Raw genomic sequence first — 110,680 nt, forward strand, 5'->3', positions numbered from 1 at the left:
CTCGAAGGAGATATCGCATGGACCGTGCCAGCCCGCGTGGGCGGTAAAAGCGGCCGAAAACCTGTTATTCCAATATCGAATAGCGGGTTTTGATGTGTTTTGAATAAGGTCTGGCATGCGCTGCTGTCGGTCGCGGGCAGACAGGTTTTCGACAACTGTCTGCGGCGGGGCCGCAAACCTTGTCATGCAGGCAGGGAATGAGCAGGAAAGCGGCGGGCGGGGAGGGCGCGGCCCTGGAAGGTGTCGGGAAATTCCATCAGCCGGGGAAATCGGCCGATGGAAGCGGCGCCGGGCGGCACCTGGTCTGGCAGGGATCCTGCCTTTTGCAGCCGGTCAGGCGAAGGTATCGACCACGCCGTCCCGCGCGATCCGCACGACGCCCTGACGTAGTTGCGGCCCGCCGTCGTCGATGGCCGTGCCGTCGCCGCCTTTCATGCGGCTGCCGCCATTGCCGCCGTTCTGTGCGCCGGAGCCGGCGAACTGCTGCTGGCTGCCGGCGCTGACATTGGCCTGCCCCAGCTGGACGCCGGATTCGCCCATCATTTCGCGCAGCCGCGGCAAGGCGTTCTCGAGCGCCTGCCGTACTTCCGGCTGGGCCGACATGAAATCGACGGTGGCCTGGTTGTTGCTGACGCTGAGCACGACCTGCATCGGGCCGAGGTCCGGCGGGTTCATGGTCAGCGTCGCCGTCTGCTCGCCGCCCTGGGCCATCCAGACGATCTTCTGTCCGAGCGCCTGGTCCCATGCCGGGGTGCCGACCGGCGGCGTGAGCTTCTCGACATGGCCGGCCGGCGCATGCACCGCCTGCACGGCCGCCTGCAGCGCGGCCAGTGCGGCAGGCGCGGTTTCGGCGGCGGGGAGGTCGGCTTGGGCGATGTTGCGAGCCTGCGCCGCCTGCTGCCCGGCTTCGGTCATCGCCTTGCCGAAGGCAGCCTGCAGGTCGGCCGATGCGGGCGCGTCCTGGGCGGCCGCCTGGCCGGCGGCTGCGGCGTCGTTCCTGCCGGCGACGGCGCGCAGGTCGACCGGACCCTGGGCGGCGCCGTCCTTGCCGGCCGACTTCGCGGCCAGCGCGGCGTCGGCCACAGCACTGGCTGCCGTGTCGGCGGCTCGTGCGGCGGACGCGGCTGGCGTCGAATTCATCAGCTGCATCATCAGCGCGGCCTGCGGCGCGCCGGGGATGTCGGCCAGGCTGGCCGCGCTGTCCTCCGCGGCCTTCTCTTCCGGCTTCGCTTCGCCGGCCTGCGCGGCGGGTGTCGCCGTCGCCGATGCTGCTGCGGCGTCCTGCGGCGCGGCCGCATCCTCCGGCGCTTCGGCCTTGTCGGTCTTCTCCGCGGCCTTCGCCTTGTCGCCGGCCTGCGGCTTCGCCGCCTGCTGCGGCGCATGCGGGGCGGCGGCCTGCTGCGGCTTCACGCCCGGCTGCTGCGGTTTCACGCCGGCCTGCGGCTTCGCCGGCGGCTGGAACGCGTTCTGGCGCTGCGCGACTTCCTGCGACAGCGCCTGCTTGAACGACGCCGGCCGTTCGGCCCGCATCGCATTCGGCGACGGCGCCTTGCTGCCGCTGGACGGATTGAGCGCAGCCAGTGCTGCGAGCGCGTTCTGTATGCCTGGTACGTTCATGTCGGCCCTGTCGATATCCTGCGTTGTCTAGCGTTTGTAGAGCAGCTTGCGGGCTGCCTGTTCGTCGGTCTGCTTCTGATCGCGCTTGGCGATCTTCTGGTCGGCGGCGGTCCTGGCGCGGGTCGCCAGCGCATCGTAGGAAATGCGCTTGCGCTCCGACTCGCGCCAGGCGCCGCGCTCCTGCTCGACCCGCCATTCGGCGTCGCGCACCAGCTGCTGCTGGCCGTTGATGGCCTGGTCCAGCTTGTCCATGAAACCCTGGAAATTACGGTAGGCCATCGGCGTGAAGCCGGTCGCCATGGTGTTCTGGAAGCGCTGCGCGTAGTCGTCGCGATAGCCGGAGAGCAGGTCGAGTTTCTGCTTCGCCTCCTCGACCGCGCGCACCGCCCGGCCGAGGCGGACGGCGGCGTCGTCGACTTCGGTCGTCGCCAGTTCGATCAGTGTGTTGAGTGCGGAGATGTCAGCCATGCGTCATTATCGACGGCGCCTGCGCGCGCCTATCCCGGGAACAGCGTGGCAAGTTGGCCGCAACTCTCGGGCATGGTCGAGCGCTCGTGTATGCCCTGCTGCAGGAAGCGCTCGATCTGCGGCTGCAGCGCGATCGCCTCGTCCAGCATCGGGTCACTGCCGGCGCTGTAGGCGCCGACCGCGATCAGGTCGCGGCTGCGCTGGTAGCGCGAGGTCAGTTGCTTCAGGCGTCGCGCCAGCGCCTGCTGGCCGGGCGTGGTGATGCTGTGCATGACGCGCGAGATCGACTGCTCGATGTCGATGGCCGGATAATGGCCGGCTTCGGCCAGCGTGCGGTTGAGCACGATGTGGCCGTCGAGGATCGCGCGCGCCGCGTCGGCGATCGGGTCCTGCTGGTCGTCGCCCTCGGTCAGCACCGTGTAGAACGCGGTGATCGAGCCGCCGCCCTCGCGGCCGTTGCCGGTGCGCTCGACCAGCGCCGGCAGCTTGGCGAACACCGACGGCGGATAGCCCTTGGTCGCCGGCGGCTCACCGATGGCCAGCGCGATCTCGCGCTGCGCCATCGCATAGCGGGTCAGCGAGTCCATGATCAGCAGCACGTTCTGGCCCTGGTCGCGGAAGTGCTCGGCGATCGCCGTGGTGTAGGCGGCGGCCTGCAGCCGCATCAGCGGCGGGTTGTCGGCCGGCGCGGCGACCACCACCGAGCGCTTCAGGCCGTCTTCGCCCAGGATCTGCTCGATGAATTCCTTGACCTCGCGGCCGCGTTCGCCGATCAGGCCGACCACGATCACGTCGGCGCTGGTATAGCGGGCCATCATCCCCAGCAGCATGCTCTTGCCCACGCCGGAACCGGCGAACAGGCCCATGCGCTGGCCGCGGCCGACCGTCAGCAGCGCATTGATCGCGCGCACGCCGGTGTCGAGCACTTCGGAGATCGGCGCGCGGCCGAGCGGGTTGGCGGCCCGCACCGACAGGGGCGCCGCATGGCTGGCATTGAGCGGGCCAAGCGTGTCGAGCGGGCGGCCGGCGCCGTCGACCACGCGGCCCAGCAGCTCGGCGCCCACCGGCAGGTGGCGCGTGCGGTCGCTGGGGCGGCGGCGCGGATGGTTGACCGCGCCGGGGCGGGGCAGGGACTGCACCACTTCCACCGGGAAGACCCGGCTGCCGGGCACCACGCCCTCGACATCGCTTTGCGGCATCAGGAACAGCCGGTCGTTCTCGAAGCCCACCACTTCGGCTTCGATGCGGGTGCCGTTGGGCAGCGGTATCGTGCAGGCGCTGCCGACGGCCAGCTTCAGGCCGACGGCTTCCATCACGAGGCCGGCGACGCGGGTGACGCGGCCCGACACCTGCAGCGGCTCGGCGATGGACAGCAGCTCGCGGCAGTCGCGCAGGTAGGCGCGCCAGCGTTCGCCGGCCGGTCCCAGTTCGGCATTCATGCCCGCGTTAATCGTCATGCCAGCCACTGTCCTTCCTTGCCCAGCGACGCGGCGATGCGCTGCCAGCGGCTGGAGGTGGCCGCGTCGATCTGGTTGGTCGCCGTCTCGACGCGGCAGCCGCCGCGTTCCATCGCGGCCTCGTCGAGCACCCGCCAGCCGGCGCCGGCAAGCTCCGCGCCCATCCGCTCGCGCACCAGCAGCGCATCGTCCGGGTTCAGGAACAGCAGTGCCGGCTGCTGCAGCGTGGGCAGATAGCCGATGGCTTCATTGACGATGGGCAGCACGCGTTCCGGCTGCACCGCCAGCACGGTCTTGAGCATGGCCTTGGCCAGGTCCAGCGCCAGGTCCAGCAGGTCCTGCGCGACCAGTTCCTTCGCATGCGCGATCTCGGCGCCGAAGGCCAGGCTCAGCTGCTGCAGCAAGGTATTTTCTTCCAGCGCCTGGGCGCGGCCCTGTTCCATGCCGGTCTGGTAGCCCTGTGCCAGCCCTTCGGCCAGGCCCTCGCGCCGCGCCTGTTCGCGCGCCGCGGCGATCTGCTCGCGCGCTTCGGCCAGCAGCGCCTCGGTGTCGATCTGCTGTTGCACACTTTCCTGCGGCGGGGTTTCGACCTCGCCGAACGAGGCCATTTCCCAGCGCTGGTAAGCGGTCTGCCGCTCCTTGGGCACGGTATCAGACATATGCATCCTCGCCCTTCGCGCCTAGCTGGATCTGGCCTTCGTCGGCCAGCCGCCGCACCACCTGCAGGATTTCCTTCTGCTGCGCCTCGACCTCGGACAGCCGGACCGGCCCCTTGGACTCGAGGTCCTCGCGCATCATCTCGGCGGCGCGCTGCGACATGTTCTTGAAGATCTTCTCGCGCATCTCCTCGCTGGTGCCCTTGAGCGCGACGATCAGCGACTCGGACTGCACCTCGCGCAGGATGACCTGGATGCCGCGGTCGTCGATCTCGAGGATGTTGTCGAACACGAACATCTCGTCCATGATCTTTTGCGCCATGCCTTCGTCATAGGTGCGCAGGTTGGCCATTACCGAGGTCTCGTTCTCGCCGGACAGGAAGTTGAGGATCTCGGCCGCGGTGCGGATGCCGCCCATCGGCTTCTTCTTCACGCTCTCGTTCCCCGACAGCAGCTTGGTCAGCACTTCGTTGAGTTCGCGCAGCGCCGCCGGCTGCACGCCGTCCAGCGTGGCGATGCGCAGCACCACGTCGTTGCGCAGCCGCTCGGTGAAGCGGTCCAGCACCTCGCAGGCATGGTAGCGCTCCAGGTGGACCAGGATGGTGGCGATGATCTGCGGATGCTCGAAGCGGATCAGGTCGGCCACCGATTCCGAGTCCATCCACTTCAGGCTCTCGATGCCGCTGGCGTCGCGCTGGCCGAGGATGCGGTTCAGCAGCGACGACGCCTTGTCGTCGCCCAGCGCCTTGGTCAGCACGGTGCGGATGTATTCGTCGGAGTCGAGGCCGATCGAGGTGTTTTCCTCGGTCTTCTCGATGAAGTTGCCGAGCACCCGCTCCAGTTCGTCGTTCTGCACCGCCTTCATTGCCGACATCGCCGCGCCCAGCTTCTGCACCTCGCGCGGTCCGAGGTATTTCATCACCTCGGCGGCTTCGTCCTCGCCCAGCGCGAGCATCAGGATCGCGCCTTTCTGTGTGCCTGCGTCACTCATTTCCGTCCACCCAGTTCTTGACTATGTTCGCCACCATGCGCGGGTCCTGCCTTGCCAGCGCCTTCGCCGCTTCCAGGTTTTCCTGGTAGCTGCGCTGCTTGGGCGGCGGCAGCTCGCCGCTGCTCAACTGCACTACCGCGCCGTCCTCGTCGGCCTCGTTGCCCAGCGCCGGCGCATTGCCGCCGGCGCCTTCCAGCGCGGCGACAGGGGCGGGCGGGGGCGGCGCAACCTTCTTCAGCAGCGGCCGCAGCACGCCGAAGAAGAGGTACAGCAGCACCGCCGCCAGCAGCAGGTAACGGCCGCCGTCCTTGGCCATCGCGATGTATTCGGGATTCTTCCACACCGGCGGCTCGACGTAAGGCGTCTTTTCCGGCGTCACGAACGGGCTGTTGAGCACGTTGAGCGAGTCGCCGCGCTCCTTGTTGAAGCCCATCGCCTCCTTGATCAGGTCGGTGATCTGGGTCTTCTCGGCGTCGGTCAGCGCGCGCGTCTCGGGCTTGCCGTTCTTGCCCAGCTCGGTCCGGTAGTTCAGCACCACCGCGACCGACAGCCGGCGCAGGCCGCCCATGGGCTGCTGGGTATAGCGTATGGTCTTGTCGACCTCGTAGTTGACCGTGCTGTCCTTGCGCACGTTCGCCGCGGCGGCCGGCGCCGGCGCTGCGGCCGGGGCTGTGCCAGCGGCGGCCGGCTGGCCATTGATCGGCGCGGTCGCATTGGCCTGCGGCTGGTTGGATACCGCGCCCGGCACGCCGGCCGCGCCGGCGCCGCCCGGGCCGGTGGCCTCGCTGCTCTGCTGGCTGCGGATCGATGCGGCATCCGGCGAGCCGTTCGGCTTGTAGGTCTCGGCTGCCTGCTCGACCCGCGAGAAATCGACGTCGGCGGTGGCTTCGGCGCGCACGTTGTTGGCGCCGACGATGGGCGTGATGATGGACTCGATGCGGCGCGCGATGCCCTGCTGCAGTTCCTGCACATACTTGAGCTGGGTCGCGTCCAGCGTGTTGGCATTGGCCTGCTTGTCATTGTTCGACAGCAGGTTGCCGTCCTGGTCGACCACGGTGACGTTCTTGGCCGGCAGGTCGGGCACGCTGCTGGCGACCAGGTGGACGATGGCGCTGACCTGCTGCTGGTCCAGCGTGCGGCCGGGATGCAGGTTCAGCAGCACCGACGCGGTCGGCTTCTGCTGCTCGCGCACGAACACGGTGTTCTTCGGCATGGCCAGGTGGACGCGCGCGGTCTGCACCGCGGCGATGGACTGGATGGAACGGGCCATCTCGCCCTCCAGCGCGCGCTGGAAGTTCACCTGTTCGAGGAATTGCGAGACGCCCAGCTTCTGGTTCTCCATCAGCTCGAAGCCGACGCCGCCGCCCTTGGGCAGGCCCTGCGCGGCCAGCTTCAGGCGCACGTCGTGGACCTGCTCCGCCGGCACCAGGATGGCGACGCCGCCGTCGGCATACTTGTACGGGATGTTAAGTTGCTGCAGCGAGGCGACGATGGCGCCGCCGTCCTTGTCGGTGAAATTGGAAAACAGCACCTTGTACTCGGGTTTCTGGCTCCACATCCAGACGCCGGCCATGATCGCCATCACCGCCGCCGCGCCGATTGCGGCCAGCAGCTTCCTGCCGGTCGGGCTTTGCACGAAGCCGCCGATGCCGGCGGGCGCTGGAAGAGGGACGGGACTGGCTTCTATTGCTTGCATGTGATGTTCCGCATCGGATGGAATACGTAGGCCTGCTCAACGAATATTGCACTGAATCAATTTTTTGACATGGGTGATTGTCGTTCCCCGCGCGAAAATCAATCGGGGGAAAAGAGCGTGGTTTCCGCCGCTGATCGTCGGGCTTGCCGGCGGCCGCACTGTTAAGGTTGCGTTGTGGAAAAGTCAGCCGGGAGGCCGGAACATGAATGGAATCGGGATAGACAGCAGCAGGATAGACGCGATGGTGGCGCAGCTGCGCAACGCGGCGACCCGCGCCGCCGGTTCGGTGGCGCCGCCGAAAGCGGCCGAGGACGTGGCGCCGTCCAGCAAGGTGGATTTCAGCCAGGCATTGCGCAGCTCGCTGGACCAGGTGAATGGCGCGCAGAAAAAGGCGGAGAGCCTCGGCGAGCGATTTGCGCTGGGGGACGACAGCGTGAACCTGTCGGATGTGATGATCGCGAGCCAGAAAGCCAGCATCGGCTTCCAGGCCACGGTGCAGGTGAGGAACAAGCTGGTGTCGGCGTATCACGACATCATGAACATGCAGGTGTAGCGGGGCGGGTCGTGGCAGTGTCCGACTGCGCGCATGTCCGGGCTAATAAGGTGCGCCAATCGCTTCGCGTGGAGATATGTGGCGTCAACCGGATACTTTTACGTAAGCGTTGTAGTTATCTATCCCTCCCTTGTATCGTTAATTTTTCCTAGCCCCGACAGCTTTTTCATATTTCCCGAAGTAGTCCTAAAAGGACCCGAAAGTATAGGCATCGCCGATCAGACTGATGGGCGCATCGACGAGGTTTGGGGTAATCGTGGATACAGGATCCAGTGGAACGGGACTGGTGTGAAAAATGTGACCAGTCGGTTTGATGCCCGGCACCGCAATGGTAGCGGTAATGGTCGGGGTGGCCCTGACGGGAGTCGACACGAACACTGAGAGATGCGGGTCGAAAGAATTCAAGGCGAGATCGATCTGGGACTCCGGAAAGAGCATGATTACCGAGCTTTCATTGATATCGATCGGTATCGTCTCGTTCGGATTGATTGAAAAAGGCGCTGTTACCAGTAATACCGTATCGATCGTAATGCTGGAAGTGCTGACGCTGTCATCGCTGCCGGGAATCGGTTGATCGACTAGTCCGTCATAGGGGATTAAAACAATCTTGCTCTCAGGCGTGATGGGGGCGACGGGTTTATAGGCATGCGCCCTGATCGCCACACTATTGGAAAGATCCAGTGGCGTCAGGTCAAGGAGACTGTTGTCGGCGTCTTTCGCGATGGTCTGCACGTCAAAGTAGTAGTCCTTGCCGATATCGCTGACATCGGGCGTCCACGAAAACAGTCCGGCGCTGTTGATGGAGGCGCCATGAGGCGGCGCCAGTGTCGGGATCTGGTCATCCAGGAGTTCGCTGATCGACGCCAATCTGTAGTCGGTTACTGCCGGATTGTTGGGCAACACCTGGAAGGTGTACGGCTCTCCGGTGATGGGAATGAAAAGGTCAACCACCCTGTCTGCAGTAAATGCGTAGTTCTCGGAAAAAAAGTTCAGGAACCCAGCCAGACTGTCGGTTTGCTGCGTAACGGTGACAGGCGCTTTCCCGCTCAGGGAGTCGGGGAACTGCAGACCCTGGAAGCTGGTGAAACTTTGAAATGTGTGAACATTAAACACAGCGGGAACGAGGCTGGTGTCCAGACCCCCGTTCGCGGTGCCGCCATCGTCCTGCAGCTGGAATGTGATCTTGTTATCGTTTCCGCTCATCAGCGTCGATGGCGTAAAAACCAGCTTGCCGGCGGCAATATCTGCGGCGCTGATCGAATCGCCGACGGATACCCTCGCGCCATCGTCGGTCAACCTGCCAAACTGCGGCAGGCCGTCTATCTTGACGTTGAGCAGCGCATCATGGTCCGCATCGGAAAAGCCAAAGTCGCCGACGTTAAAGACATGTGCGGTGGTTTTCGCCGAATTGATTGCCTTGTCGGCAGCGACAGGCGCATCGTTGACGCCGTTGACCTCGATCGCCACCGTTGCCAGGTTGCCGTTCACCGTTCCATCGTTCGCTTTATAGCTGAAGCTGTCCGAGCCGAAATAATCCGCATCCGGCGTATATGAGAATGACCCGTCGCTCGCAAGCGCAAGCAGGCCATGTGCCGGCCCGCTTTGCAACAGAGCGCTCAGCGGATCGCCTTCGGGGTCGGTATCGTTTGCCAGCAGCCCCAGGGCCGCGGTCACAGTCAGCGCGCCATCTTCATCGACGCTATAGCCCGAGTCGTTGGACGAAACCGGCCCGTCGTCGATGCCCGTGATCGTGACGGCCACCTGTTGCGTAGCTGATTTGCCGGTACTGTCGACAATCGCGATATTGAAGGTTTCGACCGCGGCCTGGCCCGCTTTCAGGTACTTGACCGCTGCATTGTCGATCTCGTAGTTCCATGCCGCTTTTCCTGCGGTGTCGCCCACGCCCACTGCGTCGTCGATTATCGAAGCCGTCAGCGTGCCGCGATGGCCCGCTGGGAGATCGGATGAAACCAGGGTAACCGGCGTAGCAATGGTGTGCGTATCGTTGTAATCGAGATCCGAAAAGGATATCTCGCCGGTCGCGGCAAGGTTTGTTACTTCAGCCAGGGTCGGGCTTTCGGACAATGCGGCCGTGGCGATGGCGCCGGTAATTCTCGGGGCGTGAAAATCGAAGGTGGCTCCATCGACCTGTACCTCAAGCTTTTCTGTTCCCGACATGAGAAGTTTGCTCGAATGACCGAAATCGAATGTAAACAGCGCGAAATCGCCGATTTCTCCCGTCTTGGTCGCCAGGTATTGGTTGTAGCGGGCAACTTCCGACTGGACCACGGGATCGGCCCATTCGGCTGACGTCAGCATGAGCCGCAGCGTGTCGATCCCTTCACCGCCGCTGTAAGCGTCGAGCGCTGCGCCGTTTTCGTTCAGGCTATATGCCAGGGTATCGTTGCCGCCCCTTCCAAACAGCATATCGCTACCGCCTCGACCATCCAGGATGTTTGCAGCGTTATTGCCAGTAACGAGATTGGCCTGCGTATTGCCGCTGCCGTCGATTGCGCCGGAACCGGTTAAAAGCAGGGTCTCGACATGTGCAGGAGCGGTATAGGAAACCGCGCTTTCGATCGTATCGAAAGCACCTTCGCCGGCGTTCTCAAGCACGACGTCGAGGGCGTTGTCGACAATGTATACGTCGCTGTCCCTGCCGCCCGACAATGTATCAGCGCCGATGCCGCCATTCAGAACATCATTGCCGGCGCCACCGACCAAGGTATCGCTCCCGGCGCCGCCGCCCAGGACGTTATTGCCGCTGTTACCCTTGATGATATTGTCCAGCGCATTACCGGTGCCGCGACTATTGGCCGTTCCGGTCAAGGTCAGGTTCTCTACATTGGCAGTGAGCGTGTAGGAGACAGCGCTTGCAACCTGGTCTAGGCCTTCGCCGGTATTTTCAATGACGACATCGTTGGCGGTGTCGACGATATAGACATCGTTGCCCTTGCCGCCATTCATCGAGTCGGCGCCGGCGCCGCCATCGAGTATGTCGTCGCCTTCGAGTCCGTTTAACGTGTCATCGCCAGTGGTGCCAAGCAATGTGTCGTTCCCGCCCGTGCCTGTTCTGATTGCCATGACGCCTCCGCTCGTAAGGTATGCGATGCAATGGTTAAGCCCATTGGATAGCCCTTAATTTAGTCGGCGGATGCATCGATGCAAGTTAAATATTTTTTAACCAATCTGGAACACAAGTACCATTGGTTACCACTCTCTGGCCATCAAAGCTTAGGCGTTGGCGACCGTCATGCAGCCAACTCATCCTGGCGTCAACAGGCGAGTCCGGCACTGGATCTGCCAGGGGCGGGCACGCCGTACCCGCGTTCTTGCGGGAACGGTCGTTGGACAGACGGCGGCATGGCAGGCCTGCCTACTCCTCCAGTCGGAAGCCGGCCTTCAATGTCACCTGGAAATGGGCAATGTTGCCATCGACAATATGGCCACGCGTTTCGATCACTTCGAACCAGTCCAGGTGCTTGACGGTCTTGGAAGCGCGTGAAATCGCGTTGCGGATGGCAGCGTCGGAGCCATCGGGCGAGGAACCGACCAGTTCGATGATTTTGTAGGTGTTGTCAGACATTGTCAGGCCTTTCTGGTTTTGATAGGGAAGGGAACCACCGGCAGCCCGCAGGCAACCGGCGACTCCATGTCTAGACCCCGGACAGCGCAGGCTGGTTCAAAACCTCACTGCCGGGCTTGCGAATGCGCAACCGTTGCCGGCGGCATCATGAAAAAACCCGCCGTCCATGAAGTGGAGGCGGGCTTTTTTACAGGTCGGCGCTTCCGTGAAAGCCCGACGGTGGTGGCAGTGGTTAAGCGACCAGGCTAGCGGCGGCGCTGCGAGCCCTGCGGCATGGGGCCGCGCTTTTCCAGGTGGCGGAACGTGATCCGGCCCTTGCTCAGGTCGTACGGGGACAGCTCCAGCGTCACCTTGTCGCCGGCCAGTATGCGGATGTGATGCTGGCGCATCTTGCCCGACGTATAGGCGATCAGCCGGTGGCCGTTCTCGAGGTCCACGCGGAAGCGTGAATCCGGGAGCACTTCGGCGACCATGCCATTCATTTCCAGCAGTTCTTCCTTAGCCATTATATTTTCCTTTGTAGTAAAGCCCGCCTGAAGGCGGCTGCCAGCCGCGACGAAGTCATGGCCAGCCAGTGAGCGACATGCCGGCCCGAAGGCAGCCAGCGACGGTTGTTGTGCTATGGGTCGCCCCGCCGGAACCGGCGGCCGGGCGGACGCTTGCACCGGCGCTGCGCTGCAGCTTCGATGCGGTGAGAATGATGATCCGGCGGTGTTGCTCCGGCAGGCTGACGTTGCAGGCTGCCCGGTGCCGGACGTTGAAGATTGGAAGGCGGTACGGGCGATGCCGGTTTCCCGGCAACCCGCGATTATACCGTAATCCCGGTCAAGACCAGAGATGGGGCTGGAACCGCATTTTTAAATGCCTTACTAAGGGGCACGCGGTTCGGCGGCAAGCCGGGCCATAACCATCCATTCTCCAGCGAACAAGGATTAAGATGCATAGCTCATCAGGCACGTCGTCGTCCGCCAAACTGTCGGCGACGCTGAATACGGAACCCGCTCTTTCCAATTCTCCGGCTGGCCATGGCAGAAGCCGGAGCGGCGACACGCCGCCATCTTCGCCCAGGCTGGACGTTCCCGACAGTTACTGGTCGCGAACCGTTGCCCAATCGAATGCGGAACTGTTTTTCGAATCATCCAGGATCAACGACGTGATCGCGCGCTATCAAGTGCAATCCAGCCTGGGACAGGACGTTCTGTTCGAAGCCATTGAACGGGCCCACGAAGACCGGGAAAACGATCCGCGCTCCCGGATGGACGGCGTGGCGGTCCGGATCAACCTCAGGCCCATCATGGTTCCCGACATCACGCTTTCGCCGGAATTGCTGGCTAAACTGCTTGTGCTGAAGGACCCCGAGGGCTTGGAGCCGCAGCCCGGGTCGAGCACCTCGTCGACGTCGAGCGCCGCGGCCGCGGCCACCCGGCAGGCCGCCGCTGCCGGCGGCTGCTGCCTCCCGCCCGGCTGCAGCATCCTTTAGGTCCGGGCGCGGCAGGTTTTCGAAAGCAAGCTGCGTCGCCGCATCACCGCCAGCCGGCATTCACGTATGCTGGCTTCTTTTTTTGCGGGAACCGCACCATGTCATTATTCTCATCCGCCGCGGTCCGGGCATTGGCGCCACACCTGATGGACCTGGTCAAGGGCGTGCTGCCGCTGTTCACGCCGGAGAAGGAAGCCGCCGAAGCGCTGCCCGAAAAGGTCGACGATGTCCAGCAGCGCCAGATCGGCGAGCTGCAGCAGGCGGCGACGATGCAGGCAAAGGCGCTGCAGGAGCTGGCCGAGCGCAGCGAGGCGTCGATGCGTGCGCTGGAGGCGGAACTGGCGGCGCAGAAGCGGATGACGATGGGAGCGCTGGCGCTCGCCGTCGTCGCCGCGCTGCTGGCGCTGTGGGCCGGACTGCACTGACGCCGTCCCTTCCCTCAAGCTGAACCCGCCGCGCCTTGCCGCGCGGTCAGGGACGGACTGGCATCCCGGCTGCGCTACAAGCCGCCGCCATGCAGCCTGGCGTTCTGGTCGCGCTCCAGCTTGCTCACATAGCGCTGCACCAGCGCCAGCATCGCCGCATTCGGGTTGACGAAGGCGCAGCCGATGCGGCGGGCCGTGCGGCCGTTGTACAGCGTGATATCGCAGCAGTTCATCACGCACAGCGTCGCGATGACGGACTGCGCGCCCGGCAGCATCAGTTCGCAGTTGCTGTATTCGGTGCCCTTGGCAGGATTGAGCACCTTTTCATCGTCGATCAGCGCAATGCCGCCGGCGCTGACGTTCTGCACCGCGAACGACACGGGCGGCGGGCCTTCTTCCTTCTCCATCTGTATCGAGCAGCGCGGCGTCAGCACCCGGTAGTATTCGCGGCGCTGCAGGCGGACCATGGTGTCGGGCAGCGGGATGCGCAGCGCCGGCAGGCCGTCATGCATGCAGGGCTCGATCCGGGTGGCGAAGAAGGCGATGCGGATCCGCTCCAGCGCGGTGTCGAAGGAAATGCTGCTGCTCGCCAGCACCCGCTCGAGTTGCTGGGCGCTGGGCGCGGAGTCGATGATGACGCTGTCCTCGCCGACCTCGAGCACCGCGGTCGCAACCGCTTCCTCGCCCTCGCTGAAGATCATGCGGACCAGTTCGCGCTGCCCGGTCAGGCGGCGCAGCAGGGCAATGATCTCGCGGCGCGAATGGATCAGGTAGGGGCCGACATCGTCGACGCCGATATTGATTTGCAGGTTCATTCAGATGTGTTGTTGGTATGTTCAGGAAAGGGCATGGTGGATTTTTCGACCCGGTACAGCCAGGCCAGCAGCTCAGCGACGGCCCGGTACAGCGCGGGCGGAATGTCCCGGTCGAGGTCGACCTGCATCAGCAGCGACACCATTTCTTTGGACTCATGCAGGAAGACGCCATGCTCGCGGGCGCGCGCGATGATCTGGTCCGCAACCAGGCCATAGCCCTTGGCGACGACCCGCGGCGCTTGATCGCCCTGGCCGTAGGAGAGGGCGGCCGCGAAACGGCGCGGGTCAGGCGCGCTCATGCCTGACCGTCATCAGGTCCAGCGGCAGGCCGGCCGCCTGCAGCGCATCGGCCAGCGCGCCGCCCTGCATGCGCAATGCCGCCGCGCTGCTGTCGCTGCCGGCCTGCATCGCCAGTTGCAGGCGGCCGCCATGCAGCTGCAGCGTGGCGGCGACCTTGCCCAGCGCAGGCAATTCGAAGCGCAGCACGCTTTGCCAGCTGCGTTCCGCCGGGGAGCCGGCGGCGGCGCCGTCGCGTTTCGTATCCTCGCGTACTTCCCATTGCATCGGCTGGCCGGGAAACAGTTCGCCCTGCCAGGCCACGCTGCGCTGTTCCAGCGTGTCGAGCTGCTGCGTGATCAGGCGCCCGGCGTCGATATCCATGCCCAACACCGGCCGCGGCGCGCCGTCGGCCGGCGCGGCGGCCTGGTAGCTGCGCAGTTCGGATGCGGCATCGGGCGGCTTGACCTGCGCGGCCTGCATCTGCGGCTCGCGCATCAGCTGCGCCAGCGGCCGCGCGCCATTGGCCCATTCCGCAACGTGGGATTCATAGAACAGTCCGCTGAAGGCCAGGCTGTCCTTCAGCGCGGCTTCCAGCGGCGCCGGCCTGAGCGCGTCGGCCGACGGCGCCAGCGGCGCCAGGCCGGGCAGCGTGGACGGCGCGGACTGCGTGGCCGCGCTGTTCTGCAGCAGCCCGTTGATCAGCCGAGCGGCCGGGCTCAGCACCGCGGCATCCTGCGCCGCCGGCCGTTCCAGCATGAATAGCGGGCGCGGTTCCCGCGCAATCAGCGTCAGCGAGAGCCGGTCGCCGACGCGGGCGCCGTCCGGCAGCGCCATGCGCGCCGCGGTGTCGGCGATGCCGACCACGAATTCGCCATTGCCCAGGCGCGACAGCACTTGCGCCTGGAAGGCCTTGCCGGTCTCGAGCGCAGTCAGCCGGCGCAACCCCTCCTGCGACGGGTCGCCGAGCGCGGCGATCGGCAGCGCCGGCGCGACCGGGGCCGCGGCGGAAATGCCGGCGATGTCGGAGCGCGTCGCCATGGGCGATCAGCCCGAATGCCCGCTGCGGCGGCTCTGCGCGCCGGTGCGCGGCCCCTGCATCAGCAGCGCCAGCTGGTCCATCCAGGGCTCGGTGATCGTGCGTATCTCGCGGTCGTCGGCGAGGATGGACTGCAGCAGCCGCACCTTGCGCGCCCGCAGTTCGCCCGACAGCGACGGCGGCTGGCCGTCGCGCAGCATGCCTACCTGGGCTGCGCAGTCGCGTTCGAGCCGGTGCAGCGTGTCCCAGTCGCGCGAGCGGGCCGCGGCCAGCATCTGGCGCGTCAGCCGGGACACGTTTTCATAAACGCTGATGACTTCCTCGCTGCTTATCGGCATACACCCGCCGGATGCGTGCCATCGACGCCCTGCCGCTGCGGCCGGGCACAGGAAACGCGGCTGCCATGCATACTTCCAAACATACTTCGGTCTCCTGATCCAGATTCTTCGGCACTGCGCGAAACGGGCATGGGCCCTGCGCGAAAATCACACTGTACCGGTATAACGGCAGCTTCGATCCGGACTTTAGAGGGAGAAATCCGGCCTAATTCAAGCCGGAAGAGGCGGGCGCCGCGGGCTGCGCGGCTTGTGGAAGGCTCAGTCGACCAGCTTGTGCTTGATCGCGTAATGGGTGAGCTCGGCATTGTGCCGCAGCTTCATCTTCGCCAGCAGCCGCGAGCGGTACATGCTGACGGTCTTGACCGACAGCGTCAGTTCCTCGGCGATCTGGCTCACCGCCATGCCCGAGGCGATCATCGTCAGGGTCTGGAACTCGCGGTCGGACAGGCAGGCATGCGGCACTTCCTCGTGGTCGTCGCTGACATGGTTGGCCAGTTCCTGCGCCAGTTCCGGGCTGATGTACTTGCGCCCCGACGCCACCTGGCGGATCGCATTGACCAGTTCGGCCGGCGCGCTCTGCTTGTTCAGGTAGCCGGACGCGCCGGCCTTGAGCGAACGCACCGCGTACTGGTCCTCGCGGTGCATCGACAGCATCAGCACCGCCAGCGCCGGCTTCTCCTTGCGGATCTGCTTCAGCACCTCGATGCCGCTGCGGTCCGGCATCGAGATGTCCAGCAGCAGCACGTTGCTGTCGCAGCCGCGCACCAGCTGCACCGCCGACAGCCCGTTTTCCGCCTCGCCCTCGACCACGATATTCGGCGTGTCGGCCAGGATCTGCTTCAGTCCCTCGCGCACGATCGCATGGTCGTCGGCGATCAGCACGCGGATGGTCTTGCCGCCGGCCTTGTCGGCGCTCTTGCTCATGCGGACGCCTGGACGGGCGGGCTGCCGCGGCCGGCCGACGACAGCGGCAGCCGCACCGCCACCTTGCAGCCCTGGCCCGGGTCGCTGACGGTCAGCACGCCGCCCAGCGCATGGGCGCGTTCGATCATGCCGCGGATGCCGAATGACTTCGGCTTCTTGCGGTCGGCCGTCGCCAGTCCGCGGCCGTTGTCGACGACATCCAGCGCGACGCTGTCCTCCTCGATGGCCAGGCGGACGTCGACCCGGCTGGCGCCGGCATGCTTGCTGATGTTGGTCAGCGTTTCCTGGAAGATCCGGAACAGCCCGTTGGCCTGGTCCGGCGACAGGTCGATGTCATCCTCGGGTCCGTCGATCACGCAGGGGATCGCCAGCTGCTTCTCGAACTCCTGCGCCTGCCAGGCGATGGCGGCGACGATGCCCAGGTCCAGCGTGCTGGGCCGCAGGTCGCGCGAGATGCGGTGCGCGGCTTCAATGGTGCGGTCGACCAGCGCGTCGACATAGTCGGCCTTCTCGCGCAGCATGGTTTCGCCCTCGGGCAGGCGGCGGGTCAGCTGCGACAGCGCCATCTTGATGGCGGTCAGGTTGCCGCCGAGGTCGTCATGGATCTCGCGGGCGATGCGGGTGCGTTCCTGTTCCTTGACCCGTTCCACGTGCGCCGACAGTTCCTCGAGCTGGCGCCGCGAGCGCAGGATGTCCTGCTCGGCCTTCTTGCCCTGGGTGATGTTGGTCATCAGGCCTTCCCACTGTACGCCGACGCCGTCGATGCGGCGCGGCGTCGCCCGCAGGTTGATCCACTTGATGTCATGCCAGGTCTCGATCCAGATCCGGCCTTCCCAGTTCCAGCTGGCGAGCCGGCTGGCCGACGCCTGCATGGTGTCGAGGTAGGACTGGCGGTCTTCCGGTTCGATCAGCTGCAGCAGCAGCGAGGGGTCGTTGCGCAGCCTGGCCGCCGAAATGCCGAGCAGGCTGGCGCAGGCGCGGCTGACGTAGGGGAAGGCCTGGCTGCCGTCGTCCCGCAGCAGGAACTGGTAGACCAGGCCGGGCGTGTTGGACGCAATGGCCAGCAGGTTGGACGCGCCTGCCTGGGTCGCCGCTTCCTGCGCATCCTGCTGAGTCGTGCCTGCTGTCAGGGTCATAAGCCGTCCGGTCGCCTGTTGTCAGGCAAGCCACATTGTTATTTACGGTTTCTAAACTGTTTCTTTGCGTTGATCGAACCATGCAACGATTGCCGCACGATACCATTTTTGCCTGGAAACTTGAAGCAACGGGGCGTTACAGGGCGCGGCTTTGTGACCTTATCCGCACACATTGCCGGAGGCCAAATAAGGCGGTGCGCCGGCTGGCGACATTGCCGGTCCGTCCAGCCAGCGCAGTTCGACGCGCCGGATTGCCGCGCCGGATTAAAGAGTGACAGCCGGCTGTCGTTAATGAGGCAGGAACTACCCGCCGGGTATTCCCAAGAGGAAATAGCATGAGCAGGTCCATTTTGCAGTCCAAAGAACGGTTGTCAGCATGAAAGCAAGTCGGGAACAACGTGGGGAGGGGCTCAAGGAGTTCGATTTCACCGTGCGGGATTTCGAGCGGGTGCGCGCGCTGATCTACAAGCGGGCCGGCATCGCGCTGGCGCCCGGCAAGCAGGAAATGGTCTACAGCCGGCTGGCGCGGCGGCTGCGCTCGGTCGGCATACAGTCGTTCGAGCAGTACCTCGACCGGCTGGAGCGCGACCGCGACAGCGCCGAGTGGGAAGCCTTCACGAATGCGCTGACCACCAACCTGACCTCGTTCTTCCGGGAAGAGCACCATTTCCCCATCCTCGCCGACCATGTGCGCGACCGGCGGGACGTCAGCGTCTGGTGCTCGGCGGCGTCGACCGGCGAGGAGCCGTACTCGATCGCCATGACCCTGTGCGAAACCTACGGCACGCTGACGCCGCCGGCGCAGATCCTGGCGACCGACATCGACACCAACGTGCTGGCCACTGCGGCGGCCGGCATCTACCCGGCCGAACGGGTGGAGCGGCTGTCGCCGGAGCGGCTGCGCCGCTTTTTCCTGCGCGGCACCGGCGCCCAGGCCGGGCTGGTCCGCGTGCGTCCCGAACTGCGCAAGCTGGTCACCTTCCAGCAACTCAACCTGCTGGACGAAAGCTATCAACTCCGCTCGGCGTTCGACGTGGTATTTTGCCGCAACGTGATGATTTACTTCGACAAGCCGACGCAGGGCAGGATACTGTCCCGCTTCGCGCCGCTGATCAAGCCCGACGGCCTGCTGTTCGCCGGCCATTCCGAGAATTTCCTGTATGTCAGCGACGCATTCAAGCTGCGCGCCAAGACGGTTTACCAGCTGGCCACGGCCCGCGCCACCTGAGAGTTTGCATGGCTAACGACGCGCGGGAACATTTCGCGAACAACCTGTATTACGACCGCACCTTCGACTGCGACGCGGCGAAGATCCTGCCCGGCGAGTACTACTGCACCTTCAAGGACATGCTGATCGTGACCGTGCTCGGCTCCTGCGTGTCGGCCTGCATCCGCGACCGGGTGTCCGGCATTGGCGGCATGAACCATTTCATGCTGCCGGACGGCGGCGACAGCAGCAATCCGCTGATTTCCGCGTCGGCCCGCTACGGCACCTATGCGATGGAGGTGCTGATCAACGAACTGCTGAAGAGCGGGGCGCGCCGCGAGAACCTGGAAGCGAAGGTGTTCGGCGGCGGCAACGTGCTGCGCGGGCTGACCGCGCTCAATGTCGGCGAACGCAATGCCGCCTTCGTGCGGGCCTACCTGAAGGCCGAGGGCATACGGGTGCTGGCCGAAGACCTCAACGACATTTTCCCGCGCAAGGTCTACTTCTTCCCGCGCACCGGCCGGGTGCTGGTGAAGAAGCTCAGGGAACTCAATAACAACACGCTGGTCAATCGCGAACAGGACTATGCCAGCCGGCTGGCAGGCAAGGACATCGGCGGCGAAGTCGACCTGTTCTAGGTTCGCAAGCGCTCTGGCCGCGTCACTGGCCGGCATTTTTGCGCCGCCGGTCCGGCGGCGCATCGATCGCCGCTGGCCGGCATGCTATGCTCGCGCCATTTGCAACCCAACTCCTTGCTGTCCATGACTACACCGACCCCCGTCCCCAGCCCGGCACAGGCCGCTCGCGCCTTGCTGAAACAGCTCCAGGCCGATTACACGGTGTTCCGCCAGGCCAAGCCGCTGGCCATCGGTATCGACAAGCAGCTCATCGCAAAGCTTCCCGACGTCAACCGCAAGACCCTGCGCATCGCGCTGGGCATCCACACCAATTCGATGCGCTACCTGAAGGTGATGGAGAAGGCCACCGAGCGCTTCAACCTCGAAGACGTGGCCGACGGCGAAGTCAGCGAGACCCATCGCACCCATGCCGCCGAGATGCTGCGCGAGCGGCTCAAGAAGGAAGCCGACCAGCGGCGCGCCGAACGCGCAGCCCAGCAGGCCGAGGAAACGCGCCGGCAGAGCGAGGAAAAGCTCAGCCAGCTCGCCGCCAAGTTTTCACGCAGTCGCTAGGGCCCGTCCCGGCCCGGCACCGGCCCGGCCGCATCGCCCCGACTGGCGCAAGTCCCGTTTTTAAGGCAGCAATAATAAAAAGAGGAGACGTGATGGCAACGATGCGCAAGCTGGCAATACCCCTGTTGTGCCTGTCCGTGCTGGCAGGATGTTCGACCGCTCCCACAATGGCGGGCAAGCGGCAGCTGATGGTCGTCGGCAACGACGAGAAGCAGAGCTGGGACGACGCCGGCAAGGCCGTCATCTCGGCGCCGGGACGGGACACGGTCTCGATCGTCGACATCGGCACCGACCCGCTGGCGCCGAGGATCCTCGCCAGCCTGCCGCTGGCCAACACCATCGTCGGACCGCCGACCAATCTCGCCATCACGCCCAATGCCGGCCTGGCGCTGGTCGCCAACTCGATGAACGTGGCGCAGGAAGCCGGCGCCTGGAAGCAGTCGCCGGACAACCGGCTGTGGGTGATCGACCTCGACGCCAGCCCGCCGGCGCTGATCGACACGGTCACGGTCGGCAAGCAGCCTTCCGGCATGTCGATCAACCGGGCCGGCACGCTGGCGCTGATAGCCAACCGCGCCGACGGCTCGATCAGCGTGCTGCGCATCGCGGGCAAGAAGGTCACGCTGATCGACACCGTGGTCATCGGCGAGCAGGTCGCGCACGTGCAGTTCACGCCGGACGGCAAGCGCGCGCTGGCCGCCAAGTTTCCCGGCCACAAGGTCGCGATGCTGGCGATCGACGGCGAGAAGGTCAGCTACAACAAGCAGGACCTGGCCGCCGGCCTGTGGCCGTACAACCTCGACGTGACGCCGGACGGCAGGCTGGGCCTGACCGCCGACAACGGCAATGCCGGCGCGGCCGACGGCAACGTGGACACGGTCAGCGTGATCGACCTCGAGGCGTCGCCGCCGCGGGTCATCGACAAGGTCGTCGTTGGCGACGGTCCCGAGGGCCTTGCGATCAGCCCGACCGGCAGGATGGCCGTTGCGGTTCTGCTGCGCGGGTCCAATTCGGCCAAGGATGCGTTTTTCTACCACCGCAATGCCACCGTGGTGGCGCTGAAGATCGACGGCAAGAAGGTCACGCGCGGCAATGAAGTCGAAGTGCGCGGGCTGCCGGAAGGCGCGGTGTTCAGCGAGGACGGCCAGTACCTGTATGTCGGCAACTTCATCGACCAGGACGTTTCCATCCTGAAGGTCGAGGGCGACAGGCTGGTCGATACCGGCAAGTCGCTGAAGCTGCCCGGGCACCCGGCGTCGATGCGGGGACGCACGCAGTAGATCGGCACGGTTCCCGGCCCGCCGCGGGCCGGGCCGATGGAAGCGGGCAGCGCCGGCGGGTGATGCGGGCGCCGGCCCCATGCACAGCCAGCAGTGCCGCGGTGATTGCGCACGGCAGGCGAACACCGCGGACGGGACGCCAGTCTTCCCTTATTTCGGCCTGGGCGGCGTCAGGCCCGCGTCCGGCATCGACAGCCGGTTCTCCCGCAATTCGCCGACCGCCTTCGCCACGGCCCGCGCGACATTGCGCACCTCTTCCTGCATTGCCGTGTCGCGGTCCAGCACTTCATGGCTCTCGGCATAGGATTCGTAGTAGCCGATGAACCGGTCCAGCTTGGCCTTGCTGCCGGCGTCGATCAGGCCCATCCAGTCCAGCCAGTCCGACAGCGCGCGGCGCGTGCCCTCGATGCCGGCGACGTCGCCATGCACCACCAGGCCGTAGGCGCGGCCGGCGAGGTGCTTGGGATAGGACCAGCCGGCCAGCTCCAGTTCCTTGGCCGTTTCGGCGCTCTTGCCATGCGTGCTGCTCGGGTCGGGATTGCCGCCGTCGGCGCAGACCAGCCGGTCTATCATCAGCTTCAGCACGCTGGGCGACTGGTACCAGTAGACCGGCGTGATCATGATGACCGCATGCGCCGCGACCCATTTCTCGTAGATCTCGCCCATCCAGTCATTGGTCTGGCGCAGTCCGTGATGCGGATAGCAGCTGCAGGGCCAGTGGCACAGCGGCATTGCGGTCGACACGCAGCCCTTGCACGGATGGATATGCAGGTCGTATTCGTTGGTCAGCCGGCTCAGGTCCAGCACGTCGACCTCGATGCCGCCGGCCTCCAGGACCTCGCGCGCGATCCCGGTCATCCGGTAGCTCTTGGACATCTCGCCCGGGCAGGTGCCGTCGTTGCGGTCGGAGCCGCAGATGAGCAGCACGCGGGAGCGGGTCGCCGGGTTCTTCTGCACCGCTTCCGCCGCCAGCAGCCGGTCCCGCACCTCGCGCCATTCGACCGACAGGTCGTAGTCCGGGTCGGCAAAGCCGGGGCCGGCCTTTTCGGTGCGCGCCGGCTTCTTGCCGTCGACATAGGCCCGCCATGCCACTTCCTCGACCTGCGCCAGCGCATCGCTGACCTTGTCGAAGTCCGGGTGGCCGAACGAGCCGTAAAATCGCAAGTGAAATTCCTGGCGATCGATTTTTTCGTCAGCCTGGCCGGTGCGTGGTTTAGTCATGGGGAGCCATCCATCAAAAGGAGGTTGTATCGGACGCGGGCGCCGTGCCGCGGAATCGTGTGCCGGCATCAGCTTGCATGTGCTTGTCGGCCGTTCATCATAAATAGGGGCGGGAAATGGCATGGCCGCGGCCACAGTCCGGCTTGCGCAAACTCATCAGTGGCAACGAAGCGCAACGCCGCCAGCGCATGCGGCGTCATCGCGGGAGTCGGCAGGCAGTCCAGGCTTCACGGCAATGAGCAGTGGGCAATGAGCAATGGGCAGGATCAGGCCTGTCCACAGCGCCTCCCCGTGCAGCGCGGAAGGCGCCGCGAACTGCGGCAGCCCCGCCGGCACTGTGCCGACCCGTCCGCAGGCTTGCTTCCACGGCAGCGGCGGGCGATAAACGATTCGGATAGCGAAATTCTGAACTACTTCGACTTTCCCTCTACCAATGCTTACATCGAAGCCATGGGCGATTCGTCGAAGGTGATAAGAAGGATGGGGCGCGCCACGCGCGCCAGCGCATCCCGTCCAAGCGCCTGTCCAGCAACAGGAAGCAGTCGGCCCGCCCGCTGCAAGCTTCGAGGATCGTAGCGAAGAATGTCCTGTGCCGATGTGCCTGCTGCCAAGGGCTGTACCGGGATAGCGGGATGGACGCCAGCGACAACGTCCTGGCTGCCGTCCGCGCCTCCGCGGAGACCGTTTCAGTCATGGAGCGCGGCGTCGTTCTGCATCGAATGCCAGACCCGTTCCCGAATGGGGAAAGCCTCGGCACGCTCATTTTTGCGAAAGATTAATCCCGATAACCTTTCTATCAGGTTAATTGTATGCAGCCTCGGAACAGGTATGCAAAAGGCGAGTTCGACGCGACTTGCATCGGCGCCAGGAAATACGGCATGATCAACCATCCGGCGAAGCGGTGATGCCATGGACCTGCGCACCATGTCCAACTGCATCATCTTCGCAATCGTCCTGCTGTTCCGCCGCCGCGCGTCCGACGAGCGGCGCCGGAAAAAAGGCGATCCTTCGATGCGCAGGAATGCCGAATACCTGGTCATGCGGAAGTCGGATTGGGGATCATTTCCGCATGTCATGCACGGGCGCATGGGCAGCGACGGCAGGATTCGTGTGGTCTCGTACAAGCCGGTGTCGCCGCGGAAGCGGGCCTTGCCGCCGCTGCTGTTCGAAGGGAAAGTCGTGTGGGGCGATGTGCGGAAGATCCCGGCCGGCGATTAGCTCCCCATGCATACGCCGGCGCCGGCGCCGGAGCGATGGCAAGCTGCGAAAATGTTTTTTATTGGCCGGAAAGCCGGACCTTTAACGTTTGCAGGAATGTCGAATCCGTCGACAGACAGGCGCTGCACGCGCACGCGCCCGAAGTCGCCTTTCGACCGCCTTCAGGGCGCGGTCCGCTGCCGGAACGGGCACGCATCCGGTCGCGCGGCGCCTGGCTGTAAAGTCCAGGCAGGGTGCCGCGCCTGATCCAGCACGGTCGTCCGACGTTCCTCGCCGTGCCCCTCGCGGCCCGGTGAATGCGGGCCGCGACAGGTTTCCATCGCGGCGGGGCAATCCAGTCAATTCGCCAGCCGTTATAGAATTGAGGCTTCGTCCATCGCGGTAGTTGCCGTCGTCCCTTTCCCGCCCGGTCCTGCGCGCCCATTCACTGGCCGCGCTTTCGTGGGAAATGATTTGCTGACCGACTTGTATCCCCCTGCGCCGGACATCCGAAAACCATGAACTTCCGCGTTTCGTGATCGTGGCCATTGCCGATGCAGTGCGTTGGCAACGCAGCACGAAATGCGGATGGAATCCGGCAGGATCGCAGCAGCGACTTGCCGCCTCAAATCGAAAAATATACCAGTGAAATCAACCAATTACCGTAAGCGCACCCTGTCCGTCGCCCCGATGATGGACTGGACCGACCGCCATTGCCGCATGTTCCACCGCCAGATCACCCGCCACAGCTGGCTCTATACCGAGATGGTGACGACCGGCGCGCTGCTGTACGGCGACGTCGCGCGGCACCTGGACTTCAATGGGGAAGAGCACCCGGTCGCGCTGCAGCTTGGCGGCAGCGAGCCGGACGCGCTCGCGCAAAGCGCGCGTCTCGGCCAGCAATGGGGCTATGACGAGATCAACCTGAACTGCGGCTGCCCGTCGGAGCGGGTGCAGAAGGGCGCTTTCGGCGCCTGCCTGATGGCGGAGCCGCAGCTGGTCGCCGACTGCGTGCGGGCGATGCGGGACGCGGTCGACATCGACGTGACGGTCAAGCACCGCATCGGCATCGACCAGCAGGAGACCTATGGCTTCGTGCGCGACTTTGTCGGCACCGTGGCCGACGCCGGCTGCCGCACGTTCATCGTCCATGCGCGCAATGCCATACTCAAGGGGCTGAGCCCGAAGGAGAACCGGGAGATTCCGCCGCTGCGCTATGAGGTGGTGTACCAGCTCAAGCGCGAATTCCCGGACCTGGAAATCATCCTGAACGGCGGCGTCACCCGCGTCGAGGAAATCGATGCGCACCTGCAACATGTGGACGGCGTGATGCTGGGACGCGAGGCCTACCATAATCCGTGGCTGATGGCGGATTTCGACGCCCGCTATTACGGCGACCAGACCGGAGAACCGCGAACGCGCGAACAGGTGCTGGCCGCGATGCTGCCCTACATACGCGACGAACTCGCCCGCCACGGCGGCAAGGGCCTGAAGCTCAACAGCATCACGAGGCACATGCTGGGACTGACCATGGGCCTGCCTGGCGCACGGCGTTTCCGCCAGATGCTGTCCGATGCGAAGCTGCTGGCCAAGGGCGATCCCGGCCTGCTGATCGACGCGCTGGCGACCTTGCCGGCGGCCGCCTGAGCCGTGCCTGCCGGCCGGCAATGCCCTCAGGAATGAGTGTAAGGCTTGCCCATTCTGCATGTAACTTTTACGCCGTTTCCGCAGGGCTTGATTTCGATTAAGAAAAAAACGGACCTTCTCCGAGTGGAGGCCGGAATTGCCAAGTTGGCACGGAAACTGCGTTGTATCCCGAGTAGAGCAATTCGAAAGCCGGCATTCCAGCCGTACTGTTCGACTGCCCTGGTCACCGAGACCCGGTCCGTCACCCCGCCCAAGCGGGGATGCGCAACAGCCAATCGAAATGAATATTCAAGGAGATACACCATGCATTCAGTTTCCAGGCTTACCAAGGTCATGCTTGCCACCCTGGCGCTGACCGCCGTCGTCGCAGGTTGTGAACGCCGCGCGGCCGACACCACGGCGCCGGGCGCATCCACCACCATCAACAGCACCCCGAGCACGGCGACCGCGCCGGCGACGGGCACGACGGGCAGCGCAACGACCGGCACGGGCTCGGATAGCGCCACTGCGGGCGCGGCCGGCAGCACCACGGGCGCAGCGCCCGGCGCCGGCATGAGCGGCACGACCGGTACGACCGGCACCGCCGACAGCAGCGGCGCGGCGGGTTCGACCGGCGCGGCAGGCACGACCGGCACCGCCGACAGCAGCGGCGCAGCGGGTTCGACTGGCACGACGGGCGCCGGCGGCAGCATGTCCGGCGGCTCCGCTGGCGGCACCACCGACTCCAGCTCCGGCACCGGCGCAGGCATGTCCACCGCGCCGTCCGGCGGCACCTCGGGCAGCACCGGATCGAGCAGCGTCGGACCGTCGGGCACGACCGGCACCGGCGGCACCACCGGCACCACCGGCTCCGGCGCGGCACGCTGACCGGGGGCGGCGGCCCGCAGGGGCCGCCTTCATTTTGACGATTTCTTACCCTTGTTCCACCATGCGGCTTCGGGCCGCATTTCATTAACCCATCGACCACTGATTCCGGGAGGATCACCATGAAAAAGACCACTACCACGTCCGCGCTGATGATGACGATGCTGTTGTCGGCTGCCCTGCTCGGCGCCTGCAAGAAGACTGACACCGCGGACACCAGCGCAACCGGCAGCACCAGCACCACCACCACCACGACCACGACGCCGCCATCGCCTGCAGCGACCGGCACGACCGACAGCGCCACGACCGGCGCCGCCGCCACCGCGACTCCTGCCGCGCCGGCCGCCGATGCCGCCGCAGCCGCCGCCAATAATGCCGCGGCCGCCGCCAACAACGCCGCCACCGCCGCCACTACCGCCGCGGGCAATGCCGCCGACAAGGCAGGCGATGCAGTGAGCGACAGCGCGCTGACCGGCAAGGTCAAGGCGCTGCTGCTGGCCGACAGCGAAGTCAAGGGCACCGATATCAATGTCGAGACCAACAAGGCCGAAGTCATGCTGAGCGGTTTCGTCGAGAGCCAGGCGCAGATCGACAAGGCTGCCAAGCTCGCCGGCGGCGTCGAAGGCGTGAAGTCGGTCAGCAACAAGCTGGAAGTCAAGAAGTGATGTTCGGCGCGGACGGCTTCGAAGCTGTCCGCAGCGAGCCGCTGCACGGGCAACTGCCGTGAGCGGCTTGTTCGATGTCGACTGGGCCGAGGCGTTTGCGCTCGGCCTGTCGCCGCTGGAGCTGTTCGCCCGCGGCACCGCGATGTACTGGTTCCTGTTTTTTATCTTTCGCTTTTTCGTCCGGCGGGCGGTGGGGTCGGTCGGCGTTGCCGACATCCTGATCCTCGTCATCGTGGCCGACGCCGCGCAGAACGCGATGTCCGGCGAATACAATTCCGTGTCCGATGGCTTCGTGCTGGTCGGCACCCTGATCTTCTGGAACGTGCTGCTGGACCGCCTGAGCTTCCGCTATCCGGCCTTCCGGCGCTTCGCCGCCGCGCCGCCGCTGTGCATCGTCCGCGACGGCAAGATGTTGCGCCGAAACATGCGCAAGGAATACATCACCGAGGATGAACTGCTGTCGCAGCTCCGCGAGCAGGGCGTCGATTCGCTCGACAAGGTGAAGGACGTCTACCTCGAGACCGACGGAAACTTCAGCGTCATCAAGCGCGAGGAAAATCCATAGCGGGAATCGGCAGTGCCGGGCGCGGTCGCCGGCAGCCGTTACCGCCGTCACTGCTGTTTTTCTTCTTCTTCTCCTTCGTCAATGGTGGCGGTAATGCGGCCTTCGCGCGACGTGGTAACGGTAGCTGCCGTCCTCCTCGTCATCCAGGCTGGTATCCGGCATGCCGAACTCGCTGCGCAGTTCATGGCGCCGCATCCGTATGTCCTGCGTCAGTGAATCGAACGGCAGGTCCAGTCCGTCCATCAGCGGGAACAGCCGGGTCTGCTCCATCTCGATATGCGCGGTCAGCGTCGCCGCCAGCACCGCGAACGTCGCGTCGTACAGGCGGTCGCCGGCCTGCATCGATTCCATCCCGGCCACCAGACGCCGCACCACGCCGTGCTCCACCTCTGCCTGCTCGAGCAGGAACAGGTCGTCCATCGCGTCGGCCAGGGCGGCATACAGGTGCTCCTCCTCGACCTGCAGGTGAATGACGATCTCGGTGCAGGCAATCTCGGCCAGCGTCTGCCTGGCGTCTTCCGACCCGCCCTGGCGGAGTCGCTCGAACGCGGCGAAGAGGACCAGCAGCCGGTCATGGTCCTCGCTCAGGATGTCGACGATCTCGGACGCTTGACGGCCCATGGCTAACTCCCGGCGAAAGTGGATGGAAAGAAGACCTGTCGATGCAGCAATCTCCATGCCAATCGCCGCCAGGGACAGCCGGCGCCGAATGCCTGTCAGGCGGCGGGTTGAATCGGTTCTTGTGCCGGCCAGCTTGATATATTTGCAATCTTTACTTCGACTGCCTGCAAAATTTACTGATGGTTACCCGCCAATTACCGTACCGCGAATGGCGGGTGCGCTGGACCGCTGGGCATGCTTGTTGCGTCGGCGATGGTCTTATCTGAGCTAGCTGCAATGCAGGGGATCGCCATGGACAGGCTTTTGGAACGACAGGGCAGGATGGCGCGCGGGCTGCTGCGCATGGTGAAAGGCGGCGCTTCGCCGCGACTGCCGCGCAGCCGCGCCCCGCGCCTGTCCAGCCTGTTTGCGCGCGATGCGAGCGCGACGGAAATGCTGCAGGGCTGCCCGGTAGTGACGGCCGCCGGCGACTGGGTGGGCGCGGTGCGATCGATCCTGATCGATGCGCGCAGCCGCCAGCTGCGCTATGTGATGCTGCTGTCACGGCCCGGCAATGCGCTGGTGGCGATACCGTGGCATGCGCTGTACTTCGACTCTTCGCTGTCGCGGCTGGTGTATTTCACCTGCGCCTGACCCCGTCGCCGGCCGTCATGCACGGTGCGGCGGCGTAATCCGAACATCAATGGAGGATGGCCATGGCTTTACTGGAACAGACTGTCGATGTGCATGTCGCCCCTGAAGCGGCCTACGGGATGTGGATGCGGTTCGAGGACTACCCGCATTTCATGGAAGGCGTGGTGCAGGTGCGCCGCGCCGGGGAAAACCGGCTTCACTGGCAGGCCCGCCGCCATGGCCATGATGTCGAATGGGATTCCGAGATCCTGGAGACGGTGCCGCAGCAGCTGATCCGCTGGCGCGACCTCGAAGGCCAGCACCGCGGCAGCGTGGTGTTCGAGCCGCTGGGGCACGATCGGACCCGGATACGCATGCGCATGGAATTCGATGCGCTTCCGGTGGACAAGGAGCAGGCGCTGACCACCCGCGTGGCCGGCGACCTGGAGCGCTTCAAGAAGATGGCGGAGGAGAGCGTGCGCGCCACCCGCGGCGGCGCGGAAGGCGAGGCCGGCGCGGGCGCGGATGACAGGGCTGGCGCCGGCGCGCAGGACAGCGGCCGCGGCCCGCAGGCGTGGCTGCGCAGCCAGTTCGCGAACTGGGATGACCCGATTGCGCTGGTGCGCAAGGTCAGCGACGAGGTCGACCAACTGTTCTCGCGCTTCGTCGGCCGGCCGAGCGCCGCCAAGAGCGGCGAGGGAGGGCAGCCGGGCAAGTGGATGCCGCCGGTCGAGATACTGCAGCGCGGCGAGCAGCTGGTGATCTGCTTCGACCTGCCCGGCATCAGCCGGGAAAGCGTCAACGTGGAGATCCAGCGGGACCGGGTCATCGTCGAGGGCGAGCGCACCGAAACGCCGCAGCCGGCGGGCGCGCCCGGCTTCCGTCGCTCCGAGCGCAGCTATGGCCCGTTCCACCGCACCGTGCCGCTGCCAGACGGGGTGGACCCGGAATCCGCGCAGGCAGCCATGCATGACGGGGTGCTCGAAATCACGCTGCGCATGCCGACCCCGGCCGAGCGCCGCGGCAAGCGGCTGGACATCCAGTGAGGACGATGCCCGGGCCCGTCCGGGCCGCGTGCGCCAGGGAGTGCCTGCATGCTGGCTGACAGCATAGGCTGGGCCAGCGCGCTGGTCCTGATCCTGACGATCTCGCGGCAGGTCTACCGGCAGTGGCGCACGGGCAGCACGGCCGGCGTGTCGAGCTGGCTGTTCATCGGGCAGCTGGCCGCGTCCACCGGCTTCGTGATCTACAGCTACCTGGTGGAAAACTGGGTGTTCGTCGCGACCAATGCCTTCATGCTGCTGACCGCATTGACCGGGCAGCTGATCTACCGCGGCAACAGGCGGCGCGAGGAGCAGCAGCAGAAACAGCGTCCCGGTGCCGCTGTGCGCAATACCGGTACGGCATAATGTTTGCATAATAATCACATTGCCGAGCCGCGTTGCGCGTGCCGGAGATGCAAACTTGGCCCGAACCGATACGAAGGTGGAGTAATGGACGATTCCGAACAAGGCCCGCTGAGCCCGGCCGCGCTGCTCAAGACGATGGCGGTCGCGGCGCTGCTGGCTTCCCTCGTCAGTGCCTGCGGCAAGTCGCTCGACAAGCCGGTGCTGCCCAAAACCCCGAAACCCCAGACTTCCGCGGCCGCACCCTTGCCGGTGGAAGTCAGCCATGCGGTCTTCAAGACACAGGTGGGCTCGCCGGTGTTCTACCTCGATGGCGACAACGGCCGCGGCGGCCGCTTCGTCCTGCGGACCTGAAACGGCCTGCCTTGCGATAGCGGCAAGAGGCCGTACACTACTGCGGTCGTTTCGATAACGGCCCGAGCGTCGAACTAGGAGAGCAAATGTTCAAAGCCATTCCATGCCTGCTGTTGGCGGGCATCGTATTCAGCCCGGCCGCGATGGCCCAGACGCCGGACGCCCCGGTGCAGCCCAGGACTGAAAACGGCCTGCGTTACCTGTGCGGCGGCGTCGGCCTCGACGAATCCGAATACATGAAGTCGCAGGCCAAGACCCATGGCCTGCTGATGACCTTCGCCACGACGGACGGCAGCTACCTGGCCAACGTGCATGTCGATGTCGCCGACAATCGCGGCAAGCCGCTGCTGTCGGTCGACTGCGATGCGCCAATGCTGCTGGTCGACCTGCCGCGCGGCGACCGCTACCGTATCCTCGCGCAGACCGGCGGGGCCAGCCTGTCGCGCACCGCGAGCGTCAAGGCGGGGGGCGGCAGCCGGCTGGTGTTCGTCTGGCCGATGCAGGGCGGCCAGTCCGAAAAGCCGACCCGCGCCGAGAAGCGCGGCCTGCCGGATACCGACAGCCGTTCCACCGGCACGCACGAGGAGCCGCGGCTGCGCACGCAATCGGAGATGGGCAAGTAGGGAAGCGTCGCGGGCAGCAGTGATGCGATGGAGGGATGAGACGGGGAGAGCGCGGCGGCACGATGCCGGCTGCGGTTTGAAGACGATGAAGTTTTAATACCTATGGCCCGCGCGATGCGCCGGCCATGGAACAGCGCGGCATGAAAGCCCCTCGTATCGAGGCCATCATGCCGCGCGGTTGTCCTGCAGTCGATTCAGCCGATGAAGGGCTTACTTGGCCTGCTGGCGGGTCGCGGCGTCCTGCACCTTCTCGCCGCCACGCTCGACGTCCTGGCCCATGCCGCGCATCGTGTTGCAGCCGGTCAGGCCGACAACCATCAGGATACCCATTGCAGCGATCAGTTTTTTCATGATGTTTCCCCTAAAGAGTTTTGATAGGTCAAGCATTCTTCCCTGTATTCGCCTTGATCCGCCGCCAGGGAAGCCGCGCCGGAGACGTTTGCATTAAGCCGGGTTCAGCGGCGGGCGCGGACCATGTTCGCCAGCGTGGCGATGCCGCGCGTGGCAGCCCGCATCTTGACCGGGTCCTGCAGCGTCATCGTCAGCAGGCCGGCGGCGCCGCTTACCAGCGGGCCTACCCGGGCCACGCCGTTGACTGCCCGGCGAGGGCCGATGGCCAGCACGGCGGCGACGCCGCCCGCGATCAGCAGCGGATGGCCGAGCAGCCAGCGCATGGTCTGGCTGCGCGGGAACGGATGGGTCTGCGTGTCATGCATCACTGCATGCGTCGCCGGCGCGTGCGCGCTGGCTTCGACGGCATGCATCTGCTGCCGGTAAGCGTCGCGGCTGGCATGGATACGGGCGAGCAGCGCGTCGCGCTGTTCTTCCAGGGGCGCGTCTTGCGGCGCTTTCACATTCATAGACTTTCCTTGATGAGGTCGACGTCACGCTGGAATTCTTCGCGGACATGGGCAAATGCGGCAGCGGCCGTTGCATGCTTGCGCGCCACGAAAATACCTGCGCCGGCACCGGCTCCGAAGGCAAGGAACACCAGCCATGCGGCCAGGATGCGGTAATCCGTTTCCCAGAAACTCACGATGACGGCGATGCCGAGGAACACCACGGCAAGCAGGCCGAACAGGGCTGCAATCGCATAGCCAACCGCCTGCTTGGCCAGGATGGCTCCCTGCATCTTGGCTTCGATGGTGACCAGGTTCAGGTAGTCGCCAGCCCGCTCTCCCATCATCTTGGCGAGCTGCTTGGATTTTTTTATCTTTTCAAACACATGTAACCCCAGGTCCGGTTAGTCAAACAGGGCAAACGACGCGCTGCCGCGGATGCGGGCAGCGCAGCCTGTCAGCGGCGGGTCAGCGCGCCGAGCAGCAGCCCGACGCCGGCGGCGATGGCGACGGCCTGCATCGGCTTCTCTTTTGCATAGTCGCTTGCGATGCCGACGCCTTGCTGGAACTGCTCCTGCGCCGCTTCCTTGACGCTGCCGAACTTGGCGAACAGGCGGTCGCGCGCATCGCGCAGTTCACGGTCGGTCAGGGTCGACGCCTTGCCGAGCAGCGCATCGAGGTCCTTCTTGAGGTCTGCGAGGTCGCTGCGCAGGTCGCCCGTGCCAGCGTTCTTCATATCTTCGGCTTCCATTTCGATGGCGGATGACAGATCGCCCGGATAGCTTGTACTCATGGAATTCTCCTGTTGCTGTTATTGAAGGGGACAGTCTGGCGTTGCTGCCAGTTGCTGTGCAAGGGTTGTGCCAAGCACCGCGTACGGCCATAACAAGTTGATAACACAGTCTTTACCGGCGTGAGCGTACCGGATGGGACTAGCCGCGTCATGGATTTTGCACAACTTACCTGTATATTTTTCCAACTTCCCGGAAGCAAATTCGCCTTGACGCAATCGGCGACGCGGCTGACCGCCGTGCGATATCGCGCAATCTTCGGTACCGGCGATGGCCCGGGAAGCACTTGCGCCCGGCTATCATGGCGCATGAAACGATCACTCGCCGCCGCTGCCCTTAGCCTGTTTTCCCTCGTGCCCGCCGCGCAGGCCGCGCAGGCCGAAGCGGTCCCCGACACCATGGCCCGGCGCACCATGGCCTGCACCGGCTGCCACGGCGAACAGGGCAGGGCGACCAGCGACGGCTATTACCCGCGCATCGCCGGCAAGCCTGCCGGCTACCTGTACAACCAGCTGGTGAATTTCCGCGAAGGCCGTCGCACCTATCCGATGATGGTCTACATGGTCAACAACCTGTCCGACGACTACCTGCGCGAGATGGCCGAGTACTTTTCCGGCCTGCATCCGCCGTACCCGTCGCCGCAGCCGCTGCAGGCGCCGGCGGCCGTGCTGGCGCGCGGCAAGCAGCTTGCGCTGGAAGGCGACAAGCGCCTCAACTTGCCGGCCTGCATTGCCTGCCACGGCGATGCGCTGACCGGCGTCGCGCCGGCGGTGCCGGGCCTGATCGGCCTGCCGCGCGACTACCTGAGCGGCCAGTTCGGCGCATGGAAGAACGGCACCCGCCACGCCGCCAAGCCCGACTGCATGGCCGAACTGGCCGGCCGGCTGTCGGTGGACGACATCAGCGCGGTGTCGGCATGGCTGTCGCTGCAGCCGGCGCCGGCCAACCCGCAGCCGATGGCGGCGGCCGCGAAGGCGCTGCCGCTGGAATGCGGCAGCACGCTGCAGGCGCAGGGAGTGCAGCGATGAAGCGCGCCCTGCTGGCCCTGCTGGCCGTGATCGTCATCGTGCCGCTCGCGGTGTTCGCCTACCAGACCATGCAGCACCCGGACCGGGCCTACCCGGCGCAGCCGGTCGCCGACAAGGCCGCGCAGCTGCAGCGGGGCGCCTACCTGGCACGCGCCGGCGACTGCATGGCCTGCCACACCGCCCGCGGCGGCGAACCCTATGCGGGCGGACGCGGCATCGCTACGCCATTCGGCGACGTGGTCGCGCCGAACATCACGCCGGATGCGAAGACCGGCATCGGCGACTGGAGCGCCGACGACTTCTGGCGCGCGCTGCACAATGGCCGCGGCCGGGACGGGCGTTTCCTCTACCCGGTGTTCCCCTACACCAGCTATACCAAGGTCAGCCGCGAGGACAGCGACGCGATGTATGCGTGGCTGCGCACGGTGGCGCCGGTGCAGCAGCAGAACCGCGAGCATGCGCTGCGCTTCCCGTACAACCAGCGCTGGCTGCTGGCGGGCTGGCGGGCGCTGTATTTCAAGCCGGGGGTCTACGAGCCGGTCGCCGCCAAGCCGGCAGACTGGAACCGCGGCGCCTACCTGGTGCAGGGGCTGGGGCATTGCGCCGCCTGCCACAGCAGCCGCAATGCGCTGGGCGCGACGTCGGCGCGCGGCGACCTGGCCGGCGGGCTGATACCGATCTCCAACTGGTATGCGCCGGCGCTGACGCCCGATGCGGCCACCGGCCTCGGCGACTGGCAGGTCGCCGATCTCGCGGCGCTGCTCAAGACCGGCGTGTCGGGCCGCAGCGCCGTCTACGGCCCGATGGCCGAGGTGGTGCGGCAGAGCCTGCAATACCTGCATGACGACGACGTGCAGGCGATGGCCGTCTACCTGAAGTCGCTGCCGCAGCACGCGCCGCCGCCGGCGGCCGAAGCCGTGACCAGGGACACCGAACGGCTGCTGGCGCAGGGCGGCAAGCTGTACGACAAGCATTGCGTCGAATGCCATGGCGCCGAGGGCGCCGGCAAGCCGCCGGCCTATCCGCGGCTGGCGGGCAATAACGGCATCGTCGCCTCGTCGGTCAACCCGATACGCATGGTCCTCAATGGCGGCTATCCGCCGAGCACGGCCGGCAATCCGCGCCCGTACGGCATGCCGCCCTACGGTCCCGAAATGAACAATGACGAGGTGGCGGCGGTGGTTACCTATATCCGCATGTCCTGGGGCAACCGGGGCGCGCCGGTCGGGCCAGGGGAAGTCAGCCGCTACCGGACCGTGCCGCTGGAATGATCGGTTGCGCTAAACTGTGTGCGATTGTAAAAAACGATCGCTGACTGCGGGCAACGGTATATCGTTACCCAGCAGTAACAATTTCGATTGCTTCCGATCTGCCTTCCAAGGAACGAACATGATTACCAGAACCGCTTGCGCGCTGCTCTTCGCCGGCGCCGCCACCGCAATGCTGAGCTTGCCCGCATCGGCCCAGGACCCGCGCTACGATTCCCGTTATAACCAGGATTATCGCAACCCGCCGCCGCCACCGGGCTACGGCCAGCCGCCGATGCCGATGGCGTCGCCGGCATCGGTGTTCCAGGACAACGCGCGCGTGCTGCGCGTGTCGCCGCGCATCGAGCAGGTCAGCAGCCCGCAGGAAGAATGCCACATGGAGATCGAGCGCGTCGCGCCGGCGCAGAACGCCGGCCAGGGCCGCAGCCTCGGCGGCGCGATCGTCGGCGGGCTGGCCGGCGGCATCCTGGGCAACCAGGTCGGCGGCGGCAACGGCCGCACCGCAGCCACCGCGATCGGCGCTGTCGGCGGCGCGCTGGTCGGCGACAGCGTGGGCAGCAGCATGAACAACCAGGCGCAGTACGGCCCGGTCGACCGCCAGGTCCGCCGCTGCAACGTCGTCAACCGCACAGTGGAACGTAATGCCGGTTATGACGTCAGTTACAGCTATAACGGCCGCACCTACAACACGGTGATGCCGAACGACCCGGGCGCCAGCCTGCGGGTCAACGTCGCGATCACGCCGGTTTCCGGTTATTGAAGTCTGCATTACGCCAACGCCGGCGAAGATCATAGGAAGTCATGCTTAAAAGTCTCACCCGGCTCTGGCTCAGCGGTATGCAGCAGGCGGCAAAGGCGCAGCGCAGCCAGCAGAAGAAGCTGCTGAAAAGCCTGCTGCCGAAGCCGCCCAGGAAAACCCGCAGCACGGTCAAGGCGGCGCCGAAGCGCGCGGCGCAGCCCTCGCCTTCATCGTCCGCATCCTCGTCGTCCTCCCCATCCGCGCCGGCGGCAGCGACACGGCTGCCCGGCAAGTGGATGGCCTTCTATTACTCGTCGCTGTCCGACAGCGGCACGCTGCCCGCGCGGCGCATGCAGTACTGGCTGTACATCCCGGCCAGCGCACCGGCCGGTCCGCTTCCCATGGTGGTGATGCTGCACGGCTGCGAGCAGACCGCGGCGCAGTTTGCGCAGGGCACGCGGATGAATGCGCTGGCTGAAGAGAAGGGCTTCGCGGTGGTCTACCCGCAGCAGTCGCTGCGCGGGCACGCGAACCGCTGTTGGCACTGGTACGAGCGCAGCACGCAGGAAGGCGGCGACGACGTGCGCCTGATCGCCGGCATCATCGACAAGGTCTGCAAGGGCTATCCGGTCGACCGTGGCCGCGTCTATGCGGCCGGCATTTCGGCCGGCGCCGGCATGGCCAACATCCTCGCGCTATGCCATCCCGAAAAGATCGCCGCGGTCGGCCTGCATTCGGGGCCGGTGTACGGCGGCGGCCACAGCAAGACCGGCGCCTACGGCGTGATGCAGCTGGGCGCGGCCCATCTGGCCAACCAGGCGATCCGCGCGGTGATGCTGAAGGCGGCCGCGTTTCCGGCCATGCCCGCGATCCTGATCCACGGCCACGAGGACCGCGTGGTCCGGCGCATCAACCAGGACCAGCTCGCGCTGCAGTTCCGCGTGCTCAACGGCCTCGGCCCGGACAGCGCCGCGCCCGCGGTCGACAAGCCGGCCCGCACCGGCGCCCAGGCGTCGCATGCATACCGGCTCCACGATTTCCGCCAGGGCCGTAAGCTGCTGCTGAGGGTCTGCGAAGTGCAGCAGCTCGAACATGCGTGGAGCGGCGGCGACTGCAGCCTCAAGTACAACGCCTGCCAGGGACCGGATGCGAGCCGGATGATGTGGGACTTCTTCGAGCGTCACCGGCGGTAGCAGGGCAGGCGGCGGGCGGCGCGGCCTGCGCGGAAGGCGCCGTGCGGCGCGGCTCCGTACGGCATGCATCGCGCAGATAATCCTGCCTCCCGTGCGGGCCGCCAGCCCCGCGCCTGGCCGGTTTCCGGCCCTTGCGAAACCGCCGCTTCGCCCGCATACTGTTTTTTCATACAGTCTCGCCGCTATCCATCTTGTCCAAGACTTCCTTCCCGCGCCTGGCCTTTGTCGACCTTGAAACCACCGGCGGCACCGCCACCACCGACCGCGTCACCGAAGTCGGCATCATCGAGGTCGATGAAGACGGCGTGCGCCAGTGGAGCAGCCTGGTCAATCCGGAGATGCCGATACCGCCGTTCATCCAGGGCCTGACCGGCATCACCAACGACATGGTCGCGAACGCGCCGACCTTCGCCGAGCTGGCCGACGACATCCATGCGCGCCTGGCCGACCGGGTCTTCATCGCCCACAACGCCCGCTTCGACCATGGCTTCCTGAAGAACGAATTCCGCCGGACCGGCCACGAGTTCCGGCCGCCGGTGCTGTGCACGGTGCGGCTGTCGCGCAAGCTCTTCCCGGGCTTTGCCCGGCACAATCTCGATTCCATCGTCGAGCGGCACCGGCTCGAAGTGACCCAGCGCCACCGCGCGCTGGGCGACGCGCAGCTGATCTGGCAGTTCTGGCAGAAGCTGCCCGAGAGCCATGCGCCGGCCGTGATCGAGGAAGCGGTGTCGCGCCTGCTGACGCGGCCGACCATGCCGTCGCGGCTCGATGCGCTGCAGATGGACAGCGTGCCTTCCACCCACGGCGTCTACCTGTTCTATGGCGAGAACGACCTGCCGCTCTACATCGGCAAGGCCAACAACCTGCGCCGCCGCATCCTCTCGCATTTCAGCACCGACCATGCGCTGCCCAAGGAGCTGGCGATCAGCCAGCAGGTCGAGCGCATCGACTGGCTGCATGCGTCAGGCGAACTCGGCGCGCTGCTCAAGGAAGCGGAGCTGATCAAAAAGCTCAAGCCCGCGCATAACGTCAAGCTGCGGGCCAACGAGGAAATCTGTTCGTGGCGGCTGCTGGAGCGCAACGGCAGCCTGCGCCTTGGCCTGGCCGTCACCGACGACCTGTTCTTCGGCCATGACACGGCGCTCTACGGGCTCTACACCAGCAAGCGGCGCGCCACCGATGCGATGAAGTCGGTCGCCGACGCGCACGCGCTGTGCCACGTCACGCTGGGACTGGAGAAGCCGCGCGGCGGCAAGGCCTGCTTCGCCAGCCAGGTGAAGAAATGCCTGGGCGTATGCGCCGGCAGGGAGCCGGTCGCCGAGCACAACGCCAGGGTGCTGGAGGCGCTTGCCGGGCTGCGCCTGCGCGCATGGCCGTATCCCGGGCCGATCGGCATCGTCGAAGGCGACAGCCTGCATGTGATCGACGGCTGGGCCTACCTCGGCACCATCCATGCGAAGGACGACCCGCGCATCCTGCTGCGGCGCGGCCAGCAGCGCTTCGACCGCGATGTCTACCAGATACTGCAGAAGAAGCTGGCTGCCCTGGGCGACCGCGTGATTGCGCTGAACGGGTAGGGCGCGCTCCGGCGACCGGCAGCCAGCGCGCTGCGGCTCTGCCCGTGGCGCCCGCCTTGGCGAAGCAGGCGCAGCAATCACGCCATTCTGTGTTTGCGAATGTAGATTTTTGGCAACAGTTCTAATATTTATAATTATTTCTTCCCGTTCATCCGCAGGCAGCCCGGGAATACTGCATTTATGTCATGGCGGAATGTCTATTTTTCAGGCTTAATTGCCCAATTGAAATTAACCTGAGCGCTGCCTGGATCGGGCAGGCAGGATTTACCCGGGGAAGATCACTAATGAACATCGCAGGCATGAGGGTGGCATACAGGCGGATGCGGCTCTGGACCGAGACCGGGCAGGCCTGGTTCCGGTTCTGCCTGGCGCTGATGGTGCTGGCCGGGCTGGGGCTGGCGCGGACAGCGCCGGCAATCCCCGGGCTCGACGCCGCCACGCTCGTGCTCGCCGGCTACGTCTGCTACGCCGGCTTGTGGATCCAGGTCGTGCGGCGCTCGCTGCTGCCCGGCCGCGTCCGCCGCATGGCCGCGATCGTCACCGACCAGTTCCTGTTCGGCGTCGGCCTGTACCTGGGCAATGCGCATGCCGCGCCGTTCATCTGCCTGCCGGTCGCGATTGCCCTCGGCAACGGCTTGCGCTACGGCCGGCGCTATACGCAGTTCGCGGTCGCCATGGGCGCGCTGTCGTGCCTGGCGGCAGTGACGGCGTCGCCTTTCTGGCGCAGCGTGCCGGGCTTTGCCGCCGGGGTCGTGCTGTCGGTGGTGCTGGTGCCGCTCTACGCGTCGGCGCTGAACGCGCGGATGGCGCAGGCCAAGCGCCGGCTCGCCCGGCGCGCCGCCCGGTTCGAACTCGCGTCGATGACCGACTCGGTGACCGGGGTGTTGAACCGTTACGGATTCATGAGCGCGCTCGGCGAGCGCGGCGCCCGCGCCGGCCGTCATTCGGGCGCGCTGATGCTGCTCGACCTGGACGGCTTCAAGGCGGTCAACGACGCCTGCGGCCATGCCGCCGGCGACATGGTGCTGGTGGACACGGCCAACCGGCTGTCGCGTTGCTTCCGGTCTTCCGACCGGGTCGCGCGCATCGGCGGCGACGAGTTCGCCGTGCTGCTGGCCGATATCAGCGACCGCTCGCAGGTCGAGGAACTCGCGGCGCTGGCCCTGGCGTCGATTGCCGATATCCGCATCGAGCAGCAGCCTCAGCTTGCGCTCAGCGCCAGCATCGGGGTCTGCATGCTGCCGCATCCCGACGCCGCAGGCGTCGACGCCATCCTGCATATCGCCGACAGCCTGATGTATGAAGCCAAGAAAAGCGGCAAGAACCGCTACCGGATCTCCGCGGTGACGGTCCCGCCGGCATCGGCCTGCGCGTCCGAAACCGTGGCCCTGGCCGCCTGAGGACGCATGCTTGCCTGGCCCTGACGAATTGCGCAAGGGCGCCCGCAGTCGCGCATGCTAGCATCCGGGCTTTATTAAAAACCGGGGAGGACAGGCATGGCAACAGTGCGTTTGACGCCGACTGAAGTACAGGTGGACCAGATGGTCTATGTCTATGAGAGCGCCAGCCAGGCGGATGCTTTCGAGGCATGCGTGGCGGCGCTGGATGTCGCACATTGCGCGGTGGATCATCCCCCGCAAAGCACGCGCGAGGCGCCAGCCGGCAGCTAGGCCGCCTTCGCCGTTTGCACGGCGCCAGGCCGGGCGCGCCCGATGCGCCCGACCGTCAGCAGGCCGGCGAAGCCCAGGGCCATCAGCATCCCGGTGGCAGGCTCGGGCACGGCGCTCGCCGTCCCGGCAATGCCGCCGTTCGCCGCGCCAGCGCCATCCGCATCGGCAGGGATGGGACCGACGGCTTGCAGCGGCAATTGGCCGATGTCGCGGGTGAAGAGACCGGGATCGTCGAGGTCGATAACCGATACGTTTTCCACGGCCGGGCCGACGCTCAAACCGGATGCAGGATCGCCCAGCGCGGTAACCATGTTGCCGCTGCGGGAAAGCTGGGCGCCGCGGCCCGGCGCGGCGGCATTGCCGATTGCGCTGACTGCGCCTGCCGCGCCGCCGCCGGGCATCGCGCCATCGTCCGGGCGCGCAGCATGAAAGGCCGGATTGCCTGCGGCCAGCGCAAGTTTAGGCAAGGGCGCGCCAACGAAATCGACCGGCAGCAGTGCCGCCTCCGGCATCCATCCCTCCGCCAGGGCCGTGGGCAGCATGTCCCGGGCGAAGTGAGCCGCCTCCGTGTGGAACAGCGCCTGCAAGTCCTCCAGCGTCGTTGCGGCCGCCATTGCATCGACTCTTGCACTCCCGCCAGCCATCTCCGGCATCGGCCTGAAAAACACACCCGGCCCCAATGCCGCCGTCGACACGGCGGCAATCACAATAGCGAGGGCAGATTGGCGGAGGGTGCGCATAATTTCCTTTGGTCAATGTTTGTAAAATTTACAAAGCAGTAATCATGCCAGAATAAAATATTCTTTAAAAACAATATATTGCTTTAAAGCACATTTTCAGGCTGCGGTAGTTGTAAATTTGCTCGACAGATAGACTATTCGAAGGTAAAAGCGGAGGCTTTGGCTCTGCCCATATTTCTCTGTTGCAAAAGCCCGTATACTTAATTCCATTTCCGTCAAGAAATTAGGCTTCCTGGCAGGCTTTTACGGGCGGACCGACGCGGTGCTGGGAGACATGTGCATATAAGAAACGACACCGACGAACTGAAAAGCGCACTGGCGCGGCTGCATTTTCTGAAGGGGAACATGTATCAGGTGGCAGCCTGGCCGCTACTGTGCCTGGCGATCGTCGCCGTGATCTGGATCGCGGCCTTTGCGCACGTCGCTTCGGAAAAGTCGCGCATACATGATGTCGCCTCCGGCAATGCCAGCCTGCTGGCGGCCGCATTTGCCGGGCAACTCGCCCGCACCGTGCAGCAGCTCGACCAGACCACGCTGGCGCTCGCCCATTACTGGAAGCTGAGCAAGGGCAGCCTGCGGCTGCAGGACCAGGCGGGCGAGGGCATTTATCCGGAAGTGGACGGATTTTCGGCGGCCATCTTCAATAAGGACGGAAAACTCTTAACCAGCCTGCGCGGAAAGACCGCGAGCGCCGACATTTCGGCACGGGCCTATTTTCAGGCGCATCGCGACCGCCGCGTGCGCGGCCTTCATGTCACCCGGCTCGAGCAGGGGCAGGGCGGCCCGGTCGTCGTGTTTACCCGTGCGCTGACGGACAGGAACGGGAAGTTCGACGGGCTGGTCTGCCTGATCGTGCCGCCAACTTACCTGACGGCGCTCGACGAGCAGACTGCGGAAGGGGAAAACAATGCGCTGGCCGTGCTGACGACCGACGGCCAGATGATCGTCTCCAGGCCGGGCAGGAACATGGGTTCGCACGTGGCCCAGGTCAACGGCGCGGTGCAGTTCCCGAGCCGCCGCGCGAGGACCGTGGTTCCAGCCGAACGGTTCAGCGATGGCCGCTCCCGCATCGTCGCCTGGGAAACGCTGGAAAAATATCCGCTGGTGTCGGTCGTTGCGCTGGCCGAGCAGGACATTTACCTGCCCTACGACTCCATGCGCCGCAACACCATGAGCATGGCAAGCGTCGCGACGCTGCTGCTGATGGTGGCCGGCCTCCTGGGCAGTGTGCTCTGCGCCCGGCTGGTCTGGCGCAAGCACCAGGCGGCGGTGATCGCGGACACCTACCGGCTGGCGATCGAAGGCGCGCACGAGGGTTTTTTCATGGCCCGCGCGCTATATGGGCAGGGCAAGGCGGCGACCGACTTCGTCGTGGAGAACTGCAATGAGCAGGGCGCCCGGATGATCGGTTTCTCCAGGGATGCGCTGATCGAGGTGCGCTTCTCTCAGATGTACACGGGGCGGATCTTCGAGCATGTGAAGGCGACCTTCCAGAAGGCCATGGAGAACGGCTTCCACGAGGATGAATTCATCCAGCCGGGCGAGAACGGCGAGCGTATCTGGATACACCGCCGCCTCGTCCGCTCGGGCGATGGCATCGCCATCACGCTGCGCGACATCAGCGAGGCCAAGGCGCATGAAAGCGCGCTGGAGTCGCTGGGCAATACCGACGCGCTGACCGGGCTGCGCAACCGCTACTGGCTGGGCCAGTACCTGCCGCGGGCGCTGGACAAGGCGCGCGAGGCGGGAGCCGCGGTCGCCGTGCTCTATCTCGACCTCGATGATTTCAAGGACGTCAACAACACCATGGGCCACGACGCGGGCGACCATGTGCTGCGCCAGGCCGGGCAGCGGATCGCCTCCGTGCTGCGGCCGGGCGACCATGTCGTGCGGCTGGGCGGCGATGAATTCACCGTGCTGCTGGCGCATCCCGACCGGCGCGGCGAGGTGGTCGAGGTCGCCGAGCGGCTGCTGGAAGCGCTGTCGGCGCCGTTCCAGGTCCGGGGCGGCCAGCAGCCGCGGATCTGCGCCTCGGTCGGCATCAGCCTGTACCCGGACGACGGCCAGACGACCGAAGCGCTGCTGCAGCATGCCGACACCGCGATGTACGCGGCCAAGAACAACGGCAAGGGACGCTACGCGTTCTACACCCCGGCGCTGACGGAGCAGATCGTCCACCGCATCCGCAATGAATATGCATTGCGCAGGGCGATCGAGGTCAACGAGTTCGTGCTGCATTTCCAGCCGCGCGTCAACGCCGTGTCCGGCGAGCTGCTGAGCATGGAGGCGCTGGTGCGCTGGAATCACCCGGAGCGCGGCATGGTGCCGCCGCTGGAGTTCATCGGCCTGGCCGAGGACACCGGCCTGATCGTCGAACTCGGCAAGCTGGTCATCGACCAGGCATGCATGCAGCTCGCGGCATGGCAGGCGCAGGGACTGCCGGTGGTGCCCTTGTCCGTGAACGTGTCGCCGGTCCAGTTCGCCCGATGCGACCTGAAGGCCGTCATCGCCGAAAGCCTGGCGCGCCACCGGATCGACCCGCTGCTGCTGGAAGTGGAGGTGACGGAGTCATGCATGATGCAGGACAGTGAAAAGGTGGCGCAGGAAATCGCGTCGCTCAAGTCGCTGGGCGTACGCATCTCGGTGGACGACTTCGGCACCGGTTATTCGTCGCTCTCGCAGCTGCAGCGGCTGGACCTGGATGTGCTGAAGGTCGATCGCGCCTTCACCCAGGCGCTGAACACCGGCAGGCAGGGCGAGGCCTTCTTCATGACCATCGTCTCGATGGCGCATATCCTCGACATGCAGGTGGTGGCCGAAGGCGTCGAGACCCGGGAGCAGCTGGCCATCCTGCAAAGCCTGGGCTGCAACGAGGCGCAGGGCTATTACATTTCCAAACCGGTCCCGGCCTCGCTGGCGGCCACGTTCATGCTCAAGCGCAGCCTGTTCCCGGAACTGCAGCCGGGACTGCAGATCGCCTAGCCAAAGGCGGCGCGACCGGACCTAGCGGGGCAACTGCTCGGACAGCTTGTCGAGCACGCGGGTCTCCCATTTCTTGCTGAGCGGATTGAGCGGCACGCTGCTTCGCGCGACCACCTCCACGCGGGTCTGGCCGGCGCTGTCGGCCTTGTCGACGAACACCGCCAGGTTGTCCGCAAGCCCGGCCACAGGCATCGTTTCGCCGAGCTTCATTTCGCTGCGCGCCACCACGTAACCCGAACCCTTGTTGAAGCCTTCTTCCTTCAGGCCCAGGTCCTTCAGCACCACCGGCACCGCATTCCATACCTGGTCGTACGACGCGTTGTAGACCCTTGCCTGGCCCGATCCCTTGGCGGCCCGCGTATCGGCGAGCGTGGAGCAGCCCGTGCTGGACAGCAGGGCAACAGCGGCAAACAGGGCGGCGATATGTCTGGACATGGAAACTTTCAAAAAAATCGGTAACAGTTTAATAATACCGGAACGATAGCAGAACACTCACTGGATTAATTGCTTAGGGTCAAGAAATCAGGAAGTTTAAGCGTGTCGCAGCCGGAGCGGGTCCAGATCGTTCGGACAGATTTCAGCGTATTTTCGGCATGAATTCGCCGGTATTCGGATTGATATAACCGCCAGGGACGCCGAGGTAACGCTCGCCGGTCGCCGGGTTGATGACATCGCCGGTGGAAGTGGGCGGATAGTACTGGCCATTCGCCGGATTGACCGCGCCAGCCTGCGGCACGGACTGCGGCCGCCTGCCGGCGTCCTTACTCCCGACTGTCGGATCTTCCGCTTCGGTCGCCGGCGCGGCCTTTTCACGCTCCGCGCGATCCTGCGTGCTTGCCGCGTGGGACTGACTGAACGCGGCGGCCAGGAGGAAGGTGGCAAGGTAGTGTTTTCGCATGTTGCGGGTTCCTGGGTGTCGGGTTCGGCGGCGCATGCCGCCGACTGGAATCACCGCTTTATAACACTGCTGACCGGGAATGCAGAAATGCGAATGACTACGGGGAATTGCGCTAGCGAGACTGGATCCCTCCTGCAGTTGGGTCGACAGGTGGGCGTCTCCAGCCGCCGTCCGGCGGGGACGGCGGCTAGTAAGCAGGCCAGTGGCGTCAGCCTGCAGCAGCACAAAGCTGTAGCGCCCTTTTAGCGCCACTGCATTCGTCTGCCGGCTTTTCCTGGGGAAGTTCCAGAGGAGCTTGTGTCGCCGGTTCAGCTATTGCAGGGGGCTCGGTTGCCGGCGGCTGTGCATCCATTGCCTTCACCTCGGGTTCTGCGACTGGCATAGGCGCAGGTGCAGGCATCGGCGCAGGCGTGTCCTTGATAAAGGCATTGTCATAGGGCTTTACGGCATCTACTTGCACCGTCCGCGGAGGCGCCAGGCGGCCTGCACTGAAATAACCTGCCAGTCCCAGCAAAAAACTCGCGAGCAGCAACAAGCACGGCCCAAGCAGGCCAGTGACTGCCGGCTTGTCATGCCGGTGCCCGCTGCTGTCCTGGGCGGTCAGGACGTTTGGGCGAACTTGGGATGCCGGCGCCAGGCCATTACGTTGTCCTGGCGACAGGTCGGCATGCGACTCCTCGATGCGCTTGCGAGCCGTGGCAAGTGTGCCAGGTACCGTGCCTGCCGTCTGGTTCAGCGTCGTGCTCGCCTGGCGCCGCGTCAGACTGTCGAACGAATAACTGGTCAGTCGTTCGCTGTTGGCGATGATAAGTTCCTTCTCTGGAATATCTTGGGCTTGCATGATCACTATCCATACAATGAAGTGGTTTCACCCGGTCCAGCCATCCCCATTTTTGCCGGACAGCCAGAGAGGACGTATCGCAGACGCCCTTTGAATGCGCGTCACGAGAATCGCCCAAGTACCTTGGCAATTCGCTCACCGGCTTTTCCGTCGCCGAAGGGGCTTTGGCTGACTTGCATGCTGCGGTAATAAGCCTCCGAGGAGAGCAACTTTCCTGCTTCGGCCAAGGTCAGTTCGACGTCGGTTCCCACCAGTTTCGCGCCGCCGCCGTTGATCAATTCCTGGCGCTCGGTACTTTCCCGGGCTACCAGCACCGGCTTGGCAAAGGCCGAGGCCTCCTCCTGAATGCCTCCCGAGTCAGTGAGCGTAAAGGCGCAAAGATCCAGAAGATAGATCAGGGCCGGATAGGGCAGCGGTTCGGCAAGAAAAATACGCCCTCTTAACGATGGACTTAGCTCCGAAAGTCCTCGCTCGACGTCGTCCCGCACGCTCGGATTCGGATGCACCGGCCAGATTGCGACCACATCCGGAAATTCCTCGACAATGCGGGCCACTGCCAGCGCAATGTTCCGGATGGGCTGTCCCCAATTTTCCCGCCTGTGGGCGGTAATGAGAATTTTCCTGGAGTGCTTCATCTTTTCCAGAAACGCGGCAAGACCTGCGGGCAATTCCCTGATCAGCTCGGCACTATCTGCCTTGATCTTGTCCAGCGTCCACTGAGCAGCATCAATCACCGTATTTCCCACTTCAAAAATCGAATCGTCCGCAATGCCTTCCTGCCGCAGATTCTTACTGGCGCGAGGCGTGGGGGGGAAATGCCATTGTGCAAGCCGGCCGATCATTTCACGGTTCTTTTCCTCAGGAAAAGGGTCATGTTCATGGGTGCGCAGCCCTGCTTCCACGTGGGCCACGGGCTTTCGGTGGTAATAGCCGAGGGTTGCGCCGACAAAAGCAGAGGTCGTATCGCCCTGCACCAGTACGACGTCCGGTTTCAATTGGAGAAGGGCATTCTCGACCTTTTCAAATAGCGCAGACGTGAGGCTTCCTAGCGAATTGGATGAGCGCCTCAAGTCAAGTGATACGTTGGGCAGCATTCCGAAAAATCGATAGAGATCGTTTGCTACGGAACCATGTTGGCCGGTATGCAAAATGCTGATTTCTTTCTCCGCTCTTTTCAGCGATTGAAAGACAGGCGCCATTTTAATTATTTCCGGCCGCGTGCCTATGCAAAACAAATACCTTTTATCGTTCATTTTTTCCTCGGAAGAAAGCATGGCAAATTGCAAGGAAAGCATCGATTCCCATTTGTTAAATTAATCCAAGCAGGAATGAGTTTTACTGGCGCCAAGTTGGCTATCTTGATAAAAGTCAAAGATGAGCAGCGGGTTCGGAATAATGAATAACGTTAAATTGGTAGTAGAAGGGAAATGGAAAATTAATAAAAAAAAATCTATATATAATAGAATTTTCAGACATACTAATTAAAAAAATAAATTGTTTAGACAACTGTGGGTGATTTGTTTAACTGGGAAACAACGGACCGGACTGCTTTTGATCCATCAGTCTACAGCCTTGATGTTGGTCAAAATCGTAACAAAGGGGAACGGAGAATATAAAAAAAATGCACGGTTTTTACACAAATCACTTCAAAATGTGACAAAGGGTCAGTATTAATAATTTGAATATTTTTTGGTTTTGTCGAGCAACATCAGTTAAGAAAGCCTATAGGCAAAGGGGGAATAATTTGCAAGTACTTTCGAGTGGGAATAAAGAATTTCCCTCAGCAACGGTATCTTCCTGACCGGTCGTTTCGCTCGCCATTTGAGATGGTTCGAGCGGCAATCCACCTGTCAATTCAATTCCCGTAGCAATGAGGACTTAAATGATTGCCGGCTTTGAAAAGCCGAATGGATTCGTATTGCGGTCGTAGTTGTGCGGACGTTGTTATTTATCGGGAGTTTGTAATGCCAAGCGTCGATGCTTTTGCATATTTTTTATTGTTTGCAAAAATCACCATGCTGCTTGTCGGCCTCTGTTTTCTGATAAGCGGACTTGATGATCTTTTCATAGACATCTGCTATGCCTGCCGTAATTTATATCGTCGCCTCGTAATTTTGCCAAAATGCAATGCTCTTAGCGAACAGCGCCTAAGGGAAAAAGAGGAGCAGTGGATTGCAATCATGGTTCCCGCCTGGGACGAGTCTGCGGTAATAAGGCCGATGCTGGAAAACACTTTGCGGGTTCTTGACTATACGAATTACCGGATATTCATAGGCACCTATCCAAATGATCTGGAAACACAGCGGGAAGTGGACCTGGTCAGGGAAGGCAATATCCAGGTACATCGCATCACCACGCCGCATGATGGCCCTACGAACAAGGCAGATTGCCTGAACTGGATTTATCAGGGTATCCACCTGTATGAAAAATCCCATGGGATGAAGTTCGAGATATTTGTCATGCAGGATTGCGAAGACGTGATCCATCCGCTGTGCTATCGCCTCTTCAACTACCTGATTCCACGCAAAGACATGGTCCAGCTTCCAGTGCAGTCGCTGGAAACCAAGTGGTACCAGCTTACTGGTGGGCATTACATGGATGAATTTGCCCAAAGCCATTACAAGGATATGGTTGTGCGCGAAGCAATCAGTGGCTGCATCCCGGCAGCTGGCGTTGGCTGCGGGTTCAGCCGTAAAGCATTCGAAACAATCGCAGGCAAGAACAACAATCAGCTTTTCAGCATCGATTCACTGACAGAAGACTACGACTTTGGCTTTCGGCTGCATCGGAATGGATTAAAGCAGGTATTCGTCCGCTACGAAGTCGTTCGCAGCGTCCAGAAAAAACAATTTTTGACTGGAAAAATTACTAATGTAACGAAGAGGGAAACCGTCTGCATCAGGGAATATTTTCCTGCGAAATTCATGTATGCAGTAAGACAGAAGTCACGATGGGTCGTGGGAATCACAATGCAGGGGTGGGAAAACCTGGGATGGCAAGGATCCTTGGCAACGCGTTATATGCTTTTTCGCGATCGCAAATCGATACTGACCAATCTGCTCAATCTTGTCGGTTATTTACTGGTCGGCTTGGTGCTGACGGTCTGGTTTATTCAATGGCTACACCCGGATACTTACAAGTATCCCCCTTTGCTCGAGAAAAATTCGCTTCTGTGGTATGTACTTTATGTAAATGCATTCCTCCTCCTGCTCCGGATCCTGTTGCGAGCCTATTGCGTCTACCGACTCCATGGAACGATGCACGCGTTTTTATCGTTCCCTCGAATGATATGGGGAAATCTCATCAACTTTCTTGCAACGATGAGGGCTATTAAACAATACGTGCGATATCTCAGGACAGGGAAATTGATCAAATGGGATAAAACTACGCATCAGTATCCGTCAGAGGAACAATTGCTCTCCTTCCGACGTAAATTGGGAGATATTTTGCTGGATAGTCGCCGTATTACAGTTGATCAATTAAACCATGCTCTTAAGATACAGTGCGAAAAACCTGCATTATTAGGGGAGATTTTAAAAAGCCTAGGCTGGCTGCAGCAGCATGAACTGGACGAATTTCTGCTGCGTCAATAAATTTTATTTACCAAGGAGTAAGCATGAATTATTTATTAAAAATCCGTCATTTCGGCGTCTTTGCGGCAATCGTTGGAAATGGTATTGCCGCTCAGGCCGCTGACGTTGCGCCGCCGCCAAGGCCGCCAGGGTTTCAGCTTACAGAAATTGTCCCAGGCGATTCTCCGGTAGAAAAAAATAGAAAAATCCGGGCACATCACAACAAGACGCACTTCAAAAAGGATGTGACAAGAGATGATACGTTGGACGAGGCCAATGACGATAAAGGCAAGGGTAAAGGCGACGACAACGGCAAAGGCAAAGGCAACGACGATAACCCGAAGAAGTGACCGGGACGTACCGACAGTCAGAAAATCAGGAGAAATATTGTGAAACTACGTTCTATCCTACTTGCATTGTTCGCGGCCATTTTTATCTGGCAGCCTGCGGCCTGGTCCCAAACTGTTCCGGTCAAGACCCTCGTTCTCTACGATGAACCGGCGCAAGATAATTCGTTCAAGAAATTGGGCCTGAGTTATGCAATCATGCTGCGCAACCTGATTGGCCATTTCAACAGTACGGTAGATCTCGTCCCGGTCCAGAATTACACGCCTGGCAAGCTGAACAATTATTCGGCCACGTTCTATATGGGGTCGTATTACGACAACCCGGTACCTGCCAGTTTTCTCGCGGATGTCAACACCAACTACAAGTCGACGTCACCAAAAACAGTTGTCTGGTTTAAATACAATCTCTGGCAGCTTGCTTGGAATGGCGCATACCAATTTACCCCAACGACTGGCATTACTTTTTTAGACATAAAGGGACTCAATGCAGTGCCGTCTAGCGCCAATCCTGCACCAGGCTTCTATGACACCGTGACCTACAAGGGCAATCCGATGGTCAAGTACTATCAATACAACGGCAGCACCGTGCAGGCAGACCCGGAAATGGGCGCGACGACCGTGGCAGCACCGGCGCAGGCCTTGGTCTCCATCACCAATTCGAAAAGCAATACCACGCTGCCTTACGTGGTGAAATCGGGCGCATTCTGGTATTTCGCGGACTTGCCGTTTTCCTATATCGGACCGAGGGATCGCTACCTGGTCCTGGCCGACATGCTGCACGATATCCTCGGTGTCAATCATGCCGAGGACCACAGGGGTCTGGTCCGGTTTGAAGATGTCGGCGCATTGGTAACAGTCGCATCGATGCGCACGCTGACCGACTACATGTTCAGCAAGAGGATCCCGTTTGCCATTGCGGCAATACCGCATTACATGGATCCGCTAGGCGCCTATAACGGCGGCGTCGCGCAATCCGTACCGATGTCCCAGGCATCGAACCTCAACCGGGCGCTGACCTATGCAATCCCGCGCGGCGGACAGATCGTCATGCATGGCTACACGCACCAATACGGCAACAGAAAGAATCCGCACACCGGCGTCAGCGGCGACGATTTCGAGTTCTGGAACATCGTGCAGAATACACCGGTGGCAGAGGAGGGATCCAGCACAGCCTGGGCCGTTGCCCGGTTACGCGCCGGAAAACAGCAAATGGCGGCGCAAGGCTACGCGCCATTCGCATGGGAAGCGCCACATTATCAGTCTTCGCCAATGAGCATACGAGCCGCGAAACAAGAGTTCGCCAAGACCTACCAGCGCGTTGTCTACTACACCTCGGATCTCCCTGACCTCGTTGGCAGTGCGTCCAAGCCACGTGATTTCGCTGTGGGGCAGTTTTTCCCGTATTTCATCAAGCAGGATTATTACGGGCAGCAGATCGTGCCGGAAAATCTGGGCAATATCGAATACAACATCTGCAGCGTCGATCCTTCTTCCTGCTTCGATTACACCTGGCAGGACCTGGAACTGAATGCGAAGTACGCGCTGGTGGTGCGAGATGGCTTTGGCTCGTTCTTCTTCCATCCTTTCTGGCTTGAACCGACTCTGGGCACGCCTGGATACGCCGATTTCCAGAAACTGATGAATAGCATGACCACGATGGGCTATCGGTGGGTTTCTCCCAAGGATGTAACCCAGTGATTGCTGGTGCGCCTATCTGACGAGAGGGCGCTGCGGCGCCGGTTTGCTGGAGAAAAAAATGAATGGAATAAATGGTGTTGGGGGAAGGGCTTGTCCGGCGAACGGCAAGTCCGAGAGCACGATTGGCGCCACGCAAAAAAACTACGTCCTCTCCGGCCTTCTCGTTGCATCTCTCCTGCCGGCAGCGGCAGGAGATGTATGGGCGGTAGACGCTTCCAATTCGCTGACCGTGCCCAAGTACGAGCGTGCCGGAACAGAAAACTGGCTGGCGTCGCAAATAAGGCTCTTCCGCTCGTATCCCCATCTCGACCGCGCTTATCGGCTGATTGCCGCGGGCAAGCAATCGGAAGCGGCCAAAGAACTCAAGCTTTATCTGGAACTTGAACCCAGGGACAGGCAAAGCCGCGTTATTTACTTGAATGTGCTGTACCGGCTCAAGCGATACGACTCGGTATTGCAAGAGGCAAAATCATTACTGGCTGACGACCCAAAAAGTTCGAACGCGTATCTCTATCTCGGTCTCGCCTATGAAGCCCAAGGCATAAAGGAACGCGCCCTCGCTGCATACCTGCAGGTATTGAATCTCCCCGGGCTGGATGCACCGACAAAAAAATACGTGGGGAACATGGCGGCCGACCTTGCTTTGCAGGGCTCGCGTTATGCCGATGCGTTAAATGCGCTGGATCAGGTCAGAGAGCCGCAGGCCGACATGTATTACCTGTTCCGGCGGGGAGCGGCGCTGGCTGGCCTGCAGCGGCATGACGAAGCCGTGCGCACCTACTCCGAGGCGCTAGGCCTTGCCGGGACGCCGCAGGAAAAGCGCAAGCTTCACGAGACGATCTTCTACATCGAGCGGCAGCTGGGGCGCACGGGCGCAGCGATGAAGCACGTCGACGCGATTTTGGCGCTTTATCCTTCGGATCTCGCATGGTTGCGCACGAAAGCGACAATGCATTACCTGAATAAGGAAAATGCCAGCGCGGTCGCGGTATTGTCGGCCATGATGGGTCTCAATGCGATTGTCGAGGACCATTTCTTCTTCGCCAACATCCTGCTTGAAGAGCAGCGGTATCAGGATGCGATCGCGCAATATTCCGAAGTAGTTGCCGCAACCGCAGCAGCCAATACAGAAATGCGATTTCGCGCGCATATGGGTCTGGGCTACGCATATGCCAGCGTCGGACAAGTCGGGCGGGCGCAAGCGGCATTTGAAACGGCGGCGCAGATTCAGCCGGCGCCAGAGGCCAAGCAAGCGCTGAGCAATGTCGGAAAGATGCTCAAGCTCACAAAGTTTCATGTCGGTGCCGGCGGAGCGCAGCCGGAGCGAGATAATGCGGCTGGCGCGCAAACTGCCCGGTCGATGACAGAGAGGGAGTTGGCGGCCGAGTCAAGCGGTCCTGTCCGTAAAAAGGGAGCGCGCTCCAGTGTCCGGGCCACGCCCGCTCCTCGCCTGGCAGAGCCTGCGCCTGATCCTGCTGCGCAGGCGATGCAAAAAGCCTACGATGACATAGCAAACAGCAAGGACGAAAGCGCGGTTGCTTCCTTTCAGCAGGCGCTCGCGAATGGTGGGGAAACGGAGCAATTGTTTCTCGACATGGGATTCTCCTATTCGCGCTTGAAGGACACGGCGAAAGCCCGCGATGCCTTCCTCGCTGCGTTGCGTTTCAACCCTTCGGCAAAAAACATCGTGCACGTCGCGCGCAGTTATGTCGCAAGCGGTCAGCCTGAGCTCGCTATTCAGTATTTTAAAAAGGCCAGGCAAGCGCTCGTCGAATTTCTTCCTGAGGAACAGAAATCAATACTGGTAGAACTCGGCAACGTCTACTTCAGCAAGGAAAACTTCACGGCAGCAATAGAGGCTTGGCGGCAGGCGCTTTCGTATGGCGACGATACTTCGCTGCTCATGCAAGTCGCGTTCGCACAGCAGACGGCAAAGCAGGACCTGGCTGCGCTGCGTACCCTCGCGCAGGTCGATCCGACAGTGCTTGCGCCGGATCTGAAGAAGCGCTTGTACACGCAACTGGTGCATATCCATGACCGCCTGAACGATCCAAAATTGGCCCGGGAATACATGTTAATCCTGGCGGAAACCGAACGGTCCGCCACCCGATACTACGACGTCGGTTTGTATGAACTGCGTCACCAGGACGAGTTGTCCGGCATCGCGCATATAAAGACGGCGATGGAAATCGATCCCCAGAATCCAGTGTATTCCGAACAGCTCGCCTACTTGTACAAGAATCGTGGCAATTATGCCGAAGCAGCCCGGCTCTTCGAACAGGCGATCAGCAAGGATCCTGCGCGCACCGGGCTGTACCAGGATCTCGCCTATTCGTATAAGCAGAATGGCGACAACGATCGTGCTGTTGCATGGTTCAAAAAGTCCATCGATCTTAAACTAGAGGAACTTAAAAACACCCAACAGGCGCAAAAAGCGAAGGCCGGCTCAAGCCTCGGCAAGACATCGCGCGCTGGGGACGCAAGCTCACCTGGAAGTGCGCAGGATCGTGGCGCCGCCAGCGCGAAGCCGGGAACAGGCGCTGATGAAATCAGCCTGGATGCAATTACCGATCTTGGATCGCCAACTGTATCCGACGCAAACGACGCCACGAACGCACCGGCAGGCACAGGCGCCAGTTTCCAAACGGTTAGTTTCAACAGCACAGAGTCTCTTCGGGAATATTCCAGCCCGGCGATGATTTCAGCTGACGCCGAGATGCAGCTTGCGCAGGCGGCGGAAGTCAATCCGGCTGGCACCAGCTCGCAAGCCGGGGCGGAAAGCCTGGCCCGTTCCCAGGAAGAGGAGCTGTACAGGATGCGGCAAGAAGTACGGGAACTGACACGCCGCTTCCAGTTCAACTTCTACCAGTCCTATCGTTCGAAATCGGAGGCGCAAACCCAGGCCGCCGCTGCATCCTCGCCAGCTTTTTTCAACAGCGGCGTCATTCCCTCGCAAGGCGGAATCGAGTTTATCTTTCAGCCCCCGGTCATTGGCTATCGCGACGGCGAGATCTTCCAGCTTTACTCCCGGATGTTCTGGTCGAACCAGCCAAATTCTCTCAGCATCGCGCATGACACGCTGCAAGCAGGTGTAGGGGCGCGCTACAAGCCATTCAAGACCCAGGACATGTTTTTCAGCCTGGAGCGTCTCGTCAAGATCGGTGACCAGTCGCAGAATGACTGGCTTGCGCGAATAAGCTACGCCCTGACCGACGGCTACGATTTGAAGCTGGACCAGCCGTCATGGAATCAGACGATTTTTTACGGGGACCTTGGACGCTTTTTCCCGAATGCGGGCATTACCGCGCTTTATTCGGAACTTAGGCAGGGACGTACGTTCAATTACCGTAACCGGGCATTGATTACGCCCCATGTACTCATTGCCGGTCGAAAGCAACGTCCTGATCCCGACAAGGCCAGTTACATTGAAGCGGGCGCCGGGATCGCGTTCAAAGTCCGGTTCAATGAAAATCGCTACGAAGCCGAGCGTTCCAGCATGGAATTTCTAATGCAGTATCGCCGCGGTCTTAATAACCAGCACACCGGTAGCTGGGTCTTTACTGCAGCGCTTCAGTTTTAGGGAGATCACTCAATGCAGTTTCGACCGAGACAATATCTGCTGCAATGGCTGGGACTGATTCTCATGCTTGTGACCAGTCAGCATGGTCTTGCAGCAGGCGGCTCCCAGACCGAGGCGGTCAGCCGCCCGCCGGCTTGTTTGCAGGGAACGTTCATACAATTGGTCGACGAGAACAGGACATGGCCAAGGACACAATGGGAATCGCTTTTTAAGCAGTTCCAGGAACTGAAAATAAATCGTATCGTCTTGCAGTGGACCGTGATCGACGGCCAGGCTTTCTATCCATCGCACAATTTCAAATCCGCGACCGAGCCGGTTGTCGAATGGATCATGTCGCTTGCAGACACTCACGGCATGGAAGTTATGGTTGGCTTGACGCATCAGTCAAACCATTGGGATATCGTGGGAAAAGCAGAGCAGCGTCCAAAATACCTGGCAGAGGAACTGGCTCGGATCGCACAGGCAGTTGATGAATTGGGCCCGTTGGTTACGACGCATAAATCTTTCCGTGGATGGTATATCAGCCAGGAAGTGGATGACTTGAACTGGATGGATGATGTATCCAATGAAAGTCTCCGGTCTTTTCTCGTTCAGGCGAGCACGCTGTTGAAAACCCTGACCCCACGGGCAACGATCGGCGTTTCCGCATTTGCCAACAAGGCGACAGCGCCACAAGAGCTCGAATTGTTCTGGAGCCGTATGCTGGCGCGTGTCCAGAATCTGGACACGATCTATTTTCAGGATGGCATCGGTGTTTATAAACTTGATTTGGCTGTCTTGTCGGCTTATTACAATGCAATGCACACCGCTGCAAAAACGAACAAAAGAGAAATGATGCCTGTCATAGAAATCTTCGAGCAGACTTCGGGCATGCCGCTAAATAACAATGCGTTCTCGGCAAAGTCTGCGCCACTGGAGCGTATTTTGCGCCAAGTATCGGAGGCGGAAAATTACTCTGCAAAGCATATTGCTTTCAGTGTGCCCGAGTATCTGTCTTCCATGAAGGATGGTTCAACGCGACAAGCCTACGACGATTACATCAGCTACATGCGCGAAAAGAAAATCGTCTGCTCCGACAATTAAACCTGCTGCCTGGCTCTTCCCCAATCGTTTCAGGTCATTCGGATTCAGTGATCGGATTCGTTTGGGCGGCGGGGCCTAACGGTTACCCCGGCGCGACCAGCGCAAAGAATGGCGATGCCAAACGCGGCCGTGTAACCCAGCCGTTTAGCATCGCATGGGATGTCCTTGCTGTAGGGTGTTGCGATACGTTTATATTTTTTCCCCGCCTGCTGATTCCGCAGCTTCGTGCAAAAGCTTGGTCAACTCATCCGTGTCGTTACTCTGGCCCGAATGATTCGCGCGTATCAGGAAAAATTTTTGTATATACGTCGAATTCGGTTGCAGCGGAAGAATTTTCAGTTTGCCGTTTTTCAGGGAATCGCTGATGCGGTTTATCGCAACCCAGCCATAACCTATCCCTTCGCAGATTGCCGAGATTGCCGTTTCGAAATTGCTGACGTACCAGTGTTTTTGCGCAGTCGGAAGCGATCCAGCCAGGTCGACGTTATGCACCATATGCTCGGCAGGGGAGATGATCTGGATCTCGCCATTCAAGTCATCCGCACCCAGTTCCCTGTCCAGTCTAAATAGCGGATGGGCCGGATGCGCAACGGGCACATATTCAATTTGCGTAAGCACATTGCCAAGAAAGCCTTGCGGCACCACGTTGCTGATCGTGATGTCGGCCTCGTCGTTATGCAGCATTCTCCGGATTTCCGCCGCAGATGCTTCGGTCAACCGCACTTGCGCATTGCCGTGCTGCGAACTGAAACGGCGCAGCGCGGGAATCAGGAGCCGTGTCGGGAAACCGTGCACAACTGCCAGCCTGATTTCCGGCTTGACGCCGTCGCGCACGACGCGCGCGAGTTTCTCCAGTGCCGCCGCTTCGGACAGAAGGAAACGGGAACGCTTGAGCAGTTCGCGCCCAGCGTCAGTCAGCTGCGATTTGCGGCCATCCAGCCTCAACAGAGCGACATCCAGTATTTCTTCCAGGCGGGCAATCGTGTAGCTGATCGTCGGCTGACTCACTTCCAGCGACTCGGCCGCCGCCGCAAAACTGCCGCATTCGACCACTGCATGAAAAAATACCCATTGCTTTAAGGTGGTTACCGGCGCCTGCAGATAGGCTTTCGGGCTGCTGCTGTCTCCACGGTTCGACGTGTCATCTATGTCGTTACCATCCACTCCCTTTGGTGCCATTTCCATTTTCTAATTCCTGGTTAGTGTCGGTTACAGTAGCGCTTCAAAGGAATTCGATCTATCTGATCTGGATGTAAGATCAGTCTTTCGGAAATTCAAAATGCCAATTTTAATAAAGATTAAAGAATTAAACGAAAAAGCGTGAATTTTATTCCTGCCAGATAGCGCTCAGCTGCGGTGCCTTGGTGACTGCCGATTTTTAACTGCGAACATCGCATTTGGTAGTTAAGTTCAACGTGAGAATGAAAAAAGGCTTGATCGTGTGCCAACAGTAGATTCCCGACGTTATCATGCAGAGTGGAAATTGCTCTCGTCATGCTTGAAACCGACAATCAACTTCAGCATCTGGCATCTTGGGTCGCTGCTAAATCCTGCAAGCATTCCTTGATCATCAGTAGGTTAAATTGCTGCCCTCATTAAATTACCGAATGCTGTGGCTTAAGCACGATTACGAAATTTTAGCCCAGTCTATTAACTTCATGACAAAAAAACAATGAAGGCTATTGACTGAATCGGTGTCTGTGTCGTTTAGGTCACAATTCGGTAATTTTGCTCTTGCGTCTTTGCTGACAGATGAATATTGCCTCTAGTTATATTTAATTTATCTATTAATCGTCCAAGTTTCTAGGGAAAAGTTTGATTGAATAGATACTTTAGGTTGTTCAGAAAATATTGACAACGACAGGATATGTGAGTGTGGATCATGGTTGTGGCGGTAAATTCCATTTGCCGGATTTAATAACTAATTTGGTCCATGGAAAAGATTGTGATCATGATTTGTTATTTAAAATATCAAGAATTTTTTCGAATCGAATAATATATTTACGCTCGAGCGAGAATTTCTTTTATGGTCGAGTTAAAAAGATTGCACAAGTAATTGATCGCCCTGGATTTCAGAAAATTGGGTAAATAGATGCAGTTCAATAACTATTTATTGGCTGCAAGAACTGCGACAGCGGGTTCAATACGATTACAGGTGGAAGATCGGTAATCGGAGGAAGGAGACGCCGTAGGGCGACGTTGCCCGAGATCGGAGTTCGCGGAGCGTGGGATGGCGTAAGCGGGAAAGGCGGCGTCGATGCAAGTGCCTTGGCGCAGGCAGCCGCACAAAACAAAAAGCCCAGTCTTTTGAACTAGGCTTTTTGTTTCAATCTTTTGGGGTGGCCGATGGGGCTCGAACCCACGACAACAGGAATCACAATCCTGTCCATACTGCAATATAAATCAAAGGGTTAGGCCGATTCTTTGGAACATGGAATTTACGACAAGCCCGGAGAAACCGGACTAATTCTCGCTATCTTCCAAAAATATCGAGCCTATTTTGTGGCCTTTGCGGTCTTCGTTTTGCGCCGATCGTAGACCTTCGCGACCATCCGACCGTCACTGTGACCGGTGGCGTCGATGATGTTTGCGTCGCCGCCTTCCATCCGGTCGGTCACCGCGCTGGGTCGCATATCCGCCAACGTGAAGCGGGTGAAGTCGAGCCCATTTTCCTCGGCGTGCTTCTCGCAATACTTCATGAGCCGGGTCCAGATCGTATTCCAGCCGCTTCGGGTGTACACCTGGCCATGGACGTTGCCGAAAATATAGACGCTGCTCGTCCGGTGCAGCTGAATGGCCTCGTCGATCGATGCCCGCAGCGCCGGCGACCACTCGATCAGTTTGTTCCGCTGCGCCTGGCCCTTCTTGCGTTTACCGACGGCGACCTCGATTCCTTCCGGCTTGATGTTCTGCCGGGTCAGGGCGCGCATCTCGGTAGGCCGGCTCACAGTCAGGTACGCTGTATACAAACAGAGCGCCATCACCAAATAGCTGCCGCCGCGCTCGCGGGCAATCTTCAGCGCCAGCTCGAGGTCCGCGGCCTCCACGTATTTCTGGCGTGGCCGGGTCTTGTTGTATTTGATGCCGCGGCAAGGATTGGTCTCCAGCTCGCCCATGCGGCGCCCGTATTCCAGTACCGCAGACAGGAGCGCGATTTCCTTGTTCGCCTTCGCCGGCGCGCCCTTGGCGGCCCGGTTGGTCAGGTAGGCATAGATGTGCCGTGGCTTGATCGCTTCCGGCGGCATGGCGCCGAACACCCGGGTCAGCCAGGCCGACTCCACCTTGTTCTCCTTCAGCGTGATCGTCGCCTTGCGCATCTCGCTATCCGCCGGCATGGATTCCTGCCAGACAAAGTAACGCTCGATCAGATCCGCCGTGGTGCCGGCCTGGACTGCATTTCCGTTGAGGACCTCGGCGCGGAGGATGGCGTCCCGCCGGATCTCGGCGACGGCCGCCGCATTGTTCGCCGCCGCGCTCAGGCGGAAGGCCCATTTTCCGCTGGGCAGCTTATAGCCGTAGCTGACCTTGAATTTGCCCTTGCGCTCGTACAGTCGAAAAGGGAGGCCGTCCGGGGACTCACGACGGCCGATCACGAGAATGCCGCCATGTTCGGCTCATACTCAGCCTGGCCGGCCGGCACCAGTTGGCCCTGCATGCGCGAGTCGTGATAGGCCCGGCTCACACTGGGAAAGCCGGTGATGGTCACGGAAAACGGCCATTCGTTCTTCGTCAGCCAACGCCGCATGCATGAAAAGCTGTTCGGGCGGCAGCCGATGAGCCCGGCCAATTCGCCGGCGGTCAGGTATGGATTCACTTCGTTATTCCTTTGCTTCCTGTATAGGCTCACCAGTCGGCACCAACTTCCAGCCGCCGCTGACAGGGCGCAGCCTGGAGATAGACACCTTCGTTTTCCCGCCTGTATCCCGGTCAACGCGGCCCATGACGACCTTCTCGCCCTCAATGGCATAGATGCGGCGCTGGCGTCCGTCCATACGGGGGTCCATGTCCTGCCATACCTGCCCGACTTTAACTTCCGTGCCGTCTTTCGTGACCGGATGAATCCCACCAGTCGGCGCCGCCAGCCGCGCATTAACTCGCTCCGCAAACCGCTCCCATACCACCTTGCGGACGCCTGTCAGCGGCCATGGCTCGCCCGGGATTTCTGGGAAAGCCTGATGCAGCATTTCACCAGTGACGCGGACCGGGGAGGGGAGAACCTTCCACGTTTCTGGCTGGGCGGGTGCGGCGGCAAGCATGGCCTTGTAAGCTGGCACGACACGGAAGGGAAACTTCGGCCATTCCCGCAGCTTCCACTGTGCAGCCTGACACATGGCTTGGTCGGGGTCTTCCGGCACCAGCTTCCAGCCCTTCGGTATTTCGCTCATCCCTGTTCTCCTGACATTTCCTGATGGTTGCTGACTTTTGACTGGTCCTGACCAGTGCTGACAAATTCCGACGTGCTGCAGGTGAGGCAGGGCAGCTTGCTGAGGGCGGTGGTGATGTAGCCGGTGCCGTGGCAGTGCTCGCAGGTTAAGCGGCTGTCTTGGGCGTTCATGCTACGATTCCTCCAAACAACATTGGAGACGAGAAATGGCAGCGGAAGTAGTTGAGCAAGGCATTAGGACCGGGGAGTGGCTTACCATTTTCGCTACACTTGTTGGCCCGATTCTGGCTGTACAAGTTCAGAAATTGGTTGAGGCCGGCCGCTCTAAGCGCGACATGAAAGAAAGTGTTTTTCGCCGTCTGATGGCGACAAGAGGGGCGCGACTTTCTGCGGAGCACGTCCAAGCCTTGAACATGATTGATATTGCCTTCTATGGTGTTCGTGTCTTTAGCTTCCATTGGCAATCTGCTGCTGAGAAAGAAGTGCGGCGGCGATGGCGCGATTATTTCGATTCGCTTGAAATCGATAACACCGGCTGGACTGAATCCCAGTCGGAAAGACTTATTGAATCGAGATATGAAAAATTCAATGCTTTGCTTTCCAGCATCGCAATCGCGCAGAACTACGACTTCGACCCGGTTGAGTTGCGCAGAAATATTTATAGCCCAAACGCTCACGGCACAATCGATGCGGAAAATAACGCCATTCGTTCTGGTCTTTCGAAGGTGCTCAATGGCGCCTCCACTATAAAAATGGATGTTGTCAGTTTCCCTGGCGGCGCCAGCGCAAACGGAGACCAAGGGCAAAGTGTGGGGTAGAAATCCAAAGGGCTTAGCCTTGGTGAGCAAATCTGTGATCATGCGAACATCCTTTGCTGTGAGCGCTGCAGCGCGAGCCGATCGGCGCAGGCCTTGTTGAGCCAAACTACTTCGGTGCGGATCCGGGCGCCGTCAGCTACTGCGCGACGCTCATGCCGTTCCCAATCGGCGAACAGATCGTTGTCGTAAAGCTCGGTTGGGTAGCCGGAAAGCACGACCATTCCTTGCAAGCCGTGGAGTACTCCGGCCAGTCGCCGGTGGTCGTCGTCGCTCAGCTCATGCCGGTACCCGTGCGTTTTGCTTGACCGCCCCTGCAGCGAAGACCTCGAGCTGTGGCAATAAGGCGGATCCGCATAGAAAAGCGTGTTCGGCGAATCCATCCGCTGCATGACTTCGATCGCGTCACGGTTTTCGACTACGACGCTGCGCAGCCGTCGCGTGAAAGTCGGGATTGCATCCGGCCAGGTGGAGTACTCCATGGATGGAAGCACGCGGCCGTCGGTCAACTTTGATCGAAAGCCGGTACGGCACGACCTGGTCGCGGAGTCGCTGCCATGGCCCATGAACGACTTGACGATGATCTTGTGGGCCGCATCCATGTCGTCGACCGCTGGTTCATAGGCCCAGTCAAACTCCTCCCGGGCGAAAGGCGTCAGTTCGACGCGGCGCTTTAGCTCGATCGCGCGTTCTGGGTCTCGAAGAATTCGAAACAGGTTCACGATCGAGCCGTCCAGGTCGTTGTAGCACTCTGCTCCACACGGCTTTTTCTGGAGCAGTACCGAGGCGGCGCCGCCGAACGGTTCGACGTACACGGCATGCTCCGGAAAGAAAGACAGGATCCAGGGCGCCAGGCGAAACTTACCGCCGTGGTAGCGCAGAACTGGACGGGTGATTTCGGTCATGCATTGCTCCATTCAGAATTAGTCCGGCCTCTCATCCGGCGACGCCTTGGCCGCTGCGCTCGCGAATATGCAGGGACTGCCTGTACCCTGTGCCATTAGCCCTTGGTAGGGATTCGGTGCTACTTGATGACCAGCCGTTTGCCGCGCACTTGCATGGCGCCAGGAACTTCCCGGCCCGCTTTGATTGCCTCGGCGATGGCTTTCTTGTCTGGCGCCGGCGGCGGGGCAACTGGCACCGTCATGAATTCCGCTGGCACCAGGCCGGGCTCGAACACGTCGACGCCGGGCGGATTGTTCTGGATCGAGATCGCGAAATGCGGGCATTCAATTTTCGTGATGCCGGCGATTTCCATGCAGGTCTTCAGGTACTCACGGATGTGCGTTGCGCGGTTCTCGATCGCCTTGCGCCGGGCTGCCATCTGCGCCTCGGCATCCTTGATAGCGGCCGCGCTGGCCTCCAGGTTGCGGATCGCATAGGCGACGTTCTGCGCTTTTACCTCCAGCGGATAGCTCTCGGCTTCGATCGTGTCAGCGATGGCCTGGGCGTCGTCCTGGGTGGACATCAGCGCCTCGACCATGCGTTTGTAGTCGTGGGCGATTTCGTAGAGTGCGATGCTCATGCTTGTTCCGCGTAGGCTGGTTGTGCAGCAGCTTCGAGCGCAGCCTTGCGTGCGTTCGTGGCGGTGGTCAGCGTCTTGTAAGCGTCGCGGTCATTCAGCGCTTCGGCGGCTGTCTTCGCTTTCGTGTACGCCGTCTTCAGCGTTGCCAGCGTGCTGGCGCTGTCGATCGATGCCAGGAAGTCGGCAAGGGTGCTTTCCGACATGCCGGCCGGCGCGGGCGGCGCTTCAGGGGGCTCCTCGTCCACGTGCAGATCGCCCTTGTGCCACAGGTCGAGTGCGGCGCCGAAGCGCATCGCGGCATTGCGCAACGCGTCGCCGATGCGTTCCTTCATGGCGTCGCCGCCGGTCTTGCCCTGGGCGTCGCCGTAGCCCCAGCGAGTCACGCCGCACACGGTCAGCTTGATCCACATGCCGCCGTCCTTGTCGATGATCGGCAGGCCGTTGGCGTCGATGCCAGCAGGCTCCCACGTCCAGTTCGGGTCGGATGCCAGCAGACGATCGGTCAGGGCGGCGTGACCGACGTAATCAAGCTGGATAGCCGGCAGACCGTGCCAGCCGCCGCACTTCGGGCATTTTCCCTTTTGGTTGTCCTTCTTCGTGCTGCGGCACATGGTGCTGACCTGGTTGGCGGGGAAGGGGCTCCGCATTAGTTCCAGTCCCGTCTTTTTCACTTCTGACATGCTGCTTCTCCTTGCTGCGTTGTTCTTCGTGCCATTCCAGGCATTCGGCCATGTCCTGCTGTTCCTGCTGCCAGTCTGCGCTGCGGCCCATGGCTTACTTCTGACTCGCGACCTGCGCCGGCGCCGCGCAGCTGGTCGGCGCCGGGTCCGGAAACATATTCAGCAGAAATACCAGCGCTATCACGAGCGCGAGGGAGCCCCACGCTAAGCGGCTGGAGACTTCGGTGGCGCGCGGCGCCCGGTATCCAACTTGGTGTTCTGATTGCTGGTGTGGCTTCATATCGCCTCCTGAATTAATCGCCGCTCTTTCCCGGCTGCCATCCGTTATCAGGTGTCTCGGAATCACCCCGGTACTAAGCCCCGGACGCTCGCCTGCGTTTTCTATGTAAAAACGCGCGAATAAATCGTTAAGCTGGCTCCGAGATCGAGCACAAGTTGTAGGCCCAGGCGTACAGCAGAACTCGCGCTTCGCCGTCGATGCATGTCTTTGGGTCGACTAGCATTTCACGGGCGATGCTTTTGGCCTTCTCGGAATCGGCCACTTGAACGGGGGTGTAGACGAGGGCGCTCACTTGTCGCCCTCCGCAATCATTGCGTCGGCTTGGGCATAGGCCCACTTGGCCCGCTCTTCGAAAGTGAAGCCGTCTGCGCCCGTCGGGTTCGTGGCGGCGGCCTGCATTGCCTTCGCTGCAAAGTAATCGCGTCTGGTGATTCCGACGAAAAGCGAATTGCCGAAAACCACCGGAAAAGCTTGACCTCCGGCCGCTTGCGCTACAGATTCTTTCTGCAGCCGCACCCGTTCTTTATCGTTTTTTATTTCTTCGAGACTTGGCATCCCATCCTCCATTAATCGCCTGCCGCGGGGCAGTGCATGAAGAACATTAAACCATGAGTTGAATTACTTAGTCAACCTTAGGTTGAATATTAATTCAACTAGGTAGTTAATACTGAGCATATATACAGTACTTATTTTCAGGTACTATCAGGAAAGTGATGCGCGGATGCTTCAAAAGTCTTTCAATCGGGCGTTACCAAACAGAAATGTAAAATAAAATGCGTTCCGCAGACTCGCATTTGGGCGATGGACAGAAAGGATGAGATGGCTTACAGCAAGGAACCGGCGAGACCAGAAGTGAGGCAAGCCCAGGTGGTACTGGATGCCTTTGAGGCAAACTTGCTTAAGAATTATCGAAGCATGACGCCTCAGGCCCAGGAGATGCTGGGGTCACTGGCGAAAGAATACGGGGAGATGTTCCCTCGGGCGCATGCTCCAGCGCTACGACTTGTCTCCAATACGGAGCGGCGTAAATAGCGCCTGCCTTGGCGCCACCCTGGCTGCGGCCAGAATCATGTTTTGCCCATCCACGCTGCAGCGGCGGAACAGCTGCAACAGTTCCGCCTCTTTCTCATTGACGCGCTCAAGCGCGGTATCCATCGCTTCCTCAGCAGCCGGCACCATATCGCGGCCGAATAGCTGATCCATTGTTAAACCGAGTGCTTCCGCAACGATCACCGCTTTCTCGCGAGAAATCTTCCCGCTGATCGTCCACTTCGACACAGCGTTGACGGATACGCCCGCCTTTTCGGCGAGCCAGCTCTGACCTTTTTGCAACGCTTTTAGACGCATTGCTATCGTTTTGCCAACATGTGAACTCATGCCGGCATAGTCGGTTGAATTATCGAAAGATTCAACCAAGCTCCAGTTGAATCGAGATTCAACCTGTGGTTTAATAGACGACATGGACACCAAAACTCTCTCCCCGATCGAAAAGGCAGTGGGCCTCGCCGGAGGCACTGCCAACCTCGCCAAGTCGTGCGGCGTGACCCAACAAGCCGTCTACAAGTGGCTTAAATCCGGGCACCCCCCGGTCGAGCGTTGCGTTGCGATTGAGCAGGCAGTGCGCGGCCGGGTGTCTCGCTTCGACCTCCTACCAGCGGATTTTTGCTCTGCTCCGCTGACAAAAGCTCGCAAGTAACCGTTGAAAAAATAATAGTTCAAAAGAGACAACAAAGCATGCAAATCGATTTACAAAAATCCCCGATTGGTCTCCTCCGCGACTACCTGGAAGTGTGGAGCAAGCGCACCGATGCGTCGAATCAGACGATTGCGGCAAATATCGTCGCGGCGCACGAAGAAATGGGCGGCCCAGCGCGCACCCGCATTACCTTCTCTCACTCTGGCGACATCTTCAAGCAGCTGGCGACGAACTGCACCAAGGTGTTCCGCTGGTTCGATGACCGCGAGAAGGACACCAACCTGCTCAGCGTGAATTTCCTGCCGGCGGTGCTGCGCGCCATGCCGCGCGACCTAGCGATGTCCTGGCTTAACGAGCTGCTGCGCCCGATTGGCTTCTGCGTTCGCGGCCTGGAAAAAGTGGAAAACGACTCACTGGATGTGACCACGCTGCTTTGCCAGAACATGAAGGAAACGGCCGAAGCAAATCAGGCCATGGCTGAGTATGCCGCCAACCCGACTGAAGCTGGCCTGCATCGCGTGGAACGCGAACTGGCGGAAGAAGTAGAGATCGGGCAGAAGGCGCTTGCCGAGGTGCGCGCCAAGCGCGGCCATGCTGCTGCCCTGAGAACCGTGAGGTCCGCATGAACCGTCCCGCCATGGCCGCCATCTTCATTGCCAGCGCCATTGTCAGCGCAGCCTGTGCTGCCGCTTCATCGCTTCTTTACTGGTGGGGAGTCCTGTGATGACCGAGCCCTTTGCATCGATCGCCGACATCAAGGCGCGTGTCGCCCAGGCGTTTGCCGAAGATCAGGCGATTTGCGCCTGCCCGTATCCGGCTGAGTCCGAAGCAGCTGCACTCTGGCGCGCTGAGTATGTGGCGCTGTCGAATCAGGCATGGGGCAGGGTGGCGGCGTGAACTCCCTCTATCGCGAGTTCACCCTGCGCAGCCCGGCCGACGCCGGCGCCATGGTCAACTTCATCAAGTCTAACGCCGCGGCCTTCGTCGACAAGGGCACGCCCCTCCGCGTGATCGTGACCGAAGAAGAAATGGACCGCCTGGACGAGCAAATCAAGTATTACTTTGGCGTGGTGGTCAAGGCGATCGCCGAACAGGTCTGGGTCGCTGGCCGCCAGTTCGACAAGGACGTGTGGCACGAGCAGCTGGCCAAGCAGTTCCTGCCGACGAAAGAGCTGGTCATGCCGGACGGCGAAATCGTGCTCAAGCGCAGTTCCATCGCGCGCGGCCAGATCAGCCTGAAGCGCATGGGCAAGTATCTGCAGGAAGTGGAGGCTTACGCGGCCACCGAGCATGGCGTGAGGTTCGAATGATCCGCTCCGCTCAATCCATCAAACCAAAATTCCGCCGCTGCAAGGAATGTGGCCAGCAGTATGAGAAGCGCACGATGGCGCATATCTACTGCAGCCCGCCTTGCCTGTTCGAAGCCAAGGCGAAGGCGGATGAGAAAAAGGCCAAGGCCGACTACCAGCGCCGCAAGGAAGCGATCAAAACCCGCTCCGACCACATGAAAGCCGCCCAGGTCGAGTTCAACAAATTCGTCCGCACCAGGGACGCCGGCAAGTCCTGCATCTGCTGCCCGGCGCCGTTGCAATCTGCTGCTGTCGGCGGAGGTTTTGACTGCGGGCATTACCGCTCTGTCGGGTCCGCACCGCACCTGCGCTTCGACGAACGCAATGCCCACGGCCAGACGAAGCAGTGCAACCGCTACGGCGCCGGCCGGGCCGTGGATTACCGGCTGGGCCTCATCGCCCGCATCGGACTGGCAGAAGTGGAAGCGCTGGAGGCCGAGCAGGGCGGCGGCAAGTGGACCGTCGACGAGCTCGTCGCCATCAAATTGAAATACCGGGCGAAGACCAAGGCGCTGCTGGCGCAACAGAAGGAATCGCAATGCTGACCCATACCGTCATCCCGCGCGGCGGCCGCTACCTGGTCGTCTACCCGACGCCCGGCTGTGATGTGCCGACGCCAGTGTGCAGCTGCGCCACTGAAGCGCAGGCCCTGGCCGAGTCCGAGCGCCTGAACCAGCAGCAGGTCGACCGCGCAGCCGCGATCGCCGAAGAGCAGCGCCTATGCGGCTTGTTCCGCATTCACTCGCAAACACTCTGTGCGGAGCACCAGCAATGAGCGCAAACGTCCATCGCATTGCCGACCACCAACCGAGGAGTCCCCAGGTGGAAAACGGATACATTCGGGTCGCCAACGAGCTGAACCAGGCCATCTGCCGGGCGCACCTCTCCGGCAACGAGATGGCTGTCGCCTTCGCCATCGTGGCCAAGACCTATGGCTACAACAAGAAGACGGACGACATGAGCGCCTCGCAGATCGGCGAATACTGCGACATCGCCCGCAACCATGTCACCGAGGTCCTGAAGTCGCTGGAGGCCCGGAACATCATCACCAAGCGACCAGGGAGGTACGGCAGCATCATCGGCATTCAGAAAGACTATTCCCTGTGGCTGCCGAAGGAAAAGCGCAAGGAAAAGCAAGTTGAACAGGCCGCTAGTCCGAGTTACGGACTAGGTGAGGAAGTAGTCCGTAACTCGGATTCAGATAGTCCGAAACTCGGACAGGTCGATAGTCCGAAAGATGGACACACAAAAGACAACCTTCCAAAAGACAACCAACAAAAGACAAAGCGCGCTTCGCGCCGGGGCAAAGAAAATTGCTTCGATTCCTGGATTGCAGAAACGAAAGAGCAGGGCATCAAGCCAATTCCTGAAGACCACTCCGTCTTCACCTATGCCGAGAAGATCGCCCTGCCGATCGACTACGTCCGGCTCTGCTGGCTGGAATTCAAAACCGAGCACGCCGGCAACACCGAGAAAACGCAGCGGGACTGGCCGAAGGCCTTTTCCAACTACGTCCGAAAAAATTACTACCGCCTGTGGTTCGGCAAGGATGGTGGCTGGTCCTTGACGACGCGCGGCATTCAACTCGAAAAAGAAATGAGGGGACAATAATGAAATTGAACGATATGCCAAGGGCTGCGGACTCGATCCACGCCGAGCAAAGCGTCCTTGGCGCACTGCTGCTCGACAATGACGCACTGGACCGCATTCCCGACCTAGAAGCCGCGCATTTCTACCGCCAGGACCACCAGCTGATCTTCGCCGAGATCTGCCGCCAGGTCTCCCGCGGCACCCGGGCCGACGTCATCACGATCTACGAGGCGCTGCACCAGCAGATCCCCGACTGCATGCCGTACCTGAACGCTATCGCCCAGAACACGCCCAGCGCCGCAACTATCGGGCGCTACGCCGAGACCGTGCTGGACCGCGCGCTGAAACGCGCCATGGGTGCTCTGGCAAGCGAGATGGCCGAGCAGCAGCATTCCGCGGCGCCGGCCGAGGAAGTGATCGACCGAATGGCGGCCCGCATCGAAGCGCTGGCGCAAAAGCGGACCAAGCAGGAGCCGCAGCGCATGGTCGACATGCTTGGTTCCTACGTCGACGTGATCAACCAGCGCATGGACGGCACAATCCGGCCGATCGAGACCGGCTTCGCGGATCTGGACCGGCGCCTCGACGGTGGCTTAGAGCGCGGCACGCTGACGATCGTCGCCGGCCGGCCAGGAACCGGAAAAACGGCTTTCGGCCTGTGCGTCGGCCGCAACGTCGCCGAATGGGGCTCCAGCCTGTTCCTGTCCATGGAAATGAGCCGCGACCAGGTCAACGACCGGAACATCGCCGCACTTGGCAAGCTGCCGCTGGCCTGGCTGCGCCGGCCGTCCGACAAGACCGCCGAGGGCAAGGAAAACTTCACCCGCATGTCGCATGCCTTTCAGCGCGCGGGCGAGCTCAACCTGTTCATCGATGACCAGACCAGCCTGAACATGATGGAGATCCGCGCCAAGGCGCGCGCGGTCAAGCGCAAGTCCGGCCTGGACATGCTGGTGATCGACCAACTGAGCTTCATCACCGGCGGCGACGGCGACAAATCTTGGGAGGTGATCGGGCAATACACCCGCGCGCTGCTGGCGCTGGCCAAGGAACTGAACCTCGCCATCGTCCTGCTGTGTCAGCTGAGCCGCAAGGTCGAGGAGCGCAACAACAAGCGGCCGATCATGTCCGACCTGGCCCTGTCCGGATCGATCGAGCAGGACGCGGCCAACATCATCTTCCTGTACCGGGACGAGCTCTACAACCCGGACAGCCGGGACAAGGGTATCTGCGAGGTCATCACCGCCAAGCAGCGCCAGGGCGAGCCGGGCGTCGTCGGGCTGGCGTACATCGGCGCGCAGACCAGGTTCGAGAGCTTGGCGGCGCCATGGAGTCCGGCAGCCATTGCTGCACCAACCCGCTCGAAAGGATTTGACTGATGCCAGCAAAAGGACAATTCAGCCCGCCAGTCCTGCCTCTCGGCCAGGCGCTGGAGCGTGCTATGGAGATGATCGACAGCGCCGACTGCGACGTGGCCATCTTTATGGTCGGCGGCGCCCTCACCAGCACGAAGAAGCGGTCTCAGGCCTACGAGAACAATCTGGCGCGCCTGGGCAACAACCTGGTCGGCGTCTACAACGCAGCCTCGGATGCGCGCCGGGTGCGGGCGGATCTAAGCGAGTTTTACCAAGGAGCGACAGTTTGAACGATCAAGAATTGCACGCCTACTGCGAGCAATGGCGCCAATGGTGCCTGACCCGGAAGTATTTCCTTGAGCCTGGTGCTCAGAACCTCCTCGCCCGTATGCAGCCGAGTAAGAGCGGCCCCAACATCGACAACGCCATGTCTGCCAGCCTGAGCTTTTTCAATATGGCGATTCATGCATTGGCTGAGATGAACTATGCCGATGCCGAATGCTTCATCGTGTTCTACTGCCGCCGCGCGAAGAACATCAAGGTCGAAGCCGCCCGACTGGGTATTCACCGCGATACGTTCTACGACAGGAAAAAGCGTTTCGCTCGGAAGGCTTACAGCATGTCCCTAAATTTTAGTTATATGCACAAGAAAGACTCAGCACCTGAACCGGACACAGTGGACTAAGAACGCCTAAAAAAGTTTTTCGCCAATTGAGGAATGGGCAAGTCGACACAGAATGATCAGTTTCTTTGCAGCTGGAACGGAGGAAAATTGACCCGAGCCGGTCATCAACATTGGAAGCTCTAAAAGCTGGAACGCAGCAGAAGCGGACGGATGACTGCGATGGAAACATGTGCGCCGATAGGCACGCACTTCACGACATAAGGACGTGGCGGTGATGATTACTTCGGCTTTTACGAAGCAACTCTCATTCCAACATCGGTTTTCGATGACAGAATATTTTGATATGGTGGGACGTCTGCTCAAGTATAGGAACGACTGACTGCCGCATTTCTAAGTTTGAACTACGCCAATTTAAATGACCTTAAGGAACAAATGAATATTCTCATCGCTGCAGATGGATCAACGTATACGATCAAGGCGGCAGAATATGTTGCTTCAAAGCCTGAATTTCTTCAGGCAGGGTCTCAGCTTCATGTTTTCCATGCCGAGCCACCAATCACATCTAATCGTGCGAAAGCGGTACTTGGTGCAGCAACTGTTGACAACTATTACAAGACCGAGTGCGAAGCTGCATTAGCTCCAGCGGAAAACGTTCTGCGCGAAAAAAATATTGCTTTTCATTCGGCATATGCGATCGGTGCGATCCCTGAGGAAATTCAAAAGTATGCAGAAAAACACTCGGTCGATTTGATTGTCATGGGTTCTCACGGCCACACTGCGCTGCGCAACCTTGTCCTTGGGTCGAATGCGACAAAAGTTCTTGCGCTCACAACTTTGCCAGTTCTGATCGTACGCTAGGAAGGTCAAGTTATCTGTTTTAAGAGTGTCGGGAAAAATCCCGACAAAATAGTTCTGGAGCAACCCCGACACTTTGGCCTAAAATCAGCCTCAATTCGATAGTCTGAATAACTGTCACTGGAGCCCGCACCTTGAAAGAGCAGCGGGCTTTTCTGCATCTGAAGATCGGGCTTAGCGCGGATGAGGCCATTGGGCAGTGCGTAGCTTGGGACTGGCGAACCCTTAGTCGAGTCAATCAGCCTTACACAGAGGAAGACGGAAGCCATCCGAGTGCCGCCACAAGCCGCACGCTACAGACGCCGGACGCTGTAACCGGCACGAATTGATAAAATGGCTCCCGCGGCGCGCTAGCTCGGGCGCTGAAAGAGTCGGGATTACGGCATGCTCTCTTAAGAGGGGATATCCGCAAGGATGGACGCAACATGCCGCCGAAAGAATAAGACCGGGTTTAGCTCCGGTCGCCGCAACACAGAACACGAAGCCCGCACCTCACCAGGTCGCGGGCTTTTTCATTCCGGAATCATCAATCGTGTATCGTTCTGCCTCCCACAATCAGGAGGCACGATGGACGGTAATCGGATGCAAGCGGTCCGGCAGGTATTAAACGGGACCGACGATATTGACCGTCAGGCGCACTTTTTCTGCGATCTTATGGTTGGCGATGGCGATTATAAGGGCGGGCCGGACGAAGGAATGAGTTTCGCCAGGGTGTTCAATAAGGGCTTGGACATGCATGTGACCGCCCATCACAGGAAAATTTTCGCCAAGTATTCGCAGGTGATTCGTCGAGAGGGCAGGGAAAGCTTTGTCTTCGGCAGATATAAATTTTTCCTGTTCGAAGAGGACCGAGTCGACCCATACCTTTTAGAGAAGCAGCCGTTTTATTCATTTGAGTTTGACGCGGGCGGACGAGTTCTTTCCGAAGAAGGATTGTTCACATCTCCTGCTCCGCATTTTGCATCGCAAATTACGGCTAACTTCAAAAGGACGATCCTCGCTGCCTTGCACGATCGCATGACAGACTAATTTGTGCTTGGAACCCATATGCATCTATCGACCATGATGGTCATCTGGTGGGCTATGTGGCTCCAGCAGTTCAAGACAGAGTCTCCTCCACCACGTCAGTGATGGATTCGCCCGCCCTCGAAAGAGTCAGCGGGCTTTTTTTATTCTGAGGTCACATGCTCGACATACTGACCGACACCAAGGCCCGGCTCGACAAGCTGGATCTGGAGGAAGGCGACACCCTAGTCGTCACCGTACCGGAGAAGCTGAGCGCAGAGAAGCGCATGCAGTACGTCCAGCTCATGCGCCGCAGCCTGCCGGCCGGCGTCAAGTGCCTGATCATCGATGGGGGCACGACGCTGGAGCGGTTGAAGCGTGAGCACGAGGCTAAGGTGGATAGCGCAGCGTACCGCGATGCGTTCGGGCCGAAGGTAGAGAGGCCGGGCAAGGTGGCATGGTGGCAGCGGTGGATGAGGAAGGATGCCTAAGCTCCAGACGCACAAGCCCAGGCTGGCCACGGTAGGCAGCAGGCTCGCAGTCATGCAGCCCGGCTCATGGAGGACGGACAAGCAGAGCAGCACCCAGCGCGGCTACACCTACAAGTGGCAGCAGGCCCGGGCCGGCTACCTTGTCTCGCACCCGTTCTGCGTGTACTGCCTGAGGGAGCACGGCATCACCACGCAGGACACGGACGAGCAACTTGCCCAGCTTGCAGCCAAGGGCGTAGGCAGGCTGCCATTCGCGAGCGTGGTCGACCACATCGAGCCGCATCGGGGCAACATGACGCTATTCTGGGACAAGACGAATTGGCAGAGTTTGTATGCCACCCACCACAGTGCGGACAAGCAGCGCGAGGAAGCGCAGCAGGGGTAGGGTGGGTAAAAAGTATGGGAGGCAACCCGCTCTAGACCGCATGTGATCCCACGCGCGGAAAATAACTCCCTTTTCAAAGGAATTCAGCAAATGGCAGGCGTAGCAGGTAAGAGCGGAGGCCCGCGAAAAAACGCTGGTGGCGCTCGACCAGGCGCCGGCAGAAAGCCGAAACCGAAGCAGGAAGCAGCGGTAACCGGGTATTCGGACCCGCTGGATTTCTTGCGCGCTGTCTGGAAAGGCGAAGTCGAGGCGACCGCGGCGCAAGTGCGGGCGGCGCAAGCAGCCCTGCCATTCATCCACCAGAAGCTGGGCGAGGGCGGCAAGAAAGAGCAGCGCGAGGACGCGGCGAAGAAGGTGGCCAGCCGGTTCGCGCCAGCCGCGCCGCCAAAGCTGGTTGCCGCCGGCGGTAAAAAGGTGTGATGAAGAAGTGGACGACGGCCTGCAAGGACTGGGAGCGCAGGCTGGTCGCGGGAAAGTCGATCATCCCGCCGCCGATCTTCGCGGACCAGGCGGAGCAGGCGCTGGCGATCTTCAAGGAACTGCGCGTGGTCGACCTGCCCGGCAAGCCGACGTTCGGCGAGTGCAGCGAGCAGTGGGTGTTCGACTTCGTGGCTGCCATCTTCGGCGCCTATGACGCGGAGGAAGGCAAGCAACTGATCCGGGAGTTCTTCCTGCTCATCAGCAAGAAGAACACGAAGTCCACGATCGCGGCCGGCATCATGCTGACGGCGGTCATCCTGTGCTGGCGCGAGGAAGAGGAGCACCTGATCCTGGCGCCGACCAAGGAGGTGGCGGACAACTCGTTCAAGCCGGCCGCGGGGATGATCCGGGCCGACGAAGAGCTGTCAGCGCTGTTCCACATCCAGGACCACATCCGGACAATTACGCACCGCGTCACGCGCGCATCGCTGAAGGTGGTCGCGGCTGACACGGACACGGTCTCGGGCAAGAAGTCGGGCCGCATCCTGGTGGACGAGCACTGGCTTTTCGGCGCTCGCGCCAACGCCAATGCCATGTTCATGGAGGCGACCGGCGGCCAGGTGTCGCGCGACGAGGGATGGGTCATTTTCCTGACGACGCAGAGCGATCAGCCGCCGGCGGGCGTGTTCAAGGAGAAGCTGCAGTACTACCGGGACGTGCGGGACGGGAAGATCGAGGACCGCAAGTCACTGGGCGTGATTTATGAGTTCCCCGACGCCATGATCAAGTCGAAAGCGTACCTGGATCCGGCGAATTTCTACATCACGAACCCGAATATCGGGCGCTCGGTCAGCGCTGAATGGCTGGAAGACCAGCTCAAAAAGAATCAGGCCAAGAAGGATGGCTCCTTCAACCAGTTCCTGGCAAAGCATCTGAACGTCGAGATCGGCATGAATCTCCGGTCCGATCGCTGGACCGGCGCCGATTTCTGGCAGCAGCAGGCTCGGCCGGCGTTCACGCTGCAGGAATTGATCGAGCGTTCGGAGGTGATCACGGTCGGCATCGACGGCGGCGGCCTGGATGACCTGCTTGGACTGGCTGCCGTCGGCCGGGAGGCGGGGACCGGGCGCTGGATTCTGTGGGTGCATGCTTGGGCTCACCCGATTGCGCTGGAGCGCCGGAAAAGCGAGGAAAGCAAGTATCTGGATTTCCAGAACGATGGCGACCTGACGATCATCGACACCTTGCCCGGCGACGTGGCACAGGTGGCGGAAGTCGTCGCTGAGATCTACGCCTCTGGCAAGCTCGCTTCGGTCGGGCTGGATCCGGAGAAGACGCACAAGATCATGTTCCAAGCGCTGATCGACGCTGGCATTCCGGAGGAAATCTGCTTCGCGATCACGCAGGGCTGGAAGCTGGTGGGTCCGATCACAGTGGCAGAGCGGAAGCTGGCGGAGGGTGTGCTCATCCACGCCGGCCAAGCAATGATGACCTGGTGCGTGGGTAACGCCAGGACGGTCCCGCATGGAAATGCGGTTTCTATCGATAAGCAGGCATCAGGGACGGCCAAGATTGACCCCCTGATGGCGATGTTCAACGCAGTTTCGCTCATGAGCCTCAACCCGGAAGCGGTCGGAAGCTACGGGGAGGCCCTGGCGAACCCGATCAAAATATTAAGGCGATCATGAAATCACTCCCGCCATACGCATTTGGCTTGCTGGCGCTCGTGCTCGGCTGGCTGCTGCTCGGCGCCGGCGTGTTCCTGCTCGCCGGCCTGGGCTGGGCGCTGCTGTGCGCGTCGGTCCCGTTCATCGGCTTCGCGCTGGTCATTTTTCGGGGGCTGACGCGTGCAGAATAAAACCCTGGCAAGCATTCTGGGCCTCGGCCTGGCAAACATCGGCCGAAAGTCCATCGGCAGCAAGGAAAGCGGCTTTTTTTCGCAATGGGGTTGGAATACCGGCGGAACCTGGTCCGGAAAGTCCATTACCGCCGACTCCGCGCTTCAAAATGACACCGTTTGGGCCTGCGTGAAGCTCATTTCGGAGGCGGTTTCGACGCTTCCGCTGGGCTTTTACAAGCGCACGGCGAAGGGTGGACGGGAGTCCGCTGGCGAACATCCGCTGTACGAGCTGCTGCACAGCCAGCCAAACGCCCGCATGTCGGCCGTGAATTACTGGCAGGCGGTGTCTGCATCGCTGCTTTTGTGGGGCAATGCCTATACGGAGATCATCCGCGCGCGCAACGGCCGCATCAGTTCGCTGGAATTCATCAATCCGGCGCAGGTGCGGCTCTCACGCGACGGCAATGGCCTGCTGCAGTACGCCTACGTGAGCGGCACGGTCACCCGCGACATCCCGCGTGACGCCATGATGCACATGAAGTCGTTCACTCTGGACGGCGAGGTCGGCCTGTCGGCCATCCAGTACGGCCGCAATGCGATCGGCAGCGCACTGGCGGCGGACCAGGCCAGCGACGAGACATTCCGCGGCGCCTCCCGGGCGAATGCCCTGGTGCAGGTCGACGCGATCCTGAATAAGGAGCAGCGCGCCCAGATTGGCGGCCACATCGAGGACGTGTCGCAGAACGGCGGCGTCTATGTGCTTGAAAAAGGCATGGGCTACCAGAGTCTGAAGTTCAATCCGGTCGACGCCGAGCTGCTGGCCAGCCGGGCGTTCTCGGTGGAGACCATCTGCCGCTGGTTCCGGGTCCCGCCGGTCATGATCGGGCACGGCGACAAGCAATCGAGCTGGCCGACCAGCACCGACGCCCAAGGAGCTCTGTTCGTGCGCTATGTGCTGCGCGCCTGCATCCTCGGCATCGAACAGGAGATCCGCCGCGCGCTGCTGACGCCGACCGAGCGCCTGACCTACTTCGCCGAGTTCTCGGTCGAAGGCCTGCTGCGCGGCGACACCGCGGCGCGCTCGGCCTTCTACGCGACCGCGCTGCAAAACGGCTACATGACATCGAACGAGGTGCGCGCGCTGGAAAACCTGCCGCCAGTGACGGGCGGCGACGAGCTGCGCGTGCAATCGAACCTGGTTCCCCTGGCGAAGCTGGGCGAGGTGACCGGCGCCAGTGCGGCGCGCTCCGCGCTGCTCGGCTGGCTAAACGAGAAGGATGAAACATGAAACGCAAATCCGCATCCGGGCTGCAAACCCGGGACTTCAACTTTGACATCAAGGCCGTCGAAAAAGACGGCTTTTTTTCGGGCTACGGTTCCGTGTTCGGCGTCAAGGACAGCTACGGCGAGATCGTGGCGCCCGGCGCGTTCAAGGCGAGCATCAACGCGCGCGCCGAGCGTGGCCGCAAGCTCCCGATTCTGTGGCAGCACCGCAGCGGCGAGCCGCTGGGCGTCTACGAGGTCGTGAAAGAAGACAGCACCGGCCTGTACATGGAGGGCCGCCTGCTGGTCAACGACGTCGCCCAGGCAAAGGAGGCCCAGGCGCTGATGAAGGCTGGCGCCGTGACAGGCCTGTCGATCGGCTACTACGTGAAGGCCGACAGCTGGAACGAGAAAGACAAGGTCCGCACGCTCACCGAGGTCGACCTGCAAGAAACCAGCATCGTGACCTTCCCGGCCAACGACGAGGCCCGGGTCGAGGTCGTCAAGTCCATGGAACACATCATCAAGGCCGGCCGTATGCCGACCCTTGCCGAATTTGAAGACTTCCTGAGGGATTCAGGCGGGTTTTCGAAATCTCAAGCCACTGTCATCGCTGGCCGTGGCCTGAGGGAATTGCTCAGTCGGAGTGAGTCCGGCAGCGACCCCAGCGATGCATTGCAGCTGCTGAAATCCTTCAGCCTGAAATAAACCACCCCCCATTTCCAATCCCGAAAGGCACCAAATGAAATTCCAAGCAAAACATTTCTCCTGGGTCATGGTCGGCCTGGCCCTCGTCTCGTTCGGCGCGCAGGCGGCCGGCTTCGACGTCTCCGGCTTCATGACGCAGCACGCGGACATCATCGGCGGTCTCGCGCTGGTCGGCTTTGCCGGCGAAGTCGCGGTGAACGACCCGGCTGCCATCAAGGCAGCACTCGACAAGATCAGCGACCAGGTAAAAGAGAAGGGCGAGGAAGCTCTTGCCGAAGCCAAGAAGGGTCACGACCTGTCCCAGAAGGCCAAGGAAACGGCCGACGAGCTGCTGGTCAAATTCAACGGCCTGCAAGCCGAGCTGCGCGAAGTCGAGCAGAAGGCAGTTTCCCGCAATGCCGAGCCGCCGCGCGTCAAGTCGTACGGCGAGCAGATCGTCGAGTCCGAGAAGTACAAGAGCATGATGTCCAACGGCGGCCGTGGCTCGTTCAGCCTGGAGCTCAAGCAGGTGACGTCGGCCGCCGCCGGCGCGCTGATCCGCCCTCTCTACGAGACCGAGATCGTCGCGCTGCCGCAGCGCCGCTTCACGGTGCGTGACCTTCTGCCGGTGGTGCCCATCGCCACCAGCTCGGTCGACTATCCGAAGCAGACCACCCGCACCAACAACGCGGCGACGGTCGCTGAATCGGCGGCCAAGCCGTATTCCGACTACGCATGGTCGAACGCGACCGCGCCGGTCCGTACCATCGCCCACCTGGCCAAGCTCACCCGTCAGGCAATGGACGATGCGCCGCGGCTGATCGGCGAAGTCGACGCAGAAATGCGTTATGGCCTGCGCCTGGTCGAGGAAGCGCAACTGCTCAACGGTAATGGCACCGGCCAGAACCTGTCTGGCATCATGACCCAGGCAACCGCCTACGTCGCGCCGATCACCATCGCCGGCGCCACGTCGCTGGACATGCTGCGCCTGGCGATGCTGCAGGCTGCTCTGGCGCTGTACCCGGCCGACGGCATCGTGCTCAGCCAGCAAGACTGGGCCCGCATCCAGCTGCAGAAGACCACCGACGGCGCTTACCTGTTCGCCAACCCGCAAGGCACCGTGGAAGCGCGTCTGTGGGGCCTGCCGGTGGTCGACACCCCAGCAATGCCGGTCGACGCCTTCCTGGTCGGCGCATTCCGCTTCGGCGCGACGCTGTACGACCGCATGGGCATCGAGGTGCTGATCTCCACCGAGAACGCCGACGACTTCGAGAAGAACCTTGCCACTATGAGGGCAGAGGAAAGGATCGCACTCGCCGTCAAACGGCCAGGCAGCTTTATTGCCGGAGATTTTGGCCTCGTAGCATAAAAGCAACAATGTTAAAATAGCAAAGCCGGTTAGGACGGGAATCCTAGCCGGCTTCTACAACTAACGACCGTCGAAGGGTCATCAGATGCTGCCGGATTGTACCAAAACGGAGTTACAGAAACGTGCTGACTACATGCGCGAGTATGGCCGCAGGCGAGGTGCAATCGCGGTCAAGGGAGTGCAAATCACATGCGCCAGATGCGGCAAGCAAACTGAGAAGCAGCACAGGGCGCACGACTGGTGCGCAGATTGTACGAAGCCAGCTCAACTTGAGCGGAGGCGTGCGAGAAATGCGGCAAAAGGCGCTGTGTCGGTCGGAAGCGCACTGGAATGCCTTGAATGCAAGGCTGTATGCGTGAAAATCCATAAGCGCCAGAAATACTGCGTGCCGTGTATGGAATTAGTCAAATCATCGAACCTGCCAGCCTATCGCGCCTGGAATCAGCAGTACCAGAGAGAGCGGACTAAGCGCGTCCGCCGCGAAAATCCAGCTAAAGCCATTTCGGAGCGGATCACCGCTCAAATAGGTCATGCGATCAGAGGTAAAAAGGCCGGCCGCAAATGGGAGTCGATCGTTGGCTACAGCGTCAAAGAATTAATGGATCACCTTGAGCGACAGTTCCTCAAGGGGATGAGTTGGGAAAACAGGTCTTCCTGGCACATAGACCATATCGTGCCCCTGACCAGTTTCACGTTTTCGGGCGTGGATGACCCCGAGCTAAAGCGAGCATGGGCATTAACCAATTTGAGACCACTGTGGGCCGCGGATAACGTCCGAAAGAGCGACCAGCGAACGCACTTGCTGTAACCCCCGAAGCCCGCACCTAGCGGGCTTTTTTCATGGAGAAAGACATGCATATCAAATTGCTGAAACACGTGCTGGTCGGCGACACCGACGTCATGCCAACCGCGCGCGGCACCGTGGTCGAGGTAAGCGACGCCCAGGGCAAGGAATTCGTCGCCGGAGGCCTGGCCGACGAGGTAAAGGCGTCCGAGGCAAAGAAAGCCCCGGCCCCCGAAAACAAGATGGCCGCCGCACCAGCCAACAAGGCAGCGTCCAAAGAAGTGAAGGCCGCCAAATGAAGACCGTCGAACAACTGGAAGCCGAGCTCGACGCGGCGCGCGTGAGGCGCTACGAGCAGGAAGTGGCAACCGAGGCCGCGCAGCGCATCAACATCGCCCTGGCCGGCATCGAAGGCTATCTGATCCACCTGCCTGAAGGCATCGCAGCGGAATTCGCGGCGCTGGTCGCCAAGGCTAAATCGTTGAGCGAGGGTTAATCATGGCAATCGTGCCTGGCATCTGCAACAGCTTCAAACAGGACGTACTCGCCATGACGCCGCATACGGCTGCCGACGTGTACAAAATAGCGCTGTACCCGAGCACGGCAAATCTGAGTAAGGCGACAGCCGCGTACTCCGCAACCGGCGAAGTCACCGGCCAGGGTTATACCGCGGGCGGCGTAGTGCTGACCGGCTTTAGCGTGACGCTGGACGGCGACTCCGGCATTCTCGACTGGTCGACCGACCCGACTATCCCGAACTCGACTATTACTGCCAGGGGCGGGCTGATTTACAACTCCAGCCGATCGAACAAAGCGGTTGCAGTGATCGAGTTCCAGAATGCTGGTGTGCCCACCGACGTGACCAGCACAAACGGCACCTTCACGATCACGCTGCCTGCGCCGACCGCGGCTGCCGGCCTGGTTCGGATCGGCTGATATGGGCCTGCGTGACGAAATCCTTGCGCGCACCGACTGCGCCGATGCGGTTGCCGCACGCGACCTAGACGCGCTGGCCGCGCTGGTGTCTGCTGGACGGACTGCGACTCAGCGCGTACCCATCGAGGACGTGCAGGCGCACCTGCAAAGCTCCGGCCTGTGGTGGCCCATCAAGGCTGTGGCGGCGCAATCACAGCATCCTGCATATCAGGCAGCGGTTGCCATTTTGGACGTGGCAGAGGCCCGCTATCAGCGCCTGGACATGACGCTGCCGATCATCGCGCAGATGCTGGGCGGCCTGGTCGCAACCGGCGTCATGCCGCAGTCCGAAATGGATTCGCTGATCGCCATGAGCGTCATTCCTGATCCTGTCTCGCGCGCCGATGTGGAAGCAGCGCTGTTCAACCCTGATGGGAGCATGAAGTAATGGCGCTCACAAAAACTTCCGTCACGCTGCTGGCGTCGCAATCCGTGGTGGCCGGCCTGAGCAAGGCCACTGCCGTTTTCGGCGCATGGGTTGATACCCGCGCCTATGGCCGGCAAACCGTTCGCTGGAAGCTGACGAATGGTGGGAGTGCGCCCGGCGTCGCGCCAACGCTGATCGTCCAAACCTCGCCGGACAACGGCACGACGGTCTACGACGAATATACAGTCGGCGGCGACACTATTACAAACAGCGTGAACAGTGGTCCGATCGCTACTGATGACACCACCATGTATGTTCGAGTCGGCGTGTACGGCCACACGACCAATACTGTGACCGCAGAAGCAACGCTGCAAACTGAGACGCTGTAATGCCAGCAGCACGCATCCAGCCGCAGGGGCGGGTACGGCTTAATAGCAGCAATCCGCTAACGCGGGGCATCGTTGACGCTTGGCTTCCTGGCGTCAGCACACGCGGTATTGTTACGGGCGTTGATTCTTCCACTGTAGCATCTGGATCAAAAGTTGCTACCGCCGCTGGCATTGGATTCAAGACAACAGCAACGGGGCGGCGCTATTCGACAACGATATTAAACGGGCAGTCAATTGCCTGGTTGGTCCTTGCCACGCGCGATACGACTGCGGGGAGCGGCTATGTCAGCGCCGTGCGTAAAGACGGCACAATTACGCCTCTGCAAGAAGATGGCACGAACGTCAACGCGGTCGGATTCGGCGGCGTTTCATTTGCCGCATACGGCCCGCTTAGCGCGTTTCAAGGCAAAACAAGCACTTTTTGCGGCGTAACAAGCGCAACAGAGCGCGCAGTTTTCGCCAATAGCGGCGCAAATGTCGGGCTTGGTGGCTCATGGCAATCCGGGACTAATCCGTTTTGTATTGGGGCCAACGAAAACGGCGGCGAAGTTGCTACGATGTGGACGGTCCACCTTGTTGTCGCATGGCAGGGCGCTAACGTCCCAACCTCCGCGCAGTTGCGCGCGCTATCCGCGAACCCTTGGCAGCTGTTCGAAGGCCAAGCGCCGATGCTGTACGCAGCAAGCGCGCCGGCTGTCGTCAATGGCAACGCGACGTTATCTGGCGTATCCGCATCCTCGGCAGTGGGCAGCGCAACAGCATCCGGCCAGGGTCGCGCAGCACCTGTCGGCGTATCGGCATCGGCATCTGTCGGAACGGCTACGGCAGCAGGATCAACGGTCGTCAACGCCTCGGCGTCGCCCGCTGGCGTCAGCGCAGCCGCGGCAGTGGGTATCCCGGCAGCATCCGGCGCGGCGAATAGTGCCGCAACTGGCGTCTCTGCGGTCGCTTCGGTCGGCACGGTCAGCGCATCGGGCGCCACGGTCATCAATGGATCGGCTTCCCCTGCCGGCGTATCTGATGCTTCGGCGGTCGGCGCACCGGCAGCCAGCGGCACGGCGTCTGTTGCGCCTGCGGGTGTCTCGGCGTCGGCATTGGTCGGCAGCGTATCCGCATCGGGCGCGACGGTCGTCCACGGCAATGCTGCTGCGGCTGGCGTAGCGGCCTCCAGTGCGGTCGGATCAGCCGCGGCGAACGGAACAGCACGCGCGACGCCGAGCGGCGTCCAGGCGGCTGTAGCAGTCGGCGCGGCATCGGCAAACGGCGGCGTGTCAGTCGCTGGCAATGCGCAGCCGGCTGGTGTCGCGGCCATCGCTTCGGTCGGCACGCCATCGGCCACCGGCGCCACGGTCGTTCACGGCAACGCATCAGCCGCGGGCGTGGCAGCTGCAGCATCGGTTGGGACCGTCACGGTATCGGCCAGCGCGCGGGCAATGCCTGCCGGCGTGTCGGTGCTGGCGACCATCGGGCAGCCGATTGCGTCCGGCCAGATCCAGATGAACGGGACTGCGCTGCCTGCTGGCGTGGTTGCCTATGCCTACGTCGGCCAGGTAACGGCCAGCAGCATGACATTCGCTCGCGCGCCAGCCGGCCCCGGCTATTCCCGCCCATTCACGAACACGACCCGGCCGCACCAGGTCAACACGAGACGCACACGATGACTGAAAAACTGAAGACGCGGTCGACAGAAATGCCGATCACGAAGGAACTCGCGCGCGCCGCGGTCGCAGCCGACGGCGAGGAGCTTGACCCGCTGATCGAGACCTTCGTGCGCGGCATCACGGCCGAGATCGAGCACCGGATCGGCCAGAAGGTCATGGTCCAGACCTGGCTGTGGATCGGCGACCGGTTTCCGACCGATATCGTGCTCCCGCACCCGGTCCGCTCGGTGGTCTCGGTCAAGTTCATCGACGCGGCCGGCATCATGCAGACGCTGGATCCTGCCGATTACAAGCTGGTGGGCGAGCAGTACGAAACGTGGCTGGTGCCTGGCGATGGCCGGGCATGGCCGGAAACGTTCGACACGGTCAGCGCGGTCACGGTGGAAGTGATTGCCGGCATGGCCGAGACGCCGGAAGAGGTCGACCCGGCTATCTCTTCGTTCATCCTTCTGCGACTGCGCGAGGAAATGGACCCGGACCCGCGCAATGCGATCGCGATCGAGTATTGCGCGCGGAAGCTGGACGGCCTGCGGAGCTATCGATGAGCCTCGGGGCGAAGCTGAAACACCGGGTCATGCTGCAGCAACGCGGCCCGGGCCGGGATGAGTACGGACAGGAAGTCGACGCCAATTGGACCGACGTCGTATCGGTGCGCGCTGCCGTGGAGGATATTTCCGGCCGTCAGTACGTCGCAGCTCAGGCCACGCAGAACTCAGTGCAGACCAAGGTGACGATTCGCCAGCGCGACGGCATCGTTCCCACTATGCGCGTTGTCTGGAATGACACGAATTACGACATCGAAGCCGTCCTTGAAACGCAGGAAGGCACGCTGGAACTGATGTGCAAAAAAGGCGTAAGCAATGGCTGACTCCTTCCTGAAGCTCGACGGCTTCAAGGAGCTGGCCGCTGCCATGCGCGAGCTGCCCGAGCGGGTCGCAAAGAATGCGTTGCGCTCTGCCGTCTCATCAGCCGCCGCCGTGGTGCGCGACGAAGCCAAGTTGCGCGCACCTGTCGACACCGGCGAAATGAAGCGAGACATCATGATCAAGCGCGAGCGGGACGCCAAGGGCGGGCCAATGGTGGCCACCTATTCGGTCTATGTGCGCAGCGGCAAAAAGTCCCGGCTGGCCGGTAAGAAGCGGAACGTGCAACGGGACAGTTTTTACTGGCGCTTCGTCGAATATGGTACCGCCAAGATGGCTGCACAGCCTTTTATGCGCCCGGCCTTCCAAGCAAAGAAGGAAGCTGCCATCGATGCGATGCGCGAGAAGCTGGACGCTCGCATTCAAAAAGAAGCAACCGAACTGTCTAAAAAATGAGCATCCAATCCGACTTGCACGCGCTACTGACTGGGATTGTCGCAGCAGATCAGATCTACCCAGTCTCCGCGCGAGCCCCAGTCCAGCCGTACATCGTCTACCAGCGCGTTTCTGCCGTGCCAGAGAACGTTCTCGCCGGCAATGGTGGGAACAATCCGCTGATCAACACCCGGCTGCAGATAGACGTGTATGCAACCCTCTATGGCGAGGCTCAGGCCAAGGCGCAGGCAATCAAAGACGCGCTGCGCGACTGGCCCGTCCAGAACGTAACGAATTCCGAGCAGGACTTTTTTGAGGACGGTGTGAATCTGCATCGCGTGATGATCGATATTTCAACCTGGCACAACTAAAACTATGGCACTCAGCAAAGAACAAATCCTGTCCGCAAAAGACTTCACCAGCGAAATCGTCCCAGTCGAAGCGTGGGGCGGCGAAGTGCATATCCGGGCCATGTCCGGCGCCGAGCGCGACGCATTCCGCGCGGCTATCGAGGGCGGCCAAGCGCCGGTCGGCAAGTTCGAAGCATCACTGCTGGCGCTGACCCTGGCCGACGAGCACGGTGCGCTGCTGTTTACGCTGCAGGAAGTCGAGGCGCTGCGCGGCAAGTCGGCCGCTGTGCTGGACAAGCTGGCGCAGGAAGCCATGCGCATCAACGGCATGACCGCCGCGGCACAGGAAGAAGCCGCAAAAAACTAAAAGCGCGGCCGGAGCGAAAGTTCTGGTTCCGGCTCGCGCTACAGCTGGGCATGTCAGTACGCCAGGCGCAACGGGAAATCGACAGCGCCGAGTTCAACGAATGGATGGCCTATTACTCGCTGGAGCCATTCGGCGAGCAGATCGCCGACATCCGGCACGGCATTGCGGTTTCGACCCTGGCCAACATCAACCGGGACGCGAAGCAGCGCCGGGAGCCATACGAAGTTTCGGACTTCGTGCCCTGGCATGAGGACAACCGGAGGCCGAAGGGCGAAACGGCAATTCTGCTGGAAGACCCGGAGCAGCAGACCGAAGCAATGATCAACGCGATGTTCGGCGGCAGCGTCCTCCGAGCGTGAAAGCACCACATCTCAACCCGCCCGCTGATGCGGGTTTTTCTTTTAAGGACCATCACCATGCCGTCTACCGCATTTTCCTCGCAAGGCACCGTCATCAGCGTCGGCACCACCGCCGGCGCCGCGAACCCGCTCACCAGCATTTCTGCCACCAGCCCGGCCATCGTCACCGATTCGGGCCACGGCTTCGTGAACGGCGACGTCGTCACGCTGTCCGGCATCGTCGGCACCATGTCCGTGCTCAACGGCCAGTCCTTCGTCGTCTCGAACTCGACCCCGAATGCGTACGCGCTGTTCGGCTCGGATGCCACCGGCCTGGCCTACACGTCCGGCGGCACCGCAACGCCATTGAACTGGGCGCCCATCGCCAACGTGAAGTCGTACAGCGGCTTCGACGGGTCCGCATCCGAGATCGACGTGACGAACCTGTCCAGCATCGCCAAGGAAAAGCGCCTCGGCCTGCAGGACTTCGGCTCGTTCAGTTTCGACATCAACCCGGACTTCAGCGATGCTGGCCAGAACGCCCTGCGCGCTGCGAAGGCGGCCGGCTCGATCAAGAACTTCCGGGTTGCTTACCCTAACGGCAAGGCGGCTTCGTTCTCGGGCTTCGTCAAGTCCATGCCAGAGCAGGGCGGCGTGGATGGCGTACACTCGGGCTCGGTTTCCATCACCGTGAGCGGAGCGGTCGTCGTCGCGTAATCCATCGTCGGCCCCGTCGTTTACCTGGCGGGGTTTACCTGTCATTATTTCCTTTCAATAACATTGGAGGGGAAATGTTTCCACGACTGGCACTATCGATTTTTGTAGTTGCGGCCTTTGTCTCCGCTAATGGACAAGCAGAAGTGCAAAAAGTCCAAGGCAAAAGATCGGCGAAAGCGGTTGAAACTGCATCGGAAAAAAAGGCGCCGGCGTACGGTGAGATTTTCGATTTCCGTGGCATTAAGCTCGGCATGACGCAGGCGGAATTCAAAGCCGCTGAAATCCCCAAAGAAGCCGTACCATCTGCGCCAATTCAAATCCCGGGGATGAGACAGCAAGTTGTTTCATCCAAAGCTGAGTGCACAAATGACGAAGGCGCGGCAGATACCGTAAAGCTATTTGTGCGAGATAAAGATATTGGCGTAACGGAGTGCGCCTGGGTGATCCGTGAAGAATCCTATTCCACGTCTGCCAGGAAATCGCCGCTATATGCCGCTGGGGCAGGAGTTAAAGATTATCGATTTAGGTTTATCGCGCTGCCTGGTGAAGAGCCGAAATTATTTTCTATTGAGCTTGAAACGCGCGCCAATAGGCACCAAGAACTCGTTGATGCGCTTACGACAAAATTCGGGCCGCCGGCAGAATCGGAAAATGGCACCGTGCAAAACCGAATGGGAGCCACGTTTGAAAATAACACTGTGGTATGGGAGAACGCTACAGGCCAAATAAAAGTACTACAGAGAGCTCTCGATATAGAGACTGGGCTGACCTTCTTTTACTTAAAAACCCATTTCGTATATTTTGCAAAACTTGCGAAAGATAAAAAAGAAAAGAATGGCCCTGGGGTTTAAATAAAACCAAACCAACTTAGCCCGCTTACGAGCGGGTTTTTTTATGGGAAAAACATGGCATCACTCGGAAAACTGACGGTCGAATTGGAAGCCAATATGGCCAAGTTCCAATCGGAAATGACCAAATCGGCTTACATCACCGAGCAGGCCATGAACAAGATGGCGGCCGGCGCCGACCTGGCAAAGACTGCGATCAAGGGCTTGGCAGCCGGGCTTGTCGCAGGACTGGCTGCCAATGGGTTGAGCGCTGTCACGACCGCAATCAACAGCACCATCGACTCATTCGCAAAGCTGGACGACATGACGCAGAAGACTGGCGCCTCGGTCGAGGGCCTGTCGAAGCTGTCGAAGGTCGCGGTGACGTTCGGGCAAGATTTCGGCGAAGTGGATGCCGCACTGGTGAAGCTGGCTAAGGGCATGAACGGCGTCGACGAGGAAGGCAGCAAGGTCAAGGCCGGGCTGGAAGCGATCGGCATTTCGACCAAAGACCTCAAGTCGCAAGATCCAGGCGAGGTCTTTGTCCAGGTGGCGCGCAAGCTCCAAGAGTACAAAGACGGCGCATCCAAGACAGCCCTCGTCATAGACGTGCTTGGAAAGTCGGCCGCCAATCTGCTGCCATACATGAATGACGTGGCGGATAACATCGACCGATTCAAAGGAATTTCTTCTGAGGCGGCGGCCAGCGCGGCGGCATATCAAGATCAGCTCGGCCTGTTGAGAGGTCGCCACACCGAGCTTGTGCAGTCTATCGTCGGGGCTGCCTTGCCGGCCATGCTTGACTTCACAAAGGCGTTGCTCGACTCGAAAGAGGAGGGGAAAAAGCTTTTCGCAGACGACTCTATTACAAAGTGGGCGGACCTTGGCGCGAAAGCTGCCGCCTACATGGTGGACAGTTTCACTCGCGCCATTTCAATCATCCAGATGACCGGATCCACCATCGCGGGCGTCCTCTCCAGCGTAGCCCTGGCGGTGAAGGGAGATTTCAGCGGCGCCAGCGCGGCATTCGGCGCCACCGGGAAGGAGCTGCAAGCCAACTTCGATTCTTTTATGCAGAAGAAAACGATGATGCAGCGAGTGACGGAAGAAATCGCCGGCCGCCCAGACCGCGCCAGATCCAAGGAAGAGGATTCACGAGATTCCGCCATGATGAACGCGCTTGGCTTTAAAAGCGGGAAAAAGGATTTGCCCTACACAAGCCCGAAAGCCGCCGGCGCGGCTGGCGCTACCGATGACCCGGCCCGCAAGCAGCGCGACCTCGCGGTAAAACAAATCGAAAATGCCCTGGCCGCCGAGCGGGACGCCATCAAGTTCCACGACGATTACATCAGCGAGCTGCGCAGCCAGGATCTGATCGACTACAAGACGTATGACGCCGAAAAGCAGGCATCGCGCGATGCGGACCTGGCCTCTGCCGTTTCCGCGTACGACAAGGAGATTGCGGTCCTGCAGGCATACAAAGCCAAGACCGACAAGCTCAAGGAAAGGGCCGACGCTGACCTGAAGATCGAGGAAGTGCGCGGCAAGAAGGACAAGGCCATCCAGGACGCCAGCCAGAAGACCGTCATGGCGACCCTGGAGCAGACGCGCGCGCAGAGCGAACTGAAGAAGGTCATGGATGACTGGAACCGGCAACAGTCGCAGAGCCTGGACCAGATGCAGGCCGAGGTCGACATGATGGGCATGTCACAGGTGGAAATCGCCAAGCTGATCGCCGCGCGTCGCATCCTGCTGGATGTCGAGGAGCAGATCCGCCGCGCCAAGGAAAAGGGCGATGTCTCGGATGAATCCCTGGACGGCTACCGCAAGCAGGCGGCTGCTGCCATCAAGCGCAGCAACGAGATTTACGACGCCGGCGACAAGAAGGCCAAAGATCCGTACTTCAACCTGACCGAATCCCTGCGCCGGTACGGTGAGGAAGCGCAGAACGTAGGCCAGCAGATCGGCAGCGCGATGACCAATGCGTTCCGCGGCGCAGAGGATGCGCTGGTGACTTTTGCGATGACCGGCAAGTTTGCCTTCGGCGACCTGGCGAAATCGATCCTGGCCGACCTGGTGCGCATCCAGGCGAAGAATCTGGTTGTTGCGCTGGCCGGTTCTGGCGGCACGGCAGGCGGCGGCATCATCGGCTCCCTGTTCGCCAACATTGCCGGGGCGCGGGCGGATGGCGGTCCTGTAAACGGTGGCAGCAGCTACATAGTTGGTGAGCGCGGACCGGAGGTGTTCAAAGCGCCATCGTCCGGCACGATCATCCCTAATGAGGCTCTGCAAGGCGGCAGCAGCTCCATGCCTAGCATCATCATCCACCAGACCAACCACATCGACAGCCGGACCGACCAAGGTGCGATTGCTCAGATCATGCAGCGGACAAAGGCAGAGACCAAGGCTGAAATCACGCGCGAAATGCAGCGCAGCCGCAACGCATATTCGAGGGCTTAATGGCGATTCTCACTTTCCCGTCGATTATCCCGACCCGTGCGACCTGGGGGCTGAAGTCCATCACCGAGGCATTCACGTCGCCGCTCAACGGCACAACCCAGACCAGCGGCCGCCCCGGCAGCCGCTGGAAGGTGACGCTGGAGTTCGAGAGCATGAACCTGTCGCAGGGCGCCACGCTGGACGGCTGGCTGGCCGGCATGGATGGCATGTCGAACCGCACGAACATCTATCCGCATCACCGGCCCGGCACCGGCGCCACCGCCACGGTCAACGGCGCCAGCCAGGTCGGCTCGACGCTCAACATCAACTGCGCCGCCAACCGTGTCTTTGCTGCGGGTGACTTCTTCTCCGTCAATGGCGAACTGAAGATGATCACCGCGTCGACCGTGGCGAACGGCACCGGCCAGGCCACGCTGGCATTTTCGCCCATGCTGCGCGCCTCGCCGACCAGCGGATCGAACGTCGTCTTTACCCAGCCGACCGTGCAGATGATGCTCGCGCAGGATGAATACGGCGTCACGCGCGTGCCCGGCCCGCTCTACGAAAACATCACGATCTCCATGATGGAAGTCTTTCAATGACACACCCGCTTGATGCGAACCAGTCCGCGGCGCTGGCGGCCAGCCACATCGAGGGCATCGCCTTCGTGCAACTGGACTTCACGACCACGCTGCGCCTGTCGACCCTGCCCTACAACTTCAGCTGGAACGGCTTTAACTGGATCGGCACCGGCACGCTCGGCGCCATCTCGTCGATCGGCGAGAACGTGGACCTGCAGGCGCAGGGCGTGTCGCTGTCGCTGTCGGGCATCGCGCCGTCGCTCATTTCCACCGCGCTGGGCGAGCAGTACCAGGGCAAGCCGTGCCAGATATGGTTCTGCCCGCTCAATCCCGACACCGGGCAGCTGATCGGCACGCCGATCCGCATCTTTTCCGGCCGCATCGACACGATGGATATCGAGGTTGGCGAGCGGGCCACCCTCACGCTGACCGCAGAGGGAAAGCTGATCGACTTCTTCCGCCCGCGCGTGTCGCGTTACACCGACGCCGAGCAGCAGCTGCGGTATCCAGGCGACCTGGGGCTGCAGTATGTCAATTCGCTCATCGAAGCACAAGTGATCTGGGGCCGCGCATGAACCGCATCGAAAACTGGCCGTCGCTCTTGGTCGACTTCATCGAAAGCCGCCGCGAAACTCCCTTCTCCTGGGGGCGGTCCGACTGCTGCCTGTTCGCCGCCGACGCGGTGCAGGCCATCACCGGGACCGACTTTGCAGCGCAGTGGCGCGGCACCTATAGCGATGCCCGCGGCGCCCTGGCGCACATCGAGGCGGCTGGCGGCGTGCCGGCACTGGTCCCGTTCGAGGAAGTAGAGCCGGGCTATGCGCAGCGCGGCGACGTGGTGATGCTGGACATGGATGGGCGCGATGTGCTGGCCGTCCACCTAGGCAACGTCATCGCCGGCCAGGGGCCGGATGGTGTGACCTTCGTTCCAAACAATGCCGCCGTCAAGGCGTGGAGAACTGCATGATCCCGAAATTGCCAAAGCGGCAGCGACGCAAATTCAAGAAGCTGCTGGCGACGTGCGTGACCTTCGCTGCGCTGGCGACGGCATCGGGCAACCTGCAGGCCGAGCCGGTCACGGGCAGCATCGCCACGGCGCTGATGTATTTTGTCGGCTATGACACGGCTATTGCCATTGCCGCGGCTGTGGTGTCGTTCGCCGTGTCGTCCGCGCTGTCGTATGCGGTCGGCGCGATCACGCAGCCATCGACGGGCGGCTACAGCAGCAATGCGCTGTCGAACCGCACGCACATGGTCCGCTCGTCCGTCGCGCCGCGCAACATGGTCTACGGACGCTGCATGGTGTCCGGCCCGCTCGCGTTTATTGGCACGTCCAACCGCGGCGACGGAACGAATGGCGTTGGCGGCACCACGATCAAGGGCGGCGAGAATGCTTTCCTGCACCTGGTGGTCATGCTGGCGAACCACGAGATTGACGGCGTTGAGGAAGTGTACCTGGGGGATGACCCCATCGGCTTCTCCACGATGGTCAACAACAAGCCGACCGGCGGCAAGTTCGGCAACCTCATCAATCAGGGAGATGCCATCACGACGACGTTCACGGTGCCGGCAAATTCGACTGGCATCACCTTGGGCGGCCTGGGTGCAACGTCGATTCTCGGACTGGCAGAAGTCGGCGCTACGCCAGCGGCTGCGCCAAGCGGCGGCGAAGGTGGTGTGGACGCCTTTGGCAACCCGATCCTGCCAAACGGCGGCACCGCCAGCATCGACACCGCATTTACATTCGTCAATGCCACCACGGTCACGACGCCGGCCGTCAACAGGTCGCGCAACATGGCGATCACCTTCCTATCAAAGGGGACTCCCGCGTCCTATGTGGATTGCTATGCGCATCTAGGCAGCCCGTCGCAAACTGCCAATACGGCGCTTATCGCATCCTGTCCGGCGCAGTGGACTGCAGCGCACCGCCTACAGGGCGTCGCCTACCTGTACATCCGGCTGCTCTACAACACAAAAGTTTTCCCGAACGGCATACCGAACGTCAAGGCGATGGTGCGCGGCAAAAAAGTGCGAGATCCTCGCAGCGGCAGCTACCCCAACGACGCGCCGACATGGAAGGCGAACTATGCGCTATGCGCGATGGATTACCTGAAATCAGCAGATGGGCTGGGCTGCACAGATGCCGACCTTGACCTGGAGCAGATCAAGGTCGCCGCAAACATTTGCGACGAAGTGGTCAATATTCGAGATCAATATGATGGTCGAGTGATTGCTGAAGGTTTGCCGTACCAGCAGTATCGCTATGAGGCGCACGGCACGCTGCTGCTGGATCACGATGTGGAGGAGAACCTGCGCAGCCTGTCGACGGCGGGCGGCGGCCCGGTGCCCTTGTTGGTGTCCGGCCGCTTCCAGATCCCTGTCGGCTACTACGGCACGCCGGTGGCGCAGGCGCTCACGGAGTCGGACCTTCGCGCGGCAGTCAAGGTGCGCCCACGCACGTCCCGGCGCGATCTGTTCAATGCGGTTGGCGGAACCTACGTCGACGGCCGTATCTCCTGGCAGCCGACAGACTTCCCGGAGGTCGCCAACAGCTTCTATCAATCGCAGGATGCCGGCGAAAAGATCCGGCGCGACGTGACGTTCCCGTTCACGACCGACGAGATCATGGCGCAGCGACTGGCGAAGATCATGCTGGAGCGCAGCCGCCAGGGCATCACGATCGACTGGCCCGGCAAGCCGAGCTGCTTCCGCCTGTCGGTGGGCGATCTGGTGCCGGTCACGCTGGCGAAGTTCGGCTGGAATGCGAAAGTGTTCCGCGTCATCGCCTGGAGCATGGAGAGCAACGGCACCATTGACCTGGTGCTGCAGGAGGATGCAACGGGCGTGTATGACTGGAACTACGGTCAAGCGACGACGACGGACCTGTCAAAGGACACGGATCTGCCCGACCCGTCCTACATCACGCCGGTCGGTGCGCTTACGCTGTACTCCGACAGTTCAGAGCTGGTGCGCACGGGCGACGGCACGATTGTCAGCCGGCTGCATGTGATCTGGCCGGCGTCGACTGATGCAAGCGTGGTCAACGGCGGCGAGTTCCAGGTGCAGTACAAGAAGGCATCCGAGACGTTCTGGACGCCGTGGGACAAGGTAAGCGGCGCCTTTAACGAGACATGGATCAGTCCGGTTGTCGACACGGAAACGTACTACGTGCGCGTGCGCGCGGTGAACAGCCGCGACATTGAAACGGATTGGGTCTACGCCAAGCACAAGATCATCGGCAACACTGGGGCACCACCGAATGTGTCGAACTTCACCGTTACCGTGCGCGCAGATGGAACCCGGTCATTTAGCTGGTCGACAAGCAATCAGCCGGTGAACGTAACGACAGGTGGTGGCTATCGGCTCAAGTATCGTCCGGGCGGCAGCAATGCCGCGTGGGCAGACATGACGCCGCTACACAATGGCCTGCTGTCGCAGTCGCCGTTGCAGATCGCCGACCCGGTTGCTGGTTTTTATGATTTCGGCATCGTTGCGGTCAATGCAAGCCGCGTCGAATCCTCCACGCCTGCGATGATCAACGACGCGACGATCGGCAAGGAGCCAGTCAGTTATGAGGCGTCGGTCAATCTCATCCCAAACAGCGATTGGCAAATGTCCAATGGCACCAGCAGCGGAGAGGCGTGCCTGTACGGATGGACGCTGACGACCAGCGATAACGGGTCGTATGCTGGTGCGGCGCGTCCAGCCGGTATGGGCCGGAATCGCACGCCATGGAATATCGGGCGAGGCGGAGCCTGGCTATGGCATTCCACGACGGTGGCGAATGCCAGTGGCGTTGCGCAACCACGCAGCGATGCGCCGACCGCCTCAATCTATACGAGCGACGGACCCGGCGGGCGCTTTATGGCACCCGTTACCGCCGGCGTTATTTATGAGGCTTCGGTGTTCGTCAATCCGCATCAATGCCAGGTTGAAATGACCATTGAGTGGTTCAAGAGCACGCAAGATGGCAATGGGCAATATCAGCGGTCAACAGTGGCGACAAGCTCCAGAGTTGACGGGGTATTCGCCGCCGGCGCGGGATCAACGGGCGACGCCGGACTCGGCGGCTATACTGCGCCAAATGCCGGCATGTATCAGCTATGGGGCACGATCACAGCGCCGTCCGATGCGGCATTTGCGCGCATCGTCCTTATCAAACATGGCACGTTTCCTGATTCTGGCGGGCTCAATAAGGAGAGTTACGCCTTTTGGAACAAGGCCATGTTGTGTATCGCGCGCCAGGGCGTGACGCGTCAAACAGCGACGCCGTGGATTGAATTTACTTACGATCAACTGCACGGCGGCAGCCTGGCGGGAGGCTCTGTCGACAGCGCCCAAGTTGCCGCAGAGGCGGCAACTACTGTTCGGGTAACTGACACTCTGGACACGGGCAGATGCACGCAGAATCCGGCGAACGGCCAAACGGCAATCAACTCCATTCCCTATACCGCCGCTGTCGATTGCACGGTCACTGTATTTTGGCAGGTGAAGTACCTTATCGAAAATACCGGGAATGGCACAAGTGGCGGCACGGTGATTGTCTATAGCGACCCGTTTATCCAGCTTGGCGGGGAGCCGAACGGCGCAAACGATCCGTACGCCGGGTCAAAATCATACGTCGAGTACGACGCGCCGGCAGGTCAGAGCATTTCCGGGACTCGCTCTGGATCTCGAACCTACACCATGCAAAAAGGCGGGTATGCCGTTTTCTATTTAACGGGCGCAGGCGGAGCAAGCAGCGCGCAGCGCAATATTTACTTGCATCCGCAGTGGTCATCCCTTCGCTTGGAGGTCGTAAAACGATGATGGTCTTTAGCGAATACAATCAATCAACTGGGCTGCTGACGGGGCGGCGATATATTGGGCTGCCGAATGGATTGCTGGACATGGTGAGCCTTAGTCCTGAGTCCACATATCTATTGGGCGAGTACGATCACCTCTCGCAGCGTGTTGATCTGTCGACCGGCAATGTTGTGGATTATCAGCCGCCACAACCTGGGGCATCCTATCAGTGGGACTCAGCGAGTCGGCGGTGGGTATATGTGGCAAATTCCGCCGAAAGGCTGTGGACGGCCAAGGACGACGCATTGCGAGAAGTGTATGCGTACTACTCCGCCAAACTCTCCGACGTGCGGGCCACATATCCGGCAGATGAGGTTGCAAGTTGGGGCAAGCAGGAGTCAGAAGCACGCGCCTGGACAGCCGACCATGCCGCACCGACGCCACTGCTGTCCGCTATCTCTGCCGCGCGTGGTGTGCCGTTCGCGCTGCTGGTTGAAAAGGTCATCGAAAAAGCCGATCTGTTCGCTGCCGCATCCGGTGCGCTGATCGGTGCGCGACAGCATGCAGAAGACCGAATCAATGCCGCGACCACGCCAGAGGAAGTCGCTCAGGTCGTAGCAGATATTTTCCCCGCCGAGTAGTCATCCAGCCATACCACCCAGGCCCGCCGCGTGCGGGCTTTTTCCATTTAAGGACCCCATGAACAGCATCCCTGCAGCACCAGCCTTGCCGGCCAATGCCCCGACCGTCTTCGAGATGTGGGACCACTCGGGCGCGACGCCTGCGATGACCTCCGTTGTCGTCCTGAATCAGCGCGGCCCGGATTTAGTGCCGGACGACGCTGTCTATGCGGCCGAGCGTGGCGCCGCGGCCTGGTATAGGTCCGATGAGGTCCTGAGGTTGGGTGACTTCGTCTTCGGCGCGCACCTGCTGGTCTCTGGTGCGCAGAACACCACCTCCGGCACGCAATCCCTGCTGGAATCGTTTATCAAGATCGACAAGCGCAGCCCGACTTGGCCGACGTACCCGTTCTCGGCCACCTACAACCAGAAAACCGAGTCCGTCTTCCCGGGGCCGCACAAGATCGTCGCCAAGGACTCCGCCGGGAAGGTCGTCCATACCTTCGAGATGCATGACGGCCTGCCGATCAACGACCCGTCGCTGCACCAAGGTTACCCCACCGAGACGAAACCGCTGCGCCCGAAGGTTTCGGTAGGCAGCGTGCTGCCATGGTGGAACGAGCCGCCGCGCCAGTCGGCCAGCCTTGCGCAGATGTTCGCCGGGATCACAGACGACGGGATGCGCCCATCGCAGACGAAAACGCATTTTTCGGTGCTGTCATGCGAGCCGCCGATCACGAGCGGGTACAACCGCTACTCGCTGAATTCTCTCGCCGACATTTGGCGTTCCAGGGAATGGCCAATGCCGAAGGCGTCTTACTGGCCTGACCCGGCCACCGCCGACCCATACGCGAACTATTCAGACCTAGCTTATGACGGCCACAGCGCATTCATGGGCGCGTACATCGAGGGTTACCGCTACGAGCCGGGCTCCTACACCACGCACAACAAATACACCGCGCCTGGCGGCCCGCGCTTTGATCGCGCAACGTTCCCCAGCCAGATCGCGCTCTGGATGACCAAACCGAATGGCAAGCGGCTTGACGGTGGCGTCGCGTTTTCCACGATCGCGTACGAGTTCGCTTTGGCGTACGGCAACCACCCGAACCACTGGTCTCCAAATCCGGCCACAGCCGCGCTCTGGTCGTCGGACGCAGACCTGATCGCCTCGAAAGACTACTTCACCGGCAATTACTACGGCGACGGCGGCCCGGACGGTCCGAACGCGATCCGTGTCAACGCTGCGCAGCGCGACGGAACCGGTCCGCAGCACTACGACAAGAACGGCGACATGCCATATCACGGCTGGGGGCGCGATTCGCTCCATGACTACACCACTGCTGGCGACGCGGCAATTGCCATGCAGAGTCCGATGATGGCGGTTCTGTCGAAATGGGATACTGCAACTGCCTTCATGTGCCATGGCAATGCAAACCGATCCGGGCGCGACGGCTACCTCGTGCGCGACATGGCTTGGGACTGGAAGCACATGGTCTGGTCCTGGAAGCTTGGTGCGGATCACCCGCTGGCGTTTAAGCGCAAGGACATCGAGGACCGGTTCTGCGTGCGTCTGGAAGCCATCCACCGCGACATCGTCGCCCCCATATTGGCTGGAGCGCGGCCGGCCGGCATGTATGAATACCTCGAAGGCCTGGTGCGCTTCGGTCAGCCGCTCGAGCGCGATGGCGACCGGTGGGGGTGCCACGGCGGCGGGCTGGGCTTCTACCTGGGCGGCGTGCTGATCTACATGAAGCAGTCTGGCATGTGGGCGGCCATCCAGGCGCGAGGCGGCAAAGCATTCGAGGCGCTGGTATTCACGGTGCGCTGCGCCTGCCAATACGCGTTCGGCATCTTCGCGCAGACCAAAGCGACGATGTTCTCGAACCCATCCTACCCAGCCGATTACATCTTTGCCGACGGCACCGGCATGCCAGCGGGCTGGGCGGAGTGGTCGAAGGTGGTTGAGGGCGACGTGCCATTCTCGCCGAGTGGCGACGTGTCGATCTACCCGACCATGCAATTCGTCCATGCGATGTGGGATTACTTCCCGGAGATCGACCATCCGCTGAAGAAAGCCGCCTATGACGTCGTGGTCGCGTTCGAGCAGCGCGTAGCGACCAGCGTCGCAGCAGAGCGTGACCTGCAAAGGCAGCGGGACAGGGATTTCACCTACCGCTATCCCGGGGTGGCACCGATCAAGGCCCCGGCTGTACTTGGCCCCGGCGCGGCAGTCGCGCTGCCCGAGCTAAAGTCAGTCGCGGCGTCGATCATCGTGCCAGCCTGGACGCCAGACACCGACACGGATGCCGGCACTTGGGTCTTGATAGGGAAAGAGAACGACAAGCTGACCGTCGACTCGGACACGCGAGTCTGCTATGGCATTAACCGGCAGTGGCTGGTCACGACGCTCTCGGGCGTATTCGACGCCTCCAATGGCTTCTTCGGCACGGACCCGGCACCAGGCGTCAAGAAAGTGGTCATGAAGTTCGTTCCGGCAGCAGTCCAGCCGGCGCCCGAGCCAGTGCCCGAGCCAGTGCCGGAACCTGCGCCGCAGCCGACACCAGGCCCGACGCCGACTCCGCAGCCAGTCCCGGAGCCACAACCGCAGCCAGTTCCAGAGCCACAGCCGGATCCAGTTCCCGTCCCGGCGCCCGAGCCGCAGCCGGACCCGGCGCCAGCGCCCGACCCGGTGCCGCCGGCCAAGACGCCCATGCCGGTGGGGATCGCAATCATCGCTGCGATGACAGCCTTCCTCGAGACCTGCGGCTACACCGTCACGAAAAAGTAAAGCGATCAACCAGGTCAGGTTCCGCTGCGGCGGGCCTGACCCCTGCTTGAAGGAAGTGCAATGGCAACACCATGGATTGAAAACCTGCTCGGCTCGCTCGGGATGGCCGGGGGTGGCGCCCTTGCGATCAAGTGGGTTGTGGAGGCGTGGCGCGAAGAAAGGGCGAAAAGCCGCGGCGCTCATGCCGAATCGCAGGCGATTAAGCACCTTAGCGCAGAGGTCGACCGGATGGCCAAGCGCATGGACGAATTGGAGAAAGATGTTGCCGAGAAAAGCGCCGCGAACGCCGCCCTTCAAAGTGAGATTGATGAGCAACGTCGCCTGCGCCGGTTGGCTGAAGACAAGTTTGACGCAGAGTGCAGGGCGCGTCAGGACCTGGAGAAACGAGTGGCAGAACTGGAGAAAAAATCATGATCAATGAGCGACGGACCAGCCATGGGCGGCGCGTAGTTGATTTCCTGTGCGAAAGCAAGTCACACACATGGAAAGCAATTCTTGGCATCGCAATACTGGTGGTGCTGCTCATCTTCACCGGCATGCAAATTCAGGCCTGGCGAGAAAGCGCCGAGCGGTCTGCACTCATTGCCGCCGGCCAGGAGACGCTGGCGACGTGCGAGCGCCGGATCATCTCGGTGCGCGACTACTTCGGCAATCAGGCGGCCGAGCGTGCCGAGGTGGTGGAAGAGGTCAAACGCTTGGCCGATGAGACGCTGCGCATCCAGAAAGAGACGCTGAGCCTGATCCAGCGCCGTGCACCGGTTACCGATCGCATCGCCCGCAAGGTCGAGCAGATCGATGCCAAGGCGACCACTGCGGCTGTGGCGGCAACCGATGCCAAGGTCGAGGCTGCGCGGGCCGCGACGGCGCTTGAGTCGAGCACGCCAGTGACGCCCAAGGCCGCCGGCGAGATCAACGACGCTGTCCGCGCCATCAACCGGAGCCACAAATGAAGCCGATTGCCATCTTGCTGCTGGCGCTGGCCGGCTGCACCACGCCCGCGCCGCCGGCATCGTCGCCGTGCCCGGACCTGCCGGAACTGGCGCAGGCGGCCACCTTGGCCGATCTGGAAGCACATCACCTGGCAGTCGTCCGGCTGTACGGCGCCTGCCGGGCGGCGAAGAGCCCACCCAAACTGGAGAAGTGAAATGACGTTTGACGAAGCATTCGAGCGGGTCATCGGGCACGAGGGCGGCTACACGCCAGGTAAGGGTGACCCGGGGGGCGAGACCAAATTCGGCATTAGCAAACGGTCCTACCCGGGCGAGAACATCCCCGGCATGACGCTGGCCCGGGCTAAGCAGATCTATTTTCGGGATTATTGGGGCCCGGCCGGCTGCGACAGCGTGCCGGCGGCGATTCGCTTCGACCTGTTCGACATGGCGGTCAACTCCGGCGTGCGCGCCGCGGTCAAGTGCCTCCAGGGCGCGGCTGGCGCCGAGCAGGACAGCATCCTCGGACCACGAACCCTCCAGGCGATCGGCGCGCTGGACGGCGCCCGGCTGGCGGCCCGGTTCAACGGCGCGCGCCTGCAGTTCCTGACCGACCTGAGCACCTGGCCAACCTTTTCCCGCGGCTGGGCCCGCCGCATTGCCTCCAACCTGATGAAAGCCTGATATGGATCCCGTGACGATAGCTCTGGCCCTGGCCACCCAGTTCGCACCGAGCATCTTGAAGTACCTGACCAACAGCGACACCGCCGGCGCCGTGGCTGCGCAGGTGATCGACATCGCTAAAACCGTCACCGGCAAAGGGACGATCGGCGAGGCGCGCGCCGTGCTCGAGCTGGATCCGGCAAAGGCGGTGGAGTTCCAGCTGGCGGTCATGCAGAACGATACCGACTTGGCCAAGGCCTACCTGGCCGACATCCAGAACGCCCGGGCGCGCGACATGGCGCTGGCCGCCGCCGGCGTCAAGAACACCCGAGCGAACGCGCTGGCCATCGGCGCGGCCTCGCTGGTGCTGGTGACCCTGGTCATCGTTGTGTGGGCGACCAATATGGACGACTTCGCCAAGGCGACGATCACCCTGATCTGCGGCCGGGCGCTGGGCTGGGTGGAACAGGTGTTTTCGTTCGAGTTCGGCACTACCCGCACCAGCGCCAAGAAGGACGACACGATCAACAATCTGACGAAGTCGTAGCGATGAGCCTGCGCACGCTGTCGAACTGCATTCTCTTCGCGGTCGTCCTGCTGTTCCGCCGGCGTGCCTCAGATGACCGGCGCCGGAAAAAGGGCGTGCCGTCGATGCGTAAGAATGGCGAGTACCTGGTGCTGCGGAAGAGCGACTGGGGGCCATTTCCGCACGTCATGCACGGTCGGATGGGCAACGATGGCAAGATCCGCGTGGTCTCGTACAAGCCGGTGTCGCCCCGGAAGAGGGCGCTGCCGCCGCCGTTGTTTGCCGGGAAAGTCGTGTGGGGGGATGTGCGGAAGAAGCCGGGTGGGCATGGCTAAGTGCAGAAATGCATACTCTGCCGGCAATCACTTTTCCACCAATTTGATGGAGGTGATTTCATGGATTACGCTCGGCATATTCTTTGCGCCACCAACGTGCAATTTAATGCCCGTGTCAAATTCGTCTTGGTATGTGAAAAACATAAGCCCGGCGGGAAACCGCGCCATGTTATTTCGATAGAATCCGACCCCGCGCTTAACTTCGTCGTAAACCCGCGATTCATTTAGTTTTGCAGGCTGATCTTTTTCGATATTGCCCTTCGCATCAAACTCAAGCACCCCATTGTTGCTCGACTCCGAAATCATTAAAGCCTGCACGTTTGTGCCCAGCTTGCGAGCTTTGGCGATTTCCTTGTGGAGAAGATCGCTAGTAGCGGACATCCGGCATTCGAAAATAGAATCAAGCATTGCCTTATCTGATTCTCGATTTTCTGTGCCCTGCAAGACTGAGCCATCGCGGAAAAAGGATAAGCGCTGTCGCAGTTCTCGCATGTTAGACCCCTTGAAAACGCCACATTTTTCCGGATAGCGCATCGATAGCCAGTCCAAAGTTTTCTCGTGCACGCCGTCCAATAAAATCGTTGACAAATAAAAATCGAATGCAACTACGTCATATCCTTTTGGAATGCCGCCGCCGATAAACATATTTCCGGCGCTGTCATAGGTAGTAAGTCGGCCAGTTTTTATAGCCGCTTTCCAAGAATTCCATTCTTTCTTTTCTGCGGGAGCAAGATTTTTGCCGCCGTTTCTATGGTGATTGTCGATAGTAAAAGCGTAAGCGCCAGCGCTTCTGTCTATTTTTGTGGCGAATTCACGGTTAAACATGCCGCTCGCGAAGATTACGCCTAACTTCGAATTGCTTATCCCATGTGAGGCCAGGAATCGTTTAATTTCTGCGCCGGCCCTTTCCAATTCTTTCTTGCTGATGCCATTTAAGTAAGGCTCATCGACCAGAAAGATTGCTCCGATATTTTCTTCGTGCAACTTCATCGCCGGGATGTAGGGGGCCAGCCTCAGACGAATTTCTTTATTGGCCGGCAATACCCTTATTTTGTTGTCAGCCATAGCTGTCAGCCGCTTTTGGTGTGTCTTCCCATCTGGCGTAACGAAAGTTCGGTTCAGGCGGCTGGCCGGCTTGATGTCGGAGAGAAGTAACTCGAAGTCCAGGTGCACTGCAAAATTATGCCCTTTTGCAGATGAAAGACTTTTGCTCAGCTGCTCGACACTTTGAACGTTGATCATCGCAAAGTCAGTTTTCTTCACCACCTCGGCGGGAACGCCGTAAGGAGAAAAGAACCCGATGATTTCAGCGGAGTTCGCGGCGCCGGCAGAGCAGATAGCGGCTGCGATAAAAAATATGTAGCTGGAAAATTTCATGGCGATCACTTCGGACGATGCAGCGGATGGGTGAGAGACGGCGCAACGGATTGGCATTAGGGCGCCGCATTATACTTTTTCCGTTTAGCAATCGCACTTTGTTTGATCTCCGCTGGCCAGAGAAGCTGCCAAGGAATCTAGACCGGGAGGGCGACGGGTAGGTGATCGTCGAGTTTGCGGAAGGATCGAGGGGGATATCGCTGTCTTAAACGGCGCGTCGGCACACCCGCATCTTCCAAAAATTGGAATTCATCTTCCAAAAAAGCAAAAAGCCCAGTCATAAACTGGGCTAAGTGCTTGAATCTTTTGGGGTGGCCGATGGGGCTCGAACCCACGACAACAGGAATCACAATCCTGGACTCTACCAACTGAGCTACGGCCACCGCTGACTGTTTCGCAGCTGTTGCTTGCGAGACAGGGCGCAATTATACAAACAACTTCGCCCGTATGCAAATCTAATCCCTCGTTCCAGCAAGCGAGGCGATCGCGGCGTCGATCCCCAGCAGCGACTTGAATGCGGTGGCCAGCGAACTGGCGCTTCCGGTGGTCCAGCCCTGTACCGAAGCCGGGCGCGCGTCGTCGGCGCGCAGCATCGCATGTTCGGCCAGCACCCGCCGCAACTGTCTTGCGACAGCCTCTCCGGTATCGACGATCGCCACGTCGCGGCCGGCCGCCCGCGTTGCGCAGTCCGCGATCAACGGCAGCAGAAAAGGGTAGTGGGTGCAGCCCAGCACCAGGGTGTCGGCGCCTTCGCGGACCAGCGGATCGACATAACGCTGCACCAGCGCGGCGGTCGCGGCAGAACGCAGTTCGCCTTTCTCGACCTGGTCCGCAAGTCCGCTGCAGGCCTGTGGGATGAAGCGCACGCCGGTTGCCGCGCTCAGCCTTGCTTCCAGCGCCTGGAAACGCGCGCTTGCCAGCGTGCGCTCGGTCGCCAGCACGCCGACCACGCGGCTGGCCGAATGCAGCGCCGCCGGCTTCAGGCCCGGTTCGACGCCCACCACCGGCAGCAACGGGTAGCGCTCGCGAACGGCCGTCACCGCGGCGGCCGTGGCGGTATTGCATGCGACGACCAGCGCCTTGGCGGACTGCGCGGCAAGGAAACCGGCGATCGCCAGGACCCGCTCAATGACCGCCGATTCCGGCTTCCCACCATAGGGTGCGAACGCCGAGTCGGCAAAGTAGGCCAGGTTTTCCATCGGCAGCTGCATGCGGACATGGCGCAGCACCGACAGCCCGCCGAGCCCGGAATCAAAAATGCCTACCGGGGCGTCAACCGCGGCAGGCATCGGATCGTGCGGCAAGGAAAGGACTCAGCTAGGCAATCGACACCGGGATGCGGCTCACGCTGCTGTCTTTCGCAATGCGTTCCTGCCATTCCTTGGGCCCGGTGTTGTGCACCGACACGCCGTTGGAGTCCACCGCCACCGTCACCGGCATGTCCCGCACGTCGAACTCGTAGATGGCTTCCATGCCAAGGTCGTCGAAGCCGACGACCTTCGCGTCCTTGATGGCCTTGGACACCAGATAGGCTGCGCCGCCGACGGCCATCAGGTAAGCCGACTTGTGCTTGCGGATGGATTCGATGGCGACAGGGCCGCGCTCGGCCTTGCCGATCATCGAGATCAGGCCGGTCTGTTCCAGCATCATGTCGGTGAACTTGTCCATCCGCGTTGCGGTGGTCGGGCCGGCCGGTCCCACCGCTTCGTCCCGGACCGGGTCGACCGGGCCAACGTAATAGATCACGCGGTTGGTGAAGTCGACCGGCAATTTCTCGCCCTTGGCCAGCATGTCCTGGATGCGCTTGTGCGCGGCGTCGCGGCCGGTCAGCATCTTGCCGTTCAGGAGCAGCGTCTGGCCCGGCTTCCACGAAGCCACTTCCTCGCGCGTCAGGCTGTTCAGGTCCACGCTCCGCGACTTCTCGGTGTCGGGCATCCACTGCACGTTGGGCCACTCGGACAGCGCCGGCGGCTCGATGTAGCTCGGGCCGGAGCCGTCGAGCGTGAAGTGCGCATGGCGGGTCGCTGCGCAGTTTGGAATCATCGCCACCGGCTTGGACGCCGCATGGGTTGGATACATATTGATCTTCACGTCGAGCACGGTGGTCAGGCCGCCGAGGCCCTGCGCGCCGATGCCCAGCGCATTGACCTTCTGGAACAGCTCGATGCGCAACTCCTCGGTCTTGTTCTGCGGGCCGCGCTTCAACAGGTCGTACATGTCGATGTCTTCCATCAGCGACTCCTTGGCCATCAGCATCGCCTTCTCGGCGCTGCCGCCGATGCCGATGCCCAGCATGCCCGGCGGGCACCAGCCGGCGCCCATGGTCGGCACCGTCTTGAGCACCCAGTCGACCAGCGAGTCCGACGGGTTGAGCATCACGAACTTGGTCTTGTTTTCCGAGCCGCCGCCCTTGGCCGCAACCTGCACGTCGAGCTTGTCGCCCGGCACCACGTCCATGTGGATCACGGCCGGCGTGTTGTCCTTGGTGTTCTTGCGCTCGAACTGCGGGTCGGCCACGATGGAGGCGCGCAGCATGTTGTCCGGGTTGTTGTAGCCGCGGCGCACGCCTTCGTTGATGGCGTCATGGATCGAGCCCGAGAAGCCTTCGAAGCGCACGTCCATGCCGATTTTCAGGAAGACGTTGACGATGCCGGTGTCCTGGCAAATGGGCCGCTTGCCCTCGGCGCACATGCGCGAATTGGTCAGGATCTGCGCAATCGCATCCTTGGCCGCCGGGCTTTGCTCAAACTCATAGGCGCGTGCCAGGTGCTGGATATAGTCGACCGGGTGGTAGTAGCTGATGTACTGCAACGCGGCGGCAATCGATTCGATCAGGTCGTCCTGCTTGATGACGGTGGTCATGATGGTTTCCTCGGGAGTCAGTGTTGGTTGCGGTCGGCGTTCGCAGTCTGCGACATGATGCGGTCGCTGTAAGCGATCGCCAGCGCGGAAATCAGGAACACGATATGGATGCCGGTCTGCGCCAGCAGGGTTTTTTCATCGTAGGCGCGGGCGTTGATGAAGGTCTTGAGCAGGTGGATCGACGAGATGCCGATGATGGCCGTGCTCAGCTTGACCTTCAGCACGGTCGCATTGACATGCGACAGCCATTCGGGCTGGTCGGGATGGGTTTCGAGGTTCATCCGCGACACGAAGGTCTCGTAGCCGCCGACGATCACCATGATCAGCAGGTTGGAAATCATGACCACGTCGATCAGTCCAAGCACGACCAGCATGATGGTGGTCTCGGTCAGCTTGCTCGGCCGAGGCGCGCCTTCGACCGTGACGGCGTCCAGGATATGGTTGAGCGATCCGACATTGCCCATGACCGCGCCGATCAGGTCGGAAAGCTCGATCCAGAAATGGTAAACATAGACGCATTGGGCCAGGATGAGGCCAAGGTAGAGCGGCAGTTGCAGCCAGCGGCTCATGAAGATAAAGCGGGCCAGCGGCCCGATCGGTTTCGTTACCTGATTCTCTGGGTTGTTAGGTGTTGTCATCTAATTTGTAAGCCGTATCGATCCGGCGCACGCGCGCCGCCGGCATTCTACACCGCCACGGGGCCGGGCAATCGCATCGCCGCGGCGCGGGAAGTCTAATATTATGCAAGTGTCAATGTAAGCAAAGAGTAAGTCCCGCCCACTATCTTGACGGTCAAACTTCCCCATCAAGCAGGAGACAAGCATGGCAGATATTCAAACGCTGAAAGAGGAAAGCCGCGTTTTTCCTCCCCCGGCAGACATGATGAAACACGCGGCCATTTCCGGCATGGAAGCCTACCAGGCGCTATGCGACGAGGCCGAGCGCGACTACGAAGGCTTCTGGGCGCGCCTAGCCCGTGAAAACCTGTCCTGGCAGACCCCGTTCACCAAGACGCTCGACGAGTCCGACGCGCCATTCTATAAATGGTTTTCCGACGGCAAGCTCAACGTCTCCTACAACTGCCTCGACCGGAACCTCGACAACGGCAATGCCGACAAGACAGCCATCATCTTCGAGGCCGACGGCGGCGAGGTCACCAGGCTGACCTACCGCGAGCTTCACGGCCGCGTCTGCCAGTTCGCCAACGGCCTGAAGTCGCTCGGCATCAGGAAGGGCGACCGGGTCGTGATCTACATGCCGATGTCGGTCGAGGGCGTCGTCGCGATGCAGGCCTGCGCCCGGATCGGGGCGACGCATTCGGTCGTCTTCGGCGGCTTTTCCGCGAAGTCGCTGCAGGAACGCATCGTCGATGCCGGCGCAGTGGCCGTCATTACCGCCGACGAGCAGGTGCGCGGCGGCAAGCACCTGCCGCTGAAGGCCATCGTCGACGACGCCTTTGCGCTGGGCGGCTGCGACGCGGTGCGCAACGTGGTGGTCTACCAGCGCACCAGCGGCAAGATCAACTGGCAGCAGGGGCGCGACCTGTGGATGCATGAACTGGCGGCCAGCCAGCCGTCGGCGTGCGAGCCGGAATGGGTGGATGCCGAGCATCCGCTGTTCATTCTTTATACATCCGGCTCCACCGGCACGCCCAAGGGCGTCCAGCATTCGTCGGGCGGCTATCTGCTGTGGGCGATGCTGACGATGAAGTGGACCTTCGACGTCAAGCCGAGCGATGTCTTCTGGTGCACCGCCGACATCGGCTGGGTCACCGGCCACAGCTATATTGCCTACGGCCCGCTGGCCGCCGGCTGCACCGAGGTCGTCTTCGAAGGCGTGCCGACCTACCCCGATGCCGGCCGCTTCTGGGACATGATCGCCCGCCACAAGGTGTCGATCTTCTATACCGCGCCGACCGCGATCCGCTCGCTGATCAAGGCCGCCGATGCGAACCCGGCCGTGCATCCCGACCGATACGACCTGTCCAGCCTGCGCCTGCTGGGTTCGGTCGGCGAGCCGATCAATCCGGAAGCATGGATGTGGTACTACAAGAACATCGGCCACGAGAAGTGCCCGATCGTCGATACCTTCTGGCAGACCGAGACCGGCGGCCACATGATCACGCCGCTGCCGGGCGCCACGCCGATGGTCCCGGGTTCATGCACCTTGCCGCTGCCGGGCATCATGGCCGCGATCGTCGACGAGACAGGCCAGGACCTGCCGAACGGGCAGGGCGGCATCCTGGTCGTGAAACGGCCCTGGCCGTCGATGATCCGGACCATCTGGAACGATCCGGCGCGATTCAGGAAGAGTTATTTTCCCGAGGAGCTGGGCGGCAAGACCTACCTTGCCGGCGACGGCGCGATCCGCAACAAGGACACCGGCTACTTTACCATCACCGGCCGCATCGACGACGTGCTGAACGTCTCTGGCCACCGGATGGGCACGATGGAAATCGAGTCGGCGCTGGTTGCGCATCCGATGGTGGCCGAAGCGGCGGTGGTCGGCAAGCCGGACGAAACCACGGGCGAGTCGATCTGCGCCTTCGTGGTGCTCAAGCGTCCGCGGCCGGAAGGCGACGAGGCCAGGCAGATCGCCAAGGAACTGCGGGACTGGGTCGGCAAGGAAATCGGCCCGATCGCCAAGCCCAAGGAACTGCGCTTCGGCGACAACCTGCCCAAGACCCGCTCCGGCAAGATCATGCGCCGGCTGCTGCGGGTGCTGGCCAAGGGCGAGGAAATCACCCAGGACATCTCGACGCTGGAGAACCCGGCCATCCTTGAGCAACTGAAGCACGCGATCTAGGTCCATGCCCCACAAACCGCCGCGTTTCCTGCGCGGCGGTTTATTTATCGTCTGTTGAACGGGGCAGGGGCGACGCGATCCGGTTTTCAGCCGGTTCAAAAACGACGTGTGTTTTAAAGAAATTTTGCTATAATCTGCGCCTTCGTCGGGCAGCGCCGGTCATGCCGCGCTGCCGTCAGATGCAGGAGAGATGGATGAGTGGTTTAAGTCGCACGCCTGGAAAGCGTGTATAGGTTCATAGCCTATCCGGGGTTCGAATCCCCGTCTCTCCGCCAGAATACAACAAGCCCCGTCAGGGGCTTTTTGCATTGTGGGGAGAGAAGAGCGCGCATCGGATAGATAAGAAAAGCAAAAGCCCCTGACGGGGCTTTTGCTTTTTGCGCATCAGGCAAGGGCCGTGACAGCCCCGGCAATCAGCGTCCCGCGCCCAGATTTGCCTGAACGTTGATGTGCTGCTGTACCAGGCTCGACACGGTGCTGTTCTGGCTGGCCAGCACGATGCCGGCGGCTGACTGGCCGGTGGTCGCCATCGCATTCGACATGTCGAAAAGGCCGCCGTTGACTGAGCTGGCGCCGCCCGCGCTGCCGACGCCGCCGGTGCCGACGCCGCCGGCGCCGCCCTGCGCAGTCCGGGTGCCGCCGTCACCGCCCGCGCCGCCCGTGGTGCCATTGCCGCCGGCGCCGCCCGCGCCGCCCGCACCGGCCGTGGCGCCGCCATTGGTCGCGCTGCCGTTGCTTGCCTGCGCGCCGGTTCCGCCGTTGCCGGCTGTGTTGAGCGCCGCGCCGCTGCCGCCGCCATTGCCCCCGGCGCCGCCCGCTGCGCCGGTGCCGCCCGTGCTGGCGACACTGCCGCTGGCTGCGCCATTGCCGCCGTTGCCGGAGGTTGCCGTCCCGCCGCTGCCGCCGGCGCCGCTCGATGCCGCGCTGGCTACGCCGCCGGCGCTGCTGCTGGCCGCGCCGCCTGCGCCGCCCGAACCGCCATTGCCGCCGCCGCCCGCCGTGGTTGCGCCGCCGGCGCCGGTATTGCTGGTGGAGGTCCCGCTGCCGCCCGTGCCGGAAGTGCCGCCATTGCCGCCGTCCGGAACATTGTTTGCGACGGTCACGCCACCGGTACCTGCGCCGCCCGCGCCGCCGGTGCCGCCTGCGCCGCCGCCGCCGGCCGCGGCCACGCCGCTGTTGCCGCCGGTCTGGCCGCCGGTGTTGCCCGACGATCCGCCGCCAGCGCCAACGGTCGCGCCGCTCGTGCCGCCGCTGCCGCCCGCGCCGCTGGCGACCGTGCCGCCTGCGCCGCCCGCACCGCCGATGCCGCCCGCACCGCCTGCGCCACCCACGCCGCTGCTGGCATTCGTGGCTGCGCCGCCTGCGCCACCCGCGCCAGCCGCGGTGCTGCCATTGGTCGCGCGTCCATTGGTCGCCGTGCCGCCGGTCGAGCCGATTGCGCCGGTGCCGGCAGTCGCCGTCGCGCCGTTGCCGCCCCTGCCCGAAGCGTTGCCGCCGGTCGCGCTTCCGCCTACGCCCGTTCCGCCGGTGCCGCCGTTTGCCGAACCATTATTGGTGGCCGTGTTGCCGATCTGGCTGGCGGGACTGCGGGTCACGGTGCCGGCCAGCGCGCTGGTAGCGGTTGCAGTCGCAACATTGAATGCGTTGTTGAAGTTGGACGTCGCGCCGTTGCTGGTCGCTGCGCTGAGTTCCCCGCTGGCCGTGGCCGCGCCCGATGCCTGGTTCGTGCGGGTGTCCAGCGTTGCGGTGGAGCTCTCGTTCGCCAGCGCGCCCGCCGTGCCGCTGCCACCTTGCGTCGACGTTGCCGTCGCTGCCTGGTTGCCAGTGGTGGTGCTGGCGCCGGCCGTGGTGCCGGTGCCGGTGCCGCCGGTGTTGACGGGATTGGCATAAGCCTGCCCGGCCAGGCCAAAGGCGAGCGAAATCGCGGTCGCCATCAGTGTTTTTTTCATATGGTCTCCAGTGTTTTTGATTCGGGGCCAGTCGCGATTGCTTGGGCAAGCAATCAACCGGGGATGCCATGCAAAAAAGATGCCATATTGATACGGAATCGCTTTGCTACGCGTGCGCCATGGGGAAAAGCGGCCTTTTCCACCGCGTTGCGCTCGACTGCCGTAATCTCCAGGCGTCGCCGGTGCGGCTAAAGCGGGAAAAGCTGTAACACCAGGCTGACATATTGAATGCCGATTTCAAGCGCACACGGGTAGCTGCAGGGCAGGGCGTCCTTGGATCTCGCTGGAATTCCCGGGGACCGCTGTCACAACCATGTGACACATCCAGCCTGGTTTTTCGATGCGGAGGCCCCCGTAGCGGGCCGGGCTAGCATGCTGCCGCTATAAAGCCCGTCCAAATGGCGCATTCAGCGTCACAAGGAGGCGGTATCACATGGGTGTGACAGTCGTTCCCGGCGAGCAAATCAAGCTCGCTTTACACCCCGGTCATGGTCCTGCTTTCATGCGGCTTGATGTTCCGGAACGCCATACTTCATGGCCTCGCCCAAGCCACTCCACTTAACCCCAGCGCCCGTCAATGCCGGTGGCGTCCCTGCACATCGCGATCGATATCGATCACGTTCCAGCCCAGCTGACGCCGGATTTCCTCCTGCGTCGGCGGCGGCTTGTGCTCGGCCTGCCGGCGGCCCATGTACTCCCGGACCTGCTCCTTGGTTGGTTTTATCGTCTTGAACATTTGCCACTTCCTTCGTGGATAACGTGACAGGCACGTTGCGTCCTCAACCCGGCGCCGCCATCGCAGGCGGAACACCGTCGGGGGCCGACTATCAGATGGCAGCAGGCGGCGGTAAGAAAAGAAGCAAACTGTTACCGCGTATTACGCGATGCGCGCCGGCTGGCATGAGTGTCGGCCCGGACCATGCAAACGGTTGCGGACGCGGCCAAGCCGGGGCGCCAGCGCCTGTGCGGCCGGATGCATGAAGCGGCGCATCCGCAGCGCGCCAGCCGCTGCGCCAGGCTATATCTGCCGCAACTGCCTGAGCTGGTACTCGCGCTCGCTCAGATACCAGTCCAGCCGGCGGCGGGCCTCGGCCGGATCGGGAGGCGGGTGGCCTGGCGGAGCCTCGTCTTTCAACCATTTGCGCTCTTGCTTGTCAGATGGCTTGCTCAACCCGTCCATGGCAGTCCTCCTGCTTCAAAACGTACGTCGATGCGTCAAATATGTGCCCGGGCCTGTGCCGGCGTTTGACGGAGATCAGAAATGCGCGGGCGTTAATCCGCAGCTGATTTAAATACAACATTGCCGGCGCTGCCGTTATCGGGGGATATGCCGAATAAGGCGGCCATGGGACGTTTGTGTGCTTTGCGCGCCGGTCGGCACGAGCAGCGCCGGCCTGGATGCACTCTTTGCGCCTTTACCATCCGCCGCCGTTGCCGCCGCTCGGAATCGCCATGCCCGTGCTACCATTTTTTTTTCATTCTGCGAAAGCATAACCATGCCAAATATCCGCATTTCCCCGACCGAAGTGCAAGTCGACGACACCATCTACACCTTTGAAAGCGCCGGCGTGGCCGATGA

126 protein-coding genes and 2 tRNA genes (1 of these 128 cut by a window edge) are annotated in these 110,680 nt (G+C 61.7%); 83 read left to right on the forward strand and 45 right to left on the reverse strand.

Translation table 11 applies throughout. The features are described from left to right. Positions 1-333: 333 nt before the first annotated feature. From QOL82_RS19140 to fliF, 6 genes are read right to left on the reverse strand one after another with little or no spacing between them, the layout of a single operon-like run. Positions 334-1,617: a flagellar hook-length control protein FliK gene (locus QOL82_RS19140; RefSeq protein WP_283443905.1), complete on the reverse strand. Its 1,284-nt coding sequence runs from the start codon at positions 1,615-1,617 to the stop codon at positions 334-336. A 27-nt stretch (positions 1,618-1,644) separates the two neighbouring features. Next, entirely contained in the window at positions 1,645-2,085 is a 441-nt protein-coding gene (fliJ, locus tag QOL82_RS19145; RefSeq protein WP_283443906.1) for a flagellar export protein FliJ, read from the reverse strand. Between the two features lie 29 nt (positions 2,086-2,114). Further along, positions 2,115-3,542: a flagellar protein export ATPase FliI gene (fliI, locus tag QOL82_RS19150; protein ID WP_283443907.1), complete on the reverse strand. Its 1,428-nt coding sequence runs from the start codon at positions 3,540-3,542 to the stop codon at positions 2,115-2,117. Next, entirely contained in the window at positions 3,539-4,201 is a 663-nt protein-coding gene (locus QOL82_RS19155; RefSeq protein WP_283443908.1) for a FliH/SctL family protein, read from the reverse strand. Before QOL82_RS19155 ends, fliI begins: the two co-directional genes overlap by 4 nt. Then, positions 4,194-5,189 carry a flagellar motor switch protein FliG gene (gene fliG / locus QOL82_RS19160; RefSeq protein WP_283443909.1) on the reverse strand — a complete coding sequence of 332 codons (996 nt, stop codon included), beginning with the start codon at positions 5,187-5,189 and terminating at the stop codon, positions 4,194-4,196. The genes QOL82_RS19155 and fliG overlap by 8 nt, the downstream gene beginning before the upstream one ends. Next, positions 5,182-6,885, reverse strand: coding sequence for a flagellar basal-body MS-ring/collar protein FliF (gene fliF, locus QOL82_RS19165; RefSeq protein WP_283443910.1), 1,704 nt, complete (start codon positions 6,883-6,885; stop codon positions 5,182-5,184). The genes fliG and fliF overlap by 8 nt, the downstream gene beginning before the upstream one ends. 202 nt (positions 6,886-7,087) lie before the next feature. On the opposite strand from fliF, the gene fliE reads away from it, so the two are divergent. After that, the gene (fliE, locus tag QOL82_RS19170) at positions 7,088-7,438 is read left to right on the forward strand and encodes a flagellar hook-basal body complex protein FliE (protein ID WP_283443911.1); all 351 of its coding nucleotides are present in this window, start codon (positions 7,088-7,090) and stop codon (positions 7,436-7,438) included. Positions 7,439-7,624: 186 nt separating this feature from the next. Here the strand turns inward: fliE and QOL82_RS19175 are convergent, their stop codons facing one another. The 3 genes from QOL82_RS19175 to infA form a co-directional block, all read right to left on the reverse strand. After that, entirely contained in the window at positions 7,625-10,522 is a 2,898-nt protein-coding gene (locus tag QOL82_RS19175; protein WP_283443912.1) for a tandem-95 repeat protein, read from the reverse strand. 292 nt (positions 10,523-10,814) lie between these two features. Beyond that, a complete protein-coding gene (locus QOL82_RS19180) occupies positions 10,815-11,024 on the reverse strand; it encodes a dodecin (protein WP_283443913.1) in 210 nt (69 codons plus the stop codon). A 245-nt stretch (positions 11,025-11,269) separates the two neighbouring features. Then, complete coding sequence (gene infA / locus QOL82_RS19185; RefSeq protein WP_283443914.1) at positions 11,270-11,530, reverse strand: translation initiation factor IF-1; 261 nt, start codon at positions 11,528-11,530, stop codon at positions 11,270-11,272. A gap of 647 nt (positions 11,531-12,177) precedes the next feature. Here infA and QOL82_RS19190 point away from each other — a divergent pair. Together QOL82_RS19190 and QOL82_RS19195 are read left to right on the forward strand one after the other, a co-directional pair. After that, on the forward strand, positions 12,178-12,504 hold the full coding sequence (locus tag QOL82_RS19190) for a hypothetical protein (protein WP_283443915.1): 327 nt from the start codon (positions 12,178-12,180) through the stop codon (positions 12,502-12,504). Positions 12,505-12,602: 98 nt separating this feature from the next. Next, positions 12,603-12,929: a hypothetical protein gene (locus tag QOL82_RS19195; RefSeq protein ID WP_283443916.1), complete on the forward strand. Its 327-nt coding sequence runs from the start codon at positions 12,603-12,605 to the stop codon at positions 12,927-12,929. Between the two features lie 74 nt (positions 12,930-13,003). On the opposite strand, the gene QOL82_RS19200 is transcribed toward QOL82_RS19195, so the two are convergent. The 6 genes from QOL82_RS19200 to QOL82_RS19225 form a co-directional block, all read right to left on the reverse strand. Continuing rightward, positions 13,004-13,744 carry a flagellar brake protein gene (locus QOL82_RS19200; protein WP_283443917.1) on the reverse strand — a complete coding sequence of 247 codons (741 nt, stop codon included), beginning with the start codon at positions 13,742-13,744 and terminating at the stop codon, positions 13,004-13,006. Further along, positions 13,741-14,043, reverse strand: coding sequence for an EscU/YscU/HrcU family type III secretion system export apparatus switch protein (locus tag QOL82_RS19205; protein ID WP_283443918.1), 303 nt, complete (start codon positions 14,041-14,043; stop codon positions 13,741-13,743). The genes QOL82_RS19200 and QOL82_RS19205 overlap by 4 nt, the downstream gene beginning before the upstream one ends. After that, entirely contained in the window at positions 14,030-15,061 is a 1,032-nt protein-coding gene (gene fliK / locus QOL82_RS19210; protein WP_283443919.1) for a flagellar hook-length control protein FliK, read from the reverse strand. The genes QOL82_RS19205 and fliK overlap by 14 nt, the downstream gene beginning before the upstream one ends. Positions 15,062-15,067: 6 nt before the next feature. After that, complete coding sequence (locus QOL82_RS19215) at positions 15,068-15,397, reverse strand: flagellar protein FliT (protein ID WP_346772305.1); 330 nt, start codon at positions 15,395-15,397, stop codon at positions 15,068-15,070. Positions 15,398-15,655: 258 nt separating this feature from the next. Then, complete coding sequence (locus QOL82_RS19220) at positions 15,656-16,321, reverse strand: response regulator (RefSeq protein ID WP_283443920.1); 666 nt, start codon at positions 16,319-16,321, stop codon at positions 15,656-15,658. Beyond that, positions 16,318-17,457 (reverse strand): sensor histidine kinase, encoded by a 1,140-nt coding sequence (locus QOL82_RS19225; protein ID WP_283443921.1) that lies wholly within the window; start codon positions 17,455-17,457, stop codon positions 16,318-16,320. The genes QOL82_RS19220 and QOL82_RS19225 overlap by 4 nt, the downstream gene beginning before the upstream one ends. A 376-nt stretch (positions 17,458-17,833) precedes the next feature. Here QOL82_RS19225 and QOL82_RS19230 point away from each other — a divergent pair, with 376 nt between their 5' ends. The 4 genes from QOL82_RS19230 (at position 17,834) to QOL82_RS19245 (ending at position 21,134) form a co-directional block, all read left to right on the forward strand. After that, positions 17,834-18,685, forward strand: coding sequence for a CheR family methyltransferase (locus QOL82_RS19230; RefSeq protein WP_283443922.1), 852 nt, complete (start codon positions 17,834-17,836; stop codon positions 18,683-18,685). Positions 18,686-18,693: 8 nt separating this feature from the next. Beyond that, a complete protein-coding gene (cheD, locus tag QOL82_RS19235) occupies positions 18,694-19,302 on the forward strand; it encodes a chemoreceptor glutamine deamidase CheD (protein ID WP_283443923.1) in 609 nt (202 codons plus the stop codon). Positions 19,303-19,425: 123 nt separating this feature from the next. Further along, positions 19,426-19,854, forward strand: a complete 429-nt coding sequence (locus QOL82_RS19240; protein ID WP_283443924.1) for a ProQ/FINO family protein — start codon at positions 19,426-19,428, stop codon at positions 19,852-19,854. Between the two features lie 92 nt (positions 19,855-19,946). Further along, entirely contained in the window at positions 19,947-21,134 is a 1,188-nt protein-coding gene (locus tag QOL82_RS19245; protein ID WP_283443925.1) for a YncE family protein, read from the forward strand. A 150-nt stretch (positions 21,135-21,284) separates the two neighbouring features. Here the strand turns inward: QOL82_RS19245 and QOL82_RS19250 are convergent, their stop codons facing one another. After that, positions 21,285-22,355, reverse strand: coding sequence for a flavodoxin family protein (locus QOL82_RS19250; RefSeq protein ID WP_283443926.1), 1,071 nt, complete (start codon positions 22,353-22,355; stop codon positions 21,285-21,287). Positions 22,356-22,987: 632 nt separating this feature from the next. Between QOL82_RS19250 and QOL82_RS19255 the strand changes: the two genes are divergently transcribed. From QOL82_RS19255 to QOL82_RS19280, 6 genes are all read left to right on the forward strand, one after another. After that, complete coding sequence (locus QOL82_RS19255; RefSeq protein WP_283443927.1) at positions 22,988-23,134, forward strand: hypothetical protein; 147 nt, start codon at positions 22,988-22,990, stop codon at positions 23,132-23,134. A 130-nt stretch (positions 23,135-23,264) separates the two neighbouring features. Further along, positions 23,265-23,573, forward strand: a complete 309-nt coding sequence (locus QOL82_RS19260; RefSeq protein ID WP_283443928.1) for a hypothetical protein — start codon at positions 23,265-23,267, stop codon at positions 23,571-23,573. A 567-nt stretch (positions 23,574-24,140) separates the two neighbouring features. After that, complete coding sequence (dusA, locus tag QOL82_RS19265; RefSeq protein ID WP_283443929.1) at positions 24,141-25,199, forward strand: tRNA dihydrouridine(20/20a) synthase DusA; 1,059 nt, start codon at positions 24,141-24,143, stop codon at positions 25,197-25,199. Between the two features lie 303 nt (positions 25,200-25,502). Next, positions 25,503-26,066, forward strand: a complete 564-nt coding sequence (locus QOL82_RS19270; protein WP_283443930.1) for a hypothetical protein — start codon at positions 25,503-25,505, stop codon at positions 26,064-26,066. 119 nt (positions 26,067-26,185) lie between these two features. After that, positions 26,186-26,728, forward strand: coding sequence for a BON domain-containing protein (locus QOL82_RS19275; protein WP_283443931.1), 543 nt, complete (start codon positions 26,186-26,188; stop codon positions 26,726-26,728). A 58-nt stretch (positions 26,729-26,786) separates the two neighbouring features. Continuing rightward, on the forward strand, positions 26,787-27,293 hold the full coding sequence (locus QOL82_RS19280) for a DUF421 domain-containing protein (protein ID WP_430438513.1): 507 nt from the start codon (positions 26,787-26,789) through the stop codon (positions 27,291-27,293). 78 nt (positions 27,294-27,371) lie between these two features. On the opposite strand, the gene QOL82_RS19285 is transcribed toward QOL82_RS19280, so the two are convergent. Next, positions 27,372-27,914, reverse strand: a complete 543-nt coding sequence (locus QOL82_RS19285) for a hemerythrin domain-containing protein (RefSeq protein ID WP_283443932.1) — start codon at positions 27,912-27,914, stop codon at positions 27,372-27,374. A 291-nt stretch (positions 27,915-28,205) separates the two neighbouring features. Here QOL82_RS19285 and QOL82_RS19290 point away from each other — a divergent pair, with 291 nt between their 5' ends. From QOL82_RS19290 to QOL82_RS19310, 5 genes are all read left to right on the forward strand, one after another. Next, positions 28,206-28,547, forward strand: a complete 342-nt coding sequence (locus QOL82_RS19290; RefSeq protein ID WP_283443933.1) for a PRC-barrel domain-containing protein — start codon at positions 28,206-28,208, stop codon at positions 28,545-28,547. A 62-nt stretch (positions 28,548-28,609) separates the two neighbouring features. Further along, positions 28,610-29,572 carry an Hsp20 family protein gene (locus QOL82_RS19295; protein ID WP_283443934.1) on the forward strand — a complete coding sequence of 321 codons (963 nt, stop codon included), beginning with the start codon at positions 28,610-28,612 and terminating at the stop codon, positions 29,570-29,572. Positions 29,573-29,620: 48 nt separating this feature from the next. Further along, the gene (locus tag QOL82_RS19300) at positions 29,621-29,935 is read left to right on the forward strand and encodes a PQ-loop repeat-containing protein (RefSeq protein WP_283443935.1); all 315 of its coding nucleotides are present in this window, start codon (positions 29,621-29,623) and stop codon (positions 29,933-29,935) included. Between the two features lie 84 nt (positions 29,936-30,019). Then, positions 30,020-30,286 (forward strand): hypothetical protein, encoded by a 267-nt coding sequence (locus tag QOL82_RS19305; protein WP_283443936.1) that lies wholly within the window; start codon positions 30,020-30,022, stop codon positions 30,284-30,286. An 86-nt stretch (positions 30,287-30,372) separates the two neighbouring features. Beyond that, on the forward strand, positions 30,373-30,909 hold the full coding sequence (locus QOL82_RS19310) for a carboxypeptidase regulatory-like domain-containing protein (RefSeq protein ID WP_283443937.1): 537 nt from the start codon (positions 30,373-30,375) through the stop codon (positions 30,907-30,909). A 210-nt stretch (positions 30,910-31,119) separates the two neighbouring features. Here the strand turns inward: QOL82_RS19310 and QOL82_RS19315 are convergent, their stop codons facing one another. The 4 genes from QOL82_RS19315 to QOL82_RS19330 all read right to left on the reverse strand — a co-directional run bounded on the left by QOL82_RS19315 (position 31,120) and on the right by QOL82_RS19330 (position 32,541). Continuing rightward, complete coding sequence (locus QOL82_RS19315; protein WP_283443938.1) at positions 31,120-31,260, reverse strand: entericidin A/B family lipoprotein; 141 nt, start codon at positions 31,258-31,260, stop codon at positions 31,120-31,122. Positions 31,261-31,364: 104 nt separating this feature from the next. Next, complete coding sequence (locus QOL82_RS19320) at positions 31,365-31,769, reverse strand: hypothetical protein (protein ID WP_283443939.1); 405 nt, start codon at positions 31,767-31,769, stop codon at positions 31,365-31,367. Beyond that, positions 31,766-32,134, reverse strand: coding sequence for a phage holin family protein (locus QOL82_RS19325; protein WP_283443940.1), 369 nt, complete (start codon positions 32,132-32,134; stop codon positions 31,766-31,768). The genes QOL82_RS19320 and QOL82_RS19325 overlap by 4 nt, the downstream gene beginning before the upstream one ends. A gap of 71 nt (positions 32,135-32,205) precedes the next feature. Next, positions 32,206-32,541: an ElaB/YgaM/YqjD family protein gene (locus QOL82_RS19330; protein WP_283443941.1), complete on the reverse strand. Its 336-nt coding sequence runs from the start codon at positions 32,539-32,541 to the stop codon at positions 32,206-32,208. Positions 32,542-32,847: 306 nt separating this feature from the next. Between QOL82_RS19330 and QOL82_RS19335 the strand changes: the two genes are divergently transcribed. The 7 genes from QOL82_RS19335 (at position 32,848) to QOL82_RS19365 (ending at position 40,014) form a co-directional block, all read left to right on the forward strand. Beyond that, positions 32,848-33,567: a c-type cytochrome gene (locus QOL82_RS19335; protein WP_430438514.1), complete on the forward strand. Its 720-nt coding sequence runs from the start codon at positions 32,848-32,850 to the stop codon at positions 33,565-33,567. Beyond that, complete coding sequence (locus QOL82_RS19340) at positions 33,564-34,838, forward strand: c-type cytochrome (protein WP_283443942.1); 1,275 nt, start codon at positions 33,564-33,566, stop codon at positions 34,836-34,838. Before QOL82_RS19335 ends, QOL82_RS19340 begins: the two co-directional genes overlap by 4 nt. Before the next feature lie 118 nt (positions 34,839-34,956). Then, a complete protein-coding gene (locus tag QOL82_RS19345; protein ID WP_283443943.1) occupies positions 34,957-35,595 on the forward strand; it encodes a glycine zipper 2TM domain-containing protein in 639 nt (212 codons plus the stop codon). Between the two features lie 41 nt (positions 35,596-35,636). Continuing rightward, entirely contained in the window at positions 35,637-36,767 is a 1,131-nt protein-coding gene (locus tag QOL82_RS19350; RefSeq protein ID WP_283443944.1) for an extracellular catalytic domain type 1 short-chain-length polyhydroxyalkanoate depolymerase, read from the forward strand. 191 nt (positions 36,768-36,958) lie between these two features. Beyond that, positions 36,959-38,344 carry a 3'-5' exonuclease family protein gene (locus QOL82_RS19355; RefSeq protein ID WP_283443945.1) on the forward strand — a complete coding sequence of 462 codons (1,386 nt, stop codon included), beginning with the start codon at positions 36,959-36,961 and terminating at the stop codon, positions 38,342-38,344. Positions 38,345-38,628: 284 nt separating this feature from the next. Further along, a complete protein-coding gene (locus QOL82_RS19360; RefSeq protein WP_283443946.1) occupies positions 38,629-39,744 on the forward strand; it encodes a GGDEF domain-containing protein in 1,116 nt (371 codons plus the stop codon). Between the two features lie 96 nt (positions 39,745-39,840). Further along, positions 39,841-40,014 (forward strand): hypothetical protein, encoded by a 174-nt coding sequence (locus tag QOL82_RS19365; protein ID WP_283443947.1) that lies wholly within the window; start codon positions 39,841-39,843, stop codon positions 40,012-40,014. On the opposite strand, the gene QOL82_RS19370 is transcribed toward QOL82_RS19365, so the two are convergent. Further along, positions 40,011-40,754, reverse strand: coding sequence for a PEP-CTERM sorting domain-containing protein (locus QOL82_RS19370; protein WP_283443948.1), 744 nt, complete (start codon positions 40,752-40,754; stop codon positions 40,011-40,013). The two genes, QOL82_RS19365 and QOL82_RS19370, sit on opposite strands and share 4 nt — an antisense overlap. Before the next feature lie 276 nt (positions 40,755-41,030). Between QOL82_RS19370 and QOL82_RS19375 the strand changes: the two genes are divergently transcribed. After that, a complete protein-coding gene (locus QOL82_RS19375; protein ID WP_283443949.1) occupies positions 41,031-43,736 on the forward strand; it encodes a bifunctional diguanylate cyclase/phosphodiesterase in 2,706 nt (901 codons plus the stop codon). Positions 43,737-43,757: 21 nt separating this feature from the next. Here QOL82_RS19375 and QOL82_RS19380 read toward each other — a convergent pair whose 3' ends face one another. The 4 genes from QOL82_RS19380 to wecB form a co-directional block, all read right to left on the reverse strand. After that, a complete protein-coding gene (locus QOL82_RS19380) occupies positions 43,758-44,171 on the reverse strand; it encodes a hypothetical protein (RefSeq protein WP_283443950.1) in 414 nt (137 codons plus the stop codon). Positions 44,172-44,313: 142 nt separating this feature from the next. Continuing rightward, a complete protein-coding gene (locus QOL82_RS19385; RefSeq protein WP_283443951.1) occupies positions 44,314-44,634 on the reverse strand; it encodes a hypothetical protein in 321 nt (106 codons plus the stop codon). Between the two features lie 208 nt (positions 44,635-44,842). Continuing rightward, complete coding sequence (locus QOL82_RS19390; protein ID WP_283443952.1) at positions 44,843-45,475, reverse strand: hypothetical protein; 633 nt, start codon at positions 45,473-45,475, stop codon at positions 44,843-44,845. Between the two features lie 101 nt (positions 45,476-45,576). Then, positions 45,577-46,770, reverse strand: coding sequence for a non-hydrolyzing UDP-N-acetylglucosamine 2-epimerase (gene wecB / locus QOL82_RS19395; protein WP_283443953.1), 1,194 nt, complete (start codon positions 46,768-46,770; stop codon positions 45,577-45,579). Between the two features lie 669 nt (positions 46,771-47,439). Here wecB and QOL82_RS19400 point away from each other — a divergent pair. From QOL82_RS19400 to QOL82_RS19420, 5 genes are read left to right on the forward strand one after another with little or no spacing between them, the layout of a single operon-like run. Next, positions 47,440-49,068: a glycosyl transferase family protein gene (locus QOL82_RS19400; RefSeq protein ID WP_283443954.1), complete on the forward strand. Its 1,629-nt coding sequence runs from the start codon at positions 47,440-47,442 to the stop codon at positions 49,066-49,068. 23 nt (positions 49,069-49,091) lie between these two features. Next, a complete protein-coding gene (locus tag QOL82_RS19405; RefSeq protein ID WP_283443955.1) occupies positions 49,092-49,397 on the forward strand; it encodes a hypothetical protein in 306 nt (101 codons plus the stop codon). A gap of 39 nt (positions 49,398-49,436) precedes the next feature. Beyond that, positions 49,437-51,092: a DUF2334 domain-containing protein gene (locus QOL82_RS19410; protein WP_283443956.1), complete on the forward strand. Its 1,656-nt coding sequence runs from the start codon at positions 49,437-49,439 to the stop codon at positions 51,090-51,092. Between the two features lie 58 nt (positions 51,093-51,150). Continuing rightward, positions 51,151-54,672: a tetratricopeptide repeat protein gene (locus tag QOL82_RS19415; protein ID WP_283443957.1), complete on the forward strand. Its 3,522-nt coding sequence runs from the start codon at positions 51,151-51,153 to the stop codon at positions 54,670-54,672. A gap of 12 nt (positions 54,673-54,684) precedes the next feature. Beyond that, positions 54,685-55,755 (forward strand): DUF4434 domain-containing protein, encoded by a 1,071-nt coding sequence (locus QOL82_RS19420; protein WP_283443958.1) that lies wholly within the window; start codon positions 54,685-54,687, stop codon positions 55,753-55,755. Between the two features lie 189 nt (positions 55,756-55,944). On the opposite strand, the gene QOL82_RS19425 is transcribed toward QOL82_RS19420, so the two are convergent. From QOL82_RS19425 to QOL82_RS19445, 5 genes are all read right to left on the reverse strand, one after another. Next, complete coding sequence (locus QOL82_RS19425; RefSeq protein WP_283443959.1) at positions 55,945-56,940, reverse strand: LysR family transcriptional regulator; 996 nt, start codon at positions 56,938-56,940, stop codon at positions 55,945-55,947. Positions 56,941-58,250: 1,310 nt separating this feature from the next. Next, positions 58,251-59,348 carry a tyrosine-type recombinase/integrase gene (locus tag QOL82_RS19430; RefSeq protein ID WP_283443960.1) on the reverse strand — a complete coding sequence of 366 codons (1,098 nt, stop codon included), beginning with the start codon at positions 59,346-59,348 and terminating at the stop codon, positions 58,251-58,253. Further along, a complete protein-coding gene (locus QOL82_RS19435; RefSeq protein ID WP_283443961.1) occupies positions 59,345-59,569 on the reverse strand; it encodes a DUF4224 domain-containing protein in 225 nt (74 codons plus the stop codon). The genes QOL82_RS19430 and QOL82_RS19435 overlap by 4 nt, the downstream gene beginning before the upstream one ends. 4 nt (positions 59,570-59,573) lie before the next feature. Further along, complete coding sequence (locus tag QOL82_RS19440) at positions 59,574-60,140, reverse strand: DUF6354 family protein (protein WP_283443962.1); 567 nt, start codon at positions 60,138-60,140, stop codon at positions 59,574-59,576. Further along, on the reverse strand, positions 60,137-60,310 hold the full coding sequence (locus tag QOL82_RS19445; protein WP_283443963.1) for a hypothetical protein: 174 nt from the start codon (positions 60,308-60,310) through the stop codon (positions 60,137-60,139). The genes QOL82_RS19440 and QOL82_RS19445 overlap by 4 nt, the downstream gene beginning before the upstream one ends. Positions 60,311-60,345: 35 nt before the next feature. Between QOL82_RS19445 and QOL82_RS19450 the strand changes: the two genes are divergently transcribed. Next, complete coding sequence (locus tag QOL82_RS19450) at positions 60,346-60,957, forward strand: DUF6680 family protein (protein WP_283443964.1); 612 nt, start codon at positions 60,346-60,348, stop codon at positions 60,955-60,957. 38 nt (positions 60,958-60,995) lie between these two features. Here the strand turns inward: QOL82_RS19450 and QOL82_RS19455 are convergent, their stop codons facing one another. From QOL82_RS19455 to QOL82_RS19475, 5 genes are all read right to left on the reverse strand, one after another. Continuing rightward, positions 60,996-61,859, reverse strand: a complete 864-nt coding sequence (locus QOL82_RS19455; RefSeq protein ID WP_283443965.1) for a DNA adenine methylase — start codon at positions 61,857-61,859, stop codon at positions 60,996-60,998. A 119-nt stretch (positions 61,860-61,978) separates the two neighbouring features. Next, positions 61,979-62,479, reverse strand: coding sequence for a siphovirus Gp157 family protein (locus tag QOL82_RS19460; RefSeq protein ID WP_283443966.1), 501 nt, complete (start codon positions 62,477-62,479; stop codon positions 61,979-61,981). Continuing rightward, positions 62,476-63,159 (reverse strand): hypothetical protein, encoded by a 684-nt coding sequence (locus QOL82_RS19465; RefSeq protein WP_283443967.1) that lies wholly within the window; start codon positions 63,157-63,159, stop codon positions 62,476-62,478. Before QOL82_RS19465 ends, QOL82_RS19460 begins: the two co-directional genes overlap by 4 nt. 568 nt (positions 63,160-63,727) lie before the next feature. Next, positions 63,728-63,994, reverse strand: a complete 267-nt coding sequence (locus QOL82_RS19470; protein WP_283443968.1) for a hypothetical protein — start codon at positions 63,992-63,994, stop codon at positions 63,728-63,730. Between the two features lie 441 nt (positions 63,995-64,435). Continuing rightward, a complete protein-coding gene (locus QOL82_RS19475; RefSeq protein ID WP_283443969.1) occupies positions 64,436-64,900 on the reverse strand; it encodes a helix-turn-helix domain-containing protein in 465 nt (154 codons plus the stop codon). Here QOL82_RS19475 and QOL82_RS29295 point away from each other — a divergent pair. The 26 genes from QOL82_RS29295 (at position 64,899) to QOL82_RS19600 (ending at position 80,884) form a co-directional block, all read left to right on the forward strand. Then, positions 64,899-65,135, forward strand: a complete 237-nt coding sequence (locus QOL82_RS29295) for a transcriptional regulator (protein ID WP_430438515.1) — start codon at positions 64,899-64,901, stop codon at positions 65,133-65,135. The genes QOL82_RS19475 and QOL82_RS29295 overlap by 2 nt on opposite strands. Before the next feature lie 38 nt (positions 65,136-65,173). Then, positions 65,174-65,761 carry a toxin YdaT family protein gene (locus QOL82_RS19480; RefSeq protein ID WP_283443970.1) on the forward strand — a complete coding sequence of 196 codons (588 nt, stop codon included), beginning with the start codon at positions 65,174-65,176 and terminating at the stop codon, positions 65,759-65,761. Positions 65,762-65,858: 97 nt separating this feature from the next. Then, on the forward strand, positions 65,859-66,032 hold the full coding sequence (locus QOL82_RS19485; RefSeq protein WP_283443971.1) for a hypothetical protein: 174 nt from the start codon (positions 65,859-65,861) through the stop codon (positions 66,030-66,032). Continuing rightward, positions 66,029-66,445, forward strand: coding sequence for a recombination protein NinB (locus QOL82_RS19490; RefSeq protein WP_283443972.1), 417 nt, complete (start codon positions 66,029-66,031; stop codon positions 66,443-66,445). The genes QOL82_RS19485 and QOL82_RS19490 overlap by 4 nt, the downstream gene beginning before the upstream one ends. Continuing rightward, a complete protein-coding gene (locus QOL82_RS19495) occupies positions 66,442-67,029 on the forward strand; it encodes a recombination protein NinG (RefSeq protein WP_283443973.1) in 588 nt (195 codons plus the stop codon). The genes QOL82_RS19490 and QOL82_RS19495 overlap by 4 nt, the downstream gene beginning before the upstream one ends. Then, a complete protein-coding gene (locus QOL82_RS19500) occupies positions 67,023-67,259 on the forward strand; it encodes a hypothetical protein (protein ID WP_283443974.1) in 237 nt (78 codons plus the stop codon). The genes QOL82_RS19495 and QOL82_RS19500 overlap by 7 nt, the downstream gene beginning before the upstream one ends. Next, positions 67,256-68,095 (forward strand): replication protein, encoded by an 840-nt coding sequence (locus QOL82_RS19505; protein WP_283443975.1) that lies wholly within the window; start codon positions 67,256-67,258, stop codon positions 68,093-68,095. The genes QOL82_RS19500 and QOL82_RS19505 overlap by 4 nt, the downstream gene beginning before the upstream one ends. Further along, entirely contained in the window at positions 68,095-69,453 is a 1,359-nt protein-coding gene (locus QOL82_RS19510) for a replicative DNA helicase (RefSeq protein ID WP_283443976.1), read from the forward strand. The genes QOL82_RS19505 and QOL82_RS19510 overlap by 1 nt, the downstream gene beginning before the upstream one ends. 62 nt (positions 69,454-69,515) lie before the next feature. Next, complete coding sequence (locus QOL82_RS19515) at positions 69,516-69,719, forward strand: hypothetical protein (RefSeq protein ID WP_283443977.1); 204 nt, start codon at positions 69,516-69,518, stop codon at positions 69,717-69,719. Further along, positions 69,716-70,114 carry a hypothetical protein gene (locus QOL82_RS19520; RefSeq protein WP_283443978.1) on the forward strand — a complete coding sequence of 133 codons (399 nt, stop codon included), beginning with the start codon at positions 69,716-69,718 and terminating at the stop codon, positions 70,112-70,114. Before QOL82_RS19515 ends, QOL82_RS19520 begins: the two co-directional genes overlap by 4 nt. A 372-nt stretch (positions 70,115-70,486) precedes the next feature. Continuing rightward, positions 70,487-70,912 carry a universal stress protein gene (locus QOL82_RS19525; RefSeq protein WP_283443979.1) on the forward strand — a complete coding sequence of 142 codons (426 nt, stop codon included), beginning with the start codon at positions 70,487-70,489 and terminating at the stop codon, positions 70,910-70,912. 564 nt (positions 70,913-71,476) lie between these two features. Next, complete coding sequence (locus QOL82_RS19530) at positions 71,477-71,938, forward strand: hypothetical protein (protein WP_283443980.1); 462 nt, start codon at positions 71,477-71,479, stop codon at positions 71,936-71,938. A gap of 155 nt (positions 71,939-72,093) precedes the next feature. Then, positions 72,094-72,405 carry a hypothetical protein gene (locus QOL82_RS19535; RefSeq protein WP_283443981.1) on the forward strand — a complete coding sequence of 104 codons (312 nt, stop codon included), beginning with the start codon at positions 72,094-72,096 and terminating at the stop codon, positions 72,403-72,405. Next, complete coding sequence (locus QOL82_RS19540) at positions 72,398-72,790, forward strand: HNH endonuclease (RefSeq protein ID WP_283443982.1); 393 nt, start codon at positions 72,398-72,400, stop codon at positions 72,788-72,790. Before QOL82_RS19535 ends, QOL82_RS19540 begins: the two co-directional genes overlap by 8 nt. A gap of 219 nt (positions 72,791-73,009) precedes the next feature. Then, positions 73,010-73,210 carry a hypothetical protein gene (locus QOL82_RS19545; RefSeq protein ID WP_283443983.1) on the forward strand — a complete coding sequence of 67 codons (201 nt, stop codon included), beginning with the start codon at positions 73,010-73,012 and terminating at the stop codon, positions 73,208-73,210. Next, a complete protein-coding gene (locus tag QOL82_RS19550; protein ID WP_283443984.1) occupies positions 73,210-74,898 on the forward strand; it encodes a terminase large subunit in 1,689 nt (562 codons plus the stop codon). Before QOL82_RS19545 ends, QOL82_RS19550 begins: the two co-directional genes overlap by 1 nt. Beyond that, a complete protein-coding gene (locus tag QOL82_RS19555) occupies positions 74,895-75,068 on the forward strand; it encodes a hypothetical protein (protein WP_283443985.1) in 174 nt (57 codons plus the stop codon). Before QOL82_RS19550 ends, QOL82_RS19555 begins: the two co-directional genes overlap by 4 nt. Then, positions 75,058-76,338, forward strand: a complete 1,281-nt coding sequence (locus tag QOL82_RS19560; protein ID WP_283443986.1) for a phage portal protein — start codon at positions 75,058-75,060, stop codon at positions 76,336-76,338. Before QOL82_RS19555 ends, QOL82_RS19560 begins: the two co-directional genes overlap by 11 nt. Beyond that, on the forward strand, positions 76,335-77,021 hold the full coding sequence (locus QOL82_RS19565) for an HK97 family phage prohead protease (RefSeq protein WP_283443987.1): 687 nt from the start codon (positions 76,335-76,337) through the stop codon (positions 77,019-77,021). The genes QOL82_RS19560 and QOL82_RS19565 overlap by 4 nt, the downstream gene beginning before the upstream one ends. 34 nt (positions 77,022-77,055) lie before the next feature. Further along, complete coding sequence (locus tag QOL82_RS19570; protein WP_283443988.1) at positions 77,056-78,369, forward strand: phage major capsid protein; 1,314 nt, start codon at positions 77,056-77,058, stop codon at positions 78,367-78,369. Positions 78,370-78,724: 355 nt separating this feature from the next. Beyond that, complete coding sequence (locus tag QOL82_RS19575) at positions 78,725-79,177, forward strand: hypothetical protein (RefSeq protein ID WP_283443989.1); 453 nt, start codon at positions 78,725-78,727, stop codon at positions 79,175-79,177. Positions 79,178-79,221: 44 nt separating this feature from the next. Beyond that, a complete protein-coding gene (locus QOL82_RS19580) occupies positions 79,222-79,452 on the forward strand; it encodes a DUF7302 family protein (RefSeq protein ID WP_283443990.1) in 231 nt (76 codons plus the stop codon). Next, complete coding sequence (locus QOL82_RS19585) at positions 79,449-79,649, forward strand: hypothetical protein (RefSeq protein WP_283443991.1); 201 nt, start codon at positions 79,449-79,451, stop codon at positions 79,647-79,649. Before QOL82_RS19580 ends, QOL82_RS19585 begins: the two co-directional genes overlap by 4 nt. A gap of 2 nt (positions 79,650-79,651) precedes the next feature. Beyond that, positions 79,652-80,089: an FHA domain-containing protein gene (locus tag QOL82_RS19590; RefSeq protein WP_283443992.1), complete on the forward strand. Its 438-nt coding sequence runs from the start codon at positions 79,652-79,654 to the stop codon at positions 80,087-80,089. Position 80,090: 1 nt separating this feature from the next. Further along, the gene (locus tag QOL82_RS19595; protein ID WP_283443993.1) at positions 80,091-80,516 is read left to right on the forward strand and encodes a hypothetical protein; all 426 of its coding nucleotides are present in this window, start codon (positions 80,091-80,093) and stop codon (positions 80,514-80,516) included. Further along, complete coding sequence (locus QOL82_RS19600; protein ID WP_283443994.1) at positions 80,516-80,884, forward strand: hypothetical protein; 369 nt, start codon at positions 80,516-80,518, stop codon at positions 80,882-80,884. The genes QOL82_RS19595 and QOL82_RS19600 overlap by 1 nt, the downstream gene beginning before the upstream one ends. A 400-nt stretch (positions 80,885-81,284) precedes the next feature. On the opposite strand, the gene QOL82_RS19605 is transcribed toward QOL82_RS19600, so the two are convergent. Then, positions 81,285-82,211, reverse strand: coding sequence for a hypothetical protein (locus tag QOL82_RS19605; protein WP_283443995.1), 927 nt, complete (start codon positions 82,209-82,211; stop codon positions 81,285-81,287). Positions 82,212-82,263: 52 nt separating this feature from the next. On the opposite strand from QOL82_RS19605, the gene QOL82_RS19610 reads away from it, so the two are divergent. From QOL82_RS19610 to QOL82_RS19715, 22 genes are all read left to right on the forward strand, one after another. After that, positions 82,264-82,545, forward strand: coding sequence for a hypothetical protein (locus QOL82_RS19610; protein WP_283443996.1), 282 nt, complete (start codon positions 82,264-82,266; stop codon positions 82,543-82,545). Further along, a complete protein-coding gene (locus QOL82_RS19615) occupies positions 82,542-83,090 on the forward strand; it encodes a head-tail connector protein (RefSeq protein ID WP_283443997.1) in 549 nt (182 codons plus the stop codon). The genes QOL82_RS19610 and QOL82_RS19615 overlap by 4 nt, the downstream gene beginning before the upstream one ends. Then, a complete protein-coding gene (locus QOL82_RS19620; protein ID WP_283443998.1) occupies positions 83,087-83,413 on the forward strand; it encodes a phage head closure protein in 327 nt (108 codons plus the stop codon). The genes QOL82_RS19615 and QOL82_RS19620 overlap by 4 nt, the downstream gene beginning before the upstream one ends. Continuing rightward, positions 83,406-83,864: an HK97-gp10 family putative phage morphogenesis protein gene (locus QOL82_RS19625; protein WP_283443999.1), complete on the forward strand. Its 459-nt coding sequence runs from the start codon at positions 83,406-83,408 to the stop codon at positions 83,862-83,864. Before QOL82_RS19620 ends, QOL82_RS19625 begins: the two co-directional genes overlap by 8 nt. Next, positions 83,861-84,214 (forward strand): DUF3168 domain-containing protein, encoded by a 354-nt coding sequence (locus QOL82_RS19630; RefSeq protein WP_283444000.1) that lies wholly within the window; start codon positions 83,861-83,863, stop codon positions 84,212-84,214. Before QOL82_RS19625 ends, QOL82_RS19630 begins: the two co-directional genes overlap by 4 nt. A 4-nt stretch (positions 84,215-84,218) precedes the next feature. Further along, complete coding sequence (locus tag QOL82_RS19635; RefSeq protein ID WP_283444001.1) at positions 84,219-84,560, forward strand: phage tail assembly chaperone; 342 nt, start codon at positions 84,219-84,221, stop codon at positions 84,558-84,560. Positions 84,561-84,610: 50 nt separating this feature from the next. Continuing rightward, positions 84,611-84,919, forward strand: coding sequence for a phage tail assembly protein T (locus tag QOL82_RS19640; RefSeq protein WP_283444002.1), 309 nt, complete (start codon positions 84,611-84,613; stop codon positions 84,917-84,919). Positions 84,920-84,976: 57 nt separating this feature from the next. Beyond that, entirely contained in the window at positions 84,977-85,615 is a 639-nt protein-coding gene (locus QOL82_RS19645) for a phage tail tube protein (protein WP_283444003.1), read from the forward strand. A 74-nt stretch (positions 85,616-85,689) separates the two neighbouring features. Continuing rightward, entirely contained in the window at positions 85,690-86,466 is a 777-nt protein-coding gene (locus QOL82_RS19650) for a hypothetical protein (protein ID WP_283444004.1), read from the forward strand. A gap of 54 nt (positions 86,467-86,520) precedes the next feature. Continuing rightward, positions 86,521-88,902: a phage tail tape measure C-terminal domain-containing protein gene (locus tag QOL82_RS19655; protein ID WP_283444005.1), complete on the forward strand. Its 2,382-nt coding sequence runs from the start codon at positions 86,521-86,523 to the stop codon at positions 88,900-88,902. Further along, positions 88,902-89,483, forward strand: a complete 582-nt coding sequence (locus QOL82_RS19660) for a hypothetical protein (RefSeq protein ID WP_283444006.1) — start codon at positions 88,902-88,904, stop codon at positions 89,481-89,483. Before QOL82_RS19655 ends, QOL82_RS19660 begins: the two co-directional genes overlap by 1 nt. Next, a complete protein-coding gene (locus tag QOL82_RS19665; protein ID WP_283444007.1) occupies positions 89,480-90,037 on the forward strand; it encodes a hypothetical protein in 558 nt (185 codons plus the stop codon). The genes QOL82_RS19660 and QOL82_RS19665 overlap by 4 nt, the downstream gene beginning before the upstream one ends. Continuing rightward, positions 90,034-90,429: a DUF6950 family protein gene (locus QOL82_RS19670; RefSeq protein ID WP_283444008.1), complete on the forward strand. Its 396-nt coding sequence runs from the start codon at positions 90,034-90,036 to the stop codon at positions 90,427-90,429. Before QOL82_RS19665 ends, QOL82_RS19670 begins: the two co-directional genes overlap by 4 nt. Next, the gene (locus QOL82_RS19675) at positions 90,426-94,271 is read left to right on the forward strand and encodes a phage tail protein (RefSeq protein WP_283444009.1); all 3,846 of its coding nucleotides are present in this window, start codon (positions 90,426-90,428) and stop codon (positions 94,269-94,271) included. The genes QOL82_RS19670 and QOL82_RS19675 overlap by 4 nt, the downstream gene beginning before the upstream one ends. Beyond that, a complete protein-coding gene (locus QOL82_RS19680; protein ID WP_283444010.1) occupies positions 94,268-94,888 on the forward strand; it encodes a hypothetical protein in 621 nt (206 codons plus the stop codon). Before QOL82_RS19675 ends, QOL82_RS19680 begins: the two co-directional genes overlap by 4 nt. A gap of 58 nt (positions 94,889-94,946) precedes the next feature. Continuing rightward, complete coding sequence (locus tag QOL82_RS19685; protein WP_283444011.1) at positions 94,947-97,655, forward strand: hypothetical protein; 2,709 nt, start codon at positions 94,947-94,949, stop codon at positions 97,653-97,655. A 60-nt stretch (positions 97,656-97,715) separates the two neighbouring features. Then, on the forward strand, positions 97,716-98,069 hold the full coding sequence (locus QOL82_RS19690; protein WP_283444012.1) for a hypothetical protein: 354 nt from the start codon (positions 97,716-97,718) through the stop codon (positions 98,067-98,069). Continuing rightward, complete coding sequence (locus tag QOL82_RS19695; RefSeq protein ID WP_283444013.1) at positions 98,066-98,605, forward strand: hypothetical protein; 540 nt, start codon at positions 98,066-98,068, stop codon at positions 98,603-98,605. The genes QOL82_RS19690 and QOL82_RS19695 overlap by 4 nt, the downstream gene beginning before the upstream one ends. After that, complete coding sequence (locus QOL82_RS19700; protein ID WP_283444014.1) at positions 98,602-98,799, forward strand: hypothetical protein; 198 nt, start codon at positions 98,602-98,604, stop codon at positions 98,797-98,799. Before QOL82_RS19695 ends, QOL82_RS19700 begins: the two co-directional genes overlap by 4 nt. 1 nt (position 98,800) lies before the next feature. Next, on the forward strand, positions 98,801-99,268 hold the full coding sequence (locus QOL82_RS19705) for a glycoside hydrolase family 108 protein (RefSeq protein ID WP_283444015.1): 468 nt from the start codon (positions 98,801-98,803) through the stop codon (positions 99,266-99,268). Positions 99,269-99,278: 10 nt separating this feature from the next. After that, positions 99,279-99,794 (forward strand): hypothetical protein, encoded by a 516-nt coding sequence (locus tag QOL82_RS19710; RefSeq protein ID WP_283444016.1) that lies wholly within the window; start codon positions 99,279-99,281, stop codon positions 99,792-99,794. Positions 99,795-99,796: 2 nt separating this feature from the next. Next, complete coding sequence (locus QOL82_RS19715) at positions 99,797-100,108, forward strand: hypothetical protein (RefSeq protein WP_283444017.1); 312 nt, start codon at positions 99,797-99,799, stop codon at positions 100,106-100,108. 27 nt (positions 100,109-100,135) lie between these two features. On the opposite strand, the gene QOL82_RS19720 is transcribed toward QOL82_RS19715, so the two are convergent. The 5 genes from QOL82_RS19720 to QOL82_RS19740 form a co-directional block, all read right to left on the reverse strand. After that, complete coding sequence (locus QOL82_RS19720; protein ID WP_283444018.1) at positions 100,136-101,485, reverse strand: hypothetical protein; 1,350 nt, start codon at positions 101,483-101,485, stop codon at positions 100,136-100,138. Positions 101,486-101,792: 307 nt separating this feature from the next. Further along, positions 101,793-101,868: transfer RNA gene (locus QOL82_RS19725), tRNA-His, on the reverse strand. Positions 101,869-101,940: 72 nt separating this feature from the next. Further along, the gene (gene murI, locus QOL82_RS19730; RefSeq protein ID WP_283444019.1) at positions 101,941-102,774 is read right to left on the reverse strand and encodes a glutamate racemase; all 834 of its coding nucleotides are present in this window, start codon (positions 102,772-102,774) and stop codon (positions 101,941-101,943) included. Between the two features lie 28 nt (positions 102,775-102,802). Continuing rightward, a complete protein-coding gene (locus QOL82_RS19735) occupies positions 102,803-104,347 on the reverse strand; it encodes a fumarate hydratase (RefSeq protein ID WP_283444020.1) in 1,545 nt (514 codons plus the stop codon). A gap of 17 nt (positions 104,348-104,364) precedes the next feature. Further along, positions 104,365-104,985 carry a YqhA family protein gene (locus QOL82_RS19740; RefSeq protein WP_430438516.1) on the reverse strand — a complete coding sequence of 207 codons (621 nt, stop codon included), beginning with the start codon at positions 104,983-104,985 and terminating at the stop codon, positions 104,365-104,367. 184 nt (positions 104,986-105,169) lie between these two features. On the opposite strand from QOL82_RS19740, the gene acs reads away from it, so the two are divergent. Both acs and QOL82_RS19750 read left to right on the forward strand, forming a co-directional pair. Beyond that, on the forward strand, positions 105,170-107,152 hold the full coding sequence (gene acs / locus QOL82_RS19745) for an acetate--CoA ligase (protein ID WP_283444021.1): 1,983 nt from the start codon (positions 105,170-105,172) through the stop codon (positions 107,150-107,152). A 184-nt stretch (positions 107,153-107,336) separates the two neighbouring features. Then, a tRNA-Ser gene (locus QOL82_RS19750) sits at positions 107,337-107,427 on the forward strand. Positions 107,428-107,565: 138 nt separating this feature from the next. Here QOL82_RS19750 and QOL82_RS19755 read toward each other — a convergent pair. The 3 genes from QOL82_RS19755 to QOL82_RS19765 form a co-directional block, all read right to left on the reverse strand. Beyond that, the gene (locus QOL82_RS19755) at positions 107,566-109,101 is read right to left on the reverse strand and encodes a hypothetical protein (protein WP_283444022.1); all 1,536 of its coding nucleotides are present in this window, start codon (positions 109,099-109,101) and stop codon (positions 107,566-107,568) included. A gap of 574 nt (positions 109,102-109,675) precedes the next feature. Continuing rightward, entirely contained in the window at positions 109,676-109,837 is a 162-nt protein-coding gene (locus QOL82_RS19760; protein ID WP_283444023.1) for a hypothetical protein, read from the reverse strand. A gap of 282 nt (positions 109,838-110,119) precedes the next feature. Further along, on the reverse strand, positions 110,120-110,281 hold the full coding sequence (locus QOL82_RS19765) for a hypothetical protein (RefSeq protein WP_283444024.1): 162 nt from the start codon (positions 110,279-110,281) through the stop codon (positions 110,120-110,122). A 316-nt stretch (positions 110,282-110,597) separates the two neighbouring features. Between QOL82_RS19765 and QOL82_RS19770 the strand changes: the two genes are divergently transcribed. Further along, on the forward strand, positions 110,598-110,680 hold the 5' end (the start) of the coding sequence (locus tag QOL82_RS19770; protein WP_283444025.1) for a hypothetical protein. 115 nt of this gene lie beyond the right edge of the window; the window shows 83 of its 198 coding nt (coding positions 1-83); its start codon is at positions 110,598-110,600; its stop codon lies beyond the right edge, outside the window.

Source organism: Noviherbaspirillum suwonense (assembly GCF_900182955.1).
Taxonomy (GTDB): domain Bacteria; phylum Pseudomonadota; class Gammaproteobacteria; order Burkholderiales; family Burkholderiaceae_D; genus Noviherbaspirillum_A; species Noviherbaspirillum_A suwonense.

Coding starts and splice junctions, on each gene's coding strand:
- QOL82_RS19140 (WP_283443905.1), bottom strand. CDS start 1,617: ATGAACGTACCAGGCATACAGAACGCGCTCGCAGCACTGGCTGCGCTC.
- fliJ (WP_283443906.1), bottom strand. CDS start 2,085: ATGGCTGACATCTCCGCACTCAACACACTGATCGAACTGGCGACGACC.
- fliI (WP_283443907.1), bottom strand. CDS start 3,542: ATGACGATTAACGCGGGCATGAATGCCGAACTGGGACCGGCCGGCGAA.
- QOL82_RS19155 (WP_283443908.1), bottom strand. CDS start 4,201: ATGTCTGATACCGTGCCCAAGGAGCGGCAGACCGCTTACCAGCGCTGG.
- fliG (WP_283443909.1), bottom strand. CDS start 5,189: ATGAGTGACGCAGGCACACAGAAAGGCGCGATCCTGATGCTCGCGCTG.
- fliF (WP_283443910.1), bottom strand. CDS start 6,885: ATGCAAGCAATAGAAGCCAGTCCCGTCCCTCTTCCAGCGCCCGCCGGC.
- fliE (WP_283443911.1), top strand. CDS start 7,088: ATGAATGGAATCGGGATAGACAGCAGCAGGATAGACGCGATGGTGGCG.
- QOL82_RS19175 (WP_283443912.1), bottom strand. CDS start 10,522: ATGGCAATCAGAACAGGCACGGGCGGGAACGACACATTGCTTGGCACC.
- QOL82_RS19180 (WP_283443913.1), bottom strand. CDS start 11,024: ATGTCTGACAACACCTACAAAATCATCGAACTGGTCGGTTCCTCGCCC.
- infA (WP_283443914.1), bottom strand. CDS start 11,530: ATGGCTAAGGAAGAACTGCTGGAAATGAATGGCATGGTCGCCGAAGTG.
- QOL82_RS19195 (WP_283443916.1), top strand. CDS start 12,603: ATGTCATTATTCTCATCCGCCGCGGTCCGGGCATTGGCGCCACACCTG.
- QOL82_RS19200 (WP_283443917.1), bottom strand. CDS start 13,744: ATGAACCTGCAAATCAATATCGGCGTCGACGATGTCGGCCCCTACCTG.
- QOL82_RS19205 (WP_283443918.1), bottom strand. CDS start 14,043: ATGAGCGCGCCTGACCCGCGCCGTTTCGCGGCCGCCCTCTCCTACGGC.
- fliK (WP_283443919.1), bottom strand. CDS start 15,061: ATGGCGACGCGCTCCGACATCGCCGGCATTTCCGCCGCGGCCCCGGTC.
- QOL82_RS19215 (WP_346772305.1), bottom strand. CDS start 15,397: ATGCCGATAAGCAGCGAGGAAGTCATCAGCGTTTATGAAAACGTGTCC.
- QOL82_RS19220 (WP_283443920.1), bottom strand. CDS start 16,321: ATGAGCAAGAGCGCCGACAAGGCCGGCGGCAAGACCATCCGCGTGCTG.
- QOL82_RS19225 (WP_283443921.1), bottom strand. CDS start 17,457: ATGACCCTGACAGCAGGCACGACTCAGCAGGATGCGCAGGAAGCGGCG.
- QOL82_RS19230 (WP_283443922.1), top strand. CDS start 17,834: ATGAAAGCAAGTCGGGAACAACGTGGGGAGGGGCTCAAGGAGTTCGAT.
- cheD (WP_283443923.1), top strand. CDS start 18,694: ATGGCTAACGACGCGCGGGAACATTTCGCGAACAACCTGTATTACGAC.
- QOL82_RS19240 (WP_283443924.1), top strand. CDS start 19,426: ATGACTACACCGACCCCCGTCCCCAGCCCGGCACAGGCCGCTCGCGCC.
- QOL82_RS19245 (WP_283443925.1), top strand. CDS start 19,947: ATGGCAACGATGCGCAAGCTGGCAATACCCCTGTTGTGCCTGTCCGTG.
- QOL82_RS19250 (WP_283443926.1), bottom strand. CDS start 22,355: ATGACTAAACCACGCACCGGCCAGGCTGACGAAAAAATCGATCGCCAG.
- QOL82_RS19255 (WP_283443927.1), top strand. CDS start 22,988: ATGGACGCCAGCGACAACGTCCTGGCTGCCGTCCGCGCCTCCGCGGAG.
- QOL82_RS19260 (WP_283443928.1), top strand. CDS start 23,265: ATGGACCTGCGCACCATGTCCAACTGCATCATCTTCGCAATCGTCCTG.
- dusA (WP_283443929.1), top strand. CDS start 24,141: ATGGAATCCGGCAGGATCGCAGCAGCGACTTGCCGCCTCAAATCGAAA.
- QOL82_RS19270 (WP_283443930.1), top strand. CDS start 25,503: ATGCATTCAGTTTCCAGGCTTACCAAGGTCATGCTTGCCACCCTGGCG.
- QOL82_RS19275 (WP_283443931.1), top strand. CDS start 26,186: ATGAAAAAGACCACTACCACGTCCGCGCTGATGATGACGATGCTGTTG.
- QOL82_RS19285 (WP_283443932.1), bottom strand. CDS start 27,914: ATGGGCCGTCAAGCGTCCGAGATCGTCGACATCCTGAGCGAGGACCAT.
- QOL82_RS19290 (WP_283443933.1), top strand. CDS start 28,206: ATGGACAGGCTTTTGGAACGACAGGGCAGGATGGCGCGCGGGCTGCTG.
- QOL82_RS19295 (WP_283443934.1), top strand. CDS start 28,610: ATGGCTTTACTGGAACAGACTGTCGATGTGCATGTCGCCCCTGAAGCG.
- QOL82_RS19300 (WP_283443935.1), top strand. CDS start 29,621: ATGCTGGCTGACAGCATAGGCTGGGCCAGCGCGCTGGTCCTGATCCTG.
- QOL82_RS19305 (WP_283443936.1), top strand. CDS start 30,020: ATGGACGATTCCGAACAAGGCCCGCTGAGCCCGGCCGCGCTGCTCAAG.
- QOL82_RS19310 (WP_283443937.1), top strand. CDS start 30,373: ATGTTCAAAGCCATTCCATGCCTGCTGTTGGCGGGCATCGTATTCAGC.
- QOL82_RS19315 (WP_283443938.1), bottom strand. CDS start 31,260: ATGAAAAAACTGATCGCTGCAATGGGTATCCTGATGGTTGTCGGCCTG.
- QOL82_RS19320 (WP_283443939.1), bottom strand. CDS start 31,769: ATGAATGTGAAAGCGCCGCAAGACGCGCCCCTGGAAGAACAGCGCGAC.
- QOL82_RS19330 (WP_283443941.1), bottom strand. CDS start 32,541: ATGAGTACAAGCTATCCGGGCGATCTGTCATCCGCCATCGAAATGGAA.
- QOL82_RS19335 (WP_430438514.1), top strand. CDS start 32,848: ATGAAACGATCACTCGCCGCCGCTGCCCTTAGCCTGTTTTCCCTCGTG.
- QOL82_RS19340 (WP_283443942.1), top strand. CDS start 33,564: ATGAAGCGCGCCCTGCTGGCCCTGCTGGCCGTGATCGTCATCGTGCCG.
- QOL82_RS19345 (WP_283443943.1), top strand. CDS start 34,957: ATGATTACCAGAACCGCTTGCGCGCTGCTCTTCGCCGGCGCCGCCACC.
- QOL82_RS19350 (WP_283443944.1), top strand. CDS start 35,637: ATGCTTAAAAGTCTCACCCGGCTCTGGCTCAGCGGTATGCAGCAGGCG.
- QOL82_RS19360 (WP_283443946.1), top strand. CDS start 38,629: ATGAACATCGCAGGCATGAGGGTGGCATACAGGCGGATGCGGCTCTGG.
- QOL82_RS19365 (WP_283443947.1), top strand. CDS start 39,841: ATGGCAACAGTGCGTTTGACGCCGACTGAAGTACAGGTGGACCAGATG.
- QOL82_RS19370 (WP_283443948.1), bottom strand. CDS start 40,754: ATGCGCACCCTCCGCCAATCTGCCCTCGCTATTGTGATTGCCGCCGTG.
- QOL82_RS19380 (WP_283443950.1), bottom strand. CDS start 44,171: ATGTCCAGACATATCGCCGCCCTGTTTGCCGCTGTTGCCCTGCTGTCC.
- QOL82_RS19385 (WP_283443951.1), bottom strand. CDS start 44,634: ATGCGAAAACACTACCTTGCCACCTTCCTCCTGGCCGCCGCGTTCAGT.
- QOL82_RS19390 (WP_283443952.1), bottom strand. CDS start 45,475: ATGCAAGCCCAAGATATTCCAGAGAAGGAACTTATCATCGCCAACAGC.
- wecB (WP_283443953.1), bottom strand. CDS start 46,770: ATGCTTTCCTTGCAATTTGCCATGCTTTCTTCCGAGGAAAAAATGAAC.
- QOL82_RS19400 (WP_283443954.1), top strand. CDS start 47,440: ATGCCAAGCGTCGATGCTTTTGCATATTTTTTATTGTTTGCAAAAATC.
- QOL82_RS19405 (WP_283443955.1), top strand. CDS start 49,092: ATGAATTATTTATTAAAAATCCGTCATTTCGGCGTCTTTGCGGCAATC.
- QOL82_RS19415 (WP_283443957.1), top strand. CDS start 51,151: ATGAATGGAATAAATGGTGTTGGGGGAAGGGCTTGTCCGGCGAACGGC.
- QOL82_RS19420 (WP_283443958.1), top strand. CDS start 54,685: ATGCAGTTTCGACCGAGACAATATCTGCTGCAATGGCTGGGACTGATT.
- QOL82_RS19425 (WP_283443959.1), bottom strand. CDS start 56,940: ATGGAAATGGCACCAAAGGGAGTGGATGGTAACGACATAGATGACACG.
- QOL82_RS19440 (WP_283443962.1), bottom strand. CDS start 60,140: ATGAGCGAAATACCGAAGGGCTGGAAGCTGGTGCCGGAAGACCCCGAC.
- QOL82_RS19445 (WP_283443963.1), bottom strand. CDS start 60,310: ATGAACGCCCAAGACAGCCGCTTAACCTGCGAGCACTGCCACGGCACC.
- QOL82_RS19450 (WP_283443964.1), top strand. CDS start 60,346: ATGGCAGCGGAAGTAGTTGAGCAAGGCATTAGGACCGGGGAGTGGCTT.
- QOL82_RS19455 (WP_283443965.1), bottom strand. CDS start 61,859: ATGACCGAAATCACCCGTCCAGTTCTGCGCTACCACGGCGGTAAGTTT.
- QOL82_RS19460 (WP_283443966.1), bottom strand. CDS start 62,479: ATGAGCATCGCACTCTACGAAATCGCCCACGACTACAAACGCATGGTC.
- QOL82_RS19465 (WP_283443967.1), bottom strand. CDS start 63,159: ATGTCAGAAGTGAAAAAGACGGGACTGGAACTAATGCGGAGCCCCTTC.
- QOL82_RS19470 (WP_283443968.1), bottom strand. CDS start 63,994: ATGCCAAGTCTCGAAGAAATAAAAAACGATAAAGAACGGGTGCGGCTG.
- QOL82_RS29295 (WP_430438515.1), top strand. CDS start 64,899: ATGGACACCAAAACTCTCTCCCCGATCGAAAAGGCAGTGGGCCTCGCC.
- QOL82_RS19475 (WP_283443969.1), bottom strand. CDS start 64,900: ATGTCGTCTATTAAACCACAGGTTGAATCTCGATTCAACTGGAGCTTG.
- QOL82_RS19480 (WP_283443970.1), top strand. CDS start 65,174: ATGCAAATCGATTTACAAAAATCCCCGATTGGTCTCCTCCGCGACTAC.
- QOL82_RS19485 (WP_283443971.1), top strand. CDS start 65,859: ATGACCGAGCCCTTTGCATCGATCGCCGACATCAAGGCGCGTGTCGCC.
- QOL82_RS19495 (WP_283443973.1), top strand. CDS start 66,442: ATGATCCGCTCCGCTCAATCCATCAAACCAAAATTCCGCCGCTGCAAG.
- QOL82_RS19500 (WP_283443974.1), top strand. CDS start 67,023: ATGCTGACCCATACCGTCATCCCGCGCGGCGGCCGCTACCTGGTCGTC.
- QOL82_RS19505 (WP_283443975.1), top strand. CDS start 67,256: ATGAGCGCAAACGTCCATCGCATTGCCGACCACCAACCGAGGAGTCCC.
- QOL82_RS19510 (WP_283443976.1), top strand. CDS start 68,095: ATGAAATTGAACGATATGCCAAGGGCTGCGGACTCGATCCACGCCGAG.
- QOL82_RS19515 (WP_283443977.1), top strand. CDS start 69,516: ATGGAGATGATCGACAGCGCCGACTGCGACGTGGCCATCTTTATGGTC.
- QOL82_RS19525 (WP_283443979.1), top strand. CDS start 70,487: ATGAATATTCTCATCGCTGCAGATGGATCAACGTATACGATCAAGGCG.
- QOL82_RS19530 (WP_283443980.1), top strand. CDS start 71,477: ATGGACGGTAATCGGATGCAAGCGGTCCGGCAGGTATTAAACGGGACC.
- QOL82_RS19535 (WP_283443981.1), top strand. CDS start 72,094: ATGCTCGACATACTGACCGACACCAAGGCCCGGCTCGACAAGCTGGAT.
- QOL82_RS19540 (WP_283443982.1), top strand. CDS start 72,398: ATGCCTAAGCTCCAGACGCACAAGCCCAGGCTGGCCACGGTAGGCAGC.
- QOL82_RS19550 (WP_283443984.1), top strand. CDS start 73,210: ATGAAGAAGTGGACGACGGCCTGCAAGGACTGGGAGCGCAGGCTGGTC.
- QOL82_RS19555 (WP_283443985.1), top strand. CDS start 74,895: ATGAAATCACTCCCGCCATACGCATTTGGCTTGCTGGCGCTCGTGCTC.
- QOL82_RS19565 (WP_283443987.1), top strand. CDS start 76,335: ATGAAACGCAAATCCGCATCCGGGCTGCAAACCCGGGACTTCAACTTT.
- QOL82_RS19570 (WP_283443988.1), top strand. CDS start 77,056: ATGAAATTCCAAGCAAAACATTTCTCCTGGGTCATGGTCGGCCTGGCC.
- QOL82_RS19580 (WP_283443990.1), top strand. CDS start 79,222: ATGCATATCAAATTGCTGAAACACGTGCTGGTCGGCGACACCGACGTC.
- QOL82_RS19585 (WP_283443991.1), top strand. CDS start 79,449: ATGAAGACCGTCGAACAACTGGAAGCCGAGCTCGACGCGGCGCGCGTG.
- QOL82_RS19590 (WP_283443992.1), top strand. CDS start 79,652: ATGGCAATCGTGCCTGGCATCTGCAACAGCTTCAAACAGGACGTACTC.
- QOL82_RS19595 (WP_283443993.1), top strand. CDS start 80,091: ATGGGCCTGCGTGACGAAATCCTTGCGCGCACCGACTGCGCCGATGCG.
- QOL82_RS19600 (WP_283443994.1), top strand. CDS start 80,516: ATGGCGCTCACAAAAACTTCCGTCACGCTGCTGGCGTCGCAATCCGTG.
- QOL82_RS19615 (WP_283443997.1), top strand. CDS start 82,542: ATGACTGAAAAACTGAAGACGCGGTCGACAGAAATGCCGATCACGAAG.
- QOL82_RS19620 (WP_283443998.1), top strand. CDS start 83,087: ATGAGCCTCGGGGCGAAGCTGAAACACCGGGTCATGCTGCAGCAACGC.
- QOL82_RS19625 (WP_283443999.1), top strand. CDS start 83,406: ATGGCTGACTCCTTCCTGAAGCTCGACGGCTTCAAGGAGCTGGCCGCT.
- QOL82_RS19630 (WP_283444000.1), top strand. CDS start 83,861: ATGAGCATCCAATCCGACTTGCACGCGCTACTGACTGGGATTGTCGCA.
- QOL82_RS19635 (WP_283444001.1), top strand. CDS start 84,219: ATGGCACTCAGCAAAGAACAAATCCTGTCCGCAAAAGACTTCACCAGC.
- QOL82_RS19640 (WP_283444002.1), top strand. CDS start 84,611: ATGTCAGTACGCCAGGCGCAACGGGAAATCGACAGCGCCGAGTTCAAC.
- QOL82_RS19645 (WP_283444003.1), top strand. CDS start 84,977: ATGCCGTCTACCGCATTTTCCTCGCAAGGCACCGTCATCAGCGTCGGC.
- QOL82_RS19650 (WP_283444004.1), top strand. CDS start 85,690: ATGTTTCCACGACTGGCACTATCGATTTTTGTAGTTGCGGCCTTTGTC.
- QOL82_RS19655 (WP_283444005.1), top strand. CDS start 86,521: ATGGCATCACTCGGAAAACTGACGGTCGAATTGGAAGCCAATATGGCC.
- QOL82_RS19660 (WP_283444006.1), top strand. CDS start 88,902: ATGGCGATTCTCACTTTCCCGTCGATTATCCCGACCCGTGCGACCTGG.
- QOL82_RS19665 (WP_283444007.1), top strand. CDS start 89,480: ATGACACACCCGCTTGATGCGAACCAGTCCGCGGCGCTGGCGGCCAGC.
- QOL82_RS19670 (WP_283444008.1), top strand. CDS start 90,034: ATGAACCGCATCGAAAACTGGCCGTCGCTCTTGGTCGACTTCATCGAA.
- QOL82_RS19675 (WP_283444009.1), top strand. CDS start 90,426: ATGATCCCGAAATTGCCAAAGCGGCAGCGACGCAAATTCAAGAAGCTG.
- QOL82_RS19680 (WP_283444010.1), top strand. CDS start 94,268: ATGATGGTCTTTAGCGAATACAATCAATCAACTGGGCTGCTGACGGGG.
- QOL82_RS19685 (WP_283444011.1), top strand. CDS start 94,947: ATGAACAGCATCCCTGCAGCACCAGCCTTGCCGGCCAATGCCCCGACC.
- QOL82_RS19690 (WP_283444012.1), top strand. CDS start 97,716: ATGGCAACACCATGGATTGAAAACCTGCTCGGCTCGCTCGGGATGGCC.
- QOL82_RS19695 (WP_283444013.1), top strand. CDS start 98,066: ATGATCAATGAGCGACGGACCAGCCATGGGCGGCGCGTAGTTGATTTC.
- QOL82_RS19700 (WP_283444014.1), top strand. CDS start 98,602: ATGAAGCCGATTGCCATCTTGCTGCTGGCGCTGGCCGGCTGCACCACG.
- QOL82_RS19705 (WP_283444015.1), top strand. CDS start 98,801: ATGACGTTTGACGAAGCATTCGAGCGGGTCATCGGGCACGAGGGCGGC.
- QOL82_RS19715 (WP_283444017.1), top strand. CDS start 99,797: ATGAGCCTGCGCACGCTGTCGAACTGCATTCTCTTCGCGGTCGTCCTG.
- QOL82_RS19720 (WP_283444018.1), bottom strand. CDS start 101,485: ATGAAATTTTCCAGCTACATATTTTTTATCGCAGCCGCTATCTGCTCT.
- murI (WP_283444019.1), bottom strand. CDS start 102,774: ATGCCTGCCGCGGTTGACGCCCCGGTAGGCATTTTTGATTCCGGGCTC.
- QOL82_RS19735 (WP_283444020.1), bottom strand. CDS start 104,347: ATGACCACCGTCATCAAGCAGGACGACCTGATCGAATCGATTGCCGCC.
- QOL82_RS19740 (WP_430438516.1), bottom strand. CDS start 104,985: ATGACAACACCTAACAACCCAGAGAATCAGGTAACGAAACCGATCGGG.
- acs (WP_283444021.1), top strand. CDS start 105,170: ATGGCAGATATTCAAACGCTGAAAGAGGAAAGCCGCGTTTTTCCTCCC.
- QOL82_RS19755 (WP_283444022.1), bottom strand. CDS start 109,101: ATGAAAAAAACACTGATGGCGACCGCGATTTCGCTCGCCTTTGGCCTG.
- QOL82_RS19760 (WP_283444023.1), bottom strand. CDS start 109,837: ATGTTCAAGACGATAAAACCAACCAAGGAGCAGGTCCGGGAGTACATG.
- QOL82_RS19765 (WP_283444024.1), bottom strand. CDS start 110,281: ATGGACGGGTTGAGCAAGCCATCTGACAAGCAAGAGCGCAAATGGTTG.